The sequence below is a fragment of the Pseudomonas sp. GW821-FHT07F05 genome (genome assembly GCF_059418765.1).
Genome location: NZ_JBWKQL010000012.1, coordinates 1 through 115,343, shown reverse-complemented (window position 1 = coordinate 115,343; position 115,343 = coordinate 1). Strand labels below are relative to the sequence as shown.

At 61.3% G+C, this 115,343-nt stretch carries 95 protein-coding genes and 4 pseudogenes (1 of these 99 running past the window's edge); 32 read left to right on the top strand and 67 right to left on the bottom strand.

The window, feature by feature from the left end:
- The 4 genes from AC07RO_RS21565 to AC07RO_RS21550 all read right to left on the bottom strand — a co-directional run.
- Positions 1-358 carry the 5' portion of a LacI family DNA-binding transcriptional regulator gene (locus AC07RO_RS21565; RefSeq protein WP_495087033.1) on the bottom strand. Its footprint begins 641 nt before the window's first position, so 358 of the gene's 999 nt are visible here — the first part of the coding sequence; the start codon lies at positions 356-358; the stop codon falls past the left edge of the window.
- A 26-nt stretch (positions 359-384) separates the two neighbouring features.
- Complete coding sequence (locus AC07RO_RS21560; protein WP_495087032.1) at positions 385-1,326, bottom strand: ABC transporter substrate-binding protein; 942 nt, start codon at positions 1,324-1,326, stop codon at positions 385-387.
- 64 nt (positions 1,327-1,390) lie between these two features.
- Positions 1,391-2,383, bottom strand: a complete 993-nt coding sequence (locus tag AC07RO_RS21555; protein ID WP_495087031.1) for an ABC transporter permease subunit — start codon at positions 2,381-2,383, stop codon at positions 1,391-1,393.
- Between the two features lie 159 nt (positions 2,384-2,542).
- Positions 2,543-4,072: a sugar ABC transporter ATP-binding protein gene (locus AC07RO_RS21550; RefSeq protein WP_495087030.1), complete on the bottom strand. Its 1,530-nt coding sequence runs from the start codon at positions 4,070-4,072 to the stop codon at positions 2,543-2,545.
- A gap of 712 nt (positions 4,073-4,784) precedes the next feature.
- On the opposite strand from AC07RO_RS21550, the gene AC07RO_RS21545 reads away from it, so the two are divergent.
- Positions 4,785-5,654: an isocitrate lyase/PEP mutase family protein gene (locus AC07RO_RS21545; protein WP_065986037.1), complete on the top strand. Its 870-nt coding sequence runs from the start codon at positions 4,785-4,787 to the stop codon at positions 5,652-5,654.
- Between the two features lie 43 nt (positions 5,655-5,697).
- Here AC07RO_RS21545 and AC07RO_RS21540 read toward each other — a convergent pair whose 3' ends face one another.
- Together AC07RO_RS21540 and AC07RO_RS21535 are read right to left on the bottom strand one after the other, a co-directional pair.
- Positions 5,698-6,888: an MFS transporter gene (locus AC07RO_RS21540; RefSeq protein ID WP_495087029.1), complete on the bottom strand. Its 1,191-nt coding sequence runs from the start codon at positions 6,886-6,888 to the stop codon at positions 5,698-5,700.
- Between the two features lie 145 nt (positions 6,889-7,033).
- Complete coding sequence (locus tag AC07RO_RS21535) at positions 7,034-8,062, bottom strand: alpha/beta hydrolase (protein WP_495087028.1); 1,029 nt, start codon at positions 8,060-8,062, stop codon at positions 7,034-7,036.
- 187 nt (positions 8,063-8,249) lie between these two features.
- On the opposite strand from AC07RO_RS21535, the gene AC07RO_RS21530 reads away from it, so the two are divergent.
- On the top strand, positions 8,250-9,191 hold the full coding sequence (locus AC07RO_RS21530) for an AraC family transcriptional regulator (RefSeq protein WP_495087027.1): 942 nt from the start codon (positions 8,250-8,252) through the stop codon (positions 9,189-9,191).
- 19 nt (positions 9,192-9,210) lie between these two features.
- Here AC07RO_RS21530 and AC07RO_RS21525 read toward each other — a convergent pair whose 3' ends face one another.
- Positions 9,211-9,654, bottom strand: coding sequence for a (R)-mandelonitrile lyase (locus tag AC07RO_RS21525; RefSeq protein WP_346629758.1), 444 nt, complete (start codon positions 9,652-9,654; stop codon positions 9,211-9,213).
- A gap of 95 nt (positions 9,655-9,749) precedes the next feature.
- On the opposite strand from AC07RO_RS21525, the gene AC07RO_RS21520 reads away from it, so the two are divergent.
- The gene (locus tag AC07RO_RS21520) at positions 9,750-10,649 is read left to right on the top strand and encodes a LysR family transcriptional regulator (protein WP_495087026.1); all 900 of its coding nucleotides are present in this window, start codon (positions 9,750-9,752) and stop codon (positions 10,647-10,649) included.
- A gap of 9 nt (positions 10,650-10,658) precedes the next feature.
- On the opposite strand, the gene AC07RO_RS21515 is transcribed toward AC07RO_RS21520, so the two are convergent.
- Entirely contained in the window at positions 10,659-13,028 is a 2,370-nt protein-coding gene (locus AC07RO_RS21515) for a DNA polymerase II (protein ID WP_495087025.1), read from the bottom strand.
- A gap of 226 nt (positions 13,029-13,254) precedes the next feature.
- Here AC07RO_RS21515 and AC07RO_RS21510 point away from each other — a divergent pair, with 226 nt between their 5' ends.
- Positions 13,255-14,508 carry a M20/M25/M40 family metallo-hydrolase gene (locus tag AC07RO_RS21510; RefSeq protein WP_495087024.1) on the top strand — a complete coding sequence of 418 codons (1,254 nt, stop codon included), beginning with the start codon at positions 13,255-13,257 and terminating at the stop codon, positions 14,506-14,508.
- A 496-nt stretch (positions 14,509-15,004) separates the two neighbouring features.
- On the opposite strand, the gene AC07RO_RS21505 is transcribed toward AC07RO_RS21510, so the two are convergent.
- Positions 15,005-16,186: an aspartate aminotransferase family protein gene (locus AC07RO_RS21505; protein ID WP_495087023.1), complete on the bottom strand. Its 1,182-nt coding sequence runs from the start codon at positions 16,184-16,186 to the stop codon at positions 15,005-15,007.
- A gap of 100 nt (positions 16,187-16,286) precedes the next feature.
- On the opposite strand from AC07RO_RS21505, the gene AC07RO_RS21500 reads away from it, so the two are divergent.
- From AC07RO_RS21500 to AC07RO_RS21490, 3 genes are all read left to right on the top strand, one after another.
- A complete protein-coding gene (locus AC07RO_RS21500; RefSeq protein WP_495087022.1) occupies positions 16,287-17,189 on the top strand; it encodes a LysR family transcriptional regulator in 903 nt (300 codons plus the stop codon).
- 132 nt (positions 17,190-17,321) lie between these two features.
- A complete protein-coding gene (locus AC07RO_RS21495) occupies positions 17,322-18,338 on the top strand; it encodes a zinc-dependent alcohol dehydrogenase family protein (protein WP_495087021.1) in 1,017 nt (338 codons plus the stop codon).
- Between the two features lie 157 nt (positions 18,339-18,495).
- Complete coding sequence (locus AC07RO_RS21490; RefSeq protein WP_192172187.1) at positions 18,496-19,434, top strand: PI-PLC domain-containing protein; 939 nt, start codon at positions 18,496-18,498, stop codon at positions 19,432-19,434.
- Here the strand turns inward: AC07RO_RS21490 and AC07RO_RS21485 are convergent.
- The 3 genes from AC07RO_RS21485 to AC07RO_RS21475 form a co-directional block, all read right to left on the bottom strand.
- Entirely contained in the window at positions 19,421-19,738 is a 318-nt protein-coding gene (locus tag AC07RO_RS21485) for a class I SAM-dependent methyltransferase (protein ID WP_282370964.1), read from the bottom strand. The two genes, AC07RO_RS21490 and AC07RO_RS21485, sit on opposite strands and share 14 nt — an antisense overlap.
- A 284-nt stretch (positions 19,739-20,022) precedes the next feature.
- The gene (locus tag AC07RO_RS21480) at positions 20,023-20,460 is read right to left on the bottom strand and encodes a DoxX family protein (protein WP_192172189.1); all 438 of its coding nucleotides are present in this window, start codon (positions 20,458-20,460) and stop codon (positions 20,023-20,025) included.
- Positions 20,461-20,562: 102 nt separating this feature from the next.
- The gene (locus AC07RO_RS21475; RefSeq protein WP_495087020.1) at positions 20,563-21,966 is read right to left on the bottom strand and encodes an MltF family protein; all 1,404 of its coding nucleotides are present in this window, start codon (positions 21,964-21,966) and stop codon (positions 20,563-20,565) included.
- Between the two features lie 197 nt (positions 21,967-22,163).
- On the opposite strand from AC07RO_RS21475, the gene AC07RO_RS21470 reads away from it, so the two are divergent.
- The 3 genes from AC07RO_RS21470 to AC07RO_RS21460 all read left to right on the top strand — a co-directional run bounded on the left by AC07RO_RS21470 (position 22,164) and on the right by AC07RO_RS21460 (position 24,996).
- Positions 22,164-22,988: a TatD family hydrolase gene (locus AC07RO_RS21470; protein ID WP_495087019.1), complete on the top strand. Its 825-nt coding sequence runs from the start codon at positions 22,164-22,166 to the stop codon at positions 22,986-22,988.
- A 159-nt stretch (positions 22,989-23,147) separates the two neighbouring features.
- Complete coding sequence (locus AC07RO_RS21465) at positions 23,148-24,632, top strand: methyl-accepting chemotaxis protein (protein ID WP_495087018.1); 1,485 nt, start codon at positions 23,148-23,150, stop codon at positions 24,630-24,632.
- Positions 24,633-24,774: 142 nt separating this feature from the next.
- Entirely contained in the window at positions 24,775-24,996 is a 222-nt protein-coding gene (locus AC07RO_RS21460) for a hypothetical protein (RefSeq protein ID WP_495087017.1), read from the top strand.
- 82 nt (positions 24,997-25,078) lie between these two features.
- Here AC07RO_RS21460 and AC07RO_RS21455 read toward each other — a convergent pair whose 3' ends face one another.
- The 6 genes from AC07RO_RS21455 to AC07RO_RS21430 form a co-directional block, all read right to left on the bottom strand.
- The gene (locus AC07RO_RS21455; RefSeq protein ID WP_495087016.1) at positions 25,079-25,873 is read right to left on the bottom strand and encodes an acyl-CoA thioesterase; all 795 of its coding nucleotides are present in this window, start codon (positions 25,871-25,873) and stop codon (positions 25,079-25,081) included.
- A gap of 96 nt (positions 25,874-25,969) precedes the next feature.
- Positions 25,970-26,740, bottom strand: a complete 771-nt coding sequence (locus tag AC07RO_RS21450; RefSeq protein ID WP_495087070.1) for a CHAD domain-containing protein — start codon at positions 26,738-26,740, stop codon at positions 25,970-25,972.
- A 45-nt stretch (positions 26,741-26,785) separates the two neighbouring features.
- On the bottom strand, positions 26,786-28,786 hold the full coding sequence (locus tag AC07RO_RS21445) for a transglutaminase TgpA family protein (RefSeq protein WP_495087015.1): 2,001 nt from the start codon (positions 28,784-28,786) through the stop codon (positions 26,786-26,788).
- Positions 28,787-28,799: 13 nt separating this feature from the next.
- Positions 28,800-29,783, bottom strand: coding sequence for a DUF58 domain-containing protein (locus AC07RO_RS21440; RefSeq protein ID WP_495087014.1), 984 nt, complete (start codon positions 29,781-29,783; stop codon positions 28,800-28,802).
- Entirely contained in the window at positions 29,753-30,670 is a 918-nt protein-coding gene (locus AC07RO_RS21435; protein ID WP_122538460.1) for an AAA family ATPase, read from the bottom strand. The genes AC07RO_RS21440 and AC07RO_RS21435 overlap by 31 nt, the downstream gene beginning before the upstream one ends.
- 263 nt (positions 30,671-30,933) lie before the next feature.
- Complete coding sequence (locus AC07RO_RS21430) at positions 30,934-31,212, bottom strand: hypothetical protein (protein ID WP_062381160.1); 279 nt, start codon at positions 31,210-31,212, stop codon at positions 30,934-30,936.
- A 171-nt stretch (positions 31,213-31,383) separates the two neighbouring features.
- Between AC07RO_RS21430 and AC07RO_RS21425 the strand changes: the two genes are divergently transcribed.
- On the top strand, positions 31,384-32,448 hold the full coding sequence (locus AC07RO_RS21425) for a patatin-like phospholipase family protein (RefSeq protein WP_192172197.1): 1,065 nt from the start codon (positions 31,384-31,386) through the stop codon (positions 32,446-32,448).
- Between the two features lie 227 nt (positions 32,449-32,675).
- Here the strand turns inward: AC07RO_RS21425 and AC07RO_RS21420 are convergent, their stop codons facing one another.
- The 6 genes from AC07RO_RS21420 to kdpF form a co-directional block, all read right to left on the bottom strand.
- A complete protein-coding gene (locus tag AC07RO_RS21420; RefSeq protein WP_192172198.1) occupies positions 32,676-33,365 on the bottom strand; it encodes a response regulator in 690 nt (229 codons plus the stop codon).
- Positions 33,366-33,428: 63 nt separating this feature from the next.
- Positions 33,429-36,086 carry a DUF4118 domain-containing protein gene (locus AC07RO_RS21415; RefSeq protein WP_495087013.1) on the bottom strand — a complete coding sequence of 886 codons (2,658 nt, stop codon included), beginning with the start codon at positions 36,084-36,086 and terminating at the stop codon, positions 33,429-33,431.
- A gap of 55 nt (positions 36,087-36,141) precedes the next feature.
- On the bottom strand, positions 36,142-36,708 hold the full coding sequence (kdpC, locus tag AC07RO_RS21410) for a potassium-transporting ATPase subunit KdpC (protein WP_346626369.1): 567 nt from the start codon (positions 36,706-36,708) through the stop codon (positions 36,142-36,144).
- Between the two features lie 65 nt (positions 36,709-36,773).
- Positions 36,774-38,888: a potassium-transporting ATPase subunit KdpB gene (kdpB, locus tag AC07RO_RS21405; protein ID WP_495087069.1), complete on the bottom strand. Its 2,115-nt coding sequence runs from the start codon at positions 38,886-38,888 to the stop codon at positions 36,774-36,776.
- 16 nt (positions 38,889-38,904) lie between these two features.
- A complete protein-coding gene (kdpA, locus tag AC07RO_RS21400) occupies positions 38,905-40,599 on the bottom strand; it encodes a potassium-transporting ATPase subunit KdpA (protein ID WP_495087012.1) in 1,695 nt (564 codons plus the stop codon).
- Positions 40,600-40,604: 5 nt separating this feature from the next.
- Entirely contained in the window at positions 40,605-40,700 is a 96-nt protein-coding gene (kdpF, locus tag AC07RO_RS21395; protein WP_037009437.1) for a K(+)-transporting ATPase subunit F, read from the bottom strand.
- A 1,173-nt stretch (positions 40,701-41,873) separates the two neighbouring features.
- Between kdpF and AC07RO_RS21390 the strand changes: the two genes are divergently transcribed.
- From AC07RO_RS21390 to xopAW, 3 genes are all read left to right on the top strand, one after another.
- Positions 41,874-42,626, top strand: coding sequence for a response regulator (locus AC07RO_RS21390; RefSeq protein ID WP_346626371.1), 753 nt, complete (start codon positions 41,874-41,876; stop codon positions 42,624-42,626).
- Complete coding sequence (locus tag AC07RO_RS21385; RefSeq protein WP_495087011.1) at positions 42,623-43,705, top strand: sensor histidine kinase; 1,083 nt, start codon at positions 42,623-42,625, stop codon at positions 43,703-43,705. Before AC07RO_RS21390 ends, AC07RO_RS21385 begins: the two co-directional genes overlap by 4 nt.
- A gap of 287 nt (positions 43,706-43,992) precedes the next feature.
- The gene (xopAW, locus tag AC07RO_RS21380; RefSeq protein ID WP_495087010.1) at positions 43,993-44,793 is read left to right on the top strand and encodes a XopAW family type III secretion system calcium-binding effector; all 801 of its coding nucleotides are present in this window, start codon (positions 43,993-43,995) and stop codon (positions 44,791-44,793) included.
- A gap of 69 nt (positions 44,794-44,862) precedes the next feature.
- Here the strand turns inward: xopAW and AC07RO_RS21375 are convergent, their stop codons facing one another.
- From AC07RO_RS21375 to AC07RO_RS21335, 9 genes and pseudogenes are all read right to left on the bottom strand, one after another.
- The gene (locus tag AC07RO_RS21375) at positions 44,863-45,915 is read right to left on the bottom strand and encodes an AI-2E family transporter (protein ID WP_495087009.1); all 1,053 of its coding nucleotides are present in this window, start codon (positions 45,913-45,915) and stop codon (positions 44,863-44,865) included.
- A 162-nt stretch (positions 45,916-46,077) separates the two neighbouring features.
- Entirely contained in the window at positions 46,078-46,998 is a 921-nt protein-coding gene (locus AC07RO_RS21370; protein WP_495087008.1) for a cation diffusion facilitator family transporter, read from the bottom strand.
- Positions 46,999-47,073: 75 nt separating this feature from the next.
- Positions 47,074-47,892, bottom strand: a complete 819-nt coding sequence (locus AC07RO_RS21365) for a DUF4892 domain-containing protein (protein ID WP_495087007.1) — start codon at positions 47,890-47,892, stop codon at positions 47,074-47,076.
- A gap of 198 nt (positions 47,893-48,090) precedes the next feature.
- A complete protein-coding gene (locus AC07RO_RS21360) occupies positions 48,091-48,945 on the bottom strand; it encodes an alpha/beta hydrolase (RefSeq protein ID WP_346629735.1) in 855 nt (284 codons plus the stop codon).
- Positions 48,942-49,775 carry an alpha/beta fold hydrolase gene (locus AC07RO_RS21355; RefSeq protein WP_346629734.1) on the bottom strand — a complete coding sequence of 278 codons (834 nt, stop codon included), beginning with the start codon at positions 49,773-49,775 and terminating at the stop codon, positions 48,942-48,944. The genes AC07RO_RS21360 and AC07RO_RS21355 overlap by 4 nt, the downstream gene beginning before the upstream one ends.
- A gap of 635 nt (positions 49,776-50,410) precedes the next feature.
- Positions 50,411-50,854, bottom strand: coding sequence for a hotdog fold thioesterase (locus AC07RO_RS21350; RefSeq protein WP_495087006.1), 444 nt, complete (start codon positions 50,852-50,854; stop codon positions 50,411-50,413).
- Positions 50,855-50,933: 79 nt separating this feature from the next.
- Entirely contained in the window at positions 50,934-51,392 is a 459-nt protein-coding gene (gene sixA, locus AC07RO_RS21345) for a phosphohistidine phosphatase SixA (RefSeq protein ID WP_346626380.1), read from the bottom strand.
- Between the two features lie 200 nt (positions 51,393-51,592).
- Positions 51,593-51,913, bottom strand: a pseudogene (locus AC07RO_RS21340) (DUF4389 domain-containing protein); the annotation flags it as partial.
- Positions 51,914-51,932: 19 nt separating this feature from the next.
- Complete coding sequence (locus AC07RO_RS21335; RefSeq protein ID WP_346626381.1) at positions 51,933-52,958, bottom strand: NAD(P)H-dependent glycerol-3-phosphate dehydrogenase; 1,026 nt, start codon at positions 52,956-52,958, stop codon at positions 51,933-51,935.
- 313 nt (positions 52,959-53,271) lie between these two features.
- On the opposite strand from AC07RO_RS21335, the pseudogene AC07RO_RS21330 reads away from it, so the two are divergent.
- From AC07RO_RS21330 to AC07RO_RS21310, 5 genes and pseudogenes are all read left to right on the top strand, one after another.
- Positions 53,272-53,641 (top strand): annotated as a pseudogene (locus AC07RO_RS21330) (hybrid sensor histidine kinase/response regulator); the annotation flags it as partial.
- A 68-nt stretch (positions 53,642-53,709) separates the two neighbouring features.
- Positions 53,710-55,212, top strand: a pseudogene (locus AC07RO_RS21325) (response regulator); the annotation flags it as partial.
- A 207-nt stretch (positions 55,213-55,419) separates the two neighbouring features.
- Positions 55,420-55,935 (top strand): 3-hydroxyacyl-[acyl-carrier-protein] dehydratase FabA, encoded by a 516-nt coding sequence (fabA, locus tag AC07RO_RS21320; RefSeq protein ID WP_192174895.1) that lies wholly within the window; start codon positions 55,420-55,422, stop codon positions 55,933-55,935.
- Positions 55,936-55,945: 10 nt separating this feature from the next.
- Positions 55,946-57,172, top strand: coding sequence for a beta-ketoacyl-ACP synthase I (gene fabB / locus AC07RO_RS21315; protein WP_133771614.1), 1,227 nt, complete (start codon positions 55,946-55,948; stop codon positions 57,170-57,172).
- Positions 57,173-57,352: 180 nt separating this feature from the next.
- Positions 57,353-58,225, top strand: a complete 873-nt coding sequence (locus AC07RO_RS21310) for a pirin family protein (protein ID WP_495087005.1) — start codon at positions 57,353-57,355, stop codon at positions 58,223-58,225.
- A gap of 71 nt (positions 58,226-58,296) precedes the next feature.
- On the opposite strand, the gene AC07RO_RS21305 is transcribed toward AC07RO_RS21310, so the two are convergent.
- Positions 58,297-59,022 (bottom strand): dienelactone hydrolase family protein, encoded by a 726-nt coding sequence (locus AC07RO_RS21305; protein WP_122538412.1) that lies wholly within the window; start codon positions 59,020-59,022, stop codon positions 58,297-58,299.
- Positions 59,023-59,100: 78 nt separating this feature from the next.
- On the bottom strand, positions 59,101-61,005 hold the full coding sequence (gene htpG / locus AC07RO_RS21300) for a molecular chaperone HtpG (protein WP_495087004.1): 1,905 nt from the start codon (positions 61,003-61,005) through the stop codon (positions 59,101-59,103).
- A gap of 327 nt (positions 61,006-61,332) precedes the next feature.
- On the opposite strand from htpG, the gene AC07RO_RS21295 reads away from it, so the two are divergent.
- The gene (locus AC07RO_RS21295) at positions 61,333-61,584 is read left to right on the top strand and encodes a hypothetical protein (protein WP_065986299.1); all 252 of its coding nucleotides are present in this window, start codon (positions 61,333-61,335) and stop codon (positions 61,582-61,584) included.
- Positions 61,585-61,685: 101 nt separating this feature from the next.
- Here AC07RO_RS21295 and brnQ read toward each other — a convergent pair whose 3' ends face one another.
- From brnQ to sdhC, 10 genes are all read right to left on the bottom strand, one after another.
- Positions 61,686-62,999 carry a branched-chain amino acid transport system II carrier protein gene (brnQ, locus tag AC07RO_RS21290; RefSeq protein ID WP_192174892.1) on the bottom strand — a complete coding sequence of 438 codons (1,314 nt, stop codon included), beginning with the start codon at positions 62,997-62,999 and terminating at the stop codon, positions 61,686-61,688.
- A 313-nt stretch (positions 63,000-63,312) separates the two neighbouring features.
- Positions 63,313-64,200, bottom strand: coding sequence for a succinate--CoA ligase subunit alpha (gene sucD, locus AC07RO_RS21285; RefSeq protein ID WP_037009399.1), 888 nt, complete (start codon positions 64,198-64,200; stop codon positions 63,313-63,315).
- Entirely contained in the window at positions 64,200-65,366 is a 1,167-nt protein-coding gene (gene sucC / locus AC07RO_RS21280; RefSeq protein ID WP_004882574.1) for an ADP-forming succinate--CoA ligase subunit beta, read from the bottom strand. The genes sucD and sucC overlap by 1 nt, the downstream gene beginning before the upstream one ends.
- Positions 65,367-65,565: 199 nt before the next feature.
- Complete coding sequence (gene lpdA, locus AC07RO_RS21275) at positions 65,566-67,002, bottom strand: dihydrolipoyl dehydrogenase (RefSeq protein WP_346626384.1); 1,437 nt, start codon at positions 67,000-67,002, stop codon at positions 65,566-65,568.
- Positions 67,003-67,174: 172 nt separating this feature from the next.
- On the bottom strand, positions 67,175-68,437 hold the full coding sequence (gene odhB, locus AC07RO_RS21270; RefSeq protein ID WP_495087003.1) for a 2-oxoglutarate dehydrogenase complex dihydrolipoyllysine-residue succinyltransferase: 1,263 nt from the start codon (positions 68,435-68,437) through the stop codon (positions 67,175-67,177).
- A 42-nt stretch (positions 68,438-68,479) separates the two neighbouring features.
- Positions 68,480-71,311, bottom strand: coding sequence for a 2-oxoglutarate dehydrogenase E1 component (locus AC07RO_RS21265; protein ID WP_495087002.1), 2,832 nt, complete (start codon positions 71,309-71,311; stop codon positions 68,480-68,482).
- 269 nt (positions 71,312-71,580) lie between these two features.
- A complete protein-coding gene (locus AC07RO_RS21260; protein ID WP_122538402.1) occupies positions 71,581-72,285 on the bottom strand; it encodes a succinate dehydrogenase iron-sulfur subunit in 705 nt (234 codons plus the stop codon).
- Positions 72,286-72,296: 11 nt separating this feature from the next.
- Positions 72,297-74,069, bottom strand: a complete 1,773-nt coding sequence (gene sdhA, locus AC07RO_RS21255) for a succinate dehydrogenase flavoprotein subunit (protein WP_192174889.1) — start codon at positions 74,067-74,069, stop codon at positions 72,297-72,299.
- A 3-nt stretch (positions 74,070-74,072) separates the two neighbouring features.
- A complete protein-coding gene (gene sdhD / locus AC07RO_RS21250; protein ID WP_122538398.1) occupies positions 74,073-74,441 on the bottom strand; it encodes a succinate dehydrogenase, hydrophobic membrane anchor protein in 369 nt (122 codons plus the stop codon).
- Complete coding sequence (sdhC, locus tag AC07RO_RS21245; protein WP_133771634.1) at positions 74,435-74,809, bottom strand: succinate dehydrogenase, cytochrome b556 subunit; 375 nt, start codon at positions 74,807-74,809, stop codon at positions 74,435-74,437. Before sdhC ends, sdhD begins: the two co-directional genes overlap by 7 nt.
- Before the next feature lie 362 nt (positions 74,810-75,171).
- Here sdhC and gltA point away from each other — a divergent pair, with 362 nt between their 5' ends.
- Complete coding sequence (gene gltA / locus AC07RO_RS21240) at positions 75,172-76,461, top strand: citrate synthase (protein ID WP_037009384.1); 1,290 nt, start codon at positions 75,172-75,174, stop codon at positions 76,459-76,461.
- Between the two features lie 85 nt (positions 76,462-76,546).
- Here the strand turns inward: gltA and AC07RO_RS21235 are convergent, their stop codons facing one another.
- From AC07RO_RS21235 to AC07RO_RS21195, 9 genes are all read right to left on the bottom strand, one after another.
- A complete protein-coding gene (locus AC07RO_RS21235; RefSeq protein WP_192174887.1) occupies positions 76,547-77,155 on the bottom strand; it encodes an START domain-containing protein in 609 nt (202 codons plus the stop codon).
- Between the two features lie 45 nt (positions 77,156-77,200).
- Positions 77,201-77,458, bottom strand: a complete 258-nt coding sequence (locus AC07RO_RS21230) for a YkgJ family cysteine cluster protein (RefSeq protein WP_495087001.1) — start codon at positions 77,456-77,458, stop codon at positions 77,201-77,203.
- Positions 77,459-77,552: 94 nt separating this feature from the next.
- Complete coding sequence (locus tag AC07RO_RS21225) at positions 77,553-78,278, bottom strand: translation initiation factor 2 (protein WP_495087000.1); 726 nt, start codon at positions 78,276-78,278, stop codon at positions 77,553-77,555.
- A gap of 114 nt (positions 78,279-78,392) precedes the next feature.
- Positions 78,393-79,832 (bottom strand): aminotransferase-like domain-containing protein, encoded by a 1,440-nt coding sequence (locus AC07RO_RS21220; protein ID WP_122538388.1) that lies wholly within the window; start codon positions 79,830-79,832, stop codon positions 78,393-78,395.
- A 151-nt stretch (positions 79,833-79,983) separates the two neighbouring features.
- On the bottom strand, positions 79,984-80,799 hold the full coding sequence (locus AC07RO_RS21215) for an OmpA family protein (RefSeq protein WP_192174884.1): 816 nt from the start codon (positions 80,797-80,799) through the stop codon (positions 79,984-79,986).
- Positions 80,796-81,149, bottom strand: a complete 354-nt coding sequence (locus AC07RO_RS21210; RefSeq protein WP_282372573.1) for a DUF4398 domain-containing protein — start codon at positions 81,147-81,149, stop codon at positions 80,796-80,798. The genes AC07RO_RS21215 and AC07RO_RS21210 overlap by 4 nt, the downstream gene beginning before the upstream one ends.
- 21 nt (positions 81,150-81,170) lie before the next feature.
- Positions 81,171-81,992 carry a substrate-binding periplasmic protein gene (locus AC07RO_RS21205; protein ID WP_495087068.1) on the bottom strand — a complete coding sequence of 274 codons (822 nt, stop codon included), beginning with the start codon at positions 81,990-81,992 and terminating at the stop codon, positions 81,171-81,173.
- A gap of 128 nt (positions 81,993-82,120) precedes the next feature.
- Positions 82,121-83,050 carry an electron transfer flavoprotein subunit alpha/FixB family protein gene (locus tag AC07RO_RS21200; RefSeq protein ID WP_495086999.1) on the bottom strand — a complete coding sequence of 310 codons (930 nt, stop codon included), beginning with the start codon at positions 83,048-83,050 and terminating at the stop codon, positions 82,121-82,123.
- Positions 83,050-83,799 carry an electron transfer flavoprotein subunit beta/FixA family protein gene (locus AC07RO_RS21195; protein ID WP_282372558.1) on the bottom strand — a complete coding sequence of 250 codons (750 nt, stop codon included), beginning with the start codon at positions 83,797-83,799 and terminating at the stop codon, positions 83,050-83,052. Before AC07RO_RS21195 ends, AC07RO_RS21200 begins: the two co-directional genes overlap by 1 nt.
- 549 nt (positions 83,800-84,348) lie before the next feature.
- Between AC07RO_RS21195 and AC07RO_RS21190 the strand changes: the two genes are divergently transcribed.
- Entirely contained in the window at positions 84,349-86,013 is a 1,665-nt protein-coding gene (locus AC07RO_RS21190) for an electron transfer flavoprotein-ubiquinone oxidoreductase (RefSeq protein WP_495086998.1), read from the top strand.
- Positions 86,014-86,149: 136 nt separating this feature from the next.
- Here AC07RO_RS21190 and AC07RO_RS21185 read toward each other — a convergent pair whose 3' ends face one another.
- Entirely contained in the window at positions 86,150-87,055 is a 906-nt protein-coding gene (locus tag AC07RO_RS21185) for an AraC family transcriptional regulator (RefSeq protein ID WP_192174879.1), read from the bottom strand.
- Between the two features lie 178 nt (positions 87,056-87,233).
- On the opposite strand from AC07RO_RS21185, the gene AC07RO_RS21180 reads away from it, so the two are divergent.
- Positions 87,234-88,286, top strand: coding sequence for an NAD(P)-dependent alcohol dehydrogenase (locus AC07RO_RS21180; protein ID WP_282372555.1), 1,053 nt, complete (start codon positions 87,234-87,236; stop codon positions 88,284-88,286).
- A 43-nt stretch (positions 88,287-88,329) separates the two neighbouring features.
- On the opposite strand, the gene AC07RO_RS21175 is transcribed toward AC07RO_RS21180, so the two are convergent.
- Both AC07RO_RS21175 and AC07RO_RS21170 read right to left on the bottom strand, forming a co-directional pair.
- Positions 88,330-89,016, bottom strand: a complete 687-nt coding sequence (locus AC07RO_RS21175) for an AlgP family protein (RefSeq protein WP_495086997.1) — start codon at positions 89,014-89,016, stop codon at positions 88,330-88,332.
- Positions 89,017-89,233: 217 nt separating this feature from the next.
- Entirely contained in the window at positions 89,234-90,037 is an 804-nt protein-coding gene (locus AC07RO_RS21170; protein ID WP_495009695.1) for an IclR family transcriptional regulator, read from the bottom strand.
- A 258-nt stretch (positions 90,038-90,295) separates the two neighbouring features.
- On the opposite strand from AC07RO_RS21170, the gene AC07RO_RS21165 reads away from it, so the two are divergent.
- From AC07RO_RS21165 to AC07RO_RS21155, 3 genes are all read left to right on the top strand, one after another.
- The gene (locus AC07RO_RS21165; RefSeq protein ID WP_495086996.1) at positions 90,296-91,297 is read left to right on the top strand and encodes a metallophosphoesterase; all 1,002 of its coding nucleotides are present in this window, start codon (positions 90,296-90,298) and stop codon (positions 91,295-91,297) included.
- Positions 91,298-92,251: 954 nt separating this feature from the next.
- Positions 92,252-95,254: an autotransporter serine peptidase EprS gene (eprS, locus tag AC07RO_RS21160; RefSeq protein ID WP_495086995.1), complete on the top strand. Its 3,003-nt coding sequence runs from the start codon at positions 92,252-92,254 to the stop codon at positions 95,252-95,254.
- A gap of 151 nt (positions 95,255-95,405) precedes the next feature.
- Positions 95,406-98,516, top strand: coding sequence for an autotransporter domain-containing protein (locus tag AC07RO_RS21155; RefSeq protein WP_495086994.1), 3,111 nt, complete (start codon positions 95,406-95,408; stop codon positions 98,514-98,516).
- A gap of 265 nt (positions 98,517-98,781) precedes the next feature.
- Here the strand turns inward: AC07RO_RS21155 and AC07RO_RS21150 are convergent.
- The 6 genes and pseudogenes from AC07RO_RS21150 to AC07RO_RS21125 all read right to left on the bottom strand — a co-directional run.
- A pseudogene (locus AC07RO_RS21150) lies at positions 98,782-99,015 on the bottom strand (MFS transporter); the annotation flags it as partial.
- A gap of 252 nt (positions 99,016-99,267) precedes the next feature.
- Entirely contained in the window at positions 99,268-99,636 is a 369-nt protein-coding gene (locus AC07RO_RS21145; RefSeq protein ID WP_495086993.1) for a hypothetical protein, read from the bottom strand.
- A complete protein-coding gene (locus AC07RO_RS21140) occupies positions 99,633-100,607 on the bottom strand; it encodes a hypothetical protein (RefSeq protein WP_495086992.1) in 975 nt (324 codons plus the stop codon). The genes AC07RO_RS21145 and AC07RO_RS21140 overlap by 4 nt, the downstream gene beginning before the upstream one ends.
- Before the next feature lie 9 nt (positions 100,608-100,616).
- On the bottom strand, positions 100,617-101,105 hold the full coding sequence (locus AC07RO_RS21135) for an Hcp family type VI secretion system effector (RefSeq protein ID WP_495086991.1): 489 nt from the start codon (positions 101,103-101,105) through the stop codon (positions 100,617-100,619).
- Between the two features lie 280 nt (positions 101,106-101,385).
- Positions 101,386-101,787 (bottom strand): DoxX-like family protein, encoded by a 402-nt coding sequence (locus tag AC07RO_RS21130; protein ID WP_495086990.1) that lies wholly within the window; start codon positions 101,785-101,787, stop codon positions 101,386-101,388.
- Complete coding sequence (locus AC07RO_RS21125; RefSeq protein ID WP_495086989.1) at positions 101,784-102,236, bottom strand: thiol-disulfide oxidoreductase DCC family protein; 453 nt, start codon at positions 102,234-102,236, stop codon at positions 101,784-101,786. Before AC07RO_RS21125 ends, AC07RO_RS21130 begins: the two co-directional genes overlap by 4 nt.
- A 176-nt stretch (positions 102,237-102,412) precedes the next feature.
- Between AC07RO_RS21125 and AC07RO_RS21120 the strand changes: the two genes are divergently transcribed.
- Genes AC07RO_RS21120 through AC07RO_RS21100 form a run of 5 tightly spaced genes read left to right on the top strand, consistent with a single transcriptional unit; the run spans position 102,413 to position 108,704 of the window.
- Positions 102,413-102,640 carry a hypothetical protein gene (locus AC07RO_RS21120; RefSeq protein ID WP_346629710.1) on the top strand — a complete coding sequence of 76 codons (228 nt, stop codon included), beginning with the start codon at positions 102,413-102,415 and terminating at the stop codon, positions 102,638-102,640.
- Between the two features lie 18 nt (positions 102,641-102,658).
- Positions 102,659-102,946, top strand: a complete 288-nt coding sequence (locus AC07RO_RS21115; RefSeq protein WP_346629709.1) for a hypothetical protein — start codon at positions 102,659-102,661, stop codon at positions 102,944-102,946.
- Positions 102,936-105,149 carry a tellurite resistance TerB family protein gene (locus AC07RO_RS21110; protein WP_495086988.1) on the top strand — a complete coding sequence of 738 codons (2,214 nt, stop codon included), beginning with the start codon at positions 102,936-102,938 and terminating at the stop codon, positions 105,147-105,149. Before AC07RO_RS21115 ends, AC07RO_RS21110 begins: the two co-directional genes overlap by 11 nt.
- Positions 105,146-106,441: an ATP-binding protein gene (locus AC07RO_RS21105; RefSeq protein WP_495086987.1), complete on the top strand. Its 1,296-nt coding sequence runs from the start codon at positions 105,146-105,148 to the stop codon at positions 106,439-106,441. Before AC07RO_RS21110 ends, AC07RO_RS21105 begins: the two co-directional genes overlap by 4 nt.
- A complete protein-coding gene (locus tag AC07RO_RS21100; protein WP_495086986.1) occupies positions 106,416-108,704 on the top strand; it encodes a DEAD/DEAH box helicase in 2,289 nt (762 codons plus the stop codon). Before AC07RO_RS21105 ends, AC07RO_RS21100 begins: the two co-directional genes overlap by 26 nt.
- 558 nt (positions 108,705-109,262) lie before the next feature.
- Here AC07RO_RS21100 and AC07RO_RS21095 read toward each other — a convergent pair.
- The 4 genes from AC07RO_RS21095 to AC07RO_RS21080 form a co-directional block, all read right to left on the bottom strand.
- Positions 109,263-110,507 carry an MFS transporter gene (locus AC07RO_RS21095; protein WP_240357016.1) on the bottom strand — a complete coding sequence of 415 codons (1,245 nt, stop codon included), beginning with the start codon at positions 110,505-110,507 and terminating at the stop codon, positions 109,263-109,265.
- Between the two features lie 275 nt (positions 110,508-110,782).
- Positions 110,783-111,931, bottom strand: a complete 1,149-nt coding sequence (gene dgoD / locus AC07RO_RS21090) for a galactonate dehydratase (protein ID WP_495086985.1) — start codon at positions 111,929-111,931, stop codon at positions 110,783-110,785.
- A gap of 54 nt (positions 111,932-111,985) precedes the next feature.
- Complete coding sequence (locus AC07RO_RS21085) at positions 111,986-112,621, bottom strand: 2-dehydro-3-deoxy-6-phosphogalactonate aldolase (protein ID WP_065986271.1); 636 nt, start codon at positions 112,619-112,621, stop codon at positions 111,986-111,988.
- 1 nt (position 112,622) lies between these two features.
- Positions 112,623-113,639, bottom strand: a complete 1,017-nt coding sequence (locus AC07RO_RS21080; RefSeq protein ID WP_495086984.1) for a 2-dehydro-3-deoxygalactonokinase — start codon at positions 113,637-113,639, stop codon at positions 112,623-112,625.
- Between the two features lie 376 nt (positions 113,640-114,015).
- Here AC07RO_RS21080 and AC07RO_RS21075 point away from each other — a divergent pair, with 376 nt between their 5' ends.
- Positions 114,016-115,161 (top strand): acyltransferase family protein, encoded by a 1,146-nt coding sequence (locus AC07RO_RS21075; protein ID WP_495086983.1) that lies wholly within the window; start codon positions 114,016-114,018, stop codon positions 115,159-115,161.
- Positions 115,162-115,343 lie beyond the last annotated feature (182 nt).

Sequence of the window (115,343 nt, the reverse complement as noted above, 5' to 3'; positions counted from 1 at the left end):
GAATGCCGTCCACACGCCGATGGTGCAGCGCCTGCACCACCCGCAGTTCCTGAGCAGGATCGTCGTGGGTGTCGACGAACAACATCATGATGCCGTGGCGCGCGCATTCGGTTTCGATGGCGTGCACGGTCTCGCTGAAATAGTGGTTGGACAGCGCCGAAATCGCCACGCCGATGGTGTTGGTGCGCGAACGGGCCAGCGAGCGCGCCAGGGTGTTGGGGATGTAGCCCAAGTCCTGAACCGCCCGCTGCACCGCTTCCACCGTCTTGGCGCTGACCTTGCGCGTGCCGTTGAGCACGTGGGAAACGGTCGACGTCGATACCCGCGCCCGCTTCGCCACGTCTTCCATTTTGATCACTGCGCCGACTCCTTCAGGCCTGCGTCTCAGTGCTTGCTGGACCAGCCGCTGTAGGAACCGATGTTGTCGCGGGTGATCAGTTTCGGCGTGAGTTGAGTGACCGCTTCAGCCGGCTTCTTGTCGTTGAGCAAATCGTTGCCGATGACCACTGCCTGCTGCGCCATGGCCCACGGGTCCTGGCTGGCGGAGGCCTGAATCGAGGTGTCGGACTTGAGCGCTTGCTCGATGTCCGGCGCGCCGTCCACCGACGTGATGACGATGCCGCTGCGTTTCAGCTGCTTGGCGGCCAGGTCACTGCCAATGGCCTGGGGGTCGTTGATCGCGAACAGACCGTCGATTTTCGGGAAGCGCGTCAGGTAACCCTGCATCGCGTTCAGGCCGCCTTCGCGGGAGCCTTTGGCGTCCTGATCGTCGGAAAGAATCTTGATGTCCGGCGCGGCGGCGAAGGCCGTTTTGCAGCCGGTGACGCGGTCGGTCACGGCGGTGACTTGCGGGCCGTTCTCGATGATCACGTTACCCTTGCCCGACAGCTTGTCGACGATGAACTGACATGCCAGCTTGCCCGCTTCGACGTTGTCGGTCTGCACGGTGGCGTCGACACCGGCGGCGCTGACGTCCACGGCCACGACTTTGATGCCGGCGGCCTGGGCCTTCTTGATCGCCGAAGCAATGGCCTTCGGGTCCACGGCGTTGATCAGGATCAGGTCAACGCCCGACGCAATGAAGTTGTCAATCTGCGAGAACTGCTTGCTCAGGTCGTAATCGGCGGAGACGGAGGTCACTTTGACATTGGGGTTGAGCTCCATGGCCTTGGCCTTGGCGCCGTCGGCCAGGGTGACGAAATACGGGTTGCCCAGGGAACCCAGGGTGATGCCGACGGCTTTCAGCTCGCGGGCTTCGACGCCCTGGGACAGCAGCGCGGCCAGGCACAGGGACATGACAGCAGGGAATTTGCGTTTGAAGTTCATGGGTTCTCTCTTGTGATTATTGTCGGAGTCTTCGTTGAAACGCGTGCAGCCAGACAGCGTTGAATCAGGTTCGCGCACCGGACTGGCGATAGCGATCCAGCGCCACCGCGCCGATGATCACGATCCCCTTGATGATGTATTGCCAGATATCGGACACGCCCAGCAGCACCAGGCCGTTGGTCAGCACCGCGATGATCAGCGCGCCGATCAGGGTGCCGCCGATGGTGCCGACGCCGCCGGTGAAACTGGTGCCGCCGAGGATCACCGCCGCGATGGCGTCCAGCTCGTAGGACTGGCCGAGCTGCAGGCCGTTGGCAGCAAACAGTCGCGAGGCGCTCATCACTGCGCCGAGCCCGGCCAGCGCACCGGACACCGCGTAGACGAACAGCAACACCTTCCACACCTTGATCCCGGACAGGCGCGCCGCTTCGGGGTTGCCGCCCACCGAGTAGATCTGCACGCCCATCACCGTGCGGCGCAGGATGAACCACGAGACCACGATGACCGCCACGGCGATGATCACCAGCCATGGCACGCCGAGCACCGAATCGTTGCCGATGAAGGCGAACGGCAGGTCGGGATTGAACACGGTTTTGTCATCGGCCAGCAGACGCGCCAGGCCGCGCATGGCGGTGAGCGCACCGAGGGTGACGATGAACGGCGGCAGGCGCATGAAGGCAATCAGCCCACCATTGACCAGCCCCAGCAGCAGGCCGAAACCGACGCCGGCGGCAATGCCGAGCATGCCGAACTGCGGCGACATCGACGCTTGCAGGGCGACCACTGCGGAGGCCGCCAGAATCGCCCCCACCGAGAGGTCGATCCCCGCCGTCAGAATCACGAAGGTCATGCCGGCCGCCAACACCACGTTGACCGAGGCTTGCTGGGTGATGATCGACAGGTTTTGCCAGCTCATGAAGGTGTCGGTCATCAGCGAAAAGCCGATCAGCAATAGAATCAGCACCGGCAGCATGCCAACGGAGCGCATCAATTCGCGCGCACGTTCACGCTTGCTGATGGCGGCGACGGTGGGCGAGTTTTCCAGGGGCAGACTCATGGCCTGGTTTCCTTTTTATTGTTGTTGATTGATGACATCTGATCTACACCACCGACCAGACGCCGCGCTGTCATGCGGCAGGCACTCCCACAGTTCGTTCATCCGCAGGAAAATTTGCAACGTAGCCGTGTTTTTTTTTAACGCGCTTTCGGTGTCGGTCTAGACATGAGCCACCTGCGCGCTGCCTGTTGCCAGATCGATGATCCGTTCCTGAGAGATCTCCTGCCCGGACGCTCCACCGACTTCAGCCACCAGCTCCCCTTCACGCATGATCAGCACGCGGTCGCAGGTGCCGATGATTTCCGGCAGCTCGCTGGAGATCACCACAATGCCGACGCCGGCCTTGGCCAGTTCGTTGATGATTCGGTAGATCTCTGACTTGGAGCCGATGTCCACGCCGCGCGTTGGCTCGTCAAGAATCAGCACGTGGGGTTTGACCTCCAGCAGCCGCGCCAGCAGCACCTTCTGCTGATTGCCGCCGGACAGCGCGCCGACATTGACCTTGCCCGACGCCACGCGGATCGACAGCGAACGAATCGCCTCAATTGCCCGCTTCGCCCCACGTCCCCGATCGAGCACGCCACCGGCATGGGCATCGGGCACGCAGGCGCAGACGTTGATGTTGTCGCGCACGCTCATGTCCAGAAACAGGCCTTGGGCCTTGCGGTCTTCGGTCAGGTAAACCACGCCTGCACGGATGGCGTCGGTGGGGTTGCTCAGATCGGTGATCGCCTTGCCGGCCACTTCAAGGGTGCCCGAGGTGCGTGAATCAGCGGCAAAAATCAGACGCGCCAGTTCCGTGCGCCCTGCCCCGACCAGCCCGGCGATGCCCAGCACTTCGCCGGCGTGCAGATCAAAACTGCACGGCTTGACGCGCTTGCCGTCGGCCATGTCGCGCACGCGCATGACCACCGCACCGGGGTCGTAGGCGGCGTGTTCTTTCTTGTAGAAACCGGACAGGTCGCGGCCGACCATCATTTTTACCAGCGCTTCGGCCGACAGCGCGTCGCGCTCCAGCATGCCGACGTACTCGCCGTCGCGCAGCACCGAGACCCGGTCGGACAACTCGTAGATTTCGGCCATGCGATGGCTGATGTAAATGATCGCCAGGCCTTGGTCACGCAGCTGTTTGATCAACGCAAACAGCCGGTCGGTTTCCCGGGACGACAGCGGCGTGGTCGGCTCGTCCATCACCAAAATTTTCGCGTTGGCGTGCAGGGCCCGGGCAATCTCGACCAGCTGCCGCTCGGCAATCGACAGCACGCTGACCTTGGTGGACGGCTTGAAATCAGCACCCAGTCGCACCAGCACATCAACGCAGCCGGCTTCCATCGCCTTGCGATCGATGCTCCAGCCACGGCGCAGTTCGCGGCCCAGGTAAATGTTTTCGGCGACGCTGAGGTTCGGGCACAGGCTCAGTTCCTGATAGATCACCGCGATGCCGCGCGCTTTGGCGGACAACGGGTCGAACGCGCTCAGGGCCTGGCCGTCGATGCGGATTTCGCCACCGGCATCGGCCTGATAGGCGCCGGACAAAATCTTCATCAGCGTCGACTTGCCCGCGCCGTTCTCGCCCATCAGGGCATGAACCTCACCGGCGTAGACCTTGAGAGCGACATTTTTCAGCACGCGCAGGCCGTTGAAGGTCTTGGAAATGGCGGTCATTTCCAGCACGGGTTGAGGGGACATAGCGAGGACGGCGCTCATGGCCGGGCGGCCGATGAAGCAGCAATGACGAGCGCGGACAGCACACGCGGCAATCGAGCAGACGAGCTGATCATGTGGATCTCCGAGGTTTCTTGTTTTTATGCCTGGGCCACCTCTTTGCGGGTGGCACTCGGGTATTGCTTTGTAATATTTCGGAACAGCTGAATCCTAGAACAGCTGAATCGATTCACGCAAGCGCTTGCTTCGGTATTTACAGTTTGGAGTTTGGGGTTTGCGGCGCGAGGTCTGGCGCCTTCCCGGCTGAAGCCGGTCCTACCCACCGCGGCAGAGGTCAGCCCTGCCCTTGATCGTCCCCGCGCTCCGCGTGGGGATGCAGCCTGTGACGCTCCGCGTCACCTCCCGCTCTCGAATGCGCGTCTTCTGCTGGACGCGGAGCGTCCGGGGCGGCATTACCACGCAGAGCGTGGGAACGATCGGCATCACCTGGTGGCAGAAAGACTGCTTCCGTAGGACCGGCTTCAGCCGGGAAGAGGCCGGGGTGTTCACCCTCAATTCTTCGGTGTAATGCAAACGCCTTCCCGGCTGAAGCCGGTCCTCCCAGGCGCTGCGGCGGTCGGGGCCGCGCGGCCACCTACGCAAATCAATGCACGTCGCTCGTCGAGGTGAGACGTTTCAGCCTGAATTTGCGGTAGCATTGCTGGCATTTAGATGACGGCCAGAATCAGGAAGCCTTATGTCCAGAATTTCCCACTCCGCTTTGCGTCGCAAATTCCGTGAGCAGCTGGCTTCGCAGCACTGCGTCGAGACGGCTTCAGTGTTCGATCCCATGTCGGCGCGCATCGCGGCGGATCTGGGCTTTGAGGTCGGTATTCTGGGCGGCTCGGTGGCGTCGCTGCAGGTGCTGGCAGCCCCTGATTTCGCGTTGATCACCTTGAGCGAGTTCGTCGAGCAGGCCACCCGCATCGGCCGCGTCGCGCAACTGCCTTTTATTGCCGACGCCGACCATGGCTACGGCAACGCCCTGAACGTCATGCGCACCGTGGAAGAACTGGAGCGCGCCGGTGTGGCGGCGCTGACCATCGAAGACACCTTGCTGCCGGCGCAATTCGGCCGCAAATCCACGGACCTGGTGTCCATCGAAGAAGGCATCGGCAAGGTCAAGGCCGCCCTTGAAGCCCGCGTCGATCCGGAACTGACGATCGTCGCCCGGACCAACGCCGGCGTGCTGCCGGTCCAGGACATCATCGAACGTACCCTGGCCTACGAAAAGGCCGGCGCCGACGGCATCTGCATCGTTGGCATCAAGGACTTCGAGCACCTGGAGCAGATTTCGGAAAAGCTCACCGTGCCGCTGATGCTGGTGACCTACGGCAACCCCGAGCTCAATGACCGCCAGCGCCTCGCCGATCTGGGCGTGCGGGTGGTGGTCGCCGGGCACGCGGCGTATTTCGCCGCGATCAAGGCTACCTACGACAGCCTCCGCGCCCAGCGCCAGGTCACCCACAGCACCTCGAATCACAGCGCCACCGAGCTGACCCACACCTACACCTTCCCGGAAAACTACGTGGCCTGGGCCAAGGATTTCATGGACGTGAAGGAGTGAGGCTGCAGCGTGGCGCATGACTGCGTCACGCCTCCTGAACGCTTCATGCAGTTACCGCTGCGGTCCGCGACACCTTCCACGCCAACAGCGCGGCGACGAGCAAAAACACCCCGCTCGCGATAAATGTCGCGCTGTAGCCCATCCCGTCATACAGCAAGCCACCCGCTGTTGCGCCCAGCGTGATCGCCAGCTGGATCACCGCGACCATCAGCCCGCCTCCCGCCTCGGCGTCTTTGGGCAGCGTGCGGGTCAGCCAGGTGAACCATCCCACCGGCGCACAGGTCGAGATCAGACCCCAGGCCCCGAGCATCACCGCGGTCATGGCAAATGACTGACCGCACGCCAGCAGCGCGATGGCAATGCCCGCCATCAGCACCGGAATGGCGATCAGTACCCGGTACAGACTTTTTGCCAATACGGCGCCAATCATCAGCGTCCCGGCCAGCCCTGAGGCGCCGATGATCAGCAGCAGGATCGACAGCTTCGGCACATCGACTCTGGTCACCGATTCCAGAAACGGCCGCAGGTAGGTGAACAGCGCAAACTGACCCATGAACAGGAAGGCTACCGCCGCCATCCCGTAGACCACCTTCGCGCGGCCCAGCAATCGAAACACGTCCGTCGTCGAACCGGACGAGCGCTCACTGGGCATGCGCGGCAGCGTGAAGGCCTGCCAGCACAGCGCCAATGCAGCCAGCGGGACCACACAGAAGAACGCGCCGCGCCAACCAATCAGCCCGCCCAGAAAACTGCCCAGAGGCGCCGCAACGGCGGTGGCCAGCGCCGTACCACTCTGCACCATGGCGATGGCCCTGGGCACCATCGACTCGGGGGCAATGCGCATCATCACCGCCGTGCTCATCGACCATGAACCGCCGATCGCAACACCCAGCACCGCCCGACCGAACATCAGCACCGGGTAATTCGGCGCGAAGGCAACCATTGCCCCCGAAACGATCAGCAAGGCAGTCAGGGTCAGCAGCACCGGCTTGCGATCAAGCCCACGGGTCAGCGCAGAGAGAAACAGGCTGGTGATCACCGCAAAAAATCCCGAGATTGAGATCGCCTGACCTGCCTGGCCTTCGGTCAGGCTCAAGTCGGCAGCAATGGGCGTCAGCAGACTGACCGGTAAAAACTCGGACGCGACCAGCGCGAACGCGCACAGCGACATCGCCAGCACGGCGCCCCACACACGGTGGGTTGTTTCGGTCATCGATACAGCGGGGGTGCCCATGAACATGCTCCAGCTCATTCAGCCCCGTCGTGCAGCGGGGCCAGTGATCAGCAAACGGCGCGCAAAACCGCGCGTGCAACAAAAAGGACCCTTCCGGCAGGATCCGGCACGTGACCGGATCGAGCCGTCTTGAACAGTCTGAGAGTTACTTCAGATGGGTCTGAAAGAAGGACGTGAGCCTGTCGAAAGGAATCAGATCCACCCGGTCATACAAGTCCACGTGCCCGGCACCCGGAATGATCACCAGCTCTTTGGGCTGACCGGCCAGGCGATAAGCCTCATCGCTGAACTCACGGGAATGGGCGTTCCCGCCGGCGATGAACAGCATTGGCCGCGGTGAAATCGTCTCGATGTCAGCGAACGGGTAGAAGTTCATGAACTTCACGTTGCTGGTCAGCGTGGGATGCGTGGTCAACTCCGGCGACTGGCCCTTCGGGGTGAACTCGCCACGTGGGGTCCGGTAGAAATCGTAAAACTCACGCTCGATCGGGTTGGAGTGTTCGGTGAGTGTGTCCACGGTGCCGCTGGTGTACTGGGTTTTGCCACCGGCAAACTCGACATCACGTTGTGCAGCGGCGGCCGCGATGGCTTCTTTGCGTTGCTCGACACTGACCGAATGCTGAAGGCCGTTGCGATTGACGCCGCCCATGTCATACATGCTCACGGTCGCGACAGCCTTCATGCGTGGGTCGATCTTCGCAGCGCTGATGGCGAAACTGCCGCTGCCGCAGATGCCCAGCACGCCGATGCGGTCGCGATCGACGAAGCCCTGGCTACCGAGGTAGTCGACGGCGGCGCTGAAGTCTTCGGCGTAGATCTCGGGGGACACCAGACTGCGCGGCCGGCCTTCGCTTTCGCCCCAGAAGGACAGGTCGATGGCCAGCGTAATGAAACCCTGCTCGGCCAGTTTCTGCGCGTACAGGTTCGAGCTCTGTTCCTTCACGGCACCCATCGGGTGACCGACGATGATCGCGGGATACTTGCGGCCACTGATCATGTCTTTGGGCACGAACAGGTTGCCCACTGTTTTCATCTGGTACTGGTTGTTGAACGTCACCTTCTGCCGGGTGACCTGTTCACTGGTGTAGAAGTTGTCAGCTCCGCTGGACATATCGGCTCCCATTGTCGCGAATGAGCTGACCAGCAAGGCCAGCCCCATCATCAGCTGTTTCATGAATGTCTCCGGCGCCAGGGCATGGCGCAAATGAAGTGTGCGATGGACATCTTCATGGCGCGGCCCGGGCAACCCGTAGAGCGATCCGGTGGTTTTCTTGCCTGATCCGATCAATCCCGAGGCGCGAGGCTGGACGGCTGTTTTGCCGGGCACGTACAGTTTCGACTTGATTACGAGGGCCGCAGACATGCCACTGACATCCGCTTCTACACCCGCGTGCCGCGCTTCGGACACCGTGCAGCTGCGGTCGCTGACGAACATCATCGGGCACCTCACGCCGGCCTCCGGTGACTTTCCCACCGCCATCGCCGACCTCGGCCTGTTTCGTCGCGAAGCGCCCTCGCCGCCGGTCATGTGCATCCTCGCGCCAAGCATCGTGCTGGTGGTCCAGGGCGCCAAGGAAATGGTCATCGGAAGCGACGTCTATCCCTACGACACGACGCGCTTTCTGATCACCTCGCTGGACGTGCCGGCCAACTCCGCCGTGACCCTCGCCAGCGCGGACGCGCCGTGTCTGGGACTGGTGTTCAAGCTTGACCTGCGCACCTTGACCGAGCTGATCGCCCAAGGGGATGCGCCAACACCGAAGGCGCGCACCGTGGGCACAAGCGCGGGCATCGCCAGCCTCACGCCCGCGCTGCTCGATCCCTTGGCCCGACTGGTCGACCTGTTGCAGGAGCCCGACGCCATTCCGGTGCTCTGGCCCCTGTTGCAGCGCGAGATTCACTTCCGTCTGCTCACATGCGATCAAGCGCCGCTGCTACGGCACATTGCGTCGGTCGACAGTCAGGGCTACCGCATCGCCAAAGCCATCGACTGGCTGAAGCTCAATTACGCGACAGCCCTGCGCGTCGAAGACCTGGCCGCGCGGGTGCAGATGAGCGCGCCGAACTTTCACCTGCACTTTCGCAACCTGACGTCCATGAGCCCGCTGCAGTACCAGAAATGGCTGCGCCTGAACGAAGCCCGGCGGCTGATGCTCAACGACCATCAGGACGCCGCCAGTGCAGCGTTCAAGGTCGGCTACGAAAGCCCGTCGCAGTTCAGTCGCGAGTACGGTCGGCTGTTTGGCGCACCGCCGAAAAAGGACATTACGCGGCTGCGCAGCCAAGCCGTAGCGGCGTCATGATCGTCGCCGTGCCAGCTCCTCAGTCTTTTTTGACCGGCACGGCCAGGTAGGTCTGCTCGGTCACCGGCTCCAGCCAGTCGACCGGCTTGCCATCCAGCGCTTCGTTGACCGCGACATGTTGCATGGCGGTGGTGTCGGTCGCGCCGTGCCAGTGACGACGGCCGCAGTTACACCAGATCAGATCGCCCGGACGGATTTCGGTTTTCGGCCCGCCTTCACACTGGGTCCAGCCGACGCCATCGGTGACCAGCAGGATCTGGCCCAGCGGGTGGGTGTGCCAGTTAGTGCGTGCGCCCGGCTGGAAATTCACGATGGCCAGACCGACCCGCGCCGGTGCCGGGGCGTTGAAAATCCGGTCAATGCGCACGTCGCCGGTGAACCAGTCTGCGGGGCCCTTGATGGCCTTGGCCGAGCCGGCGCGGTGGATTTGCATGTCTTCAGCAGCGCTGTCAGTGGCGGTCATGTCAGGTCTCCAGAAAATGTGCAGCCAGCGTAACAAGGGCACATTGGCGACAGTATCCGTAGAATGCTTCGATCAAAATGAAGGAGCGCTTCGCAATGGCGGATTACAAACTTGATGATCTGGCGGTATTCGTTGCAGTGGGTCGAGAAGGCAATTTCACTCGCGCCGCCGCGGCGCTGGGCATCTCCCCCTCCGCCGTCGGCCAGACCATGCGCCTGCTGGAAGAGTGTCTCGGCGTTCGCCTGCTCACCCGCACCACCCGCAGCGTGACCCGCACCGAAGTCGGCGAGCAGTTATTCAAGGGGCTGGCGCCACTGCTCGACAGCATTGAAGAGCAGGTCAACGCCGCCATCGAGCACAGCGGCCGCCCGTCCGGCACGGTGCGCATCACCGCCGATGAATTCGCCGCGCGTTACGTGCTCTGGCCTCGCCTCAAACCATTGCTCGATCAATACCCGGACATGACCATTGAGCTGGTCACCGACTACGGCCTGACCGACATCGTTGCCCAGCGCATCGACGCCGGCGTGCGCCTGGGTGACACCCTCGCGGCGGACATGATCGCCGCGCCGATTGCCCCGCCGCTGCGGCTGATGACCGTGGCGTCCCCCGAGTACCTGGCGCGGCATTCCACGCCGCAGGTGCCGGAGGACTTGCCCCGCCATCGCTGCATCAACCTGCGCCTGCCGACCCACGGCGCGTTGTATCAATGGGAGTACGCCAAAGACGGCCGTGATATCCGCGTGCGCGTCGACGGCCCGTTGATCATGAACAGCGTGTTTCAGATTTTGCAGGGCTGCCTGGACGGCATTGGTCTGGCGCAGCTTCCCGAGGGGCTGGTGGCCGGGCCTATCGAGCAGGGCGAACTGGTGGAGGTACTCGCGGACTGGTGCGAGCCGTTCGAGGGCTATCACCTTTACTACCCCAGCCGGCGCCAGCACACGGCGGCGTTTCGCGTGGTGCTGGAGGCGCTGCGGATCAATCCGCTGGCGTAAAAATGCGGATCAAAAGTCGAAGCTGAACTGATCCTGGGAACTGAGATCGATGGTCCGCGAGATCACGAACGGCAGGATCGCGTCGGCAATCGGCTGCAGCTGTTTGCTGATGTAGTGGTCGTAGTCGATGGCCGCCGTCCGCACTTCCAGCGGCTCGGGTCCGGCGACCGTGATCACGTAGCTGATCCAGCCGCCATTCTGGTACTGCAACGGCCGACCCTGCTGGCGGTTGTACTCATCGGCCAGCCGCGCGGCGCGCACATGGGGCGGCACGTTGCGTTCGTAATCGTCGAGGGCCCGGCGCAGGCGCTTGCGATAGACAAGTTGGCCGTCGAGTTCCCCAGCCAGGGTTCGGCCCACGTACTCCCGAATGTATTCCTGAAACGGCTGACGCTGGAAAATCCGCAGGTACAGCTCCTGCTGGAACGTGCGGGCCAGCGGCGACCAGTCGGTGCGCACCACCTCCAGCCCCTTGTAGACCATTTCGTCTTTGCCATCGGCGCGGGTCACCAAACCTGCATAACGCTTCTTGCTGCCCTCCTCCGCGCCGCGAATGGTCGGCATCAGGAAGCGCTTGAAGTGGGTTTCGAATTGCAGCTCGAGCGCACTCTCCAGCCCGTATTCCTCTTTCACATGAGCGCGCCACCAGTCGTTGACCTGCTTGACCAGCGCGGTGCCGATCTGCGCGGCATCGTCCTGCTCATGGGCTTTTTTCAGCCAGACGAACGTCGAGTCGGTATCGCCGTAGATCACCTCGTAGCCCTGGGCTTCGATCAGCAGCCGGGTCTGGTGCATGATCTTGTGCCCGCGCAGGGTGATCGACGATGCCAGCCGCGTGTCGAAGAACCGGCAGCCGCTGGAACCGAGCACGCCGTAAAAGGCGTTCATGATGATTTTCAGCGCTTGGGACAGCGGCGCATTACGCTCGCGTTTGGCCACCTCGCGCCCTTCGGCCACCCGCGAAACGATGGCCGGCAGACAATGCCGGGTTCGGGAAAAACGCGCGCCACGAAAGCCTTCCACCGACTCGCTGTCGTCGGGGTGCTTGAGGCCTTCGATCAAGCCTACGGGGTCAATCAGAAAGGTGCGGATGATCGACGGATACAGGCTCTTGTAATCGAGCACCAACACCGATTCGTACAGCCCGGGACGCGAATCCATGACGAAACCGCCGGGGCTGGCTTCCGGCATGCGCTCGCCCAGGTTCGGCGCGACGAAGCCCTGGCGGTGCATCAGCGGAATGTACAAATGCTCGAACGCGGCCACCGAGCCGCCGCTTCGATCCACCGGCAGGCCGGTCACCGTGGCGCGTTCGAGGAGGAAAGTGAGCAGCTCGGTCTTGGCGAAAATCTGCGTGACCAGCTCGCAGTCCTTGAGGTTGTAACGCGCCAGCGCCGGCTTGTCCTCGGCGAACATGCGGTTGATCTCGTCCATGCGCTGATACGGATTGTCGATGGCCTTGCCTTCGCCCAGCAGCGTCTGCGACACGTTTTCCAGACTGAACGACGGAAAGCTCCAGGTCGCCGAACGCAGCGCCTCGATGCCATCGATGATCAGCCGCCCGGCCGCCGCCGCGAAGAAGTGATTGTTGCGCGCGCCGTGTTCGCGCCAGGTCATCACCTCGCCGCCGCGCCCGAGACGCAGCGGCACATTCAAGCGCCGCGCGTGCTCGTGCAGCACGCGCAAATCGAACTGCACGACGTTCCAGCCGATGATCCCGTCGGGGTCATGGCGGGCCATCCATTCGTTGAGTTTCTCCAGCAGCGCAACGCGGGTGTCGCAGTATTCGAGCTTGAAATTCACCTGGGCGTCATCGCCATTGGCCGGGCCGAGCATGTACACCTGACGCTCGCCGCAGCCGTGCAGGCCGATGCAATACAGCTCGCCGCGCTCGGTGGTTTCGATGTCCAGCGAGACCAGTTTCAGGGTCGGTCGGTACCGTGGATCGGGCCTGAGTTGCGCGTCCAGCAACAGGCCGTTGGCGTCCGGCCGCCCGCTGAACTGCACCGGCGCGGTGATGAAACGCTCCATCAGGTAGCGCTCGGGCGGACGGATATCGGCTTCGTAGACATCGACGCTGGCCTTGCGAAGATCGCTTTCCAGGTTCATCAACTGGCGATGCTGACGCGTATACAGCCCCATCACCGGGCGATGGCGGAAATCAGACAGCTCCAGTGGCTTGAGCTCGACATGGCGCTCGTTGCGCAACACGGCTTCAGCACGCTCGCGGTGCTGCTCCGGGATAAACGCGACGGAGGTCTGGTACGGCAGGCGCACCTGGCGCGGCCCCTCGTCGGTGGCCAGCCAGAATTCCACTTCGGTGCCGGCGTCCGTGTCGCGCCAATGCCGGGTCAGGACGAAGCCCTGCTGTAAATCCACCGCTGCAACCTCGTCGCGTTTTATTTCAGACGGGGATTCTACGGTGAATGATGTAGGAAAGCGCGGCGGCTGCGGAAAAGCACCATGCCCGGCCGATGACCTGTCAGCCAGCAGCGGCTCTCCCGGAAAATCCGCCCCACGGTCAGTGCCTGACGACCTATGCTGCGGGAACGATGTGGGTCCCATGGACATCACAACAACTCGACCATCATCTGAGGGATCCAGCATGCACGTTCGACGTACCGCCCTGACGACTTCCATCCTCGCCGCGCTGTTAAGCGGCGGCGCTTTTTTTGCTGGCTGCGCCTATGCCGCCGATGTCTCCCCCGAGCAGTTATTGAAGAAGGCCGAGGCCGAGCAAAAACCTTATCTGACCACCGTCAAGCAACTGGTCGACATCGACACCGGAACGGGTCAGGCACCCGGCCTGAAAATGGTCAGTGCGGTGCTGGTCGAACGGCTAAAGGCCTTAGGCGCAACAGTGGAAACCACGCCGGCGACGCCCTCGGCGGGCGATAACATCGTCGGCACCCTCAAGGGCACGGGCAGCAAATCCTTTCTGCTGATGATCCACTACGACACCGTGTTCGGTCCGGGTACCGCCGCCAAGCGGCCTTTCCGCGTCGATGGCGATCACGCCTACGGACCCGGCGTGGCCGATGCCAAAGGTGGCGTGGCCATGGTGCTGCATACCCTGAAGCTGCTGGAAGACCAGAAGTTCAAGGACTTTGGCACGATCACCGTGCTGTTCAACCCTGACGAGGAAACGGGGTCCGCCGGCTCGAAAACCCTCATCGCCGAGCTGGCCCGCAAGCACGACTACGTGTTCTCGTTCGAGCCACCGGACAAGGACGCCGTGACGGTCGCCACCAACGGCATCAACGGCGTGTTCGTCGACGTCAAAGGCAAATCCTCCCACGCCGGCTCCGCCCCGGAAGCCGGGCGCAATGCGGCCATGGAACTGGCCCATCAACTGGTGCAGCTCAAGGACCTGGGCGAACCGGCCAAGGGCACTACGGTCAACTGGACCCTGATCAAAGGCGGCGAGAAGCGCAACATTATCCCGTCGAGCGCCGCGGCTGAGGGCGACATGCGCTATTCAGACCTGAGCGAATCCGACCGCGTGCTGGCCGACGGACAGCGCATCGTGCAAGGCAAAATGATCGACGGCACCGACGTCACCTTCCGCCTCGAAAAAGGCCGCCCCCCACTGGCAAAAAACCCCGCAACCGACGCCCTCGCCAAAACCGCCCAGGCGATCTACGCCAAAACCGGCCGCGCCCTCGAACCCATCGCCATGCGCTTCGGCACCGACGCCGGCTACGCCTACGTCCCCGACAGCCAAAAACCCGCCGTCCTCGAAACCATGGGCGTCGTCGGCGCCGGCCTCCACGCCGACGACGAATACATGGACCTCACCAGCATCGCCCCGAGGCTCTACCTGACGGCGGCGATGATCATGGAATTGTCCGGGAAATAAGGCGGGGCGCTTTTTAGAGCTTGTCGATAGATCGCGACTTTGTTGCCCTTCGGGCCTTTCGCGAGCAAGCTCGCTCCCACATTTGCTTAAACGTGCCATGGCCTGATAGACCGAGTTGCCAGCTTTTGGGTTGCGTCGAAAATTGGGCGTGGCTACATAAGACGGGCTTTGATTTTCGCCTTTGATCATCATTACGACGCAAAAAGTCCAGTCACCACCAATCGCGACTTTGGTGCAGGCTGAACGCAGACGACGCGGAGTGGGCCGAGCCGCATGGATGCGGCGAGAGCGCCGTCAGGACATGGATGTCCGTTCGGCGCGGGCCCACGGAGCGTCGTCGAAGTGAGGGTATTCCGACGAAGGAGGAACCCAACCAGGAGCAAGCACCCTTGGTTACTTGGGGTGCTTTTCCAAGTAACTCGCCGACGGCGAAACGTCTGCCCCCAGGCAGACGCTCTTGATCTTAAGGTCGTTGATCTTGATCTTGATCTTGATCTTAAAAACCTGAACCGCGAAGCGCCCCTACGACGCCTGCCACAATCCGGTCCACATCGTTTGCATCAATCACCAACGGCGGCAACAGCCGAATCGTCTGCCCACGCGTCACATTGATCAACACCCCATACTCCTGCGCCGCCACCAGACACACATCCCGAATCGGCCGCCTCAACTCAATCCCGATCATCAACCCCATCCCCCGCACCTGCGCCACATCAGCGTGCCCCGCCAGCACAGCGCGCAGGCCCGCCAACAACCGCTCCCCCTGCACCGCCGCATTGAGCAAAAGCCCCTCATCCTCAACGATATCCAGCACCGTACAACCCACCCGACACGCCAGCGGATTACCGCCAAACGTACTGCCATGACTGCCCGGCGTGAACAGCCGCGCCACCGCCGCCGTCGCCAGACACGCACCAATGGGAATGCCATTGCCCAGCGCCTTCGCCAGCGTCATCACATCGGGAACGATCCCCTCATGCTCGAACGCAAACCAGCGCCCCGTCCGACCCATGCCCGTCTGGATCTCATCCACCATCATCAGCCAACCGTTTTGAGTGCAATGGTCGCGCAGTGCCTTCAGATAGCCCGGCGGTGGCAACGCCACACCGCCCTCGCCCTGAATCGGTTCGACCAGCACCGCGACGATGCGCTCGCCATACGCCAACGTCGCCTGTTTAACCGCAACGATGTCACCGAACGCCACCTTCACGAACTCACCGGACATCGGCTGATAACCCAGCCGCGCAGCGCCGTTATCGCTGGCCGACAGCGTGCCGAGGGTGCGGCCGTGAAAGGCGTTGTCCATCACCAGCACCAGCGGATGCTCGATGCCCTTGGCCCAGCCATACAAACGCGCCAGCTTGAGCGCGGTTTCGTTGGCCTCGGCGCCGGAATTGTTGAAAAACACCTGTTCCAGCCCCGACAGCCGGGTCAGACGTTGCGCCAGCTTCTGCTGCCAGTCGATGCGGTAATGGTTGGACGTGTGCAAGAGCAGCCCGGCCTGCTCGCTGATCGCGGCGACAACCTTTGGGTGGCTGTGGCCGACGTTGGTCACCGCAACACCCGCGACGGCGTCCAGGTACAGACGGCCGCTGTCATCCCACAGCCGCGCGCCTTCGCCGCGGATGAAGCTCAACGGCATGGGTTTGTAGGTGTTCATCAGGCAGGCGGCGGTCATGTCGGTGGCTCCATCACGGGGTAAGTGAGGCCAGTATCGTTAGCCCGTTCTGATGTATAAAGACCGCCATCCTTCAGTGACTTTAAAGCAGGGCTTGATAATGGATGTATTTCTGGCGATGACGGTCTTCGTCGAAGTGGTGGAAGGCGGCAGCATGACCGCGGCCGCGCGCCAGTGCGAAATGTCGACGACCATGGTCGGCAATCACCTGAAAGCACTGGAGCAGCGCCTCGGGGTGAGCCTGTTGCAGCGCACCACGCGCCGGCAGAGCCTGACCGAGTTTGGCCTCGAATACTACCGACGTTGCGTCGAAGTACTGGGGCTGGTGAATGATTCCGAGCGCATGGCCGAACAGGCCCAGACCGAGCCCAGCGGCACCTTGCGCGTCACCGCCCCGCCAGCCTTCGGCGCCGAACGCCTGGCGCCGTTGCTCAGCGATTTCGTCCAGCGCTACCCGGAGATCAAGGTGGAGGTGGTGCTCAGCAATCAGACGATGGACCTGATCGAGCACGGTTTCGACGCCGCCATCCGCCTCGGCACCCCGGAATCTTCGGCCCTGATTGCCCGCCCCCTGCAGGACTACACCCTGACCATCTGCGCGGCGCCTGCCTATTTGAAGCGTCGGGGTACACCGAAAACCGCCGATGACCTGCGCGACCACGACTGCCTGGCGTTCGCCTACCCCGCCGGCGATGACTGGCGTGCCGCCGACAAATTATGGCGCCTGACCGGGCCCGACGGCGTGATGGAGGTGCCGGTGTCGGGCTCGATGATCGTCAACAGCACCCCGGCGCTGCGCCAGGCCGTGCTCGCCGGGATGGGCGTGTCGATGCTGCCCGACGTGCTGATCAGCGAGGACATCGCCAGCGGAAAGCTCGTGCCACTGCTGCAGGACTATCAACCGCCCAGCCGTACGCTGTGGCTGATGTACCCCCAGGACCGCTATCGCCTGCCCAAGGTGCGGCAGTTCGTCGAACATGCTTTACGGGCCTGGGGCAAATAACCGCTCACGGCAGCGAAGTCGTCAACGCGAATTGATAGCAGGCATGTCGGGTATCGACCGACAGAAATAGTGCCCCGTGGCCCCCATCGATACAGTCGTTGCAACACTCAACGACAGGCATCGAGGTCGACAATGTCACGCGCCATCAAATTTCATCGCTTCGGCAAAGCCGATGTGCTCAGTTGCGAGGAGCAGCCTGACCGGTCCCCCGGCCCACAGGAAGTGCTGGTTCGTGCCGAAGCCATCGGCATCAGCTGGGACGACGTGTTGTGGCGGCAGAACCTGTCACTGGCACCGGTGCAACTGCCAGCGGGTCTGGGCAGTGAAATGGCCGGCGTCGTCGAAGCCGTGGGCGCTGGCGTGACCGACTTGAAGGTGGGCGACAAGGTGGCGAGCTTCAAAGCCATGAGCGCCAACCAGTACCCGGTGTGTGGCGACCACGTGATGGTCCCGCGCAATGCGCTGACCCTTTACCCCGACGCACTGACGCCCGTGGAAGCCAGCGTTCACTACACGCCGATGCTGCTGGCCTGGTTTGCCTTCGTCGAGCTTGCCAACGTGCAACCGGGCCAGACCGTGCTCGTCACCGACGCGCAGTACAGCCCCGGCATTGCCTTCGTGCAGTTGGGCAAGGCGTTGGGCCTGCGGGTGATCGCGGCGACGCCCCATGGGCAAGACCGTGAATACCTGCTGGCGAACGGCGCCGATCGGGTGATCGTCACCGACGAGGACGACATCGGCCTGCGCATCGAGTCGCTGACCCAAGGCCATGGCATCGAAGCGGTGTTCGACGGACTGGGCGGCATGCAGATGTCGACGCTCGGTGACGTGCTGGCGCCCCGCGGCAGCCTGGTGCTGTACGGCCTGCGCGGTGGCAACAAAACGCCTTTCCCGGCGCAGCAGGCATTCCGCAAGAACATGCGCTTCCACGTGCATTGCCTGGAAAACTTCACCGGCAAACCGGAGCTGGGCATCGAGCAGAATGGCCCCGCACTGCAGCGGGCACTGGACGCTATCAACGATCTGACGGCCAAGAGTCTGCTCAAGCCGGACATCCACCGCACCTGGCCCTTCGAGCAGTTCGGCAAGGCGCACAACCACCTCGACGAGCATCCCGTGCGCGGTCGCGTGGTGCTGAAAGTCAGATGAGCGCAGGCCGCCATTCACATGGGGTAACAGACCTGAAGAACTGCCTTGGTTGACGTCGGTGACGCGGCGGCCACACTCCAGAAAAGGACTTTCCGAGCGAATGACCGCTCACCCCGCTCCGCCCTCGGAGCCTCACCACACGTCAAGGAATGACTGTATGCCCCTTAACCCACCGGCTTCACCCCGTCCGCCCCATCTCGACTGGATGGCGCACATCCCCGAACTCGCGCAGTTGCGCATTGACCAACTCATCCTCCCCGGCGCCCACAACGCCGGCAGCGACAAGCTGTCACCCAACTTCGCCGTCCCCCAGGAGATGGCCCAGGACGTCGCGCCCCTGGAGCAATTGCGCCAGGGGGTGCGCGCGCTGGATTTGCGCGTGGCGTTTTATTCGAAGTATGAAAAGGGTGACCCGCGGCGTTTTCAGCTGTTCCACCTGACCTCGTCAGGGCGCACGGTCGCCGGAGACATTCTGGCGTGCGTCCATGCATTTTTTGAAGAACTGGAACAGAACGGCTCCCCGGCGCGTGAAATCGTCATTCTGGATTTCCATCAGTTCAAGGATTTCACTGAACTGACCCACAGGGAATTTCAGAACCTGCTAACCAAAACCCTTGGCCCGAGGGCTGTGCCACGGCAGCTGAGCAGGCTGACGCTGGAAGGCATCTGGCGTGATCATCCGGGCAAAAACGTCGTGCTTGCCTATAACCGGCGCTCCGGCGACGAGCTGTTGTGGGACGGGGTCAAGCAGCGCTGGCCGGGAGAAAACCTGTTCAACACCAACACCCTGAAGGCGTTCGTCAACGAAGTGGCAGTGGAAAACAAACCCGAGTTCAGCCTGACCGCCATCCAGTGCGCCAAGTATTCATTGCCGCTGCACGCGCCCAGTGACTTGAGCGGGAAGATCGATCAGTGGTTCGAGTCGACGGACGAGAACAGCTTCATCCAGAATTTCTACATCATCAACACCGACTGGACCCTGCGCAGCGCGCTGGTCGCCCATTGCCGTCACGCCAATGGTATGCGTGCCCGCTTCAACCTGCGCCATCCCGATCAGCCGTTGCAACCCAGGCGGCGAGCCGTCAGCAGCGCGTGATCAAACCCTGTCGGGCGACGCGGATCAGTTGGTGAATCACCGCTTCCGCGCGCTCGGCAGCGGGCGCCTGAATCACGGCCAAGTCGAACTGATCGTTGCTGAAGCGCTCAAGGGCATCGTCGGTTTCGATGAATTGAATGAGGAAAGCGTGCGGGCCGCCCTGGCGACGCGGCCAGCCGTCCAGGTAACGCAGCAACGTCGGCTGATGGGCGCCGCCCAGAAGGATTTGTGGATTACGACGATTGAACTGGCTGGCGATGGGGGCCAGACGAACGAGGGGACGCGGGTGGGAATGACTGCTCATAGTGTCGTTTTCTCTGCCTCATTGATCCGCTGGGCAGCGGTGAGAGGCAACACCGAACCAGCGCTTTAGCGGAATTTCGATGACGAATGACCGTCACCCGGCGCCCCGCAAGTAGCTGTTTAAATCGGCGCATGAACGGCATCCTAGAGAAGCGCTGTAGGCATTGTCAATCGACGGATACCGTCGCGCTCCTGTCTAACCGGACGCAAAAAAATCCCGACGCTCTGAGAGGCCGGGATTTTTGTTTGCTAACAATGTGGCTGCTACGGATTTGAACGGGTGAATCAGCGACGCGCGATCAATCGGTCGACGGACAGGCGACCCGCGCCTTCGAACAGCACCGCCACCGCAGCGGCGATCAGCGCCAGTCCGAACTCATAACCGTTGTTGGCCATGAACAAGCCGTTGTGGATGTGCACCGAGAGAATCGCCACCACCAGCATCACGATCACCACCAGCGCTGCAGGCCGTGCCAGCAAGCCAAGGAACAGCGCCAGACCGCCGAAGAATTCCGCGCTGCCGGACATCAACGCCATCAGGTAGCCAGGGTTCAGGCCCAGGCTCGCCATGTACTGGCCAGTGCCTTCCAGGCCATAGCCGCCGAACATACCGAACAGTTTCTGGCTGCCGTGGGCCATTAGGATGATGCCGATGAGAATCCGCAGGCCGGTGATGCCGAAACCGGCATGGGTGTTGAAGATCGATTTAAGTTGAGCATTCATGGCGGTTAATTCCGTTTGAGTTGAGAATGGCGCCATCTTAATCGGTTCTATAAATATGAAAATCGCAAAATACGCGTCATACGTATCGAATCATTGGATCTGTCACCGTGCCTCAGGACGTTCCAATGAACTGCGGGCCTGGTCGAACGCCAGGTAGTACTTGTTGACGCTGTTCACGTAGCTCACGACGTTCTTGCCGCCCTGCTCCATGGCCACGCGCTCGACCTGAAAAAACCACTGGTTCGGGTTGAGCCCCTGGCGCTTCGCCTCCGCTCGCATGGCCTGCACGCGCTCCGGGCCGAGGTTGTAGGCGGCCAGGGTAAACGCCATGCGCTCACGCTCGTTGATTTTCGGGCTGGCGAAAAACTTGCGCCGCAGCAGCGCCATGTATTTGCTCGCCGCCTGCACGTTACCGTCGAGGTCGTGAATGTTGTCGACGCCGACGCGCTGGGCGGCCGACGGGGTGATCTGCAGCAGACCGGTGGCGCCGCTGCCACCCTTGGCGACCGGGTTGAGCGCCGACTCCTTGAAGGCCACGGCGGCGAGGTCGAGCCAGTCCATCTTCTGTTTGTCGGCGTGCAATTGTAGCGTGGGACGCAGTTTCTCCAGGCGCTGACGGTCTTCGCGCGCCAGCGGATTGTGGATCTGGTAGCGGTCCTTGTAGGCGGTCTGGAAGGCGGCGTCCTGATTCCGCGGCGGTTCGTAGGTTTGCAGGAAATGGTCGACGGCGCTGCGCAACACCACGGCGTCCTTGCGCACGAACCAGTTCATGTCCCCCGGATCGCTCAAGGCAGCAGCGCGGTCGATCCGCAGCTTCGGCATCACTTTGGCCCAGCGCTCGGCGATGGGTTGCTCGACCACGGTCAGGTGATAAACACCGGCCTGAACCATTTCCAGCACGTCTTCCACGGCCAGACTCGGGTCAACCCATTCGATCTTCACCGGTGGCAGCTTGCGCAGGGCCAGCTTCTGATTCAGCTGCAGGATGGCCTCATCGGCGGCGCTGCCGCTGGTGAGCATCAGTGTGCGGCCGGAGAGCTGTTCGGGACGCCGGAGGCCGCGCTCACCCTTGACGCCCACCACCACCAGCGGCACCTGGGCGACCACCGGTTCAGACGCGTCGACGTAACGGGCGGCGCTGGCGTCGAGGAGTTCGCCCGGCGCAACCATGTCGCCTTCGCCCCGCTGCAGCGCGGCGAGCAGCTGGTCCTTGGCTTTGGGAATGAGCTTGAGGGAGATCTTCTGACCGTCGCGGGCGTGGCTGTTGAGGTAGGTTTCGAACGCCTGCAAGCGACGGCACTCGACGCCAACGGGCTCACCCTGAACTTCGGCGGAGCTGTTGCGGCTCTGATTGACCAGCACCCGCAGGACTTTGCCGCTGCGGATCGCCGGCAGGTCGCGCACCTGACTCTTTTTGATCACCACCGGCGGGCCGGCGGGGCGCGGCGACGCGTGGCTGGGCACGGCCAGGACGCACATCAGGGAAAGCAGGGACGCTCGGATCATTGACGCTCCGATGAAAGGCCGAAAAAAACGGGCTTGAAGTCTGTGTCGCGCAGCTGAACGGCTCGTCGCGTGCATCGCGGCATGCGTCAACAAAAGCGGGATCACAGGATTGGGTATTCCAAGCAGTTGAGCCTGCTTGTTTTTTATCGCTTCAATCGCTCTGGTATTCTTCTCGGCCTCCGGCCTGAGGTAGCACCATGCAACTAATAGACATTGGCGTCAACTTGACCAACCCCAGCTTCGCCGCCCGCGAACATGAGGTGGTGGAACGCGCGTACGCCGCCGGCGTCGGCCAGTTGATCCTCACCGGCACCGACGTCGAAGGCAGCGAACAGGCCCTGGCGTTATCCCGCCAGCTCGATGAAAGCGCCCAACGTCTGTTCAGCACTGCCGGTATTCATCCGCACTCGGCAAGCGCCTGGACGGGCGAAACCGAGAGCCAGCTCAGGGCGCTGCTGCGTGAAAAGACCGTCTGCGCCGTGGGTGAATGCGGGCTGGATTTCAATCGCGACTTCTCCCCTCGCCCGCAGCAGGAAAAGGTTCTGGAAGCGCATCTGGCACTGGCCGTCGAGCTGCAATTACCGGTGTTTCTCCATGAGCGCGATGCCGACGAGCGACTGCTCGCCATTTTGCGGGACTACCGCGATCAGCTCCCGGCGGCGGTGGTGCATTGCTTCACCGGGGAAAAACGCGCGCTGTTCAACTATCTGGATCTGGACCTGCACATCGGCATCACCGGCTGGATCTGCGACGAACGCCGGGGCACGCACCTGCACCCGCTGGTCCGCGAGATTCCCCGCGGCCGGTTGATGCTGGAAAGCGACGCGCCGTATCTGCTGCCCCGCACCTTGCGGCCCAAACCAAAGAACGGCCGCAACGAACCGGCCTATCTGCCCGAGGTCCTGCGCGAAGTGGCGCTGCACCGAGGCGAAAGCCCGGACGACGTTGCGGCCCACACCACCAATTGCGCTCGGGCGTTTTTTTCGTTGCCGGCGGTGGAATCTGCCGTTCACGCATCGTAACAACAGGCTCTGCCTTGTTCCGCAGGTCAAAACGGGAGGAGCGCCGTCTGACCTGTCATCCCATAAACACCATTGATCCAGATCAACGCTTCGCGTCTTTAAAGCGCACAAAATGATGGCACCCTGCCTTATTTCGTGCACCCACAGAAGACTTCCACCATGGCCCGCTGGCTTAGCAATGTTTCGCTGAAATACAAGTTCTGGGCGGTCAACGCCGTTGCGTTTTTCACCACGCTGTTGCTGGTGCTTTACGCCCTGCAGCTGGAACAACACACCCGCGCCAACGATGCCAGAGCCGCCGCGCAGGCCGAGGCACAGTTGTTGACCGCGTGGCCCGCCGGGCAATCACTGCCAGCTGCAGCCCACCGTCTGACGTATCCAGCGGGACAGGTGCCGGTGTTCAAAGGTCAGCCCCTGCCCTCGCTGAGCCCGGTTACCGGCTGGACTGACCTGACGGGTGTTTCCGACACAGACGGTACGCCACTGATCGGCGCCTATGTCATCCAGCGCGGTGACCAACGCATCGCCGTGCTCGCCGCTGCGCCACACCTGCTGCAATGGGTGGAGGTGCGTTTCGTCCAGTACGCCGTCGCAGTGTTCATTCTGATGCTCGCCATGCTCGGCGCGTCGCAACTGCTGATCCGCTTTCTGCTGACGCACCTCAACACCCTCAAAGACGTGATGCTGCAGGTAGAAAGCAGCGGCGACCTCTCGGCGCGCGTGCCCCTGGCCGGTGAGGATGAAGTCGGGCAGATGGCCAAGGCCTTCAACGCCATGCAAGCCGGTTATCAACGCATCGTCACCACCGTTGCCCACTCCGCCGCCCGCCTGGATGCAGGCGCGGGCCAACTGGCGTCGGGCATGAGCGAGGTGCGCCAAGGCATGCTCGGCCAGCAGAGCGAGACCGATCAAGTGGCAACGGCCATCAATGAAATGACCGCCACCGTCCACCACATCGCTGAACACGCCGGTGCCACCCGTGATCAATCCCGGAACGCTGACCGGCTCGCGGGCACCGGCAAATCCGTGGTTGATCGGGTAGAGACGTCCATCGCCGGGCTGTCCAGCGGGGTGCAACAGACGGCCGGGATGATCCAGCGGCTGGCCGAGGACAGTCAGAAAATCAACGGCGTCGTGAGCGTGATTCACAGCATCGCCGAACAGACCAACCTGCTCGCCCTCAACGCCGCCATCGAAGCGGCCCGCGCTGGGGAGATGGGACGCGGCTTCGCGGTGGTGGCCGATGAGGTGCGACATCTGGCGCGCCGGGTGCAGACGTCCACCGACGAGATCACCACCATGGTCTGCACTCTGCAGGCGGGTACCCGCGATGCGGTGGATTTCATGCAGGAAAGCTCGCACAAGGCCGACGACTGCGTGCAGCGCGCGCGGGAAGCGGGTCAGGCGCTGACGGCGATCACTGAAGCAGTGGCGCAGATGCGCGAGAGCAACACTCAGATTGCGGTAGCGGCGCAACAACAGAGCCAGGTCGCCGAAGAAATGAACCGGGCCGTGGTAAGCATCCGCGACGTGACCGAGCGCACCGTCCGACAAACAGTGGACTCGGCCGGCACCAGCGATGAGCTGGCGACACTGGCCGGCGCCTTGAACACGGCCATCGGGCAGCTGAAATTACAGGGCTGATTGCCTCGCGCCCCTGCGATTGCTCAGGCACATCCTGCCTATCAGGCTGATAGCAATCCTCGATTCGCCGAAGTGAACCTCCGGGCCTATTCTCACCTCTATCGAAAACACTTCTTGTTCACGTTTCACCGAGGTAAGCGTCATGCCCAAGTTCATTACGGATCTTCACATCGGCGAATTCTTCAACCCATCACGCAAGGACGGTCTGCCGTCGAACGCCGTGTTGTCCTCACTGGCGCTCCCGCTGTCCATCGTCTCCGGCTTGCTTCTGCTGGACGGCGCGTTCAACAGCAGCCTGACGTCCGCCGCCATCGGTGTGCTGGGTCTGATTGCCGCGCAAGCCATTAAAGCCAGAGGCCAATAAGGCCCCTGGCTTTTGCCCGGTACAGAGATGCGTCACCTGATGACGTTGTCAGCAACCTCACCTCTGATCTGATCTGATCTGATCAGCCAAAGACAGTCACCGTCTGGCGACTGATCGCCACCAATTCCCCTTTTGGCGTCCACAGCGCCGCTGCGGTATGACCGTAGCCATCGCGGGCATGCTCGATCACCGCTCGGTACTGGGTCCAGTCATGGGTGGTCATCGCGGGCAACGGCTGCACAAATTCGATCGTCCAGGTTAACGAGCTTCCCGGCGCCGGCTTGTTCAGATGGGGCAGCACCGCAGGCGGCCAGGTATCGACCAGCGCCAGCAGATGCGCTTCGGTCAAGGGCTCCTCTTCCACGTCACGCAAGCGTGCATAGCCACCAATCGCCGGTGACGGTGTGTTGGAAAACGGCAGGCCGCCGAGCGCCCAGCGCAGATCAATAAAACGCAAGTATTCCGGCATCACGCCGGACACGAACGGAAACGGCTGGATCTCGTCCACCGGCTTGAAGACCGGCGCTGGCTCGGCGTGCACCGAAATCATCGACTCGCGGGGCGCGCCGAAGCTGCCCTGAATCAGGGTCATGACCTCGCCGTTCTGCATCGCCCGGCCCAAGACCTGACTGACCGCTTTGCCTTCGCGCAGGACTTCCACCTCAAACGAAATAGGTGTGTCGATGGCCGGCGGCGCAACGAAACAGATCGCCAGCGACCGAACCGGCCGCTCGGTCGAGACCTTCGCGCGCATCGCTTCATACATCAGCGCCGCCATCAGCCCGCCGAAGCAGGCTCGCCCCTGTGCCCATGAGGCGGGGATGCTGACGGATTCGGGATGGGCACGGACGGCGTCAAGCAGCTCGGAGAATTTCATGGGCGTTCCAGGGTGGCAGGCGGGATGGGCAAATGGTAACGAGGCAGCCGCCGCAGGACAGGGTTGATAAGCGCCAATCCTGCGGACCAGCCAGCGTCAGCGTGGAGAATGTTTGCCGAAGCACGCCTTGTACAATCGCTCCAGAACCTGATCAGACTTCTGCTCGGCGCGATGAATGCCCAATTCCCACCCGGCCACACACGGCGCCAGATCCGCCTGATGCCGCGCCTGCTCCAGCCATTGCAGGTGATCGTGCCAATCGCCCAGAGCGCCCTGGGCCGCTTTCAACCGGCGCTCCATGTTCTTTGGCTGATGACTGAGTTCCGGGTAGGCCTCGCCGGCGTAGCGCACGCGTTTGATCAACAGGCGCAGGCGATGGCGGTCGTGGGCAGGGTCGCCCATGGCTTCGCGCAGTTGTTTCCATTGTTTGTCCAGACGCTTTTCGATGCGCCGCTCCAGCTTGTCGAGCAGGCCGTGACGTTCCTGGGTGCGCAGCAGGGCCGGCAATTGATCCAGCACGCCGAACAGACGATTGAGCTCCGCAGAGCTGGCCACTTTCGGGCACGCGGTTTTCAGGTATTGCTCGCGCTTGGCCGCCGCCTGGGGCAGACCCTGTTCATCGAGGAACGCCGCCAGCACCTGCATGTCACGCAAAGGCGTGGTGAGCGCGCCGACCTCCTTGGCCGCCGCTTCCACCTGATCCAGCCCTGGCAGCCCCCGCAGCGGGCGCAAAACGCTGCGCAGGCGGCGGACGTTGGTGCGCAGGTCGTGCAGCGCTTCGCTGTCGGTGGAGACCTCCAACCGCGCGTGGCAGGCAAGCAGCTTGATGTTAAGGCCGATAATCTCGGCGACCAGGTGATCGACCATCGCTGACATGAAACACTCCTAGGTTGAAGATGAATGTCTGATGACTCACGGCCGCTTGCCCCTCGCAGTGGACAAACGCCAAGGCAGGCTGCGGCGCAGGCATTTCAGGCGCTGACGCAATGCACCAACCGAGCCGTCTGCCCCGGCGTAGCGCTGGGCCTCGAACTCGTGGACAAAATCTCTGATCGCCCCGGCGTGGGCCGGCAGTTGCGGGGCAGCACGCTGCGCAAAGGCCTGGGCGCCCTCACCCGGCTGACGTTTAAGACCCTGCCGGGCGAGCAGACGTTCGAACTGGTTGAACAGCCGCAGCTGCGAATCGCTCTCACGGCGCCACGGTTTGAACAGCCACAGCGCCAGCAACCCGAGAATAACCGCCGCGCCGCCGGCAAACACGGGTGCCTGAAACCCGGAAAACCAGCGGCCCAGCACCTGCAGTTGCTGCTGACCCTGATACCCCAGCACCCAGCGCTGCCAGCCGTAATTGAGGTTGTCCCAGCTCAGGCGGATTGAATTGACCCAGGCCAGGTGCCGATAGCGCAGGGCGGACATCGGCGAATCGCTGAGAAAGTCTTCGTCCGCCGCCAGGGCCTGTTCAAGCCCTTGCTCGACTCGCGCGGGCGCCACCGCTGCGGTGGGATCAACGCTGCGCCAGCCCACGTTCGGTTGCCAGTACTCGACCCAGGCGTGGGCATCGAACTGGCGCACGGTCAGGTAATTGCCGTCCGGGTTGAGCTCGCCGCCCTGATAACCGGCAACCACCCGCGCCGGCACGCCCGCCGCGCGCAGGGCAAAGGTCATGGCGCCGGCGTAGTGGGCACAGAAACCGGCACGGCTGCCGAACAGAAAGTCATCGATGCTGTTGGCCCCCAGCGCCGGGGGCTTGAGGGTGTAGCGGAACGGCTGCGACGTGAAATACGACAGCAGCGCGTCCACCACCGCGTCGGTGCCGGGGTGGCGGCGATGCAGGTCCGCGGCCCATTCGCGCACCTGGGGATTGCCTTTGGCCGGCAGTTGCAGGGCCTGCAAGCGCGCGCCGTCGCTGAGCACGGTCTCGCGCACCGCGTCGGGCCAAGATTCGACGCTGTAGAGCATTGATTGCTCCACCGGTCGCCGCCGCTGCCAGCGGAAATCACTCATCTGGCGCACGCCGGCCAGATCGGTCTGGCCGACATCGAGGGTCATCAGCCACGGCTTGCCGGTCGGTTCCAGCACCACGCTGTAGCTGACCCGCTCGCCTTCCCGGCGCCACAGCGGCGCGTCCGGCACTTGCGCCCGCGAGGATTGCGACCAGCGTCTGCCGTCGAATTGCTCCAGGGTCAGCGCGCGCCAGTACAGCTGATTGCGCGGCGGCATCGGGCCGTCAAAACTGGCGCGAAACACCAGCTCGGCAGATTTGCTCAGCTCGGCGATGTCCCCCGGCGCCATGCTGTCGGACAGCCCGGTCAGCGCCTTGTTGCTCGGTTGTGGCAACGACCACAATGGATCAAGACGCGGGAAAAACAGGAACAGCAGAATCATCAGCGGCACCGCCTGCAGCAGCAGTTTGGCCGATAGCCGCAGCGTCGCGGCGGGCCTGCTGGAGATGCCGGACTGTTGCAAGCCGATCAATGCCGCCAGCAGCGTGGTGATGGGCAGCAGGGTAAACAGGCCCCAGAGTAGCGAGTCTTCGAACAGGTAACCGACGGCGATGCAGAAGAAGCCAAGAAAGATCAGCACCAGGGCGTCGCGACGGTTCTGCATTTCCAGCATCTTCAGAATGAACGCCGCGATCAGCAGCGCCGCCCCTGCGTCCAGCCCGATCAAACTGCCCCGCGCCAGATAGATGCCCCCGGCGGTGCCGACCAGCAAACCCGATTTGATCCAGGTGCCGGGCATGCGCACGCGCATACGGAAGATCTGGATGCGCCAGAACGAGCAGACCAGCCACAGCACGATCAGCGCCACCGGCACGTGCAAGGCGAAGGGCACGATCACCAGCGCCTGGGCAATCAGCAACCAATTGAGGCTGACCCGGGGGATCGGTTTGGCCAGGCTTGAGGAGGTCATCGCGCCGCGCCTTTCATGCGCGCACCCCGTACAGCGCCAACTGGCGCAGACAGGCTTCGCGGTGAGCGTCGCCGCTGTCCACCGCCGAGATAAAACCGGGCAGCCGCAGCGCGAACGGCTGCTGACGCTGGGACAATTCCAGCACCCAGTAACACAGGCGCGACAGCCGCTCTTCGATATCCCCACCCAGGGCCATGAAATCCAGACACAGGTCGTGACCGCTGAGGTCGCTGAACTCCTTGACCATCAGCCCCTGTCCCCGCGACCAGGCTTTCCAGTGCATGCGCCGCATCGAATCGCCCGGCTGCCACAGGCGCAGGCCCTGATAATCGTCGACGCCCGGCCCCGTCGTGGCGTGGCCGTCGTCCTCGGCATGGGGTTGCACGCCTTGCAGCAGCGGCATCGTGCCGGCCAGCGGTTGCGGGTAGATCAGCACGGTCTGTTCCAGGTCCAGCCAGCTCCAGGCGCGAAAAATCCCCAGCGGGAACACGCTCTCCACGCGCAAACGCGGGGCCCGCATCCAGCCGCGTTTGAGCGCCGGCAGCGTCAGGCCGACTTCGACCAGACGCTCGGCTTCAACGTCGGTCTGCTCCAGCTGTTCGCTGTCCCACCCCAGGGCAATCGCCTGATGGCCATGGCCGGTGCTTTCCAGACGCAGCCGCAGTTGCACCGGTTCGCCGACGAACACCGAACGCGCGTGGCCGCCGCTGAGGATTAGCCCGCTGATGTTGCGGTAGGTGTGCAGAATGGCCAGCACGCCCACCGACAGCATGAGAAAGGTCAGGCCGTAGGCGAGGCTGTTCTGGTAGTTGATCGACACCAGCAGCAACAGAAACAGAATGAGCGCATAGGTACCGCCGACCCGGGTCGGCAGGATGAAGATTCGGCGGTGATCCAGTTCGACCCGCGACGCCGGGGGAATGCGGCGTCCCACCCAGCGCTGCCAGACCGGTTTGAAGCGTTCGATCACAGCACCGGCACCTCGCGCAGTAGCCACTGGACCAGCGCGCCGCCGCCATGCCCGGTCGGGTCAGTGCGCTCGCGCAGGCGGTGGCTGATGACGGCGGGCAGAATCGCCTGCACGTCTTCGGGAATCACGTAATCGCGCCCGGCGAGCAACGCCCAGGCACGCGCCGCCGACAGGATCGCCAGGCTCGCGCGGGGCGACAGGCCGTAGGCGAATTGCGGCTGGCTGCGCGTGGCATCGACCAGCCGCAGCACGTAATCGACCAGGGCGTCACTGGCCCGCACCTGCCGCGCCTGCTGCTGAAGCAAGGCCAGTTCGGCGTGGTCCAGTAATGGCTCGATGCGCGGCAGCAGATCACGACGGGATTCCCCCAGCAGCAGGGCTTTCTCCGCCGAGCGCGCGGGATAACCCAGGGACAGGCGCATCAGGAAGCGGTCCAGTTGCGATTCCGGCAAGGCGAAGGTGCCGCCCTGGCTGAAGGGGTTTTGGGTGGCGATGACGAAAAACGGATCGGGCAGCAAACGGGTGGCGCCCTCGATGGTGACCTGGCCCTCCTCCATGGCTTCGAGCAGCGCGCTCTGGCTCTTGGGCGTAGCGCGGTTGATTTCGTCGGCCAGCACCAGCTCGGCGAAGATCGGCCCAGGGTGAAAGGTGAATTGCCCGGTGTCGCGATCAAAAACGGACGTGCCAAGAATGTCGCCCGGCAGCAGATCGGAGGTGAATTGAATGCGCTGAAAGCTTAAGCCGAGCACCCGCGCCAGGGTATGGCTGAGGGTGGTTTTGCCCATGCCGGGCAAGTCTTCAATCAACAGATGCCCGCCGCCGAGCAGGCAGGTCAACGCCAGGCGCACCTGTGGTTCCTTGCCCAGCACCACTTCATTGATTGCGTTGAGACACGCATCCAGTTTTCTGCCCATCGGAAGGCCTCCCCAGGCGACTGCTCATGGCTAATAGGACTGCAGACGATGCCAGACGTGCAGCCACTGTAAGGTCAGCGTAGGCCTTTTCGCCAGAGCGGGATGGAGGGATTCATCAGGGTGGAGCGAAACAGGACGGTAGGAGTGAGCTTGCTCGCGATCGGCGTTATCCCGGTCAGCTTGATGGCGACTGACAGCATGCTTCGCGAGCAAGCTCACTCCTACAGGGAGACCGCGTGATGGCTGCGGACTTTGGAGCGATTTCAGCGACCGGCGCGGGACTCACGGATATAGAAACGGGCTTTCTCGGCTTTCTCGGAGCAACCCTCGAACGCTTCGAACTGCTGCTGGGTCTTGGCGCCGGTCAGCAGCGACAGGGCCTTGGAGTAGCTGACCGTGCCGGCGAAACCTTCGGCCTTGGCCAGATCGAGCTCGTGCCAGGCTGCGTCAAGGTTGGTGGCACAGCTGTCGCGGTAGGCCGTTTTACCGGCGCAACCGGTGAGAACCAATGCCAACAGGGGCAGGCAGATCCAGGCTTTCATGGGTGTTACCTCAACTAAGGAAATCATTGATGCGGCTTTGACGGTGCGGCGATGTAAAAGTGCCACACCCGGGCGATGCACAATACCCGTTTCGGGCCGTTGGCGTTACGCTGGTGTGTGATGAATCGGCCGCCTTGCGCGCCGCCTGAACGCTGACAGTGGGAAACGCACATGAATAAACGCATCGCGCTGGTCCTGGGCTCCGGGGGCGCACGGGGTTACGCGCACATCGGCGTCATTGAAGAGCTCGAACACCGCGGCTACGACATCGCCTGCATCGCCGGGTGTTCCATGGGCGCGGTGATCGGCGGGATCTACGCGGCAGGCAAGCTGCCCGAGTACAAGGCGTGGATCGAAAGCCTGGATTACCTGGACGTGTTGCGGCTGGTGGACGTGAGTTTCCGGCTGGGGGCGATTCGCGGCGAGAAGGTGTTCGGCAAAATTCGCGACATCGTCGGCGAGATCAATATCGAGGACCTGCCGATCCCCTACACCGCCGTGGCCACGGACCTGACCAACCAGCAGGAAATCTGGTTTCAGGAAGGCAATCTGCATTCGGCGATGCGCGCCTCGGCGGCGATCCCCAGCCTGTTTACCCCGGTGGTTCAGGGCAACCGCACGCTGGTCGATGGCGGCCTGCTGAACCCGTTGCCGATCGTGCCGGTGGTGTCGAGCCACTGCGATCTGATCGTCGCGGTCAACCTCAATTCAACGACCCAGAAGCATTACACCTTGCCGGTGATCGAGCGCCCGCCGGCGGTGAAGAAGCGTATCGACGGGTTGATGAGCTCCATCGGCTCGCACCTGCCGTTCCGCCGCAAGCTGGACCTGACCGGCGAGGATAGTTTGCGTCTGGCGCAGGAAAGGCTCAAGCCCAGCGCCGCCGTGCTGACGGGCAATCCGTGGTTGATGGCCGATATCGAATCCGCCGACCCCCAGGGCCAGCAACCCTCCGCCGCGCCCACCCAGGCCGGGGCGCCGAGATCGGCCAGCGGCTCGATCATCATCGACAACGTCGGCCCTGCCTCGCTGCTGGACCTGATCAACCAGAGTTTCGAGGTCATGCAGACGTCCCTGGCGCAATACAAAATCGCCGGCTACCCGCCCGACATCCTGATCAACGTGCCGAAGCGCGTGTGCCGGTTCTTCGAATTCTACAAAGCCCCGGAGCTGATCGCGCTCGGGCGGCAGATCGCCAGGGAAACGCTGGATCGGTATGAGCAGGAGCATTCGTGAGCAATTGGGTGGGTCAGACATGGAGATATGCGCTGACTTACCGCATTCGTGAGCAGGCTCACTCCCACACTTGCTGCGTTCGCCGAAGACAGTCAGCGCTGCGGTGATCCTGTGGGAGCGACCGGGGTGGCGCTCCACCTTGCTCGCGAATTGCGGTGGATCTGATATGACGACATGGGCTGACGCACCGCGCTTGGGCAGATGCGGCCCAAAGCAAGCGAATGCCTTCACGCATTCACCAACCGATACCCGACCCCCGCCTCAGTCACGATGTACTGCGGCGCGGCGGGGTCGTCGCCGAGTTTCTGGCGCAGGTGGCCCACCACGATGCGCAGGTAATGGGTGTCTTCGACGTGGGTCGGGCCCCAGATGTCCTTGAGCAGTTGCTGTTGGGTAATGACCCGTCCGGGATGCCGCGCCAGTTGCGCCAGCACCGCGTATTCCTTGCGGGTCAGGGCGACTTCGGCATCGCCCAGGGACACCCGGCGGTAGGCCAGATCAATGTTCAGCGGGCCGATGACCACCGCCGATTCCACCTGACCGCTCTCCGGCGCCTGGCGCAACAGCGAACGAATCCGCGCCAGAAACTCCTGGATGCCGAACGGTTTGGTCACGTAATCGTTGGCGCCGGCGTCCAGCGCGCGAACCTTCTCGCCCTCACTGGCACGCACCGACAGCACCAGCACCGGCACCGTCGACCACTCGCGAAACTGGCTGAGCACGTCCTGCCCGTCCATGTCCGGCAGGCCCAGGTCGAGCACCAGCAGGTCGGGTTTATTCAGTGCGGCCTGGGTCAGGCCGTCGGTGCCGGTGCCGGCTTCCAGCACTTTATAGCCTTGTGACGCGAGGCTGATGCGCAGGAACTTGCGGATCTGCGGCTCGTCATCGATCACCAGAATGGTCGCCGTCTGGCTCATGGGTGTCCTGTCATGAAGAAAAGGGTCGGTACCGAAAGAGAGTCAGCGTAGCGCAAAGCGGGTTCAGACCGCCTGGTCCATTTCCGCTTCGGGCTGCGCCTGCAGCGGCAAGTGCAGGCTGATGCAGGTGCCGCGACCGTCGATGCCGTCGTCCACGCTGATCCGCCCGCCGTGGGCGCCGACCATGCCCTGACAGATCGCCAGACCCAGCCCCGTGCCCTGCCCGCCTCGGTCTCCCCGCGCGGCGGTGTAGAACATATCAAAAATCTTCGCCCGTTCGTTCTCGGGTATCCCCGGCCCTTCATCGCTGACGGCGAAAATAATCTCCTCGTTCTGCACGCTCACCGCCATCTGCAGACGGCCATTGACCGGCGAGAAGCGCGCGGCGTTTTCGATCACGTTGATCAGCGCCTGCTCGATCAGCGCGGCGTGCACGTACAGCAGCGGCAATCCCGCCGGCAACTCGGTCATGACTTGCAGCGGCGCGAGCACCGCACGCAGGCGATTGAGCGCGCTGCCGACGATGTCACCCGGTGAGACCCAGTCACGCGCCAGCTTCAGCGCGCCATGGCCGAGGCGCGTCATGTCCAGCAGGTTCTGAATGTAGCGATCCAGACGCTCGGCCTCGTCGCGGGTGCCTTCGAGCAACTCGCGACGGTCTTCCAGCGGAATCGCCTCGCCCAGCGCCAACAGGCTGTCAATGCTGCCGCGCATGGCGGTCAGCGGCGTGCGCAGGTCGTGGGAGACCGACGCCAGCAACGCGCTGCGCAGCTGTTCGGTCTCGCCATGCAGACGCGCAGCCTCGAGATCTTCGGCCAGTCGCGCCCGGGCCAGGGCCTGACCCAATGGCTGACTCAGCGCGGTCAGCAGACGTCGCCGCTGAGGGCTGAAAGTCTGGCCCTGCTTCGCACGAATCCCCAGTAACGCCATCGGCGCGTCGTCTACCCACAGCGGCAACCACCACCAACTCCCCGACGGCAGTGTGCCGGTGCCCTTGCCCGCCGGTTGCCCGTGCTGCCAGGCCCAGTCCGCTGCTGCGCGTTCGAATTCGGAAAACTCCAGCGGCCCGCCCACCTCGACTTTCCAACCCTGCTCGCGGTCGTTGTCCAGCACGCACAGCTGCAACTCGCTCCACCCGGCCAAGTGATGATCGGCGGCGCTGAGCACCGCCTGGCGATCGGTGGCGGCGGTCAGGCGGCGGGACAGGTCGAGCAGTTCGCTGGTCTCCTCCTGGGTGTCCCGCAGCGCTTGCAACTGGCGGCGCTGGCGAGCGGCGAGATTGCCGGTCAGCGCGGCCATCAGCAGGAAAAACAGCAGCGTCAGCACGTCTTCTTCGCGCTGGATGCTCAGGGAAAAGTTCGGCGGGATGAACAAAAAGTCATAGGCCAGAAATGACAGCACCGAACAGACCATCGCCGGGCCGACGCTGCTGCGCACGGCTACCAGCAACACGGCGGCGAGAAAGACGAGGGAGATATTCGGCAGCGCCAACCAGCTGGAAACTGCCCAGGCCAGGGCGCTGGCGACGACCGTGGCGAACAGCGCCAGGGCGTAATCGAACCAGACCAGATTGCGCGGCGAAGTGGATTGCGGCTGATCAGGGCGCGACTCGCTGTCGAGCACGTTGATTTCCAGGCCGTGGGCGTTGCGCAACAGGCGCGACGCCAGCCCACCGCCCAACACCCGACGCCGCAGCGAAGGCCGCGACTGGCCCACCAACACAAGACTCGCGCGGCGTTCGGTGGCGTGCTGAATCAGCGTCTTCGCCACTTCAGGCGCGCGCAGCACCACCACTTCCCCGCCGAGGCGTTCGGCCAGTTGCTGGGCATTCTGCAAACGGCTGCGGGCCAGCTCATCGAAAAAGCGCCCGTTGTCGACATGCACCAGACTCCACGGCAGGTGCCGACGCTGGGCGACCCGGCTGGCGTGACGCACCAGACGTTCGGCCTGGGCGTCGCCGTCGATCCCCACCAACAGACGACCGCGCACTGCGGGCGCCGCCTGACCCAACTGCCGATAGCCCAGCGCCAGATCGTTGTCGACCTGGGCGGCGGCGGTCTGCATGGCCATTTCCCGCAACGCGGTGAGGTTGGTCTGGGTGAAAAACGCATCAATGGCGGCGCGGGCCTGCTCGGGCACGTAGACCTTGCCGTCGCGCAACCGCTCCAGCAATTCGCGGGGCGGCAGGTCGATCAGCACCAGTTCGTAGGCTTCCTGCAACACCCAGTCCGGCAAGGTTTCGCGCACTTGCACGCCGGTGATGCCGCGCACCTGATCGTTGAGGCTTTCCAGGTGCTGAACGTTGACCGTGGTGTAAACGTCTATCCCCGCCGAGAGCAATTCCTGAATGTCCTGCCAGCGCTTGGCGTGGCGGCTGCCGGGCGCGTTGGAATGGGCCAGCTCGTCGACCAGCACCAGTTTGGGCTTCGCCGCAAGAATACCGTCCAGGTCCATCTCTTCGAGCATGACCCCGCGGTATTCGGAACGGACCATGGGTTGCTGGGGCAAACCGCCCAGCAGCGCTTCGGTTTCGGCGCGGCCGTGGGTCTCGACGACCCCGGCCAGCAGCGAAACGCCCTGGCGCATCTGCGTGTGCGCGGCCTGAAGCATGGCGTAGGTCTTGCCCACGCCCGGCGCGGCACCGAGAAACACCTTCAGCCGCCCGCGATCGTCCCGGGGAAGATTGACCAGCAAAGCGTCGGCGCGGGTGGTTGAATTCACGAAAAGTTGTCCTGGTGCGGGGTGATGTGTGCACGTGTGGCGTTGCCCGTTGGCGTCAGTTCACGACGTTGCCAGACGGTAACCGATTCAGACTCAGATTCAAGTCCAGCACGTTTACCACCGGCGGGCCGATCAGCGAGGTCTGGGTGTTGTCCGCCACCAGTTTCTGCACCGACTCGGCCGGCAGGTTCCGCGCTGCTGCGATGCGGGCCACCTGGTATTGCGCCGCGGCTGGTGACAAGTGCGGGTCCAGGCCGCTGGCGGACGTGGTCAGCAGGTTCAGCGGCACCGGGCCTTGGCTGTCGACTTTCTCTTTGGCGGCATCATCGCCCACTCGGGTCGCCAGCGCCGGATTGCTCGGCGCCAGGTTGCTCGCGCCGCTGGCGACGGTGGCAAAGGCCCCGGCAGACGGACGCGGGTGAAACCATTCTTCGCCGGTGAAATTCTGTGCGATCAGTTCAGAGCCACGCACTTTTTCATGGTCGTCGTAGACCAGGCTGCCATTGGCCTGATCCGGAAACGCCACCTGGGCGACGCCGGTCACCACCAGCGGGTAAGCCACGCCGGTGATCAGGGTCATCAAAACGATCAGGCTCACGGCCGGACGCAATACGCTGGACATCATTCATTCCTCATTTCGAAGTGAGCGCCGCGCGGGATCAGTTACCGCGCGGCGCGATCAACGGGTTAAACCAGGTGCAAGGCGGTCAACAGCAAGTCGATGGCCTTGATCCCCACGAACGGCACGACAATCCCGCCCAGCCCGTACACCAGCAGGTTGCGGCGCAGCAGATGCGCAGCGCTGGCGGCCTGGACCCGGACACCGCGCAGCGCCAGCGGAATCAGCACGACGATGATCAGCGCGTTGAACACGATGGCCGACAGAATCGCGCTCTGCGGGCTGGCCAGGTGCATGACGTTGAGCACGCCCAGTTGCGGATAGATCGCCGCGAACAGCGCCGGCAGGATGGCGAAATACTTGGCCACGTCGTTGGCGATGGAAAAGGTCGTGAGGGCGCCGCGGGTCACCAGCAATTCCTTACCGATCTGCACCACGTCCAGCAGCTTGGTCGGGTCGCTGTCGAGATCGACCATGTTGGCCGCTTCCCGCGCCGCCTGGGTGCCATCGTTCATCGCCATACCGACGTCGGCCTGGGCCAGCGCCGGGGCGTCGTTGGCGCCGTCGCCGCACATCGCCACCAGACGCCCGTCGTTCTGCTCCTGACGGATACGCTCCAGTTTCTTCTCGGGAGTGGCTTCGGCCAGCACGTCATCGACGCCCGCCTCTGCCGCGATCGCTGCCGCCGTCAGCGGATTGTCGCCCGTGACCATGACCGTGCGAATGCCCAGTTTGCGCAGTTCCTCGAAGCGCTCGCGAATGCCCGGCTTGACCACGTCCTTGAGATGAATCGCGCCCAGCAGCTTGCCATCGCCGCAGACCAGCAACGGCGTACCACCGGTCTTGGCGATCTTGTCGATCTCCCGCGCCAGTACCGGCGGCAGGTCACTGCGGTCACGGCCGAGGAATTTCAGCAGCGAATCCACGGCGCCCTTGCGATACACGCGGCCTTCGTAGTCGACGCCGGACAAGCGGGTCTCCGCGGTGAACGGCACCGCCGTCAACTGGCTCGGTGCAGGCTCGGTCATCGGGTGCAGACCGCGGAGGTACTCGACGATGGACTTGCCTTCGGCGGTGTCATCCGCCAGCGAGGCCAGGAGCGTGCCTTCGCTCAGCTCTTTGGCCGACACGCCCGGCGCGGCATACACCGCCGCGCAACGACGGTTGCCGAAGGTGATGGTGCCGGTCTTGTCCAGCAGCAACACATGCACGTCACCCGCCGCCTCTACCGCACGGCCGGATTTGGCGATCACGTTGAGGCGCACCAGGCGATCCATGCCGGCAATGCCGATGGCCGAGAGCAGGCCGCCAATGGTGGTCGGAATCAGGGTGACCAGCAGAGCCACGAGGAACACCAGCGGCAGGTTACCGCCGGCAAAGTGCGCGAACGGCTGCAGGGTCACGACCACCAGCAGGAAGATCAGGGTCAGGCCGATCAACAGAATGTCGAGAGCGACTTCGTTGGGGGTCTTCTGGCGCTTGGCGCCTTCGACCAGCGCGATCATGCGGTCCAGCGTCGATTCGCCGGGGTTGGCGCTGATCCGCACCAGCAGCCAGTCGGATACCAGTCGCGTGTTGCCGGTCACGGCCGAACGGTCGCCGCCAGACTCGCGGATCACCGGCGCAGACTCACCGGTGATCGCCGCTTCGTTGACGGCCGCAATGCCTTCGATCACTTCGCCGTCGCCCGGGATCATCTCCCCGGCTTCGACGCGGACCACATCGCCCTTGCGCAGCGTGGCGGCGTTGACCATCTGGTAGCTGCCGTTGGCGCCCTGGATCCGCGCTTTCAGGCCTTCGCTCCCGGCTTTCAGGCTGTCGGCGCGGGCCTTGCCGCGACCTTCGGCCAAGGCTTCGGCGAAGTTGGCGAACAACACGGTGAACCACAGCCAGACGGCGATCTGCACGGCGACGGACGTCGGCACCGCCGGATCGGGGATCAGGCACAGCACGGTGGTCAGAATCGCGGTCAGTTCGACCACCAGCATCACCGGCGCACGGTGCAGCTGGCGCGGGTCGAGCTTGATGAACGCCTGGACCAGCGCCGGACGCCACAGCGCGGCGAAGCCGGTCTTGACCGACACGTTTGATGCGGGCTGCGCGTCATGGCCGGCTGTCTTGCTGGCCTGGCTTTTAGAGTCCGAGTTTGTACTGTCCGGGCTTTTTGTTACAGGGGCTTGCATGTTCATGGTGTGGTCCTCAGAAGCCCAGGCTCAAGTGTTCGGCAATCGGTCCCAGTGCCAGGGTCGGCAGGAACGTCAGGCCACCCACGAGCAGGATGGTCACGGTCAGCAAGGTGACGAACAGCGGGCCGTGGGTCGGGAAGCTGTTCTGGCCCAGGGGCGAGGTCTTCTTCGCGGCCAGACTGCCAGCCAGGGCCAGCACCGGCAGGATGTAGCCGAAGCGGCCAATGAACATCGACAGGCCCAACATCAGGTTGTGGAAGGTGGTGTTGGCGCTGAAGCCGCCGAAGGCCGAACCGTTGTTGGCGGTCGCCGAAGTGTAGGCATATAGCAACTGACTGAAACCGTGGGCGCCGGGGTTGCTGATCGCACCTGCCGGGCCGGGCAACGAGGCTGCCAGCGCACCGAACACCAGCACGCCGACCGGCATCACGATCAAGGTCGCCACCAGCAACTTGACCTCACGGGCCTGCAGTTTCTTGCCGAGGTATTCCGGGGTGCGACCGATCATCAGGCCGGCGAGGAACACCGCGATCAACACGTTGAGCAACATGCCGTAGAGGCCCGCGCCGACGCCGCCGAAAATCACCTCACCGACCATCATGTTGGCCAGGGCGATCATCCCGGTAAGCGGGTTGAGGCTGTCGTGCATGCCGTTGACCGAACCGTTGGACGCCGCCGTAGTGGTCGCGGCCCACAGCACGGTGGCCGTGGTGCCAAAGCGGGTTTCCTTGCCTTCCATCGGCGCGGTCTGCTCGACCGACGCGATGTTCAGCGCAGGGTTTGGCTGGTACTCGGCCCACATCGCCGTCGCGCCGCCAATCATGAACAGCGCCAGCATGCAGGCGATGATCGCGCGGCTCTGGCGCATGTCTTTCACGTAGTGGCCAAAGGTGAACACCAACGCGGCCGGGATCAGGATGATCGACACCAGCTCGAACAGGTTGCTCCAGATGGTTGGGTTTTCGAACGGGTGCGCCGAGTTAACGCCGAAGAAACCGCCGCCGTTGGTGCCCAGTTGCTTGATCGCAATCTGGCTGGCAGCCGGGCCCAGAGGAATGGTCTGGTCGGTGCCTTGCAGGGTCACGGCGTCCACGTAATGGGCGAAGGTTTGCGGCACGCCCTGCCACACCAGAAACAGCGCCAGGATGATGCACATCGGCAACAGGCCGTAGAGGGTCGCGCGGGTCATGTCGGCCCAGAAGTTGCCCAAGTGCTGCGTCGAGCGACGGCTGATGCCGCGGCAAAACGCGACCAGCACGGCGATGCCGGTGGCGGCGCTGACGAAGTTCTGCACGGACAGGCCGGCCATCTGGCTGAGGTAGCTCAGGGACGATTCGCCGCTGTAGCTCTGCCAGTTGGTGTTGGTGACGAAGCTCATCGCGGTGTTGAACGCCAGCGACCACTCCATGCCCGGCAGACCTTGGGGGTTAAGGGGCAGCGAGCCTTGCATGAGCAGGATGGCGAACAGCACGACGAACCCGGCCAGGTTGAAGGCCAGCAGGGCGATTGTGTAGGTTTTCCAGTTTTGTTCGACCGCGGGGTCGACGCCGGACAGGCGATAGCAAATCCGTTCGACCGGGCCCATGACCGGGGTCAGAAAGGTCCGCTTACCTTCCATGACGTTGTAGTAGAACCGTCCCAGCAGCGGCGCGGGCAACAGCACCAAGGCGAAAAAAGCCAGTATCAGCAGGTAGTCGTAACCGTGCATGGCCGTTACTCCTCGACCCGGCCGGCGCGCAGGAGCGCAACCAGCAAGTAAACGAATAACCCTGCCGCGAGCAGCAGTGACACCCCATCCAGAACGCTCATGAAAAACTCTCCGTCATACGGCGACTGCCGTGTGGGGCAATTGTCTGCAGCGGGGGTGTAAAGGAACGAGAGCGACGGGGGTCGGGGGGCATAAAGAAAGCGTAAAGAGTGGTGGGTTTAGCGGCTTTGCGGGCTTTAGATCGCGGGCATATCCAATATTTGTGTGGGTTGTAGTTATGGTTCCGCCCTTACGGCGGGTCACTTTTTCCAAGAGCCGAAAAAGTAACCAAAAAGGCCCTGCTCCTGGTTAGGTCCCTCCTCCGTCGGGATTCCCTCACTCCGACGACGCTCCGTGGGCCCGCGCCGAACGGACATCCATGTCCTGACGGCGCTCTCGCCGCATCCATGCGGCTCGGCCCACTCCGCGTCGTCTACGTTCGGCCTGCACCCAAGTCGCGATTAGCGGCGTCTGAGCTTTCTGTGCATGAAGATCAAGATCAACAGCAGATCACGATCATGGGCAGATCAAGGGAGATCAAACGCTGAGGACTTGTAGGAGTGAGCTTGCTCACGAAGGGGTCGGTACATCCACCGGATATCGGGTGTTTGAGATAAAGCATTCGCGAGCAAGCTCGCTCCCACAGATGGGGTGTCCAATCAGCAAAACTGTCGCCGCCTGAACTGGCCTCTTCCCGGCTAAAGCCAGTCCTACAGGGCGTACGCGGTGCTTTTGTAGGACCGGCTTCAGCCGGGAAGCTCTTGATCTGCTTTTGATCTTGATCTTGATCTTCATACGCAAGACGTCCAAACGACACCAATCGCGACTTGGGTGCAGGCCGAACGCAGACGACGCGGAGTGGGCCGAGCCGCATGGATGCGGCGAGAGCGCCGTCAGGACATGGATGTCCGTTCGGCGCGGGCCCACGGAGCGTCGTAGGAGTGAGGGTATCCCGACGAAGGAGGGACCTAGCCAGGAGCAAGCACCCTTGGTTACTTGGGGTGCTTTTCCAAGTAACTCGCCGAAGGCGAAACAGTCTGCCCCCAGGCAGACGCCCTTGATCTTGATCTTGATACGAAGCACGGCAGGTCAGCCGTGTACCGACCTTGATACATTCACGACAATCCACCGACACCTGCCCCCCTCACCCTTCCGCCCCGCTCGCCAGCGAAGTAGCATGGCAGCGTCGACTCCTACCCGCGGCCCACTCGGCAGCACCACACGGCGGCAGCACCATGCAGACAACACCCGACAGCACCACCGCCACCGCGCCGAGCGAAGAGCGCCGCTGGAACACCCGCGCCCTCATCGTCGACGACGACATCCCCATCCGCGAACTGCTCTGCGACTACCTCGCCCGCTTCAACATCCACAGCACCGGCGTCACCGACGGCAACGCCATGCGCCAGGCCCTCACCGAAGACACCTACGACGTCGTCGTCCTCGACCTCATGCTCCCCGGCGAAGACGGCCTCTCCCTCTGCCGCTGGCTGCGCAGCACCTCCGACATCCCCATCCTCATGCTCACCGCCCGCTGCGAACCCACCGACCGCATCATCGGCCTGGAACTGGGCGCCGACGACTACATGGCCAAACCCTTCGAGCCCCGCGAACTCGTCGCGCGGATCCAGACCATCCTGCGCCGCGTGCGCGATGACCGCACCGAAGAACGCACCACCCTGCGCTTCGACAACTGGCGCCTGAACAGCGTCCTGCGCCAACTCACCGCGCCGGACGGCCTCGTCGTGCCCTTGTCCAACGCCGAATTCCGCCTGCTGCGGGTCTTCCTCGAACGGCCGCGTCGCGTGCTCAACCGCGAACAACTGCTCGACGCCGCCCGGGGCCGCTCCATTGAAGCGTTCGATCGCAGCATCGACCTCCTCGTCTCGCGCCTGCGGCAGAAGCTCGGCGATGACCCGAAATCCCCGCAACTGATCAAAACCGTGCGCGGCGAAGGCTACATGTTCGACGCCCGGGAGATTGGTTGATCCGCTCGGCCGACACGCTGTTTGCCCGGCTGTTTGGCGGGGCAATGCTGGCGATCGTCCTGGCGCACCTGCTCGCATTCGTCTGGTTTCACCACTACGGCCCGAGAATGCCGCCCCCGCCCGGTTGCGATCGGCCGATGGAAAGCCAGATGCAAGCGCCAGCCGAACGCGACGGTGCAACGGACGACGACCTTCAGCGCCCTCCTCCACCGCAAGGATGCCGCCCGCCGATGCTCGGCATTCCGCTGGTGCCCTTGCTGTTCCAGCTGATCAGCCTGGTGCTCGCCGCCTGGTTCGGCGCCAAGGCCCTGAGCCGGCCGATCCGCCGACTGAGCGAAGCGGCCGAGCGCCTCAGCGAAAACCTCGACAGCCCGCCCCTGGCCGCCAATGGCCCTCGCGAGGCACGTCAGGCGGCGCAGGCGTTCAACCTGATGCAGGAGCGCATTCGCGAACAGGTGCAACAGCGCGGGCGCATGCTCGCCGCCGTGTCCCATGACCTGCGCACGCCGCTGGCGCGTCTGAAACTGCGGGTCGAGCAAATCGACGAGACGCGGCTGCACGGGCAGATGAGCCAGGACCTCAACGACATGATCGGCATGCTCGACGCGACCCTGACCTACCTCAACGAACAGCGCACCAGCGAAGCGCTGCAGTATTTCGACGTGCAGGCGCTGATCGAATCCCTCGCCGAAAACGCCCAGGACAACGGTGACGACATTCAGGCGAGCGGCACATGCCGGCCACTGAAGTCCCAGCCCATGGCCCTGCGTTCGTGCCTGAACAACCTCATCGACAACGCCCTGCGTTACGCCGGGCACGCGCGGGTGGAGATCGAAGACGCCAGCGATCGCCTGCGGGTCAGCGTCATCGATCACGGCCCCGGCATTCCTGAAGACCTGCGTGAAGTGGTGTTCGAGCCCTTCTATCGCGTCGAGAGCTCGCGCAATCGCAACTCGGGCGGCGTCGGCATCGGCATGACCATCGCCCGGGAAGCCGCGCGCCGAATGGGCGGCGACCTGCGCCTCGAAAAAACCCCCGGCGGCGGCCTGACCGCGGTGTTGGATCTGCCGCGAATCTGACCCGGAGCCATCAGCAGGATGGGACCGGGTGAGTTCGGTGGTACTGGCGATGGAGCCCATTGTGGGACCGGCTTTAGCCGGGAATTCGTCAGGCGTCACACCCTAAATCTGACGGTGTTCTGACTGGCCTCTTCCCGGCTAAAGCCGGTCCCACTGAGCGAAGCCTGACGCAAGCGCTCAGGTAACTCCGCCGGTACAAACCCAACACACCCACGACACGCCTTGCCCTGACGCTGCATAAGCCGGAGCACCGCCCGGCATTATCCATCTGATGGGGAGTCAGTCCGATGATCACAGGCGTCAGCGGCAGCAGCAGTTATTCCAGCTACACCAGTGCCAGCACGAGCAGCACCACCAGCACAGCCAACAGCAAGAAGTTCGCCGACGAATTATTGAAGAAACTCGACGCGAACGGCGACGGCAGCATCGACAAGGACGAGCTGAGCTCGTCGCTGTCCTCGGATTCCAAAGACGGCATTACCGTCAGCTTGAGCAAGGCGTTCGGCGATCTCGACAGCAATGACGACGACAGCCTCGACGCCGACGAACTGGCTGCGTTGACGCCTCCGCCGCCACCGCCGATGCAGATGGACGCCGCGTCCTCCGAAGACGAAGCGCAAAACCTGCTCAGTGCGCTGGACAGCGACGGCGACGGGACGGTCAGCAGCGATGAACTGACCACGGCGTTGAGCAGTTCAGACAGCAGCGCCGACAGCAGTAAGGTGTTCGACGCCCTCGACACCAACAAGGACGGCACCGTCAGCCTCGACGAGCTGACCGCCAGCCTGCAGGCCCAACAACCGCCGCCTCCGCCCCCTGCCGAAGCCGCCAGTGACCTGTTCAGCAGCCTGGACAGCGACAGTGACGGCAGCATCACCGCGGCCGAACTGACCAGCGCGTTGCAGGGCACGACAAATTCCGCCAGCACCTCGTCCTCCAGCAGCCAGACCGCCGCTAGCCAAACAGCCACTTCGCAAACCACCACCCAGGCGACTGAAGCCCTGAACCGCATGGTCGCGGCCCTCAGTGACCGTTACAACCTCAACAGCAACGCCACGTCCGGCAAAGACGTCAGCACCTCGGCCTGACGAAAAAAAACCGCCGCCGGGCTGAGCTCGGCGGCGGTTTTTTATGCCCGTGTTTTTTACGGGTGTGAGTTACTTGACCGGCTGCCGCGCGCGGCTGTCGCCGACCCAGTCCAGCAGCAAGCTGTAGGCCAACGCCAGCAAGGTCGGGCCGATGAACAGGCCGATGAAGCCGAACGCCAGCAACCCGCCAAACACCCCGAGCAGGACAATCACCAGCGGCAGGTTGCCGCCGCGACTGATCAGGTACGGCTTGAGCACGTTATCGACGCCACTGACGATGAAGGTGCCCCACAGGCCGAGAAAAATCGCCATGCCGTAATCGCCTCTCCAGGCCAGCCACGCCGTGGCAGGTATCCAGATCAGCGGCGGGCCCATGGGCACAAGGCTCAGCAGGAAGGTGCCGATGCCCAGCACCAAAGCGCCCGGTACGCCGGCAATCAGAAAACCGATCAGGGCCAGCACCGCTTGCGCCGCAGCCGTGCCGATCACACCGTTGACCACCCGTTGCACCGTGCCGGCCACCAGATCGAGGTAATACTGAGCGCGATCGCCGATCAGCCGTTCCAGCAGACTCAGCACGAACGCCGCCACCCGCGGCCCGTCGCGGTAGAAAAAGAACACGAAGATGATGCTCAGGGTCAGCTCAAGAATGCCGCCGCCGATCTGCGCACTGCGCGCCAGCAGCCAGTTGCCTACTTGCCCGAGGTAAGGCCGGACGCTGACCAGCAGCGCCGCGCCTTGTTGGTCGATGGTGTTCCAGTAACCCACCAACCGCTCGCCCACCAGCGGAACGCCCGCCAGCCAGGTGGGTGGATCCGGCAGGCCGTCCACTTGCACGTCCTTGACGAACGCCGTTGCGTCGCGCACGTGGTCCGCCAGATTGAAACCCAGCCAGACCAGCGGCGCGAGCACCAGCACCATCCACCCCAGCGTCAGAATCGCCGCCGCGAGGGACTCACGCCCCTTGAGCGCGCGGGTCAACAGACGCATCAGCGGCCAACTGGCAAACGCCAGCACCGCACCCCAAAACAGCGCCGACCAGAACGGCACCATCACCCACAGGCAGGCGCCGAGCAGCGCGAGCAGGAGAATCTGCACCAACAGGCGATCGTTATTGAACATCGTTCATTCCGCAAAAGAGGGGGTTTAATCCGAGAAGCATACCGTCTAACCACGCAGCCCGCCGCGCGCTCACACCCACGCCAGCCTTCAGGACGGAACCGAGACGGGTCTATGCGTGCTGAAGACCTGTCCACCGGTTTTTGCGGGCGAATTGACCTTCTATCACTCAGCCCATTCTTTATTAACGGTAAAAGCGATTGTCAGCCAACGATCAGGGCCGGTACCTCCGACCTCTTCGCCAATTTCATCCCGGATCAGATCCCATGCCTCCAGGGAGCGTGGCGGCAAGCCCGGTGGAACGATGAAGTAAATCTCGATCTGCCTCCCGCGCCCCACCCGGGCCACATAGGCACGGTAGGAAAGGAAGCCATGTCGCTGGACAGCATCGCTGGCAACGTCATCGACTCTTTTCTTCATTTCTGGCGGGGTCACCAGCAGAACATCTGCGAGAGCGTCACGAATCGTTGGCAGAGGCAAGGGTAAAACGATGAGACAAACAAGCGCCAACACCGCTGGATCTATGTAAGGCGATAACCATCCCAGCTCTGTGCCCCTGATAATCCAGCCGGTCAGGAACGCGACTAACAGAGCGCCGGTCATTGCAGCGGAGATTGTCCAGGCTTTAACGTCCAGGGCGATGAAGCTTGAATTGAGGCGTTTGTTTGCTCGTCGGCCATAGATGATCATTCCAACCGCGCTCACAAGGGCCACAAAAGCAAAAATGAGCGCGAGATCGAAGTCCAGGTGTCGCCCGCCCGCCATCAGGCTGCCGACGGCCATGATCAGACCATAGCCAGCGGTTCCAACCAGTAGCGTGCCGGATAAACCAAGCACAATGGGCTCAAGGTGCCAGAACCCCATCGTGAAACTCTTGGTCAGGCGGGCGCGACCGACATCGTTGTGAGAGAAGGCGATCAGCTTGGCAACGACCAGTGCAAAGCTCGTCATGATTGCGTCGATAAGGGTGTATACGCCGTCAAAAATAATCGACGCAGACCCGGTCAGCAGACCGAATACCACCCCAAAAATAGCCAGAGCAAACGTCACAATAATGGAAAGGCGAAGCACGCTTGGCTCTGTCATCTGACTCACGGGTACGATTGGAGGGCTGCATTGTAAACACACGGTGAAGTCAGACCAAACCTGGCTCTGCGGCCCTCAGCGAATGAGTTCGAGGGTCAGGCCGGGATTTTTCCGGTCGCCCGCTTCCAGCCGTGCAGCGCGTACGCCTTTGGCCACCAGCGCTTGACGCCACGCTTCGCGCTGATCCCCGGAAAGCGTAACCCGCAAGGTGCTGTCCAGATTCAGGCCACGGGACAGCAAGGTGATCCACGGCTCCTGCGGCTCAGCGGTCAGCATCGGCAGTTCCAGCTCGCCGGTGCTTTTCAGCTCGCGCAACAGGGTCGCGGAAGTCGGCAGCAAATCCCCCAGCGGCGTGCTCGACTGAAACTGCTCGACGTGGAGGAAAGCCCGGCGGTTGCCCCGGGTGATGCCGTACAACGCCACGAGTGTGTTGTCCGCCGGCGCGGCCAGGCGCAGCAGCAAGTAGGACTGACCGTTGTCGGCGCCATACAGCTTGGCATTGCCGAACACCTCGTTGGCCCACAGGCTGCTTTCGCCGCAATCCCGCGCCTGGCACCAGAACAGCAGCTGCGCGCCCTGCTGCTGTAGCGCTTCGCGGGCGGCGGTGAACGCTTCGTCGGCGCTGTGCTCGACCGGCAATTGGTAGGTGATGGCGGTGACGTTGCCGCGCCCGGACACTTGCCCGTCGAAGCGCAACTGGCCGCTGATCTTCCGAATCGAGCCCAGCGGGTAAATGCGTTCCAGCTCAACGGCAGGCCGATAATCGACGATTTCCGCGTCTGTCAGCCGCGGCACGATGGGCAAGTCCTGACTGCCGGGAACGTCGGCCGCCTGGGTAGCGGCGCTGAAGCCGGTCAGCAGCAGCGTCAGCGCGAGCGTGCGGGTGAACGTCATGGAAGCGCTCATGGCAGGGCAATCGGCGAGGCGGCGGCGAATGCAGCAGGCAAAGCACCCGTGGACGTAATCGGCAGGCAAAACAAAGCCGCGACAACGCGCGGCGAGCATGAAAATAAAACGGTGCGGCGTGGGCAGTGGTCCATCGTGCAGTCTCCTGTTTCAACTGCCCCAGCCTCGGCAGTTGCAGGTCGCAAGTCAAGGCACGGCGAAGAAGCGATTGAAACAGTCTGCAACAGAGCGCGCCCCTGCCTCGTCGTTGAGGTGCAGATGGTGCCCGCCCGGCAAGGACGTCACCGTAAAAGGAACACTGGCGAGCAGCTCCCGGTTCTGCGCGAGCATGCCCTCCTCGGCCACGATCAACTGTGCCGGACAGCGCACCGCCGTGACGAAAGCCAGCGCCTGCGCTCGCGTCAGACGAATCGACGAGGGCAAGGTCAGTCGGCTGTCGCTGCGCCAGGTGTAACCACCCGGCACCGGCATCAAGCCACGCTGGGCCAACAGCTCGGCGGCCTCACGACTGACCGCGACCATGCCTTTCATCCGCGCCTCCACCGCACGGTCCATGTCCGGGTAGACGGGCTTGCGCTTGCTCTGCTGGGTCAATTGCGCCTGCAGCGCCGCGCCCATGCGCTCGACCACAGACTCGGGCTCGCCCACCGGCGGAACCAACCCGTCGATCAAGGCCAGACGATTGACCCGCTGGGGAACCGCCGCCGCGACGATCACCGAAATAATTGCCCCCAGGGAATGCCCCAGCAGAGAAAACCGCTCCCAGCCCATCTGCCCCGCCACCTGCAACACGTCGTGGGCGTAGTCCGGCAAACCATACGCCGAACCCGGCGGGCGGTGGTCGGAGTGGCCATGCCCGGCCATGTCCAGTGCCAGGATCCGCAGCCCTTCAAGCTTGGGCGCCAGCCGCGCGAAGCTGTTGGCGTTGTCCAGCCAGCCATGCAGAGCGATTACCGGAATGCCGTCCTGGGGACCGAACAGATGGGCGGCCAGTTCGATATGGGGCAGGCTCAGGCGGATCTCTTCCACCGAGCAGGTCATGCGCGGGCTCGTTGCAGGGCGGCGTCAGTGGTCGCGCCTTCAGCCCTGGCCGTCCAGCGGGAAAACAGCGTTCTGAGCATGTGGGCGGTGTCCTCGGGATGTTCGAGCGGGAACATATGCCCACCGGGCACGGAAAGATACTCGCCTTCGCGCATGTTTTTGACCGACAGCGTATGGTGGCGCCGCACCACATCGCTGCTCTCGCCGCGCACCATCGCCAACGGTACGCGCAACTGACGGGCCAGACCGGGGCTGGTGTGGGGCACGCTGCGGTAGATGCTGATTTCGGTGGCAGGGTCGAAACGCAAGCGCAACCCGTCGCCATCGGCTTGCAGCCCGTGAAGCAGATACGCCTCGAAACACTCGGGATCGAAACGCCGAAACAGCGACTTGCCGGCAAAATAATCCCGCGCCGCCTCGACGCTGCTGAACACCTCACGACGCCCCAACGTCCGGCCCGCAGGCGTGATGCGATCGATAAACCCGAAGCGCTTGGCCGCCCGAATCATCCACTGATCGAACCGGGACAGCACCGGTGAATCCAGCATCACAACGCCGCGGTACAACTCAGGATGGCGCAGCGCCGCGTGATAATGCAGCACACCACCCAGCGAATGGCCCACGCCCCACACCGGTTGCGCCTGCTCGCGCAGATGATGAATCAACTCATCCACCAGCTCCGGCCAGTTGTCCGTCACCGGAAATTGCGGGTCATGGGCATGCTGCTCCAGATGACGAATCTCGAACTCAGGCCCAAGCGCCGCGAACAACTTGCCGTACGTGCCCGACGGGAAGCCGTTGGCGTGAGCGAAAAACAGAAGTTGAGCCATGCCGACACACCCAGAGCAACCAGAACAAGCCGCGATTGTGCGCACCGCCCGCCAAGCGCGGCAATGACCGGAACTGCCATCGATGAGGCCACTCCGGTCATGGGAAGGTTTATCTGGTGGGTGTGAGCGCCACGGCAGAGACGCGGAGCGTCTGAGGCGGCATTACCGCGCGGAGCGTGGGAACGATCGAGCGTTGGACCGTAAGATTGATGGTGCCCAATCCGGCCTCTTCCCGGCTAAAGCCGGTCCCACTCACAGCAGCGCGTGCAGCCAGTGGGAATGGCGGTGACCCTGTGGGACCGGCTTTAGCCGGGAAGCTTTTGATCTGCTTTGCTTTTGATCTTCATGCACAAGAAGCTCAGACGCCGCCAATCGCGACTTGGGTGCAGGCTGAACGCAGGTTTTGCGGAGTGGGCCGAGCCGCATGGATGCGGCGAGAGCGCCGTCAGGACATGGATGTCCGTTCGGCGCGGGCCCACGGAGCGAGACCGGAGTGAAGGAACCCTGAGGAACGAAGGGCCCAACCAGGAGCAGGCACCCTTGGTTACTTGGGGTGCTTTTCCAAGTAACTCGCCGAAGGCGAAACCGAGGCCGTTAGGCCGACGCCCTTGATCTTGGCTTCAAGCGCCTCGCCATCAGCGAGAAGGCGGCTGCTCACCATGGGGCACCACCGCCACCGTCAACCGGGAAATACAACAGGCCTTGCCGTCCTCCGTCGTCAGACGAATATCCCAGACATGGGTCGTGCGCCCGATATGCACCGGGTGCGCCACTGCCGTTACCCGCCCACTGCGCACCCCGCGCAAATGGTTCGCGTTGACCTCAATACCCACACAAAAAAACCGATCGGTATCAATCACCAGATAACTGGCCGTAGACCCCACCGTCTCCGCCAGCACCACCGACGCGCCGCCGTGCAACAAACCGTAAGGCTGATGAGTGCGCTCATCCACCGCCATGCTCGCCGTCAGAGACCGATCGTCGACCGCTTCAAACCGAATATCCAGCACCTCACCGACGGTGTTCTTCTGCTTCGCATTAAGCGCGTCAAGATCCGGAGGGCTACGCCATACACTCATGGTTCTTCCTTGTTATTAGCGAGTTATCAATACATATCACAGGCAGCAGGGGGAGCTGAGCAAACCGCTCACCGCCCCATCACTCAGCGTGCCGAACATCCACCAGTTCCATCGCACCGGCAAGGGGCAAATCCGCCTCAAGCTGAGCAAGACTGGCGGTGTGCATCGGTTGCGCCTGCTGCAAAGAGCCATGCACCGCCAGCCCGATCAACGTGCCCACCAAGGGCTGATGGCTGACCAGCAACACATTCTCCGCGCTGTACGCATCCAGTTGCTCGAGCACCTTGTGCGGATTGCAGTCCGGCGTCAGCCACGGCACGGTCACGATGGCATCGGTGAACCCGAGGGCCTGACGGACCAGCTCGGCGGTCTGCTGAGCACGCACATAGGGGCTGGCGATAATCCGCTGCAGCGGCTGACCCATCAGGTGAGCGGCGCTGCGCAACACCTCTTCGCGGCCCTTGGCCGTCAGCTCCCGCTCGGCATCCGTACGGGCCTGAGGTTTTGCCTCGCCGTGGCGCAAAATCCAGAGCTTCACGGTTTCGGCTCTTCGTTGGGCTTAACCGGCGGAGTAACCGACGGACTACCCGGCGCAGAGGACGATGCATCGGCAACAGGGGGCGACGTGTCGACCACCACCGGCGGGGTTTCGGAAACCACCGGCGGCGTGGCGGGAACCGGGTGCGGAGTCACTGGCGCCGGTTGAGGCGCGACGGGCGTCGTCTCAGCCGCGGCAGGCGCCGGTTGCGGCTTGACAACCACCACATGCGGCGCCTCGCCCTCAGGAGCACGCGGCGCAGGCCAGTCAGCAAAAGGCCATGGCTTCTGATCGGTGTGGAAGGTGCCAAAGCGACCGATCTGCGCCAGATACTGGCTCAGGCTGTCGCCGAACGACATGACGCTGAGGCTCGGCGCGCCATTGAACAGGCGGTAAACCAGCTGCACCAGGACAGCCACCCCCAGCACCACCTCCGCCACTTGCCAGACCAGCACAAACAGCACCATCCACAGGATGCGCAGCAGGATTGATTCGTGTTGCTTGAGTTTTGATTCGTTCAAGAGCTTCTCCGTGAAGGGATCAGTTGAAACCACTGGTTGAAATGAAGTCGACATCGGTCTTCGGCTCGGCGCGCATCAGCAGTTCGATGACCTGCTCCAGCGTGCGGCCCTCGAAAAGAATGGCGTGAAGCCCGGCCACCAGCGGCATGTAAACCTGCAGTTCCTGCGCCTTGGCCTTGAGCACCTTGAGCGTGTTGACGCCCTCCGCGACCTCGCCCAGTCGGGTCACCGCTTCGTCCAGGCTCAGGCCCTGCCCTAGGGCAAAACCGACCTGATAATTACGGCTCTTCGGCGACGAACAGGTGACGATCAGATCGCCGACACCGGCCAGACCAAGAAAGGTCATCGGATTGGCACCCTGACTGACCGCAAAGCGGGTCATCTCGGCCAGCGCGCGGGTGATCAGCATGCTCTTGGTGTTCTCGCCCATATTCAGCGCCACCGCCATGCCGGCGATGATGGCGTAAACGTTTTTCAGCGCGCCGCCCAGCTCCACGCCAAAACGGTCGGCGCTGGCGTACACGCGGAAAGTACGACCATGCAGCGCGGCCTGAACCTGCTGACAGAGGTCTTCATCTTCGCTGGCGACCACCGTGGCGGTGAGGGCGTGTTCGGCGATTTCCCGGGCCAGATTGGGCCCGGACAGCACGCCAATCCGCGCAGCGGGGGCGATGTCCTGAAGGATTTCGCTCATTAGTTTGAAGGTGTCAGCCTCGATGCCCTTGGTCAGGCTGACCAGCATCTTGCCGGCGAGCAGATCGACATGCGGGGTCAGTACGCCACGCAGCGCACTGGACGGCAGCGCCACGAACACCAGTTGACTGTCCTGCAAAGTGGCGTGCAGATCGGTGACCGGCTCGACGCCGTCGAGCACCTTGATGCCCTTGAGGTAGCGCGGGTTCTCGCGGTTCGTCCGGATCGCCTCGGCCTGCTCCGGATCGCGCATCCACTGCGTCACCCGATGACCGTTGCCGGCCAACAGATTGGCCACTGCGGTCCCGAAGCTGCCGCCGCCAAGGACCGCTATTGGTTGCTGCTGGGTCATAAAACAATCCATTCAGGGCCATCACATCTGGCGATGCGGGCATTATACGGAGCGTTAGTCTCGGGGCCAGCGGCAAAAGGTGCCCCCACGAACTTATAGCCGATCCCCCACTCTTGCCGAGGAAATTGCCCACAGCTCGGTTAAGATGCGCCCCCGAGATGAAAATTCCTCAGCGACGCCGATGAGCTATCGTCAGGTCGTTCCCGAAGAGATCAGTGACATGACACCAAGCGTTCACTTCCCGTGCCCCGTCAGGCTTTGCCATGCCTGACCCCCTGCACATCCTGCGAATCCGGTCAGCTGGAATCGCGTCGTGACGGCTCAGCGCGGCTGGAACATCAGCACCCGGACGCAGATCCTCAGCCTGGGCCCCGCGTTATTGCTGACCCTCCTGCTGATCAGCTTCTTTACTGTGGTGCGGATTCAGGACCTGCGACAGGAACTCAATAACACCGGGCAACTCATCGCCAACCAGTTGGCGCCCGCGTCGGAATATGGGGTCATCGTCGGCAATAACGCCGTCCTGGAAAACCTCATGAACGCCACGATGAACACGCCCCACGTGCGTTTTCTCGAAGTGCGCAACAGTGCCGGCAAGGTGCTGGTTCATGTCGAACCCGCCGAAGAACAAGGGCATTCGCGGCAGATGGAAGTGTTCCAGGCGCCCATCCGCCTGCAGCCGGACAGGTCCGCGCAGCCGTTCGAAAATGCCAACGAAGCCGGTTCCGGTGACGCCCCCAGCGTGCCGGCGGAAGGCTATCTGGGACGGGTGCTGGTGGGCATGTCCAGCGACGCCTTCAACCAGCGCGAGCAGGAGATATTGCTGAAGGCCGGTGTACTGGCGATGTTCGCCCTTCTCTTTATTTACATGCTGGCCAGACGCCTGTCGCTGAGCCTGTCCCAGCCGATCAGCGCCATGAGCGCGGCAGTGAAAGCCATTCAGCACGGCGATTACTCCGCCCCGCTGCCGGTTGCGGATGATGCCGAGCTGGGCGATCTGGCGCGGCACATCAACAATCTGGCCCTGGGCCTTGAGAAGGCCAGCCGCGAGCAGAAGCAGGCGATGGACGAGCTCATCCGCACCCGCGAAGAAGCCGAACGTGCCAACAACGCGAAGTCCGAATTCCTCGCCATGATGAGTCACGAACTGCGCACGCCCATGAATGGCGTACTGGGCATGCTGCAGTTGATGGAAACCACGAAGATGACCGATGAGCAGGCTGAATACGCCGCGTTGGCCATGGAATCCACCGAGCACCTGCTGCGGGTCATCAACGACATTCTGGATTTCTCCCGCTTCGAACGCGATGCGCTGGAACTGGAAAGCATTTCGTTCAACCTCGCCGACCTCATCAGCACCTCGGTTCAGGCGTTTGCCCACAACGCACAGCAGCGCGGTCTGGCACTCGAACTGGATCTGCCGCCGTCGATGGAGGCGCTACAAGTCAAGGGCGACCCGACGCGCATCCGGCAGATTCTGGTCAACCTGATCGGCAATGCGCTGAAATTCACCGAGTTCGGCAGCGTGCGCGTCGAAGCGGACTTCACCCTCGCCAACCCGCAGCACATTTTGTTCACCTGCGCGGTGCGCGACAGCGGCATCGGCATTTCTCCGGACCTGCTGGAATCGATGTTCGACGCGTTTCAGCAAGCGGACAATTCCATCTCCCGTCGCTACGGCGGCACCGGCCTGGGCCTGCCCATTGCGCGCAACCTGGCCGAACGCATGGGCGGGTCGTTGCAGGCCCAGAGCAGTGAAGGACTCGGCTCGGTGTTTCAGCTAAAAATCCCGTTGCAGCGGGTTCAGCCGCCGGTGATAGAACCCGCGTCCGGCGCCATGGGCGAATTACCCCAGAGCCGCGACGCCTGTGTGTTGCTGGTCGAGGACAACCCGGTGAATCGCACCGTGGTCGAGGCGATGCTGCGCAGCCTGGGCTTGCAGGTAAGCGTGGCGGCGGACGGCCTTGAAGCGGTGAACATGGCCAGCCGGGAAAGCTTTGCGCTGATTTTGATGGACTGCCGACTGCCGGTCATGGACGGCTACGAAGCCACGCGCCGAATCAGACTGCTGCCGGGGCTGGCGACGTTGCCCATTATTGCCCTGACCGCCAATGCCCAGCACGGCGACCGGGACATCTGTCTGCAAGCCGGAATGAACGATTACCTGGCCAAGCCATTCAAACGTACTGATTTACAGCAGGTTTTGCAGCGATGGTTGACCATTAAGGCATCTGCGACTGGCGGTAAAGGATAAATTCCGGCAGTCTTGTGTGCCGATTCGACCCACGCCCACGCGCGGTCGAAAAATTTCAGTGCACAGGTGTACTTTCATTTCACCCGTGCTGTGACTTTCACTACAACGCAATAGTCTATGAGTAGGCTGCCAGCAGAGGGATGACCCGCTGGCCAGACTGGGTAAGTAACGCCACACCCTGCCGCACAGGATTATCGAGGAGTTCGCATGACCAAACAAAACGCCTTTACCCGGGAAGATCTGCTGCGCTGCAGTCGCGGCGAGCTGTTCGGCCCAGGTAATGCGCAATTGCCCGCCCCCAACATGCTGATGGTCGATCGCATCACCCACATCAGCGAAGAAGGCGGCAAGTACGGAAAAGGTGAATTGGTCGCCGAACTCGATATCAACCCGGACCTGTGGTTCTTCGCCTGTCACTTCGAAGGTGATCCGGTGATGCCGGGCTGCCTGGGCCTCGATGCCATGTGGCAGCTGGTCGGCTTCTTCCTCGGCTGGCAAGGCCTGCCGGGCCGCGGTCGCGCACTGGGCTCGGGCGAAGTGAAATTCTTCGGTCAGGTCCTGCCGACCGCCAAGAAAGTCACCTACAACATTCACATCAAGCGCGTCCTCAAAGGCAAGCTGAACCTGGCGATCGCCGACGGTTCGGTCAGCGTGGACGGCCGTGAAATCTATACCGCCGAAGGCCTGCGCGTCGGTGTCTTCACTTCCACTGAAAATTTCTAAGGGTATTCGCATGCGCCGCGTCGTTATCACTGGTCTGGGCATTGTTTCCTGCTTGGGCAATGACAAAGACACCGTCTCCGCCAACTTGCGTGCAAGTCGCCCTGGCATCCGTTTCAACCCGGAATACGCCGAAATGGGTCTGCGCAGCCAGGTATCGGGTTCCATCGATCCAAACCTGCCGCTCAAGGAACTGGTCGACCGCAAAACCCTGCGCTTCGTTGGTCAGGCGGCGGCTTATGCCTACGTGGCCATGAAGAGCGCCGTGGAAGACTCCGGCCTGACCGAAGAGATGGTATCCAACCCGCGTACCGGTCTGATTGCCGGCTCTGGCGGTGCTTCGACCCTGAACCAGATGGAAGCGCTGGACATCCTGCGCGAGAAAGGCATCAAAAAGGTTCTCCCGTATTACGTCACCCGGACCATGAGCAGCACGGTTTCAGCCTGTCTGGCGACGCCATTCAAGATCAAGGGCCTGAACTACTCCATCGCTTCTGCCTGCGCCACCAGTGCTCACTGCATCGGTACCGCCATGGAGCAGATTCAGATGGGCAAGCAGGACATCGTGTTTGCCGGCGGTGGCGAAGAGGAGCACTGGAGCCAGTCGTTCCTGTTTGACGCCATGGGCGCACTGTCCAGCAAACGCAACGACACGCCTGAACAGGCTTCCCGTGCCTACGACGCTGACCGTGACGGTTTCGTCATCGCCGGCGGCGGCGGCATGGTGGTGGTCGAGGAACTGGAGCACGCTCTGGCCCGTGGCGCGAAGATCTACGCAGAGCTGGTAGGCTACGGCGCCACTTCCGACGGTTATGACATGGTCGCTCCAAGCGGCGAAGGCGCCATCCGCTGCATGCAGCAGGCGTTGTCCACCGTTGATGGCACCATCGACTACCTGAACACCCACGGCACCTCCACTCCGGTCGGCGACGTCAAGGAAATGGAAGGCGTGCGTGAGGTGTTTGGCGACAAGGCGCCTGCCATCAGCTCCACCAAGAGCCTGTCGGGTCACTCCCTGGGCGCCGCCGGCGTTCACGAAGCGATCTACTGCATGCTGATGATGGAAGGCAACTTCATGGCCGGTTCGGCGAACATCGACGAGCTGGACCCAGCCGTTGCCGACATGCCGATCCTGACCAAGACCCGCGAAAACACCGAACTGAATCTGGTGATGAGCAACAGCTTCGGCTTCGGCGGCACCAACGCCACGCTGGTGATGAAGCGCTGGACTGGCAAGTAATCTGGTCAGTTGCAGACAAAAGGCGCCCTTCGGGGCGCCTTTTTTGTGGACTGCTTTTTTGTGGGGCTGACTTTAGCCGGGAGGACGTCGGTCGTCATGCCGCGACATTGATAGCGTCCAAACCGACCCCTTCCCGGCTGAAGCCGGTCCTACAACCGCACCGAAAGAGAGAGCGCCATCATGCTGACCATCATTCCCCGCGCCGAAGACGTCGAAGGCCAACCGATCCTGCGCCCCCTCCCCGCTGCGCAATGCCGAAGCGTGGGGCCTTTCGTTTTTTTCGATCACATGCTGGAGACCACCTACGCGCCCGGCACCGGCATGGACATCCGCCAGCATCCGCACATCGGCCTGTCGACGCTGACCTACCTGTTTGAAGGCGAAATCCGACACAAGGACAGCCTGGGCAGCGATCAGCACGTAAGGCCCGGCGAGGTCAGCTGGATGACCGCCGGAAGCGCCATCGCCCACATTGAACGCACACCCGAGGACTTGCACGCCAGTGGCTCTCGCCTGCATGGCCTGCAAGTCTGGCTGGCTTCGCCCAAATTCCATGAGCAAGGCGAAGGTCATTACAGCCATCACCCCGCCGCCACACTGCCGGTCAGCGACGCCATGGGTATTCGTATCCGCTTGATCGCGGGCGAAGGCTTTTGCCTGAAGTCGCCGGTGCCGGTGCTGTCACCCACGCTTTACGCCGAACTGAACCTACTGACGGCGACGACGCTGTGTGTGCCCCACGAGCACGAACAGCGCGCGCTGTATGTTATCGAAGGCGACTTGCTACTGGATGGCGAGCGGGTGCAGCCGCGCAGTCTGGTGGTGCTGGACGCAGGCAGCGAGCCGACGCTTTGCGCGGAAAGCGAATGCCATGCGGTGCTGATCGGCGGTGCGCCCCTGGATGGGCCGAGAAAGATGAACTGGAATTTCGTCGCCAGCGATCCGGCGCTGATTGAACAGGCCAGGGCGAAATGGGCGGCCGGGGACTGGCCGACCGTGCCGGGGGAAGTGGAGCGGATTGAATTGCCGGTGGGCAGCAGGCCGAAGCGCTGATTGGCCGCGGCCTGCCCGGACGCTGTGGGAGTGACCGGAGAGGGCACTCCCACAACAGTTAAAACATCACATCAGCCCGCGAACACTTCGTCCAGCAGGTTGTGCATCGAGGTAAACGCGCGCTTGGAAACGGTCGGGTTGTACATCTGTACGCCCGGATTGTTGGCGTGTGGGTCGGTGAACGAATGGAACGCCCCGCCGTAGCTCAAGAGTTGCCAGTCGACGTTGGCAGCGTTCATCTCGGCTTCAAATGCCGGCAGCTGCTCTTTTGGCACCAGAGGGTCGGACGCGCCGTGCATCACCAGCACTTTGCCCTTGATGTTGTTGGCGTCAGCCGGGTTCGGCGTGTCGAGCGTGCCATGGAAGGAGACCGCAGCCTTCAACGGCGCACCGGTGCGCGCCAGTTCCAGTGCGCAGCAACCGCCGAAGCAGAAGCCGAACGCCGCCAGCCGGGACGTGTCGACGGCCGCAATGGTCTGCGCAGTCAATTGATCCAGGGCGGCCTTCATGCGTGTGTTCAACAGCACGCGATCGTTCTTCAACGGCATCATGGCAGCCGCCGCTTCATCACCATTGGTCGGGCGTACTTGCTGGCCGTAAAGATCCGCCAGCAAGACCACATAGCCCTTCGCCGCCACGTCTTTGGCAATCTGCTCGGCGTCTTCGCTGACGCCCATCCAGTTAGGCGCCATCACCAGACCCGGTGCGGCCTGAGCACCTTCGCTGAAGGCCAGACGACTCTCGTAGCTCACGCCGTCGATGTCATACACGACGGACTGCACGGTCACATTGCTCATAGCGAACTCCTGCTGATAAGGATGGAGGGAGATTAAATGACAAAACCCGCCGGAGCGGGTTCTGCCGTGACGCGGATGTTAAACCGAGAGCTCGACCAACAACTTGTTCAAACGGCGCACGTAGGCAGCCGGATCTTTCAAGCTGTCGCCAGCTGCCAGCGCAGCCTGGTCGAACAGGATGTGCGACAGATCGCCGAAGCGGTCTTCATTCTGCTCGTTGTCCAGCTTGCCAATCAGCGGGTGCGACGGGTTGAATTCGAAGATCGGCTTGGAGTCCGGCACCTTCTGACCACTCGCTTCCAGAATCTGACGCATCTGCAGACCCAAGTCCTGCTCGCCGATCGCCAGAATCGCCGGCGAATCGGTCAGACGGTGAGAGACGCGGACTTCGCTGACGGCATCACCCAGCGCAGTTTTCAGGCGCTCGATCAGGCCTTCCTTGTCCTTGGCGACTTCTTCCTGGGCTTTCTTGTCCTCTTCGGAATCAAGCTTGCCCAAGTCCAGGTCACCGCGTGCCACGTCGACAAAACCCTTGCCGTCAAAGTCGCTCAGGTAGCTCATCAGCCACTCGTCGATACGGTCGGTCAGCAGCAGCACTTCAATGCCTTTCTTGCGGAAGACTTCGAGGTGCGGACTGTTCTTGACCTGCGCGTAGCTTTCGCCAGTGAGGAAGTAGATCTTGTCCTGACCTTCCTTGGCGCGCGACAGGTAGTCGGCCAACGAAACGCTCTGCTCGCCACTGTCGTCGGAAGTCGATGCGAAGCGCAGCAGGCCGGCGATTTTCTCTTTGTTGGCGAAGTCTTCGGCCGGGCCTTCCTTCAGCACCTGACCGAAGTTTTTCCAGAAGCCTTTGTAGTCTTCCGGCTGGTTTTTCGCCAGCTTCTCCAGCATGTCCAGCACACGCTTGGTCAGCGCCGACTTCATCGAATCGATGATCGGGTCTTTCTGCAGGATTTCACGGGACACGTTCAGGGACAGGTCGTTTGAATCGACCACGCCCTTGATGAAGCGCAGGTACAGCGGCAGGAACGATTCGGCCTGGTCCATGACGAACACGCGCTGCACATACAGCTTCAGGCCGCGCGGTGCTTCACGCTGATACAGATCGAACGGCGCGCGGGCCGGCACGTACAGCAGCGAGCTGTATTCCAGCTTGCCTTCGACCTTGTTGTGGCTCCAGCTCAGCGGGTTCTCGAAATCGTGGGCAATGTGCTTGTAGAACTCCTGGTATTCCTCGTCCTTGACCTCGGTACGTGGACGGGTCCACAGCGCGCTGGCACGGTTGACGGTTTCCCACTCTTCAACAGGCTCAGCGTCGCCTTCGACCGGCGCCTGCTCTTTCGGCAACTGGATCGGCAGGGCGATGTGGTCGGAGTACTTTTTGATGATGTTGCGCAGACGATAGCCGTCAGCGAACTCATCTTCGGCGCTCTTGAGGTGCAGCACGATGCGCGTACCGCGATCGGCCTTCTCGAGGGTGGCGACTTCAAACTCGCCCTCGCCTTTCGAGGACCAGTGCACACCTTCGCTGGCGGGCAGGCCGGCGCGGCGGGTGAACACTTCAACCTGGTCGGCCACGATGAACGCGGAGTAGAAACCGACACCGAACTGACCGATCAGGTGAGAATCTTTCTTCTGATCACCGGACAGGTTCTTCATGAAGTCGGCGGTGCCAGACTTGGCGATGGTGCCCAGATGAGTAATGACATCCTCGCGGCTCATGCCGATGCCGTTGTCTTCCAGAGTGACCGTCTTCGCGTCCTTGTCGTAGCTGACACGGATCTTCAGCTCGGCGCCGCCTTCCAGCAGCTCAGGCTTGGACAGTGCCTCGAAGCGCAGCTTGTCCACCGCGTCGGACGCGTTGGAGATCAGCTCGCGAAGGAAGATTTCCTTGTTCGAGTACAACGAATGGATCATGAGGTGCAGCAGCTGCTTCACCTCGGTCTGGAAGCCCAGGGTTTCCTTTTGAGTTTCCACACTCATGGTCATCAAACTCCAATCAGTCCACACAAATAGGGGTAGCTGCGCGAAACGCCGAGGGCGGCTCCGAGCAGCGGGTTGTCATCAAGGTGGGGGCTGGGGAGACGATTTCAAGGGCAGGCGTGCTGTCAGCGAAGAATCTTCACCCGCCGAAAATCTCCGGGCTGCAGATCTGTCGACTGAACACCGGACATAAACCACTAACCGCCTGTGATCAGCCGAGTTGTTACACCGCTGAGACGCTTATGTATTTATCCCGCCGGAACATGGAACTAACCTTATAACCGAATGCTCGAAGGCACGTTGATGACCAATAAGGAGAAACACCCCATGCGTAAATCTTTAGCTATTGCCCTCATGCTTTCTGCCACTCTGGGCCTCGCCGCCTGTGACAAAAAATCCGAAGATAAACAGCAAGATGCAAACAAGGCTGCCGAGCAGTCGCAAGAATCGATGCAAAAAGCGCAAGACAAAGTGAACGACGCTGCCAAAGAAAGTCAGGAAGCCGCTCAAAAGAACGCTGAAGCCGCTCAAGAGCGCGCGAAAGAAGCGAACCAGGCAGCACCTGCAACTAAGCAGTAAGTTTCCAGAGTTTCAAAAAACAAAGCCCGCATTTAGCGGGCTTTGTTTTGTCTGGTTGAAAAGATCGGCGTGTTTATTCTGCAACGCGCCGACCTTCCCCCTCAGGCCAGCGCTTCGCTGCGCTTGCCCAGCATGCGATCCACCACGAACGCGATGAACAGCGTGATCAGCGACGGGATCAGCCAGGCCAGGCCTTGCTCGCTCAACGGCAGATGGGCCAGCGCATCCGGCAGGTACACACCCAGCGCAGAACCCTTGACCGCATCCACCGCACCGATCAGGAACGCCACCAACATGACCGGCGCGACGATCCGTCCTTGCTCGTGCCAGAAGTCCTTGCAGAAGCTCAACGCCACCAGCGCAATGCACGGCGGGTAGATGGCGGTCAGCACCGGGATCGAGAACTGGATCAGCTTGGTCAGACCAAGGTTGGACACCAGCAGCGAAAACGCCGCCAGCAAGATCACCAGTGTCTTGTAAGACAGCGGCAGCACGCGGCTGAAGTACTCGGCGCAAGCGCAGGTCAGGCCAACCGCGGTGACCAGACACGCCAGCGAGATCAGAACGGCAAGGAAGCTGCTGCCCAGGGTGCCGAAGGTGTGCTGAACGTAAGCATGCAACACCGCAGCGCCATTGGTGGCACCGGCGGCGATGGCATGGCTGTCCGAGCCCAGGCGGAACAGGCTGATGTAGACCAGCGCCAGACCGACACCGGCGATCAGGCCGGCGATGATGGCGTAACGGGTGATCAGCCGAGGCGACTCGACACCGCGGGAGCGAATCGCATTGACGATGACGATGCCGAAAACCAGCGCGCCCAGGGTATCCATGGTCAGGTAGCCGTTGATGAACCCCTGGGAAAACGGCGCGGCGACGTAGGCAGGTTCGGCAATGCCCACCTCCCCCGCTGGCAGGACAAACGCGGCGATGCCGAGGATAGCCAAAGCGATAATCTTCAGCGGCGCAAGGAAGCGACCCACAGTGTCGAGCAATCGACCCGGATAAAGGGAGATCCAGAACACCAGCACGAAATAAACCAGGCTGTAGAGAAACAGTGCGAGGGGGCTTTCGCCGGTCAACGGCGCCAGGCCGACCTCAAACGACACCGTCGCCGTGCGCGGCGTGGCGAACAACGGACCTACGGACAGGTAGCAGACGGCGGCGAGAATGGTCCCGGCGACCTTGCCGATCGGGCTGCTCAACGCGTCCATAGCGCCGCCAACTTTGGCGAGCGCGATGACAGTCACCACCGGAAGGCCGACGGCCGTGACCAGAAAGCCCAAAGCGGCCATCCATACGTTGGGGCCGGCCTGGAGGCCTACGATCGGGGGGAAGATGATATTGCCAGCGCCGACGAACAGCGCAAACGTCATGAAACCCAGTGCCAGAATGTCCTGGCCTTTCAACACTTTCATTAAGGAAACCACACTGCTGAATCGGAATTAAGAAGAGGATTTCCCTGAGGGTGGGGGAAATGCTGCCCGCCCTTTTAAGACAGACCCTGAGCGCGCCGCCGCTCCTTGTGGGAGCCGACTGCACAAAACGGCGGCTAGCCTACCCTATTTGGCGCACCGATACAGGGCGGTACGACCGCTGAATGCACATTCGTGTCGCATATCAGAAATGTCTGACAGGATTGAGGCAAGAGCACGAGGCAAATCGAAACGCCGGAAACGCAAAAGCCACCCGAAGGTGGCTTTTGTTGATCAAGCAGTGAGACGAGGGCGATTAAGCCTTCTTCACTTCCCAACCGGTCAGCTCAGCCAGGGCTTTGCCGATGTCAGCCAGAGAACGCACGGTTTTCACGCCTGCGTCTTGCAGTGCAGCGAATTTCTCGTCTGCCGTGCCTTTGCCGCCGGAGATGATCGCGCCCGCATGGCCCATGCGCTTGCCCGGAGGAGCAGTCACACCCGCGATGTAAGAAACGACTGGCTTGGTCACGTGTGCCTTGATGTAGGCAGCCGCTTCTTCTTCAGCCGAACCGCCGATCTCGCCGATCATGACGATCGCTTCGGTCTTCGGGTCTTCCTGAAACAGCTTCAGGATGTCGATGAAGTTCGAACCCGGGATCGGGTCACCACCGATACCGACGCAGGTCGACTGACCGAAACCGGCGTCAGTGGTCTGCTTCACAGCTTCGTAAGTCAGGGTGCCGGAACGCGACACGATACCGACCTTGCCTGGCAAGTGAATGTGACCTGGCATGATGCCGATCTTGCACTCGCCCGGGGTGATGACGCCTGGGCAGTTAGGGCCGATCAGGACCACACCCAGTTCGTCGCACTTGACCTTGGCTTCGAGCATGTCGATGGTCGGGATGCCTTCGGTGATGCAAACGATCAGCTTGATACCGCCGAACGCTGCTTCAAGGATGGAATCCTTGCAGAACGGAGCCGGAACGTAGATGACCGAAGCGGTTGCGCCGGTTTTTTCTACTGCTTCGGACACCGTGTTGAACACGGGCAGGTTCAGGTGCGTGGTGCCGCCCTTGCCTGGGGTCACGCCGCCAACCATTTTAGTGCCGTAGGCAATGGCTTGCTCGGAGTGGAAGGTACCCTGGGAGCCGGTGAAGCCCTGGCAGATAACCTTGGTGTCTTTATTGATCAGGACGCTCATTATTTGCCCTCCGCAGCTTTGACGACTTGTTGAGCAGCGTCGGTCAGGCTGGTAGCTGCGATGATGTTCAAGCCGCTTTCTGCCAGTACTTTAGCGCCCAGCTCAGCGTTGTTGCCTTCAAGGCGAACAACCACCGGGATTTTCACGCCGACTTCTTTCACGGCGCCAATGATGCCTTCGGCAATCATGTCGCAGCGAACGATGCCGCCGAAGATGTTGACCAGTACTGCAGCGACGTTGGTGTCGGACAGAATGATCTTGAACGCTTCGGTAACGCGCTCCTTGGTTGCGCCGCCGCCTACGTCGAGGAAGTTGGCTGGCTTGCCGCCATGCAGGTTGACGATGTCCATGGTGCCCATGGCCAGACCGGCACCGTTGACCATGCAGCCGATGTTGCCTTCCAGTGCCACGTAGTTCAGTTCGAACTTGGCAGCGTGGGCTTCACGTGGGTCATCTTGCGATGGATCGTGGAAAGCCTTCAGCTTTGGCTGACGGTACATGGCGTTGGCATCGATGTTGATCTTGGCGTCGAGGCAATGCAGATCGCCGTCAGCCTTGATCACCAGCGGGTTCACTTCCAGCAGGGCCAGATCGTGGTCCTGGAACAGCTTGGCCAGACCGGTGAAGATCTTGGCGAACTGGGTGACCTGCTTGCCTTCCAGACCCAGCTGGAATGCCAGATCGCGACCCTGGAATGGCTGAGCGCCAACCAGTGGATCGATGGTCGCTTTGAGAATCTTCTCAGGCGTGTCGTGAGCGATCTTCTCGATGTCCACGCCACCTTCGGTGGAGGCCATGAACACGATACGACGGCTCGAACGATCGACTACAGCGCCCAGATACAGCTCTTTGGCGATGTCAGTGCACGATTCAACCAGGATCTTGGTGACTGGCTGACCGTTGGCATCAGTCTGGTAAGTGACCAGACGCTTGCCCAGCCACTGTTGAGCGAACGCAGCGGCGTCTTCCTTGCTGCGAACCAGCTTGACGCCGCCCGCTTTACCGCGACCGCCTGCGTGAACCTGGGCTTTGACGACCCACTCGGTTCCGCCGATCTTGTCGCACGCTTCTGCTGCTGCTTCCGGGGTGTCTACTGCATAGCCCTTGGATACTGGCAGGCCGTATTCAGCAAACAGCTGCTTACCCTGATACTCGTGAAGATTCATGCTTATTACCGTCTTCGTTAGGTACTGCGCATTCGGTGCTGCTCGTCAAAGCGTGCCGCACCACCTGTGACCGCTTCTCCCGGAGAACGCCGGTCAGGCATCAAGCCTGCCCTTCGCTGCCGGGAGTTCGAGTCCAACGGACCTTCCGCGGTAAGCCCTGGGAGCAGGGCCTACGACGGGCGGACCGTCGTGGTTATCTTTAGCGTTTTTTCTTGTTCTGGATGTGGATGGCGCCGCCATTCACAGCCAGTGCCGCTTCGTGCAGCGCTTCGGACAGCGTCGGGTGGGAGAAGACCATCATGCCGATGTCTTCGGCACTGGTGCCGAACTCCATGCCGATCGCGCCCTGCTGTACCAGCTCTGCAGCGCCAGGACCAATGACGTGTACACCCAGTACACGGTCGGTCTTGGCATCAGCGATGACCTTGACGAAACCGCCGGTGTCATTCGCTGCCATTGCACGGCCGCTGGCCGCGAACGGGAACTGACCGACGTTGACTTCCACGCCTTCGGCCTTCAGCGTCTGCTCGGTTTTACCGACCCATGCGATTTCCGGGTGGGTGTAGATAACCGACGGGATCAGGTCGTAGTTCATCTGGGTCTTGTGACCCTTGATGCGCTCGACAACCATGATGCCTTCTTCGGATGCTTTGTGCGCCAGCATCAGACCACGAACCACGTCACCGATCGCGTACACGCCAGGAACGCTGGTCTCGCACTGCTCGTTGACGAAGATGAAACCGCGCTCGTCGATGTCGACACCGCTGTCTGCAGCCAGCAGCTCGGTGGTCACCGGGCGACGGCCAACGGCCACTATCACGCGGTCGAAGGTGATGTTCTGCTCGCCGTCCTTGTCGGTGTAGGTCACGACGACTTCGTCGCCATTGACCTTGGAACCGGTGACGCGTGCGCCCAGCTTGATGTCCAGACCCTGCTTGGTGAAGGTCTTCTGCGCTTCCTTGGCGACAGCTTCGTCAGCGGCCGGCAGGAATTTCTCCAGGGCCTCGAGCACCGTCACTTTGGCACCCAGGCGAGCCCAGACCGAACCCAGTTCCAGGCCGATTACACCGGCACCGATGACGCACAGGCGCTCAGGCACAGCCGGGAATTCCAGGGCGCCTGTCGAATCGACGATGGTGACCTGATTGACCGGGGCCGGCGGAATGTCGATCGGACGCGAACCGGAGGCCAGAATGATGTTCTCGGCTTCGATGACTTCGGTGGTGCCGTCAGGCTTGGTCAGCTCGACTTTCTTGCCGGCCAACAGCTTGCCGTGGCCTTGCAGGGAAGTGACGCCGTTGGCCTTGAACAGGCTGGCAACCCCGCCGGTCAGGCCTTTGACGATCTGGGCCTTGCGGCCAATCATGGCAGCAATGTCCATTTTCAGGTCGTTGAGCGAGATACCGTGAACACCGAACTGGTTCTTGGCTTCGTAGAATTTCCAGGAGCTGTCCAGCAGCGCCTTGGACGGGATGCAGCCCACGTTCAGGCAGGTACCGCCGAGGGCCAGCTTGCCCTCTTTATCCTGATACTTCTCGATGCAGGCAGTCGTGAGACCGAGTTGCGCGGCCTTGATAGCAGCCACGTAGCCGCCAGGGCCAGCGCCAATCACTACCACGTCGAATTTCTGGGACATAGAAAAGAGTTCCTCTTTAGCTGCGAGCTTTAAGCTGCAAGCTACAAGCTGACCTGCGATGAACTGCAGGATCGGCTTGCGACTTATTCATTGATACCAACCGCGAGTGACAAGCTGCATACCGTACCGCTTCTGACTTGAAGCTTTCGGCTTGCAGCTTGACGCTGCTTCGTTAGATGTCCAGCAACAGACGCGCCGGGTCTTCCAGCAGGTTCTTGATGGTCACCAGGAACGTCACGGCTTCTTTACCGTCGATCAGGCGGTGATCGTAGGACAGCGCCAGATACATCATCGGACGGATGACGACCTGACCGTTGATCGCCATAGGACGCTGCAGAATGTTGTGCATGCCCAGGATGGCCGCTTGCGGCGGGTTGACGATCGGGGTCGACATCATCGAACCGAAAGTACCACCGTTGGTGATGGTGAAGGTACCGCCAGTCATCTCGTCGATGGACAGTTTGCCGTCACGGGCTTTTTTGCCGAAGGTGGCGATGCCGCCTTCGATTTCAGCCAGGCTCATCTGCTCGGCGTTGCGCAGCACCGGAACCACCAGGCCACGATCGCTCGACACGGCAACGCCGACGTCGGCATAACCGTGGTAGACGATGTCGGTGCCGTCGATCGAAGCGTTGACCGCAGGGTAGCGTTTCAGCGCTTCGGTCGCTGCCTTGACGAAGAACGACATGAAGCCCAGGCGTACGCCGTTGTGGGACTTCTCGAACAGGTCCTTGTACTTCGAACGCAGGGCCATGACTTCGGTCATGTCGACTTCGTTGAAGGTGGTCAGCATCGCCATGTTGGACTGAGCTTCAACCAGACGCTCGGCAACCTTGGCGCGCAGACGGGTCATCGGCACGCGCTTCTCGGTGCGGTCGCCAACGGCGGTCACAGGAGCAGCGGCTGCAGCAGCAGGCTTGGCGGCAGGCGCGGCGGCAGGCGCGGCGGCCGGAGCGGATTTCTTCGCTTCGATGGCAGCGACGACGTCTTCCTTGGTCACGCGGCCGTCTTTGCCGGTGCCTTTGACGCTGGACAGGTTGATTCCGTTTTCTTCGGCCAGCTTGCGGGCAGCCGGAGCGCCGATCGCGTCTTCATCACCGGAAGCAGCGGCTGGGGCAGCGGCAGCCTGGGCAGGCGCAGCAGCAGGAGCCGATGCAGCGGCGGCTGGAGCGGCCGCAGCTGGAGCGGCAGCGGCGCCGCCCTCTTCGATCGAGCCCAGCAACTGGTTCGACAGGACAGTGGCGCCCTCTTCGGCAACGATTGCGCCCAGTACGCCGTCAGCTTCGGCCAGTACTTCCAGAACGACCTTGTCGGTTTCGATATCAACGATCAGGTCGTCACGCTTGACGGCGTCGCCCGGTTTTTTGTGCCAGGTGGCAACGGTGCCGTCGGCAACGGATTCCGGGAAAGAGGGGGCTTTGATCTCAATAGCCATTATCTGTAATTCCTTTAATTCGGTTTCTAGTGCGCGAAGGCGTTAAACGGAGAACGCGTCTTTCAGCAGTTTTTCCTGCTGTTCGGCGTGCATCGAAGCGTATCCACAAGCAGGAGCAGCGGAAGCATCACGGCCGGCATACTCGAGAACGAGGTTGCGGTTGTGATTGCCGATGCTGCGGCGCAGGTGGTGCTGACTGCTGTACCAGGCGCCCTGGTTCATCGGTTCTTCCTGACACCAGACCACGTTGGTCAGGTTGGTGTAAGGCGCGATGGCCTCCATCAGGTCGTCTTCCGGGAACGGATAGAGCTGCTCGAGACGCACGATGGCGATGTCTTCGCGGCCTTCGGCACGGCGTTTTTCCAGCAGGTCGTAGTAGACCTTGCCGCTGCACAGCACCAGACGCGTCACTTTCGCGGCATCGAGGGTGTCGATTTCCGGGATGACGGTCTGGAACGAGCCATGGGCCAGATCTTCCAGGGTCGACACGGCCAGCTTGTGGCGCAGCAACGACTTCGGCGTTAACACGATCAGCGGCTTGCGCAGCGGACGGATCACCTGACGGCGCAACAGATGGTAGATCTGAGCCGGGGTGGTCGGTACGCAGACCTGAATGTTGTGCTCGGCGCACAATTGCAGGTAACGCTCAAGACGTGCCGATGAGTGCTCCGGGCCCTGCCCTTCGTAGCCATGGGGCAACAGCATGGTCAGACCGCACAGACGGCCCCACTTGTGCTCGCCGCTGGTGATGAACTGGTCGATCACGACCTGTGCACCGTTGGCAAAGTCACCGAACTGGGCTTCCCAGATCACCAGCGCATTGGGCTGAGTGGTCGAATAACCGTATTCGAACGCCAGCACGGCTTCTTCCGACAGGAACGAGTCGTACAGGTCGAAACGAGGCTGACCGGCGTACAGGTTCTGCAGAGGCACGTAGGTCGCGCCGTCTTTCTGGTTGTGCAGCACGGCGTGACGGTGCGAGAACGTACCGCGACCGACGTCCTGCCCGGTGATGCGCACGTGATGGCCTTCGAATGCCAGCGTGGCGTAAGCCATGGTTTCCGCGTAGCCCCAGTTGATCGGAAGGCCACCGACTTGCATCTTCTGGCGGTCTTCGTAGATTTTCTGGACCTGACGCTGGACCACGAAACCTTCTGGCACTTCCATCAGCTTGGCTGACAGTTCCTGAAGCGTCTTGAGGTCGAAACTGGTGTCGTGACGTGCCGTCCACGCGTGACCCAGGTACGGACGCCAGTCGACGAACAATTCCTTGTTCGGCTCTTTGACCAGGCTTTTGACCACATGCATGCCGTTGTCCAGCGCGTTGCGGTACTCGTCGACCTTGGCCTGAGCGGCTTCGGCGTTGAGGATGCCTGCGGCGGCCAGAGAATCGGCGTACAGCTCACGGGTGGTGCGCTGCTTGGCGATCTGCTGGTACATCAGCGGCTGGGTGCCGCTCGGTTCGTCGGCTTCGTTGTGGCCGCGACGACGGTAGCAGACCAGGTCGATGACCACGTCACGCTTGAACTGCATGCGGTAGTCGATCGCCAGCTGGGTCACGAACAGCACGGCTTCCGGATCATCGCCATTCACATGGAGGATCGGCGCCTGAATCATCTTGGCAACGTCGGTCGCGTACTCGGTAGAGCGCGAATCTTCCTGCTTGCTGATGGTGAAGCCGACCTGGTTGTTGATCACGATGTGGATCGTGCCGCCCGTCTTGAAGCCACGGGTCTGCGACATCTGGAAGGTTTCCAGCACCACACCCTGGCCAGCGAACGCAGCGTCACCGTGGATCGAGATCGGCAGGACTTTCTCGCCAGTGGCGTCGTTGCGACGGTCCTGACGGGCACGCACCGAACCTTCGACCACAGGTGAAACGATTTCCAGGTGGGACGGGTTGAACGCCATCGCCAGGTGGACTTCGCCGCCGGTAGTCATCACGTTGGACGAGAAGCCCTGGTGGTACTTGACGTCACCGGAGCCCAGTTCGACCTTCTTCTTGCCTTCGAACTCGTCGAACAGGTCGCGCGGGTTCTTGCCGAAGGTGTTGACCAGCACGTTGAGACGGCCACGGTGGGCCATGCCGATGACAACTTCCTTGGTGCCGTAGGAACCGGAGCGCTGAATCAGCTCGTCGAGCATCGGGATCAGGCTTTCGCCGCCTTCCAGACCGAAACGCTTGGTGCCCGGGTACTTGGTGCCCAGGTACTTCTCCAGACCCTCGCCCGCCGTGACGCGCTCGAGCAGGTGGCTCTTGATGTCGGCGGAATAGGCAGGACGGCCGCGCACGCTTTCGAGGCGCTGCATGAACCAGTTGCGCTGGTTGGAATCGACGATGTGCGTGAACTCGGCGCCGATGGTGCGGCAATATGTCTGCTGCAACGCTTCGACGATTTCGCGTAGGCTCGCTTCTTCCTTGCCGATGAACAGGTCGCCGGCACGGAATGTGGTATCGAGGTCAGCGTTGGTCAAACCGTAATGGTTGATCGACAGGTCAGCTGGCGCAGTACGCTTCCACAGACCCAGAGGATCGAGTTGCGCACCCTGATGGCCGCGCATACGGAATGCCTGGATAAGTCGCAGCACTTCAACTTGCTTCTTTTCATGCTCGCTGCTCACGCTGCCGGCAGAGACCGGTTGGGCGCGGCGCTGGTTTTTCCCCAGCAACACAAAATGATCGCGAACCGTAGAGTGCGATACATCGGTGGCAGTGCTGCCGTCAGCCGGCAACGTCTGAAAATAGGTGCGCCACTCTTCTGGCACAGCGTTAGGGTCGTGCAGGTAGAGCTCGTAGAGCTCTTCCACATAGGCAGCGTTACCACCGGAAAGGTGGGCGCTGTTCCACATGCGCTGCATCACGCTTTCTTGCATGCTTGGTCACCCTCGATTAGGGGACACCATCGGCGTCGATGCCAGCGCAAACTTGAAAAGTCCATGTGCAGCGACTTCAAGTCACTAGGGATCACGCAGATAGTCCGGGTACCAGCCCGGATGCCCCTGCTGGTTTCATTTCTTCAAAATAAGAGCTGAAGCCATACGACAACTGCTCAGGTTAAAACTACGGCGCCGGTTGAAGCCTGCGCCGCAGCGTTTACGGGTGCTGCAGTAGCGGGTGCTGCGATGTTACAGGTGCGGCAAACTCAGACACCGCTTTTGAGCAGCATGTTGCGCACGTGACCGATAGCCTTGGTTGGATTCAAGCCTTTCGGGCACACGTTGACGCAGTTCATGATGCCGCGGCAGCGGAACACACTGAACGGATCGTCCATGGACGCCAGACGCTCTTGCGTCCGGGTGTCGCGGCTGTCAGCCAGGAAACGATAGGCTTGCAGGATCGCAGCAGGACCCAGGAACTTGTCGGGGTTCCACCAGAAGGACGGGCAGGACGTGGAACAGCAAGCGCACAGAATGCACTCGTACAGGCCGTCGAGTTTTTCCCGCTCTTCCGGGGTCTGCAGGCGCTCGATGGACGGAGCCGGCGTGTCGTTCTGCAGGAATGGCTTCACCTTCTCGTATTGCTTGTAGAAGATGCTCATGTCGACGGCGAGGTCACGGATGACCGGCAGACCAGGCAGTGGGCGAACCACCAGCTTGTTGCCCTTGACCACGGCCGACAGCGGCGTGATGCAGGCCAGGCCGTTCTTGCCGTTGATGTTCATGCCGTCGGAACCGCACACGCCTTCGCGGCACGAACGACGGTACGAGAAGCCTTCGTCCTGCTCTTTGACCAGAGCCAGCACGTCCAGCACCATCAGGTCCTTGCCACCGGTGTCGACCTGGAAATCCTGCATGAACGGCGCGGCGTCCTGATCAGGGTTGTAGCGATAAACACTGACTTGCAACATGGCGGTCACCCTTAATAAGTCCGAATCTTAGGTTCAAAAGTCGGAACAGTTTTCGGCGAGAAGTTCACGGCACGCTTGGCTACGCGTTTTTCACCCGGGAAGTACAGGGTGTGGCACAGCCAGTTCTCGTCGTCGCGATCTTCGAAGTCTTCACGGGCGTGAGCGCCACGGGACTCCTTGCGATGCTCTGCGGCGATCGCCGTTGCTTCAGCGACTTCCAGCAGGTTCTGCAGCTCCAGCGCTTCGATCCGGGCAGTGTTGAACGCCTGGCTCTTGTCGTTGATCTTGACGTTGGCGATGCGCGTGCGCAGGTCAGCCAGCTGGGCAATACCCTTCTGCATGTATTCGCCGGTACGGAACACACCGAAGTAGTTCTGCATGCAGCTCTGCAGCTCTTTGCGCAGGGTCGCGACGTCTTCGCCATCGGTACGCGAGTTCAGGCCGTTGAGGCGAGCCAGCGCGACGTCGATGTCGGTTTCGGAAGCGCGACGGTAGTCGACGCCCTCGTTGAGCGCCTGCTCCAGGTGCAGACCCGCAGCACGGCCGAAGACCACCAGGTCGAGCAGCGAGTTGCCGCCCAGACGGTTGGCACCGTGAACCGATACGCACGCCACTTCACCGACCGCGAACAGGCCCGGGATGATGGTGTCGACGCCGGCGGCGTCCTGAGTGATCGCCTGACCATGAATGTTGGTGGCAACGCCGCCCATCATGTAGTGGCAGGTCGGTACGACAGGGATTGGCGCCACAGCTGGATCGACGTGTGCGAAGGTCTTGGACAGTTCCATGATCCCTGGCAGACGGCTGTGCAGCACTTCTTCACCGAGGTGATCAAGCTTGAGCATTACGTGGTCGCCGTCAGGACCGCAACCGTTGCCGGCGATGATCTCTTTAACCATCGAGCGAGCCACAACGTCACGACCGGCAAGGTCCTTGGCGTTTGGCGCGTAGCGTTCCATGAAACGCTCGCCGTGCTTGTTGATCAGGTAACCGCCTTCACCACGGCAGCCTTCGGTGACCAGTACACCTGCGCCGGCGATGCCGGTCGGGTGGAACTGCCACATTTCGATGTCCTGCACCGGTACACCGGCACGCAACGCCATGCCCACGCCGTCGCCGGTGTTGATCAGGGCGTTGGTGGTGGAGGAATAGATGCGACCGGCACCGCCGGTGGCCAGTACAGTCGCGTCGGCGCGAATGTAGGAGGTTTCACCGGTTTCGATACAGATGGCGATGATGCCGACGAACGCGCCGTCCTGGTTCTTCACCAGGTCAACGGCGTAGTACTCGTTCAGGAATACGGTGCCGGCTTTCAGGTTGGCTTGATACAGGGTGTGCAGCAGCGCGTGACCGGTACGGTCGGCAGCGGCACAGGTACGTGCAGCCTGACCGCCCTTGCCAAAGTCCTTCGACTGACCGCCGAACGGACGCTGATAGATGCGGCCCTGCTCGGTACGGGAGAACGGCAGCCCCATGTGCTCGAGCTCGAACACGGCTTCCGGGCCAACGGAACACATGTATTCGATAGCGTCCTGGTCACCGATGTAGTCGGAGCCCTTGACGGTGTCGTACATGTGCCAGCGCCAGTCATCGTTCGGGTCGGCCGAAGCGATTGCGCAGGTGATGCCACCCTGGGCGGAAACGGTGTGGGAGCGAGTCGGGAAGACCTTGGTGACGACAGCGGTCTTGTGGCCGCCCTGAGCCAGCTGCAATGCGGCACGCATGCCCGCACCGCCGCCGCCAATGATAATGGCGTCGAATGAAAGCGTATTAATGTTAGCCATGAATCAGATACCCCAAAGAATCTGCACACCCCAGACGAAGTAAGCGAACATCGCAATGCCGCACACCGCCTGAAAAAGGAAACGCACCACTGTCGCGGACTTGCCCAGCGCCATCGGCGTCAGGTAGTCGGTCGCGATGGTCCACATGCCAACCCAGGTGTGAGCCGCCAGGGCTACAAGGGCCAACAGGCTGAAGATGCGCATTGCGTTATGGGAGAAGAGCGCGTGCCACGTGGCGTATTCGATGCCAGGGTGAGCGATCAGGTACCCGATCAGGAAAATGAAATAAGCCGCGAGTACGACGGCGGAGACGCGTTGCGCCATCCAGTCATACAGGCCCGAACGAGAAAGGTTGGTGACGTTGGTTACCATATCCACACTCCTGCCAGAACGATCACCACCACAGACACGGCGATAACGATTTTAGAGCCCAGCTTGCCGCCTTCCAGCGTCTCGCCGATGCCCGAGTCCATGATGAGATGACGGACGCCCGCCACCAGGTGATACAGCAGTGCGGACAGAAGAGCCCAGATCACGAACTTGGCCAGCGGACTGGTCAGTCCCGCTTTCACCGACGCGAAGCCTTCCTCGGAGTCGAGCGACAGGTCCAATGCATAAAGCATGATGGCAATGCCGACGAAGAGGATGACACCGGAGATACGGTGAAGGATGGACGTGTAAGCAGTGATAGGGAGTTTGATGGTCCTTAGGTCTAGGTTTACAGGTCGTTGGCTTTTCACGGCTTTTTTTCACACTGAAGAGCCCTAACACTCAGGGCAAGTTGTTGGGAAGTGTACTGGTCAGGTACCCACTACCCAGGAAGTGACCAACCCCGTTGAATCGGGCCTGAAAGCCCCTGGCGGTCGGACGCCGAGTATAGACAGTTAGCCAACTAATGACAACGCGCAGACCCTGTCCCAAGGGTGGATTGCTTTAGCCCGATAATTGGCGTAAATGGCCCGTAATTTCGACGAAAACCCTGCGTTAAAGCCTTCTGCTACAAGACTTTTGGCAAATTGACTTTAGAATTTATCTCACTATAGTGATGCGGGCCCTGCGTGGGGGGTCTGTCTGATGATTTGAAGCATAATTAGGAGGCCACATGGCTGATAAAAAAGCGCAGTTGATCATCGAGGGCGCAGCCCCCGTCGAGCTGCCCATTCTGACCGGCACCGTTGGTCCCGATGTTATCGACGTACGCGGCCTGACTGCCACCGGACGCTTCACATTTGACCCTGGCTTCATGTCCACCGCCTCATGCGAATCGAAGATCACCTACATCGATGGTGACAACGGCATTCTCCTGCATCGCGGCTACCCGATCGAACAGCTGGCCGAGCAATCGGACTACCTGGAAACCTGCTACCTGCTGCTCAACGGCGAACTGCCAACCGCCGAGCAAAAAGCCGAATTCGTCGTCACCGTGAAGAATCACACCATGGTGCACGAGCAACTCAAGACCTTCTTCAACGGCTTCCGTCGCGACGCCCACCCGATGGCCGTCATGTGCGGTGTGGTCGGCGCCCTCTCGGCGTTCTACCACGACTCACTGGACATCAATAATCCGCAGCACCGCGAAATCTCCGCGATCCGCCTGGTCGCCAAGATGCCGACCCTGGCGGCCATGGTTTACAAGTACTCCATGGGTCAACCCATGATGTACCCGCGCAACGACCTGAGCTACGCGGAAAACTTCCTGCACATGATGTTCAACACGCCGTGCGAGATCAAACCGATCAGCCCGACGCTGGCCAAGGCCATGGACCGGATTTTCATCCTCCACGCCGACCACGAACAGAACGCCTCGACGTCCACCGTGCGCATGGCAGGCTCGTCGGGCGCCAACCCGTTTGCCTGTATCGCCGCCGGTATCGCCGCACTCTGGGGCCCTGCCCACGGTGGCGCGAACGAAGCCGTGCTGACCATGCTCGATGAGATCGGCGATGTGTCCAATATCGACACCTACATCGCCAAGGCCAAGGACAAGAACGATCCGTTCAAGCTGATGGGCTTCGGTCACCGGGTTTACAAGAACCGAGACCCGCGCGCCACTGTGATGAAACAGACCTGCGACGAAGTCCTGCGCGAACTGGGCATCACTAATGACCCGCAGCTCGAGTTGGCCATGCGCCTTGAAGAGATCGCCCTGACCGACCCGTACTTCATCGAACGCTCGCTGTACCCGAACGTCGACTTCTACTCGGGCATCATCCTCAAGGCCATCGGCATCCCGACCAGTATGTTCACCGTGATTTTCGCCCTGGCGCGAACTGTCGGCTGGATCTCTCACTGGAAGGAAATGCTCTCCAGCCCTTACAAGATCGGCCGTCCACGCCAGCTGTACACCGGCGAAGTGTCGCGCGACATCGTTCCGCTGGCCGAGCGCAAGTAACTCGACAGCCGCCACGACGACGCAAAAAAAGGCTGCCCTCGGGCAGCCTTTTTTGTGTGTGGCTTTAGCGTCTCAAGCGAACCGATCAGTTCTTCTCGGCTCGGTCCTTCAGCGCTTTCAGGGTATTGAACGGCGCATCCACCACGAACTTGTTCGCCAGCCAGGACGGCACGCTGCCGCCAGGCTCGGTGTGCACCTGATAGGTCACCTCGGTCAGGTTGTCGCCCTTGGGCACGAACTTCCAGAACCCCTCAACCTGCGCCACCCGCACAAAGCCCTTCTCTTCCGGGATGTACTTGGGCTCGCCTTCCAGCTCACGGGTCACGCTGCCATCGGCGCCTTCCACCGTCGTCACTTTCAGCACCGAATCCCGCGGCGTGACCGGCCACGGTGTATTGAACTGGGAGTAGGTCCAGGTCTTGTCGCCGTCGTGCTTGAGGATCTTCTGCAGCTTGCACTCGTGAATCCACGCGCAGGCAGCAGCTACGTCTTCCTGCAACGCTCTGAGCTTGCCGATGCCCGCCTTGATGGTGGTCACGCCTTGATAAGCCTTGTACTGCGATCCGGGAACTTCGCTGAGGGAGACCTTGATGCCCTCCTCGTTCTTCGCGACTTTCCACTCTTCAGCCTGCGCTGAAGCAGCCACCCATACAGTCAGTCCCAAGCCGAAAGCAATGCGGTACAGCGAACTCATATGGTGTTCCTTATTGTTGAAGTTCAGTCGCGCCTCGGGTGCGCTTCACGCCACCGATGTCATCTTTTCCCACCAGCCGATCAGACGGATTGCGTCCTCGGGGCCGGTACCGCACACCTCAGGGTCCGCCGCAAACTGACCACACACCGCCGGCCTTCCCGGCTGTCCAAAAATGCCGCAGAGCATATCCAGCGACAAGTGCAGACAGCGCATGCCCGCAGGCTTGCCGTCAGGCATCCCGGGAATCGGTGAGGTAATGGACGGCGCGATGCAGCACGCGCCGCAGCCTGGACGGCATTCCATGAAAAGAACCTGTGTGGCAGTGAGAACGATGGCCTGATCTTACGCGCTAAAACACACGTTTGAAATCGAGCGCTCTGACAGCGTCATGGGTTCATCACTTTTTAAAGGTGAAATCCAGCGCGGCGCCTTCCACGTCCTTGCGCGCCTCATTGCGCAACTGCAGGTCCATTTCGTTGCTCAGCAGACGGCCTTGCATCTGGAAGTCCGGATCGGCGTTCGCATCAGGGAACATCTTCGGAAGCAGCGGTTTGGCGCCGGCTGACGGGGCTTTGGCCTTCGACGCGGCAGTGATCACGTTGGACGGCGGGGTCAACTGTTTGACCATCTCGGGCGGCAGGCTCAGGTCCAGCGGGACTTTGTTGAGCTTGGTTTCCTTGACCATTTGAGACGCCGATTTGCTCTTGCTGGCCACCGGGGCGCGCCGCGCCACTTCGGCGTTATCCGCTTTAACCTTGGCGGATTTGGCGTTGGGGCCCGCTGTCTTGTCGTCAGCTGTTTTGGCGCTGGTGACCGTTCGCGGCGCTTCAGCCGAAGACTTGCCCGACGCAACAACCGGCACGGTCGTGATATTTGGCGCAAGGGTATGGACCGCTGGCGCGTCAGCCACAGACTTGTCCGGCAACGCAGGCGAGGGCTCAGGTCCGGAAGCAGGCTTCGCTGGTTCGGGAGACACGGGCGCCACAGCGGGCGCATCGGCAGGTGCGGCAGGCGCGGCAGGCGCCGAGGCGGTGGCTTTCGCCGGTGGCGTGGGCGCTTTATCGGCATCACAGGCGCTCAGCAACACCAACAACATCACACTTATACAACGCAGTGATTTCATAGTCTGAACGGCAGTAAGTAAGACAGGGGCCATATGCTGGCCCTTTGCACGGCGGCTGACAAGTTGCCTTGTTCGCCTCCCCCGATAGTATGGAAACCTGGCAACCCTACGAGTTCACCAGGATTGCCCGGCATCCTGGCACAACTGCTTGGCCAGCATGCCCACCGTCATCAGCGCCCTCTCTGCTTCCCGGTTCCACGGCAACCCGCAGTTCAGGCGAATGCAATGGTTGAACTGCTCCGTGTTACTGAAAATCAGTCCCGGCGCAATGCTGATGCCCTGCTCCAGCGCGCGCACGTGCAACTCCTGAGTGTTCACCCGCCCCGGCAGACTGATCCAGAGAATGAACCCGCCCGCAGGCCGGCTGATCTGCGTGCCTTCGGGAAACATCTGCTGCACCGCCAGCTGAAACGCGCTGAGATTTTTGCGGTGCTCCTGGCGGATAAAGCGTAAGTGCCGGTCGTACCCGCCGTTTTCAAGGTAGGACGCCACCGCCATCTGCGTCACGCTGCACGCTGAATGGGTGCTGAAGGTTTGCAGACGCTGGATTTCCGCCTGGTATTTCCCGGCGATCATCCAGCCGATCCGCACTCCCGGCGACAGGGTTTTGGAGAAGCTGGAGCAGTAGATGACATGGCCCAGCCGGTCGAAGGCCTTCAATGCCTTGGTCTTGTTCTGCTCGTACATCAACTCGCCGTAGATATCGTCTTCGATGATTTGAATGTCGAAGTCCGAGGCCAGGCGCAGCAGATGTTTCTGCCGCTCTTCCGGCATGGTGCTGCCCAAGGGATTGCTCAGCCGCGAAGTCATCACCAGGGCCTTGATCGACCACTGATTGGCCGCCAGTTGCAGCGCTTCCAGGCTGATCCCGGTGTTCGGGTCGCTGGGTATTTCGATGACTTTCAGGCCAAGCAGATCGGCCAGTTGCAGCAAGCCGTAGTACGTCGGGGATTCTGCGGCGATCAGGTCGCCCGGGCTGGTCAGCACCCGCAGCGACATCTGCAGCGCATCGACACAGCCATGGGTGATCACCACTTCCGAGGGATCGATCACCACGCCGGCGTCGCGCATGCGAATCGCCACCTGACGGCGCAGCGGTTCGAAGCCAGGGCTGAACATGTAATTGAACGCCCGAGGGCTCTGAAATCGGGTGACCTTGGCCAGTTGCTGATGCAACGCGCGCAGGGGCAAGTAATCGATGTGAGGGACAGCAGCGCCAAACGCGAACACCCCTTCCCGCCTCGCTTCGACCAGCACCTGTTGAATGATGCTGGCGCGGGTGACCAGACCGGGTCGCTCGACTCGCGCGATATCGGGAGTCGCCGCCGTGAGGGCCGGGGTTTGATGCACGTAGTAACCGGACTGCGGCCGCGCACGGATGAGGCCCTGGTCTTCGAGATTGGCGTAGGCCTGGAGGACGGTGGCATGACTGACATTGAGCTGGGAGCTCATCTTGCGCACCGAGGGCACGCGCTCGCCGGGCTGATACACGCCCCGGCGAATGTCTTCGGCCAGCTGTTGGGCAATACGTTGGTACAGCAACAGACTGGTCATTTCGCGTCCCTCGATCCCGTGCTTTGATCATGCGTGCGGCGATCGAAACGAAAGGATCACCGGAACAGTTCGGAAGTGTACGGTGACAGTTCCTGTTCCGGCTAGAGGGCGCGGTGTTTGAATCACCCGGATCCTGACAATCCCGTGATCCTTAACGAGGCGCGCTCAGATGGCCCTTGTCGTCGGAGAACACAATTTCCACACGACGATTCTGCGCACGCCCGCTTTCGGAGGTGTTTGCGTCCACCGGGTACTGATCGCCGTAACCCTCGACCTGAATCCGGTCTTCCTCGATGCCCAGATCAGACAGCACGTCAGCCACGGCCTGTGCCCGGTCTTTCGACAGCGCGAGGTTTTCCTGAGCGTCGCCGGTGCTGTCGGTGTAACCCTCGATGCGCACCACGCGCTTGGGATTGAATTGCAGGAACTGCACGACCTTCAGCACCGTGCGATTGGCCGAGCTTTTCAGTTCGGCGCGGCCGGTGTCAAACAGCATGTCGCCCAGGGTCATCACCAGCCCGCGCTCGTTCTGCTGCGTCGACAGGCTGATCACCTGATCTTCGGCCCACTTGCCCTGCTGCTGTGCGCCGGCCAGCTTGGCTTCACGCAGCGCCAGTTGCAGACGCTGACGTTCCAGCTCCAGCCGCGCGAGCTTTTCCTGATTCAACAGCAGCTTGCTGTGCTCCCGGGCGATCGCGCTGTAACGGCTGCTCAGGTAGGCGTAATGACTGACGTCGTCAGCGCTGCCGATGTAGCTCGACAGGCGCTCGGCCCTGCCCAGCAACTCGCCGGCGCGGATGACGTCCTTCGGCGCGCTGCGCAGAACGTTGGTGTCTTCCTTGACCTTCTGGTAATCGGCAATGGCGCCCTGCAGCGCCTGCTCACTGTTCTGGTGGCCGGCACAGCCGGCAAGACCGGCACTGACCAGCAAGAGGCCGAGACTGAGGCTTCGCGCAACGGCATTCATTGGCCAGCCCCCAACTGCTTGCGCAGACGCTCGAGGCGGATATTGACCTGGGCCACCTGCGCTTCGCTCTTCTGCGTCAGCACTCGGGCCTCGGCCAGACGCGCGTCCAGCTCGGCCTGTTCGGCCTGCATGCGAGCGTCCTTGTAGGACTTGTCCGCGATGTCGGCGCGAGCCTGGGCCAGCTTCGTCTGCGCTGTCACCAGGTCCGGCTCTTCATCCGTAGCACCGACTGCGGCGGCCTGGGCGACGGCCTGTTCGGTGAGTTTGAGTTGTTCGGTGGGCGCCGGGTCATTGGCACAGCCCACGAGGGCGGCAAGCACGACGGCGGCGAATACAGGCTGGATTTTCAAAAGAAAGCTCAAAACACATTCCTACTGATGGAGGGCGCTACCGGACTGCTGCAATTGAATTTTCCACAGGTCCAGATTGCGCGTGACGGCTTCACTGGAGCGACCGGAAGCCGCCAATTCTGTCATTTTTTTCGCCAGCTGTCCGCGCAGCCATGGATCGTTGCAGGCGGAGTTGAACGACAGCGCCAGATAGAACCCCGGCCGATCGAGGGGCATTGGCTGGGTTTGCAGGTCTTTGGCGACGTCCAGCGCCTGGGTCACGGCCATACCGGCATAGCGGCCGGCGAGGACAAATTCGACCTGTCCCGCCGCCAGCTTCTGAAAGGCCTTGGGGAGGCTGGCCTGCTTCTCCAGCGTCAGGTGCGCCTTGATCGCCTCATCGAATCCGGCGGTCACGCGGGTCTTTTCGGACATGGCGCCGGGATGGCCCTGCAGATCGGCCAGGGAATTGAACGGCTGTTCATGACCGTTGCGGGTCCAGACCATGATTTCGTTCTGGGCGATGGGCGGGTGGATGAAGTCCAGGGATTCCAGCTCGGCGCTGTTGAGCGGCGTGTCGGCGAGCATGTCCATGCGCCCGGTGCGCACCTCTTCAAGGGCCTGGCTGCGCTTGCCGCCATAAAGCAGCTCGACCTTGACGCCGATCTGTTGCGCGACCTCCCTGAGCAGGTCGGCATTGGCGCCCATCAGGTGCTTGGGGTCCTGCGGGTCGCGCCACAGGTACGGCGGGGCGTCAGGGCTGCCGGTGACGATCAGCCGGTCACACTTGCCCGCCGACCAGGCCAGCGACGGCAGCAACAGCAACCCGCCCAGCAGTGAAGCCAGCGTCTGCTTTGGCGACAACATGACAACGTCCTTTTTTGAGCCCATAAAAAAACCCGTCAGCTCCGACTGCCTGAGCGCTGGTTCATAGTGAACACGCTTGCGGCAGCCCGAACGAACGGGTTCTCTTTATAAGTCAGGGAAGTGGATTAAACCAGCTTCTCCAACTCCGGGATCGCTTCGAACAGATCCGCCACAAGGCCATAATCGGCCACCTGGAAGATTGGCGCTTCTTCGTCCTTGTTGATCGCGACAATCACTTTGGAGTCTTTCATGCCGGCCAGGTGCTGGATCGCGCCGGAGATGCCGACCGCGATGTACAGCTGCGGCGCGACGATCTTGCCGGTCTGGCCGACCTGCATGTCGTTGGGCACGAAGCCTGCGTCGACGGCCGCGCGCGAAGCGCCGACCGCTGCACCCAGCTTGTCAGCCAGGGTGTACAGGTGTTTGAAGTTGTCACCGTTCTGCATGCCGCGGCCGCCGGAAACGACGATCTTGGCAGCGGTCAGTTCCGGACGATCGGACTTGGCCAGCTCTTCGCTGACGAAGGACGATTTGCCGGCATCGTGGGCTGCGCTCACGGCTTCAACCGAAGCAGAACCACCCTCGGCTGCCACCGCATCGAAGCCGGTGGCGCGAACGGTGATGACTTTCACGGCTGCCGACGACTGAACGGTCGAAATAGCGTTACCGGCGTAGATCGGGCGCTTGAAGGTGTCAGCGCTTTCGACCGAGATGATCTCGGAGATCTGATCGACGTCCAGGTGCGCTGCGACGCGGGGCAGGATGTTCTTGCCGTTGGAAGTTGCAGCAGCCAGCACGTGGGTGTAAGCCGAAGCCAGCTCGACCACCAGCGGGGCGACGTTTTCCGGCAGTTGGTGCTCGTAGGCGGCGTTGTCAGCCACGAGGACCTTGGACACACCGGCGATTTTTGCAGCAGCTTCGCCGACGGCAGCGACGTTCAGGCCGGCGACCAGAACGTGGATGTCACCACCGATTTTGGTGGCTGCGGCAACGGTATTCAGGGTGGCGGGAGCGATTGCGCCGTTTTCGTGCTCAGCGATAACCAGGGTCGTCATCAGATCACCTTCGCTTCGTTTTTCAGTTTATCAACCAGTTCAGCAACCGACTTGACCTTGATGCCTGCGCTGCGGGCAGCCGGGGCTTCAACTTTCAGGGTCTTGTTGGTGGACGCAGTCGAAACACCCAACGCATCAGGCGTCAGCACTTCGAGGGGCTTCTTCTTGGCTTTCATGATGTTTGGCAGCGACGCGTAGCGCGGCTCGTTCAAACGCAGATCGGTGGTGACGATGGCTGGCAGCTTGAGCGATACGGTCTGCGCGCCGGCGTCGATTTCACGGGTGACGTTGACGCTGTCGCCGGACACTTCAACTTTGGAGGCGAAGGTCCCTTGGGCATAACCGCTCAGCGCAGCCAGCATCTGGCCGGTCTGGTTGTTGTCGCTGTCGATCGCCTGCTTGCCGAGAATGACCAGTTGCGGCTGCTCCTTGTCGACAACGGCCTTGAGCAACTTGGCCACGGCCAGCGAGGTCAGTTCGTCAGCGGACTCCACGAGGATGGCGCGATCGGCACCCAGTGCCAGCGCGGTACGCAGTTGCTCCTGAGCGGTGGTCGGCCCGATGGAAACGACGACGATCTCGGTCGCAACGCCCTTCTCTTTCAGGCGCACGGCTTCTTCTACAGCGATTTCGCAGAAGGGGTTCATCGACATTTTAACGTTGGCGAGATCGACGCCGGAGTTGTCCGCTTTGACGCGAACCTTGACGTTGTAGTCGACCACTCGTTTGACAGCTACAAGAACCTTCATGGATTCCTCGTTTCTCTCCGGTGAAAAGAAATCGCCAGGCCAGGCCCGGCGATGGGTACTCGTCAGTGTAAGGAACACCTGTGAAAACAACGTATTCACGGTTGCTGAATGCGGATGTCAGCAAAAGCGGCGACACTACGGCGGCAATCCAAGCCAGACGCCGATCGCCCGTGTAAACTGCAGCGCGCCGCCGGCCTGAGGCTGACGGTTGCGCGGGGCGATGCTCACGTTGCTTTTACCGGTGTTCTGCTACCGACGGTTCGTACGCAATCATCAGGGCTGACAGCCAACCCGTAGCCAGCGCAAAACCGCCCGTATCTTGACCGCAACGTCTAGTCGGGTCAATACGACATAAACGCCAGTCACAAGCCGCCTCACCATGATTTATCAGGGTTTCGGCCGATTCAAACAAACGTTTGTATTGGACCTGTGAGGTGGTGTAGATATAATGCGCGCCTTTGAGATGACACCCGGGCCAACGACCTTCCCGGTGTCGGTTTAGCCATCAATAAAAAAATACGCCGTTAAGCCTTGAGTAGGAGATAGCCTGTGGAACGCGAATTTATGGAGTTCGACGTGGTCATCGTCGGAGCCGGGCCCGCCGGGCTGTCTGCCGCTTGCCGCCTGAAACAGAGAGCCGCTGACGCCGGTCAGGAAATCAGCGTCTGCGTGGTGGAAAAAGGCTCCGAAGTCGGTGCCCACATACTCTCCGGTGCGGTGTTCGAACCCCGCGCCCTCAACGAGTTGTTCCCTGAATGGAAAGCCCTCGGCGCCCCGCTCAACACGCCGGTCAAAAGTGACGACATCTATGTGCTGACCGGTGCCGACGCCAGTCAGAAAGTCCCGGGCGCATTCGTGCCCAAGACCATGCACAACGAAGGCAATTACATCATCTCCCTGGGCAACCTGTGCCGCTGGATGGCGCAGCAGGCCGAGAACCTGGGCGTAGAGATCTACCCGGGCTTTGCGGCTCAGGAAGCGCTGATCGATGAAAACGGCGTGGTCCGCGGGATTCTCACCGGCGATCTGGGCGTGGACCGTGAAGGCAATCCGAAAGAAGGCCTGTACACCCCCGGCATGGAACTGCGCGGCAAGTACACGCTGTTCGCCGAAGGCTGCCGTGGTCACATCGGCAAGCAACTGATCAACCGCTTCAACCTAGACAGCGAAGCCGACGCCCAGCATTACGGCATCGGCCTGAAGGAAATCTGGGAAGTCGATCCGGCCAAACATCAGCCAGGCCTGGTGGTGCACACCGCCGGCTGGCCGCTGGATATCATGGGCACCGAAAACACCGGCGGCTCGTTCCTTTACCACCTGGAAAACAATCAGGTCGTGGTCGGGCTGATCGTGGATCTGTCCTACGCCAACCCGTACTTGTCGCCGTTCGACGAATTCCAGCGCCTCAAGCACCATCCGGTCCTCAAGCAGTATCTGGAGGGCGGCAAGCGCATCAGCTACGGGGCGCGGGCGATCTGCAAGGGCGGCCTGAATTCGCTGCCGAAGATGGTCTTCCCCGGCGGCGCGCTGATCGGTTGCGACTTGGGCACGCTGAACTTCGCCAAGATCAAGGGCAGCCACACCGCCATGAAGTCCGGCATGCTCGCCGCTGAAGCGGTGGCGGATGCACTGTTCGCCGGCAATGAGGGTGGCGACGCGCTCAACGGCTACGTCGAGGGCTTCAAGGCCAGTTGGCTGCATGAAGAGCTGTTCGCCAGCCGCAACTTCGGCCCGGCGGTGCACAAGTTCGGCGCGATTTTCGGTGGCGCGTTCAACTTCATCGACCAGAACCTGTTCGGCGGCAAAATCCCCTTCACCCTGCACGACACCAAGCCGGACTACGCGTGCATGAAGCTGGCGGCCGATTCGAAGAAGATCGATTACCCGAAACCCGACGGCAAGCTGAGCTTCGACAAATTAAGCTCGGTGTTCATCTCCGGCACCAACCACGAAGAAGAGCAGCCGTGCCACTTGAAGCTGAAGGATCCGAGCATCCCGATCAGCGTCAACCTGCCCAAGTGGGATGAGCCTGCTCAGCGGTACTGCCCGGCGGGGGTTTACGAGGTGGTGACCCAGGAAGACGGCGCGAAGCGCTTCCAGATCAACGCGCAGAACTGCGTCCACTGTAAAACCTGTGACATCAAGGATCCGTCGCAGAACATCACCTGGGTAGCACCGGAAGGCGCAGGCGGCCCGACCTATCCCAATATGTGAGGAATTCTGAGTAGGACCGGCTTTAGCCGGGAAAGCGTCAGCGGCCACATCGCACAATTGATGGTGCGCACGCTGGCCTCTTCCCGGCTGAAGCCGGTCCTACCGTGGGGAAGCTTTCGAGGTTCGGCATCACCCCTCACGCTGATATCTTCAGCCGCTCGCCCTCTTCCCCCGGATTGCGCTCGAAGTAGCGTTTGTACTCGCGACTGAATTGCGACGTGCTCTGATACCCCACCTTGTGCGCGACCTGCGCCACCCCCATGCCCTCGCCGATGAGCATCTGCTGAGCCTTGAGCAGCCGCACGCGCTTCAAGTACTGAACGGGTGACAGCAGCGTGCTGCGCTTGAAATGCTCATGAAAGGTCGAGGCGCTCATGTTTGCGCAGCGGGCCAGATCCTCGACGCTCAGGGCCTGATCGTAATGGTCGCGCAGGTATTGCAGCGACGCGGCAATGCGCGCGAAGTGGCCGGTCTGTTCGACCAGTGCCCGAAGCACTCCGGCTTGGGGACCGCGCAACGCGGCGTACACCACTTCCCTGACACGGGCCTGCCCCATCACTTGCGCGTCCAGCGGATCGTGCAGGCAGCGCAGCAACCGCTCGACGCTCTCGCGCATCGGCGCATCCAGCTCGGCGGAGGTCATGGACTCCGGCGTCTGCGCCCTGACCTTCACGTTCGGCGCCTCGCCCATGGTCTGCACCAGCTCGCCCAGCAGCGCGCGATCAATTGACACGGCGACGCCATACATGGGCGCTTCGGCCGTGGCGAAAGTCTCGCACATGAACGGCACCGACAACGCCTGCACCAGATAATGACCGGCGCCGTATTCCAGCGTTCGCGGGCCGAGGCGCGCGAGTTTGCTGCCCTGGGCGATGATCACCAGGCTGGGTTCATAGATCTGCGGGCTGCTGGCGACATAGTAATCCCAGGACATCGCCTGCACGCCCGGCACGAGGGTATCGACGAAACCCGGGCGCGGCGCCAGGGGCTTGATGAGAGAGACCAACTCGGCGTTGGCGTCGGAATGAGAAACAGGAGACATGGGCAGCCATACGGAGGATTTGACACCGCCATCATCGCAGATCAGCCCCGCGCCGGGTGAATCGATGTGTCAGGTTCGGAGGATCAGGCATGACAGGCGGAGGAATGACCATGGCCGGCGACGTCCCGGCTGCGGACAATGCACCGCCTCAACCGTCATCGTTTTTGCGAGGTTCTTCATGTACACAGCCATCGGTTACGCCGCCCAGTCCGCCACCGCTCCCCTCGCCCCCATGACGTTCAGCCGCCGCAGCCCGCGGCCGGACGACGTGGCCATCGAGATCCTCTACTGCGGCGTCTGCCACTCCGACATCCACCAGGCACGCAACGAGTGGGGCATCGCCGTGTACCCGCTGATGCCTGGCCACGAGATCGTCGGCAAGGTCACCGAAGTCGGCGCCAACGTCAGCAAGCACAAAGTCGGCGATCTGGTCGGCGTCGGCTGCATGGTCGATTCCTGCCGTCAGTGCGAAGCCTGCGCGCAGGACCTCGAGCAGTATTGCCTCGAAGGTCCGACCATGACCTACGCCACTCCGGACCGCGTCGACGGCAGCAACACCATGGGCGGCTATTCCAACAGCATCGTGGTCAGCGAGCACTTCGTCGTGCGTATCCCGGAGAAACTCGACCTGGCCGCTGCGGCGCCAATCCTGTGTGCGGGCATCACCACCTACTCGCCGCTCAAGCATTACGGCGTCAAGGCCGGCGACAAAGTGGGCGTGCTGGGCATGGGCGGTCTGGGCCACATGGGCATCAAGTTCGCCAAGGCCATGGGCGCGGAAGTGACGCTGTTCACCCGCTCGGCGAGCAAGGCTGAAGAAGGTCGTCGTCAGGGCGCCGATCACGTCATCGTCTCGACAGATACCGAGCAGATGAAAGCCGCTGCCGGTCATTTCGACTTCCTGCTGGACACCATTCCGGTGCAGCACGACTTGAACCCCTACCTGGAAACCCTGCGTTTTGACGGCGTGCACATTCTCGTCGGGCTGATCGAACCCGTCGATCCGGCGCTGCATGCGGCCAATCTGGTGATGAAGCGTCGTGTGCTGGCGGGTTCACTGATCGGGGGCATCGCCGAAACCCAGGAGGTGCTGGATTTCTGCGCCGAGCACGGCATCACCTGCGACATCGAGATGCTCGACATCAAGAACATCAACGAGGCCTACAGCCGCATGATCGCCGGTGACGTGAAATACCGTTTCGTGATCGATATGGCCACGTTGAAGGCCTGATCCACCGGTCGCCCCGCGCAATGCGGGGCGAACGGCGACACCACTACAGCGAGCGCTCGAGCCACTCCGGCTGGAGCGCGGATTCAGCATGGGGCGCCTCATCCGGCTCGGGCGTAGCGCTGGCCTCGGCGACCCCGTGGGCCAATGGCGCAACCTCGCTGGGTGCATGCTTTCGTCCCTTGACCACCGTCACTGTGGGCTTGGCGACCACCGCATTAGCAATCGCTTTCAGTGCTGTGGCCTGCTTTTCAGCGCGCAGGGTTGCGGGCGAAGGCTTCACAGCAGACTTGGCGGCCACTTCCGTTTGTGCGGCTGGCGAGCTGCCTCCGCCTTCGCGCTGGCGCAGCATTTCACTGGCGGCTTCACGCACCTTGCCCACGCCCTGCACCAACGTGAGACTTACGTGGATGTCGTGCTTCAAGTGGCTGATGTATTGCCGGGTCTCATCGATCTGAAGTTGCAACTCAACCAAAGCGGCCTCAAGCAGTGAGAGAGTGGCTCGCAACTTCGTCTGCTTTTTTCGTTTTGCGGTAGGCGTGGAGTCGAGACGGTCCCGCTGCTTGCCACGCTTTTTTTCCACCTTGCTGTGCTTCTTTTCGAACCTGGAAAGCTTCTTCTCAGCGTCAGCGAGGGCTTGTCCGCAGGCCTGCTCAAAATGCTCCAGCAAAAGGGTGGTGAGTTCCTGAAGCAGCAGCAGCGGTGTGAGCTGTATTTTTTTTCTACTCGCCATAACATCCCTCCTTCCCGAATCACGCGTGCCTTGGCCGGACGGCCGCTGGCCTCTGAACAATTAGGACCGCGGGTCGGGGTTATGGTTGGGTCAATCACAAAGCCATTTCTCGATCTCGTCAGCTGCAGGCACTTTCCGGGCTTCAACAGCGTGTGATTGCCGCCCGCTGCGTCAACGTTTCGCCCGTTCACCCCTTCCTGCTCTGCGCAGCGACACGCTAGCCGCCCAACTCGGCCGACAGCCGTGCCGCCGCGTCCTTGATCACCGGCACCAGGTCGGCCATTTTTTCCAGCGGCATGTACGGCACGGTGCTGGCGATGCTGATGCCAGCGACGATCTGTTTGCTGGCGTCACGCACCGGCGCGGCCACGCAGCGAATGGACGGCTCGTTGTCTTCCAGATCGAATGCATAACCGCCCCGCACGTACTCGTGCATGCGCGCCTGCACCTGCTCCCAGGTCTGTTCTTCATGGGCCGGCCACAGCGGGTTTTTGCCGGTGGTCGGCACGCTGATTTCGTACAGCCGCTGCCATTCGCTTTCCGGGCTGTCCAGCAGCAACGCCTTGCCGATGCCGGTGCGCGCCAGCGGCATGCGATGGCCCACCCGCGAACGCATCTCCGGGCCATTGCGCCCGGGATTTTTATGCAGGTACAAGACCTCGTCACCGTCGCGCATCGCCAGGTGCACGGTGTCGCCGGTGAGCGCCGACAGTTCGTCGAGAAAGGGTCTGGCCAGCACCAAAAGCGGCACTTCTTCCTGGGCCTGGAATCCCAGCTCGATCAACCTGGGCCCCAGCACATAACCCGTTTGCGGCAACACCCGCAGGTAACGCTCCTCCACCAAGCAACTGGCAAGCCGGTGGGTGGTGCTGCGGGTGGTGCCGATCAGCCGGGCGATTTCCTTGAGGTCGCGAGCGCCGCTGGCGACCGCCTGAATCACGCCCAGGCCGCGAATCAGCGTTTGCGTGCCGGTGGGTGCAGGGTCTTTGCCAGTGACGGCGGTGTCGGATGCATCTTGCATGGCGCGCCTTATCGAATCAGAAAACCGGCAACATTATCGTCGCCAGCCTTGAAGCCTGCCAGCGCTGTGCAGAATTTGCTCGGCGTCGGCGCAGGGTCATACCCACTCGATGCGTTCGACCTTGCCCGCCAACAGGATGTAGGACAACGCGCCGTACGCACGCTGAAAGCCCATCGCATTCTCCCCAAGATTCACCTTGGTAGCACGCGTCTGAGGGCAGATAATTAAGCCGTTTCGATGACCAAGGATTCCGCAGGCATGAGACAAAAAGTTCTGAGACTTTCGCAAAATCACCATGGCCGTGACTTTGTCGTAGGTGACATTCACTTCAAAACCACCGACTTGTACAAAGGCCTGCGCAAACTCGGTTTTGACAGCCAGACTGACCGAGTCATCGGCGTCGGCGACCTCATTGATCGCGGCCCGGGCGTGCTCGACGGGCTCAAGCTTTTGGGCGAGCCGTGGTTTTTCACCGTAATGGGTAACCATGAACAGATGCTGATTCGGGCTTACCGTGAAAACCCGGACGCTCGTTATGTCTCTCATGGGGCTGGTTGGTGGGCAACCGTCGCCGATGAGTCGAAAGAGATGATCATCGTCAAGCTTGAGACCCTCCCTGCCCTCATCGAGATCGAATCACCCCGTGGGGTCGTGGGCGTTGTACATGGGGATGTACCTAGAGGCTTGTCCTGGCAGGGGTTCGTCAACGATATCGACAACGCACAAGTCGAAGAAATAGCCCTGTGGGGGCGGGAGCGGATCAAAAAGCATTACCGTCAAGGCGTGGCCGGCGTTTGGCGTGTTTGCACGGGTCACACGTGGATTCCAGAGCCGTTACGCCTCGGGAACGTGCTCGCGCTGGATTGCACCGGAGGCGGTGACGGGCCTCTGGGGATTTACTGCGTCCAGGACGACACCCTCTATGTCGACGGTCTTTCCGTGGCGCTTGACCAAGCTGAAGTTTTCACGGAGTTGCTTAACGATCTAGAGCGCACGCAGGCAGAACTCAACAGCATGTTGAGTGCGAGCACGCTCATCGAATCCCAACGCCTGAGTCGTAAGGCTGAAGATTTGGCGGCTCGGGCGAATACTGCCTGGCTTGCACTGCAGCCTGAGGTCGAAGCGTCTCAGAAACTCTTGAATGAGCTCCACGGGCTCAGCCTGCTTGGCGGGGAGCGTAGGGTTCTGAAGCTCGAAGAATTGCGGTCTGGATACGAGGGAACCCACATTGAAGGATTACTGAACAGGCTGTTTTGCTAGACGCGAGCTCTATTGCTTCCCGACAGTATCCATAGATCTGCTCTACGATCCTTTCCCCATGCCAGCATTGTCGCAAGCCGTCGTTATACCCTTTCCTACAATGCGGCCAATACTTGAGGAACGGCTACGTCGGAGTCATCAAGTGGATTGTGGCGTGCCCCAAAATTGCTCGATCAACAAGAAAATTGGGCAGTACCGCCTAATCCAGTGTGTCTTTGCCATTCGCTTGCGGTGCTTTTGCCGGCCGCTTACGAAGTATCGCTTGCCGTGGTCAGCACTACGAAAAGTTGCGCCAGTATAAAATCATCGCGCCGGCAGCCCCTTCGCGCTTGTGCGTTTAAAACCCATTACTGCTCATAACGCAAATAATCGGAGCAAACCAGCAGCCAGAAGTCTCAGGAGCCCCGAGGTTCTCTGACCCCAAATAACTGGGCCATGACGCACCAAAATATAAAGACTACCCCCCTTGTAGCGATAATGATCACTTCAAAGCACCCCACTGTTTTGGGCACCCGGCATCACCTTCTCAACTACCACGGCTGCGCGGCTGCCGCTTGCTCAACAGCGAGACGCTGGCCAAGGATGATGTTCTGGCATGGCTAAGTAATGGCTAGGCTAGGGTTTGACTATTCATTATTTGAATACCTCTTTTCTACCCTCCCTGCCTGGCTCTCGTGACTGAGCGAAGCCGCCAATACGCCAACGCTAGATTAACTAAAAAGCGCGCTAGATTTTCGACAATGGAACTAAAAGGCCACTATCTCGCAATGCACCGTAATTGTGCCTGCTCCGTCTAGATGCCTCATCACAGCGCCTTGTGCCTTATTACCTGCCTGCTTAGTTACTATTGGCTTTGTATCAAATTTGAAACAAATAAGTTGCCATCCCCTGCGCAGCGGACTATTTTCTTACAGCGCTCACTAGGGAGCTAATAAATACAAAAGGTGTGCAGGGATGCGAAGGTTCAAGCCGTCCAATGCTGTCCGTTATTCCATTAAACCCGCAACCACGACCGCACTTTGCGCGTTGTCTTTTACCTTTGGCTGCTCGGCGTATGCCGACTATGCAGAACAGGGAAAGTTAGGCGACGCGGCCAGTTGGCGCTCGGAAGAATTTCAGAGCGACTGGGGATTGGGCCGTATCCAGGCTGATCAGGCCTATGCTGCCGGTATCACCGGCAACGGCGTAAAAATCGGCGCGATGGACTCGGGATTCGACCCCTCTCATCCCGAAGCCAGCCCATCCCGCTACCATGCGGTAACGGCCAACGGCACCTACGTAAACGGTTCGCCCTTTAGCGTCACGGGTGCCATCAACCCTAATAACGATACCCACGGCACGCACGTGACCGGGACCATGGGCGCGGCGCGCGATGGCGTCGGCATGCATGGCGTGGCGTACAACGCGCAAATCTATGTGGCCAACACCAACCAGAGCGATAGCTTCTTGTTTGGCCCGAGCCCAGACCCGCGATACTTCAAGGCGGCCTATGGTGCGCTGGCCGATGCCGGTGTGCGGGCGATTAACAACAGTTGGGGTAGCCAGCCGCCGGATGTGACCTACGCGACACTGGAAGGCGTGCAGGCTGCTTATGCCCAGCATTACAACCGGGGCACCTGGCTGGATGAAGCGGCTAACGTCTCGCGCAAGGGCGTGATTAACGTCTTCAGTGCTGGCAATACTGGCTATGCGAACGCCAGTGTGCGTTCTGCGCTGCCATATTTCGAGCCAGACCTGGAAGGCCACTGGCTGGCGGTGTCTGGCCTGGATAGCGCTAATGCCCAGCGCTACAACCAGTGCGGCATTGCCAAATATTGGTGCATCACCACACCGGGGAGGCTGATCAACAGCACCGTGCCGGGCGGCGGTTATGCGCTCAAGTCCGGTACGTCCATGGCCGCGCCCCATGCCACCGGCGCACTGGCGCTGGTGATGGAGCGCTACCCTTACATGAACAACGAGCAGGCCTTGCAGGTGCTGCTCACCACCGCGACCCAGCTCGATGGTTCGGTCACCCAGGCGCCTAATGGCACTGTGGGCTGGGGCGTGGTCAACCTGGAGCGGGCCATGCGCGGGCCAGGCCAGTTGCTGGGCACCTTCGATGCCACCCTGGGCGCCGGCCGAACCGATGTCTGGAGTAACGATATTTCTGATCAGGCGTTGATCCAGCGTCAGGCCGAGGACACTGCCGAACAGGCCGCCTGGCGGCAAACCCTGGTCAACAGAGGCTGGCAGAACGGCGTGGCCAGCACTGCCAGCCAACAGGACCAGACCGACTACGCCGTGGGCACCGCCCGTGCTGCGGCCGCGGCTCAGCGCCAGTACCAAGGTAGCCTGATCAAGTCCGGCGCGGGCCGATTGATCCTTGAAGGTAACAATACCTATCGCGGCGACACCCAAGTCAACGGTGGTGTGCTGTCGGTCAATGGCTCCCTGGCGTCCGCCGTGCAGGTCAATGCGGGTGGGACCTTGGGCGGCAATGGGCAGGTCGGTAACCTCACCGCGTTGAGCGGCGGGCAGGTGGCGCCGGGTAACTCCATCGGCACCTTGCGAGTGAACGGTGACTTAACCTTCGCGCCAGGCTCAACCTACGCGGTAGAGCTTTCGCCAACGGCCAGTGACCGCATTGTGGCCACCGGCAGTGCCACGGTGTCGGGGGCCAACATGACCCTGGCCCTGGACCCAACACCGCTGGCCTTGAATGCCACGCCTGGCCAGACCCTGCTTGGCCGCCAGTACAGCGTGTTGCAGGCCGCCAATGGTGTGAACGGGCAGTTCGCAGCGGTCACCTCTCACTACGCTTTCCTCGGCGGCCGGTTGGACTACGCCGCTAACGGCGTTGCGCTGAATATCGAACGCACGGCGGCTTTCGACAGCGTGGCGCAAACCCCTAACCAGGCAGCCGTGGCCTCGGCCGCCGAACAATTGGGAGCGGGGAACGCGGTGTATGAAAACCTGCTGCTCGCGCCAAGTGCCGCCTCGGCCCGGGAGAGTTTCCAGCAGCTGTCGGGCGAGATCTACCCGGCAGTCGCCACCCAATTGATCAACGACAGCCGCTATGTGCGTGATGCGGTTGGCGAGCGCCTGGGCGCCAGCGTGTTCGGTGCCGATGCCAATACGGCGGCGCAAGACAATGTGTGGTTCAAGGCCTTGGGCGCGTGGGGCAAAACGGATTCCCGTAGCGATACGGCTGGCTATACCTCGTCCATTGGCGGCGTGCTGGCGGGGGTCGACGGCGACGTAGGTGACGACACGCGCCTTGGCCTGGTAGGCGGCTACAGTGACAGCTCGGTCAATATGGGCTCGGGTACCCATTCCCGTGCATCGGTAGACAGCTACCATCTGGGCGCCTACCTGGGTCATGAGATCGGCGCCTGGCGCTTGACCCTCGGCGGTGCCTACAGCTGGCACCGGATCGATGCCCACCGCGATGTACAGGTCGGCGGCGCCAGTGGCCGGGAGAAAACCAAGCACGATGCGCAAACCGCACAGGTATTCACCGAAGCGGCGTACCGTATTCAGTTGCAGCCCGCAGTGCTTGAGCCCTTCGCTAACCTGGCCTATGTCCACCTTGGCACTGACAGCTTCAGCGAGAAGGGCGATGCCGCAGCACTTGCCTCCGGCAGCGATACCCGTGAAGCCGTGCTCGGCACGCTGGGTGCACGGGCGCTTAAAACCATCGCAATCAATGATCATCAGAAGCTGGACCTGTCCGGCAGCCTGGGCTGGCAGCACAACCTGAGCGACACCGATTCAGAGCAGCACATGGCCTTTGCGGCAGGCGGCAGCAGCTTTGGCATCGAAAGTTCGCCCCTGGTGCGTGACGCGGCCCTGGTGGGTGCCCATGCCCGCATGGCGCTGAGCCGTGAGGCCAGCGTTAGCCTGGACTACAACGGCCAATTGGCCAGCCGTGAAAAAAGCCACGGCATCGGCTTGAGCCTTAACTGGCAGTTCTAAACGCAAAGCGGCAGGGCGAGCCAAGCCGTCGCCCGCCGCTTGCATAAGGCTGAAGGTTTCAACCTACCCATTGTTGGAAAAAGAACGACGCGGATGCCAAGGCGGCATTCGCGCGGGGTTTTGTGTGCGCTAACTAAGGACAGTTATATCTATGAAAGAGCTATTCACCACTCGACAGGTTGCTGTCAGCTCCATTCGGCACGCTATTCGGCAAGCCAATCGCGCTTCTTGCGGCGCCCTCGCCTGTTACCTGGCCACCCTCGGTGTAGCCCATGCTGCGCCTTACGTAGAAGCCGGCCAGGCCGGGAATGTCGCCAGTTGGCGCAGCCCGGAGTTCACGGCCCAATGGGGGCTGGGCGCGATCAACGCCGACCAGGCCTACGCGGCCGGTTACACCGGCAAGGGCGTGAAGTTGGGGATTTTCGATCAGCCGGTGTACGCACCGCACCCGGAATTCGGCAGCCCGGATAAGGTGATCAACCTGGTTACCAGTGGCATTCGCGAGTACACCGACCCCTATATTCCGGTAAAGGCCGGCGACCCCTTCCGCTACGATGGCACCCCTACCCCTGACTCCAACGGCCGGCTGGGTAACCATGGCACCCACGTAGGTGGCATCGCTGGCGGCAACCGAGACGGCGGGCCCATGCACGGCGTGGCCTTCAACGCCCAGATCATCAGCGCCGACAACGGCGACCCAGGCCCGGAAGACGGGATTGTGCTGGGCAACGACGGCGCGGTTTACCAGGCTGGCTGGAACGCATTGGTCAGCAGTGGCGCGCGCATCATCAATAACAGCTGGGGCATCGGCATTACCGACCGCTTCGACCAGGGCGGTCGCGACCCGGCCTTTCCGCACTTCACCGTGCAGGATGCGCAGCTGCAGTTCGATCAGATCCGACAGATCCTCGGCACTCGCCCAGGGGGCGCTTATCAGGGCGCCATCGATGCAGCGCGCAGCGGCGTGGTCACCATCTTCGCCGCAGGCAACGACTACAACCTGAACAACCCGGACGCGATGGCCGGACTCGGGTATTTCGTGCCAGACATCGCCCCCAACTGGCTGACGGTTGCTGCCTTGCAGCAAAACCCGAACGCCGCGGCCGCCGGCACCACGCCTTACACCCTGAGCACCTTTTCTTCTCGCTGCGGTTACACGGCCAGCTTCTGCGTGTCGGCGCCAGGTACGCGGATCTACAGCTCCGTGCTCAACGGCACCAGCCTGCAAGACCTGACCGTGGGCTGGGCCAACAAAAACGGTACCTCCATGGCCGCGCCCCATGTGGCCGGCAGCATGGCGGTACTGATGGAGCGCTTCCCCTACATGACCGGCGCACAGGTGGCCGACGTGTTGAAAACCACCGCCACCGACCTCGGCGCGCCTGGCGTGGACGCACTCTATGGCTGGGGCATGATCAACCTGGGCAAGGCCGTCAACGGCCCGAGCATGTTCGTCACCGAGGCGGATATTCCCGCCGAGTTTCGTATCAGCGGCGCCTATGGCGACAGCCAGTTCGTTGCCAACCTGCCGGGCACCGGCGCGGTGGTCGATGCCGGTAAACCGACCCAGCGCCTCTGCAGCGGGCCACAATGCGGGCGGGACGTGTGGAGCAATGACATAGCCGGGCATGGCGGCTTGACCAAGCTGGGTATCGGTACCTTGGTGCTGACCGGCGCCAACACCTACAGCGGCCCAACCCTGGTCAATGAAGGGCGCCTGGCGGTCAATGGTTCGCTGGCCTCGGCGGTGACCGTCAACGACACGGGTATACTGGGCGGCAACGGCCGGGTCGCGTCCCTTGCCGCCAACCGTGGCGGTACGGTGGCGCCGGGCAATTCCGTGGGCACCTTACAGGTGGCGGGGGACCTTAACCTGGCGCCCGGGGCTGTGTATGCGGTGGAGTTGTCGCCCGCTGGCAGCGACCGCATCATCGCCGGCGGACAGGCTACGGTGAGCGGTGCGACCATGGCCCTCTCGCTGGAAAACGGCGCCGGCTTCACCACAAGCGAGGTCAACAGCCTGATCGGCCGGCAGTTCAACGTGCTGCAAGCCGCTGGCGGCGTGCAGGGCCAGTTCGGGTCGGTGCTGGATAACTACGCTTTCCTGGATGGCAACCTGGCCTACAGCGGTACGGGCGTTGCCCTGGCCCTGGAGCGCAACGGGGACAGCTTCGCCAGCGCCGCGCAAACCGCTAACCAGGCCAACGTAGCGGCGGCCGCCGAGCAATTAGGGGCCGGTAACGCGGTGTACGAAGAGCTGCTGTTGAGCCCTGATGCGGCTACCGCCCGGCGTGCCTACACCCAGTTGTCCGGCGAAGTGCATCCGGCCATCGCCACTCAGCTGATCAACGACAGCCGTCAGGTACGTGATGCCGTAGGTGATCGCCTGCGCGTCGAAGGGCTGTACGACCAGCCTGCGGCGGGCGTTGAAGGCAACAACCTGTGGGTGAAAGGCCTGGGTGCCTGGGGCAAGAACGCCGGCAGCAGCGACAGCGCCAGTTCAACCTCATCCCTGGGCGGCCTGCTCGCCGGTGTGGACGGCCTGGTGGCTGAGCACACCCGGTTGGGCGCCATGGTCGGTTACAGCGATACCTCGTTAGGCATGGGTGACGACACCCATTCCAGCGCCTCGGCCGATAGCTACCATCTGGGTGCGTACATTGGCCACGAGGAAGGGCCGTTGCGCCTGACCGCAGGTGCATCCCATAGCTGGCACCGCATTGACGTCAAGCGAGACGTGCAACTGGGTACTTCGGCCGACCGCCTGAAGGTCAAGCGCGACGCGCAATCGACCCAGGTGTTCACCGAAGCGGCCTATCGCCTCAACCTGCAGCCTTTGGCGCTGGAGCCCTTCGCCAACCTGGCCTATATGCACTTCGACAGCGACAGCTTTACGGAGAAAGGAGGCGACACGGCGCTCAAGGGTGATGACGACACCCGCGACACGGTGCTGTCCACGCTGGGCGCGCGTGCCGGTAGCCGGTTTAACCTCACCGATACCCAGAAACTGGACGTCTCAGGTACGTTGGGCTGGCAGCATAACCTGAGCGATACCTCGGCCGAGCAGCACCTGGCCTTTGCCAGCGGGGTGAATAGCTTTGCCGTGCAAAGCGTGTCCATGGACCGGGACGCCGCCGTCGTGGGCGCCCGCGCCAGCCTTGTCTTGAACCGGGATGCGCGGATCGATCTGGACTACAACGGCCTGCTGGGCGCCCGGGATAAAACCCACGGCGTAGGGCTGTCGCTGAATTGGGCGTTCTAACCGCAAGCGCTGCCTGAAAGCCTGCGCCAGCTCAGGTGCTCTTGCCTGATACTAAAAACCGTTTAAAGGGTCCACTTCGACCCTTCAAACGGTTCAATACCGATTCGGTGGAGCACCTGAGCACCTGCGCGAAAGATTGCTCTCTTCGATCTAGACCACCCCTCAAGCCCGGTCTTACCCAGGCCTTGACGGCTTCCATGCCTCTCTCAAGCAAATGTCCGTCACCGGGCACGTGATTGACGTCCCTCATTACGTATCGACAGGGTCATGACAACTCGATGCGTTCCACCTTGCCCACCAACAGGATGTAGGACAACGCCCCAAGCAGCGCCAGAACGGCGATGTAAGTGATCGCCGGCGCAAAGGAATCACCCGACGCCAGGAAGCCGATGACGATCGGTGTGGCAATTGCCGCCAGGTTGCCGATCAGGTTGAAGGTGCCGCCGGTCAGTCCCAACAGCCGCGCCGGGGCGAGGGTCGAGACCAGCGACCAAGTGATCAGCGTCGACGGCGGAGGAAAACTAGGCGGCAGATGGCGACTCAAGCAGTTATGTCTTTCATAAAGATGTTTAACCAAAGTCGCTATGATAAAGATCCGACAGCGAACTTCAGTAGCCATTGAGCACACAATTTTGGTCACGATGGAGAACCGTCGTCCCTATCGCGACCTGAATAGGTAATCTCAAACATGAATCAATATCGTTGCTGATAAATAAATTTTTCTTCGGTTTTAGAGGGGGAGAGATAGAAGCTAGGTTGCGCTTGATTGGATGAGTAGCACCAGGGCTATTAACAGAATAATCTGCACTGTCCAAGGAATTGTAAGCAGGTATCTGAATTTCACAGGAAAGCATTCAATGTCCTTCACATCCACCAAGCCCCCTTTTTCTCCAACACTTGGCATCCAAAGATAAAAATAAATCATATTGCAGCGCATAATCTTTCCCAAAAGCCCTGCACTCGAAAAGACCTCTTTATTTTGCTCGACAAATTTACAGCTGGGAAGACAATGTTCAAATTTCTCGGTATAGGCGTGAGCCACATAAAAAGAAATACACACTGTAATTACGGCGAATAAAATAATGATTGTCGCTATCAACCCGGGATCCACGTCTGTCATCGGCTTGTCTGCCTGTATAGATAGTCACCCATCATCTCACCACCTTTAGTTCCAAGCGCGCCTCCCGCCATACCTCCCGCAGCGCCTCCGATTACTGCACATGCTAATGCAGCACCTCCGCCTGTTGGTATGCTTAACCCAACACATATAATTCCGGCAATGCCACTACCGACCGAGCCACCTATCGCGCCAACACTCAAACTCCCCAGTAGCGAGCTACCCTCAACATACGTGGCTTTTTTGCACTCTTGCTCTCTGCCCAATGTACAAGCTTTATGAATCGACAAACCGGTGGATGCCACATCTAAAGCAGTGCCTATGTAAGCCCCTTTCTTTGCTAATTTAGCGGCTTTAGCGACGCCCGAGACCTTATCTGCATATCCAGATATTTCGCCCGTGTGCATGTAGCTGGAAGTGGATATTCCCAAAAGCCTTTTAATTGAACCTTCGTTACGTAATCCCGAACCGTAAGATGCCATGCTTGATAGCTGTTTATCCAGCTTCAAGAAAAGGGCGGTTCGTTTTGCATAGAACGTGTCACGGCCTGCCATAGAACCTGATCCAAGGTGATCTCTGTGCAATTTTTCTATGTCATCGAGTGTGGTCTTGATAGCGTCCAGGTGTTTGTTCCATCCCTCGGTTACGGCACCTACACCGGTTGAGGCATTTGAAAGAAGACTTTGCAATAATTCAAAATTATCAAGAAAAAAATCATCCGCGCCCGCCCCATTGCTGAGCAAGTCCGTATGGACTTGACTGGCCTTAGTCATCATGTAGGCTTCTTGGCTTGTACAGGAGGGGGTAGATGAATCACCTAGAATTACAAGCTCCCCCGCCAATACAACACTGCCTGCTATATGGGCATTAAGGACGTTGAATTTGGCTTTTGAGTTTTTGGAAAGCGGGATATTTGCCTTCAGAGTTTCGAAGTTTTGCGTTCTGGAGTTGATGAAAGACTGAACTTCGGACATATCATTGCCTCACGAATACTTCTTATTGCCGATCCGATCCCATCCGCCAGTTACGTTACCGCCGGCGAGACCATCGCTGCGTTTTTGCAAGGTATATGTGGTTTTGATGCGACCGTAATTCAGTTGCACAATTTCGATTGGCACGCCTGAACTAGCGCTTTGGGAGTAGTCCGCTATAATAACTTCTTCAAGTACTACTTCATAATACTTGAGTCTTTCGGTGCTTGCTCTGCAGAGCACCAGTTTCACCTCTTTGAGGTGCTGACCTGCACAGCTAGCCTCCATCAGCTTGCAACTGGCGCTGTCCAGGTATTTTGTGAAGGTGAAGTTGCTCATTGTGGTTCGACCGGAGGACGCGCCTCCTGAGGAACTGGCTGTGGCTGAAGTGCTTTGGCTAACGCCAAAGTTGTAGCCAGTGATTTCGATCCATTTGCTGAACTTCTCGTCCAATGCTTCGCCGGGAATTTCTGCGATCTGAATATAACCGTCAAAAGCCATGTGCACCTCTCCTTGGTTACATGTGCACCTCTCCTTGGTTAGCTGTAATACATAAGGTCAACTCCCACCCAATCGACAACCATTTTCGCGTCGAGTTCCGCAGGTCATAAACTATTTCCATTCAACCTTAAGGTGAGTTCAAAACCGTACGTGGCATCGGCGACTTGGTCGTGCACTCGTAGCTCGTTGGTGGGGAGCTTTTTGTTCAGAGGGACTGCTGACCTTCAAGGCACGAGACACCCACTCAGCACAGGCATCATCGCATTCTGCAAACGTAGATTTAATCCCTCAGGCTGGGTAGTTCCGCTAAGGGCTGTGACCGGGTAACCCAAGCGACGGCACAAAGCGCCAACCCGCTAATATTCAGGCTGACAGGGTTGAAAGCATCGACAAGGAGTGCAGGCTGCACCAGCGCGATATCCACAAGTAACCCTACTAAAACGATAGCGGCGATCGCCAATGACCAAACGTTCCGCGGTGCGAGCAGCAGTAAAGCTGCTAATGCCAGTTCCGCTATGCCTGCGCCGCGAGACAGCCAGGGAGCACCCTCCAGGCCACGGGCTCGCAGCAACAGTTGCTCCCCCGGACTAGGCGCAATCAGCTTCGGCACCAGCCCATGGTAAGCAAACATGAAAGCGAGACCGCCACGCCCCAGCCAATGTGCTTGGCGCAGTGCGGTCATGGCCGCGCCTTTAGAAAGCGACGCTCATGATCTTGAGTCGGCATCAGGCAGACATCGTACTGCCCGAATAATCTATATCGGTTGAGCGCGACCCGGTCATAAGACCAGTCCCGCAGCCACCGTGGAAATACCTTCAGCACTTGAAGCAGGGGCCACGCGCCCGGCAGCCGACCGATGACCTCAAAAAACGCATCCGACCTCACCCAGTAATGATGGTCGCGGATAACCGCCATTGTATCGAACATATCGACGGGTAAACCCGCCCAAGCCAGCAGCGCCTGACCTTCCTCCGATTGAACGGCGGCAAGCCGGACGCGGTGGCCGCGATCATACCGGATCAAAAACTTCGCCCAGCCGTTACACAGCTTACAGACCCCGTCGAACAAGACGACGGTTTCATCAGGCGCCAGATAGGGTGCGGGGGCGGGACGAGTCAGCGACGCAGGCATAGGCAGGACTCTAGGGCGATACAGTGGCGTCATTCTAGGCGGCAGCGAATGCGTCACCGAACTGTTGATCCATACAGTATCTGGAGCTAATCTAGCCGGAGAACATACGTACTCCTGACGGCAATCTTATGACCCATCCCACTCCGTGCATCGCCAACACCGCTCTAGACCGCGGTATGCCTACCGAACTCGAAAGCTACCAGCACCAGTGTCTGATGCTGTTGGACGAGCTGCAGGAAGCCTGGTCTGACATCCGAAGGTTGAAAGCTGATGCACATACCTTGATAGCCATGAACGAAGGCCTGAAGGCAGAGCTCAAGGCTTTGAAGGTCGCGGCAGCAGCGCAATCAATGGAGTGTGATGTCGCGTTGGTCGGGACGTCAGCTGGACAGCAAGCGCGGTGATTGGCGTCCGGTGAGAAAATGCAGATACTGCCACCAAGCCAGCCCATCATGATGGAAGCACTTAATGGCAAGGAAGCAAAAAAGCAGCCCAGACATGGCGGCCATGGCGACCTTGATATTCATATTGGTCGTGCTCATCGTAGCTGTACCACCCCGAATGCGGCTCTTGGTCGCGCTTTTGGCGGGGATCGCTGGCTTCATCTGGCTAGTGAAGAAGTCTATTCGAGCGTCATCAACCGGCCCTCCTCGCCCGAAGAATACGATCCTACCCGACTCAAAAGGTCAAACTACAACCTTGTCGAATAACGAGTCCAAATCAGAAACCAGTCTTGAAGTGAGCAACGCTAACGGTGCTCACTCGGATTTCCATGTGGTCAGGGTGAACTCGCCTGAGCAGCAGTTCACCATCCCCAAGCCCAAGCCCAAGGATGTTTTTCCGCAAGCTCGATGGATTGGCAAGGATGAAACCATCACTGTCGGCGGCCATGTTCTTCAGGGTGGCATGGTCTATTTTGCTGAGAAAGCAGATCGCACGTTCAAACAAGAGCCCTCGCTGATTAACGGCCAACTGCCTGTACAAGCTGCGCATGTCGATCTAACCGAAAAAATCACCGGCTACTGGCCCAGTTACAGCGGCATCTCGCCTGCAGCACGGCGTGGCTACCTGCAATGGCTGTCCGAAGGGCGAAGTACGCCCAATGTGGATATTGGCTACGTCTTCATCTTCTTTTACGGGCTTGAACGTCGGGCGGTCGTTGATTCGATCACGGACGATGTAGCGCGCTCGGAGTTCCCCACCATCGTCAGAGAGGTCAAGCGTCTAAGGGCACTTTACGGTGAGAACGCGTCGTTTCGAAATTACGCGTCGAATTTGCTCAATCACATCCAGCTCATGGATGTGAAGCCGCAGATGTACATAGGAGCACCGCCTCGTTTCGAATGCACCGACGTTGAAATGCCGATGTCGCTGCGGCTGGCATTGGGGCAAATGGCCCAGGACAAGCATCCTTTAAATGCTGCGTGGGCGTTGGCCTGGGCAAAATCAGACCCAAACATCAGCCGACGCACCTCAGTAAGTAGATGTGCGGATCAGTTTGAACAGCTTTTCGTGACGCGGTATTCCACCCGCTATCCAAACGGTCTTGTGCTCAACCAAAACAAGACCATGCTTAAAACGAGCTACCGCTCAGCCTCTTCTCGCTTGGGTGTTCCCGACATGGCGCTGGGCGACATACCGGATGTTTCCGTTACGTCGGCAACGCGCAAAAAGCTCCAGGGCATAGTCGATGAATGCACGCTTATCCTCGACCCATACAGCAGATACCTGGGTCGCAATCCTGGAGGGGCCTCCGATCTGGAGGGTATTTTGCAGCTGCCAGTGGCCCTCTGGCCGGCTGCAGCAAAGGATGTGATCGCTGATCTGCAGCGGCAAGTCGGCGAGGAGCATCTGGTCATGACCTTCGAGGATCTTGCAGGACGTTTTGGATCTGCAGGAGCTCTCCCGCGCGGAACAATCGTCGCCTTGGCGAGAGCATTCGAGTCCTTGAATATCGGCTTTGAGCCGGACGTACTGTCCGGCAGCCGTACTCCCAAGAATCTGGACACCATCGTATTGTTCGCGGCAGGTGACGATGATGCGAGCGTACGGACCACCTCGGACTACCACGCCGCAGCGGTGACGCTGGATTTGGCAAGTGCGGTCGCGGCTGCAGACAGGGTGACGTCGAGTGAGGAGATGGCTCAGCTCGGGCGGCATATCGACTCCTGGACTCATCTCGGCGCAGGCCATCTCAAACGGCTCAAAGCCCACTTGCAGATCCAGATTCTGCAGCCACCTACCCTGGCGAGCCTGAAGAAGAAGCTAAGCCCTCTGAACGCCGATGCCAAACGTGCCATGGCCAGGTTTCTCGCTCATCTCGCTCAAGCTGACGGAAGCGTTTCGCCGCAGGAAGTCCGGCTGCTGGAACGCGTCTATAAAACTCTGGAGCTGGATCCCCAGTTGCTTTACGGGGACTTACACGGCGCAGCCATCACCCCTCCTCAAAATATCTCCACGCCGCCCAGATTTGGTGCCTTGCCTAGTTCCGACCAGACCGGTGAGATGCCAGGCAATTCTGCCGCGACCCAAAGCTTCAATCTGGACATGGATAAAATTGCGCAGCTCCAGCGCGAAACGGCAGTGGTGTCAGCGTTGCTGGCCGAAGTATTCAGTGATGAATTTCCAGAACCGCCTGCCATCGTGGACAGCATCAATGATCAGCCCACTGACCATGCAGCGACCGTACATGGGCTCGACACAGAGCACTCAGCGTTTCTGCGAATGATCGTGTCACGTCGCGAATGGAGCCGCCAAGAGCTGGAAGATGTGGCCACTGATATGGAGCTCATGCTGGATGGCGCTCTTGAGCAAATCAACGACATGGCGTTTGAGCGGTTCGACATGCCAGTCTCTGAGGGGGATGACCCCATCGAGATCAACCCGGATATCCTGGAAGAATTAGCCCTATGAGCACGATACGCCCAAAGGATCGCGATGCGGTCATCCAGTCATTGCGAGCCGGTGTAGTCCCTCGTGCGGGCCAGCATCTTATTCAAGTGGGTCGAGCGGGTGAGCTCGACGCCCTTCTCAAAGACATAGATCGACTCGCTGACGGTGGCTCCGCCTTCAGGATTGTTGTAGGCGAATATGGGGCCGGGAAAACCTTTTTCCTTAACCTTGTCCGGGGCATTGCGATGGAGCGAAAGCTGGTCACAATGCACGCCGATTTAAACCCGGATCGCCGGCTGCATGCCTCAGGCGGACAAGCACGCTCCCTTTATGCCGAGCTTGCTAAAAACATGTCCACCCGGACGAAACCGGACGGTGGTGCGCTGCAGGGTATCGTTGAAAAATTCATTTCCCAGGCTAAATCGGAAGCGAAAACTCGGGGCGTCGAGAGCGAAGTCGTTATTAGAGAATTCCTCGCCGATCTCACTGAGATGGTGAACGGCTACGACTTCGCTGACGTCATTGCCAAGTATTGCCAAGGGTTTGAACAAGGCAACGAGCAGCTCAAGGCGGATGCCATCCGGTGGCTTCGAGGCGAGTTCACTACCAGGACAGATGCACGTGCGGCGCTCGGTGTCCGAACCATCATTGATGACGCATCGGTCTACGATCAGTTGAAGTTGCTGTCGCGGTTCGTACGCCTGGCGGGGTTTGGCGGCCTCATGATTTGCCTGGACGAGCTCGTAAATCTTTACAAGCTCGCGAACACCCAGGCACGCAACGCCAACTACGAGCAGATCTTGCGGATTCTGAATGACTCCCTACAAGGCTCGACCGAGGGCCTTGGCTTCGTCCTTGGCGGTACGCCTGAGTTTCTGATGGACACCCGGCGCGGACTTTACAGCTACCCCGCCTTGCAATCCCGGCTTGCCGAAAACACGTTCGCCAAATCTGGACTGATCGACCTGTCGGGGCCGGTCATCCGCCTAAGCAGCCTGACTCCAGAAGACTTCTACGTACTGCTTCAAAAGCTGCGCAACGTTTATGCCTACGGTGACCCGGACAAATACCTGATGCCTGACGAGGCGATCCCTGCGTTCATGGCGCACTGCAACCAACGGTTGGGTGAGGCCTACTTCCGCACTCCACGCACAACCATCACAGCCTTCATCAATCTGCTCGCGGTGCTGGAACAGAACCCTGGAGCGGACTGGCGTGCCTTGGTGGGGGCCGTTCAGATTGCCCAGGATGATGGCGGCAAGCAGGATTTAAGCATCGAGGCAGACGATGAGCTCACAAGTTTCAAACTCTGAATCCTCGTCTTTCGAGCGCCTGCACCCCGACGTTCAACAGTGGGTCTGGGCCCAGGGATGGACAGCGTTAAGGGACGCACAGGAATGGGCAATTTCCGCGCTGGTCGATGCTGATCGGGATGTGATTATCGCCGCCTCAACAGCTGCCGGGAAAACTGAGGCCGCATTCCTGCCCATCCTCACTAACCTGCTGGAGCACCAAGACCCAGCTGGGGCCGTCCTCTATATCAGCCCACTAAAGGCACTCATCAACGATCAATGGGACAGGCTGAGTCGACTCTGTGAGCAGTTGGATCTTCCCGTCGTCGCATGGCACGGGGATGTGTCTGCCAGCAAAAAACACAAGTTTCTCAGGTCTCCTAATGGCGTCTTGCTGATCACCCCAGAGTCGCTTGAGGCGCTGTTCGTCAACAGAGGCTCCAGCCTGATGGCCCTGTTCCAGAACCTGCGTTACATCGTGGTCGATGAGCTGCATGCCTTCATTGGCAGCGAGCGTGGCAAGCAGCTCCAGTCATTGATGCAGCGAGTCGAGCTTGTATCCGGAAAAACCCTGCCGAGAGTCGGCTTGTCCGCCACGCTGGGAGATATGTCGCTGGCGAGCGAGTTTCTCAGGCCCGGGCATCCAGAGCGGGTGCAGGTGATTGAATCGAAATCATCTGGCCAGAACCTTCAGGTGCAAGTGCGCGGCTATATGATGCCGCCGATGCAAAAGTTGCGTGCTGTCGAAGTACCGAATGCCGACCCTGATCAGAACCCTGAGGAAGAGGAGGAAGAAGACGAGTCCGGCTCCAGGCATGCCATCGCCGCACACATGTACAAGGTGCTGCGCGGCAGTAACAATTTGGTTTTCCCGAACAGTCGGCAGGAGGTGGAGTGGTACGCAGATCGCCTACGTCGCCTCTGCGAAATCAGCGGTATGCCCAACGAATTCCTGCCTCATCACGGCAGCCTTTCGAAAGACCTTCGAGAAGACACGGAGCGTGCGCTCAAAGCAGGCACACCGCCAGCAACCGCCGTGTGCACCACTACCCTGGAGCTTGGCATAGACATCGGCAACATCAAGACAGTTGTCCAGATAGGTTCGCCTCCATCAGTTGCGAGCCTGCGCCAACGCCTAGGCAGGTCAGGCCGCCGCAACGACGAACCCGCCACTCTCCGGGCCTACTGTCAGGAACGGGAGCTGACTGACCAATCTTTATTGTCAGACCTGCTACGCCAGAACCTCGTCCAAACCATCGCGATGATCAGGCTACTGATTGGCAACTGGTTCGAGCCGCCCAGGGCTGAGGGTTTGCATGCCTCCACCCTGGTGCAACAGATTCTGTCAGTGATCGCACAGCAAGGAGGCGCCAGCGCTGCTCAGCTATGGGGTGGCCTGGTAGAAAGCGGAACATTCAAGAGCATTTCCAAGGCTGACTTCTTCTCTCTACTGAAAGGTCTCGGCGAGAAGAAACTGATCGTGCAAGACAGCTCAGGTTTGTTGCTTCCAGGAGAGATCGGCGAACGGCTCATCAACCATTACGAGTTCTACAGTGCTTTCACCAGCGACGAAGAGTTCAGGCTGGTACGGGAAGGCAAACCGCTAGGCTCAATACCGGTCAGTCGGCCTTTGATGAAGGGCCAGCGAATCATCTTTGGTGGCCGGCGTTGGCGGGTACTGGATGTCGATATCGGAAAAAAGGTGATCGTCGTCACTGCCGCCCGAGGCGGTCAGCCTCCACAGTTCGACGGGCTTGGTGCCATGGTGCACGATCATGCCCGCGAGGAAATGCGCGCTGTACTGACCGAAACGACGCCCTGCCCCTTCATCGATAGCAAAGCACAGGAGTTGCTGAGCGAAGCCCGTAAATCGTTCAGATCACTCGGACTGTTAAATGAGTTCACGTATGGCTCTGACTCGAAAACTCATCTACTCACATGGCTTGGCGATCAAACCAACGACGCTCTGGTGCTAATGTTCCACCATGTGGGAATGGCGTGCGAGAGCTCAGGCCTTGCGTTGTCGGTTGGGGGTTCACAAAAGAATGTCGCTGAAGCGCTCGCCAAGATCGCTGAGCTAGATCCGGACGACATCGAATCACTGCTGGAAGGCGTCGAGAATCTCATCAAGGAAAAATGGGACTGGGCATTGCCACGCTCACTGCTTATGAAATCCTATGCCTCGTCTCAACTCAATTTCAAAGGCGCGGTCGAGTTCGCAAAGTTGTTCAGTGCTCGGAGGCTTCACGGTGGAAGCACGTTTGAAAGCAAAACCGTTCACTAGCGGTAGTGCCCGATTACTGAAGGCGATGGCTGCGGATACGGCGTGTGCGCTTTAGGTGAACGAGGGTGGGAAGTTTGGCGACTCAAACGACCGAAAGCGTTTCAGGCGTCGCTCTCTCACCGCCCTCACCTAACTCCGCCACAGCAAAAACGCTCCAGACCTGGAGGTTTGACGAGGTCGATGCAGATTGCGCGGCGGCGATGAGCGTCTGGATTGCGCCTTCAGGCAATGGCTCGCAGTAAATGCTGCAGACGCTGCGATGATCGAGGAGTTGATCGATTATATCGTTTCAGGCGACGAGCGCTGATGCATCTGGCTCACCATAGCGAGCCGCCATCTTTGATTGGTTGTTGGTAGTCATGAACACTCTCCAAAGGTCAACGGAGGCTATCAAGCTGACTCTCGGTGACCCTTGCAGAAGCAACACCAGCCCGAACGACCTGCGACTCCAGGAAGTAGTGAATATGCGCCCTGAGCGCAGCTCTCAACGAAATGCACTCAGGTAAAGGTTCGTCACAAGGCAGTGATTGACGCCCTCTTTACGTGTCGACACGGCCATCACAACTCGATGCGTTCCACCTTGCCCACCAACAGGATGTAGGACAACGCCCCAAGCAGCGCCAGAACGGCGATGTAAGTGATCGCTGGCGCAAAGGAATCACCCGACGCGAGGAAGCCGATCACGATCGGGGTGGCGATTGCCGCCAGGTTGCCGATCAGGTTGAACGTGCCGCCGGTCAGTCCCAACAGCCGCGCCGGGGCGAGGGTCGAGACCAGCGACCAAGTGATCGACGCCAGGCCATTACCGAAGAAGGCCAGCGCCAGGAAAGCGATCACCAGCGGGGTCGAGTCGACGTAGTTGGCGCCGATGATCGAGGTGGAAATCAGCAGACCGGCGATGATCGGCGTCTTGCGCGCGAAGCCGACGGTATGACCGCGACGAATCAGCCAGTCGGAAAAGAATCCCGAGCAGAGCACGCCGACGAAGGCCGCGAGGAACGGCAGCGACGCCAGCAAGCCGGACTTGATGAAATCCATGCCGCGGTATTTGACCAGGTAGGTCGGGAACCAGGTGAGGAAGAACCACAGCGTCGAGTTCAGGCAGAACTGGCCCAGGTAGATGCCCCACAGCTTGCGCTTGGTCAGCACGATGCCCAGATCCTGCCAGCTGAAACCGCTTTTGCGTTTCGAGGCATCGGTCTGCATGTCGACCAGGCCGCCGCCATCCTTGATCAGGTCAATCTCGCCCTGATTGATGCCTTTGAAATCGCGGGGCTCGCGATAAACCATGTACCAGATCGCCGCCCAGAGCACGCCGACGCCGCCGGTGGCCACGAACACCATGTGCCAGCCGTAGCGGGTCTGCAACCACGCGAGCACAGGGGTCAGGAAGGCCAGGCCGACGAACTGGCCGGAGGTGTAAAAGCCGACGGCGGTGGCGCGTTCTTTTTCAGGAAACCAGGCGGTGACGACGCGGCTGTTGATTGGATAGGCCGGGGCCTCCAGCGCGCCGACGGCCATGCGCAAAATGAACAGGCCGATGAAGCTGCCAACGAAGCCGAGAAAAATGGTCGCAATGGACCACAGCGCCAGTGCCACGGTGTAGAGAATGCGCGGCGGAACTCGATCCACCAGCCAGCCGCCGGGCAGTTGCATGGCGGCGTAGGTCCAGCCGAACGCGGAGAAGATCAGGCCGACGTGCACCGGATCGATGCCCAGCTCGCTGGTCAGTGCGGGCGCGGCGATGGACAGGTTGCTGCGGTCGAGGTAGTTGATCACCACGGTGATGAACAGCAGCACCATGATGAAGAAGCGTTTGCGGGTCGGCGTGGCGGTGGTCGCCCGCGCTTGGGAAGCAGTCTGTGTGCGCAAGGGAAGTGCCTCTTTTTATGGTTATCTGAGGTCTGGAGTTTTTTTGGTGTAAATGAGCCGTGAAAAGCTTCGTGAGCAAGCTCACTCCCACGTGAGGGTCAGCGCCCTCGACATCAGGGTCAGCCACAGTCCCTGTGGGAGCGAGCTTGCTCGCGAATGATTGTTCCCACGCAGAGCGCGGGAACGATCGAGTCAGCACAGACGGATCACCACTCGGCAAAGCTGCCGTCGGCGTGGCGCCAGATCGGGTTGCGCCAGCGGTGGCCGATGGCGGCGCGTTCCTTGACGTACTCTTCGTTGATCTCGATGCCCAGGCCCGGCCCGTTCGGGATCTTCACCATGCCTTTGTCGTAGTCGAAGACTTCGGGGTTCTTGATGTAGTCGAGCAGGTCGTTGCTTTCGTTGTAGTGAATGCCCAGGCTCTGCTCCTGAATGAACGCGTTGTAGCAAACGGCGTCCAGCTGCAGGCACGCCGCCAGCGCGATCGGACCCAGCGGGCAATGCAGGGCCAGCGCCACGTCATAGGCTTCGGCCATGTTGGCGATCTTGCGGGTTTCGGTGATACCGCCGGCGTGGGAAGCATCCGGCTGGATGATGTCGACGTAACCTTCGCTCAACACGCGTTTGAAATCCCAACGGGAGAACAGACGCTCGCCCAGGGCAATCGGCGTGCTGGTCAGCGGCGCCAGTTCCTTCAGCGCTTCGTAGTTCTCGCTGAGCACCGGCTCTTCGATGAACATCAGCTTGTACGGGTCCAGCTCTTTCATCAGCACTTTAGCCATCGGCTTGTGCACGCGACCGTGGAAGTCGACGCCGATGCCCACGTTCGGGCCCACGGCATCACGCACGGCGGCAACGTTGGCCAGGGCCAGGTCGACCTTGTCGAAGGTGTCGAGGAACTGCAGCTCTTCGGTGCCGTTCATTTTCACCGCAGTGAACCCACGCTCCACCGCTTCTTTTGCCGCGCGTGCGGTGTCCGCCGGACGGTCGCCGCCGATCCACGAGTACACCCGAATCTTGTCGCGCACTTGGCCGCCGAGCAGGTCGCTGACCGACACGCCCAGCGCCTTACCCTTGATGTCCCACAGCGCCTGATCGATGCCCGCCAGCGCGCTCATGTGGATGGCGCCGCCCCGGTAGAAGCCGCCGCGATAGAGGACGGTCCAGATGTCTTCGATGTTGCGCGGGTCTTTGCCGATCAAATAGTCGGACAGTTCCTCAACCGCTGCAGCCACGGTGTGCGCGCGGCCCTCGACCACAGGCTCGCCCCAACCGGTGAAGCCCTGGTCGGTTTCGACTTTCAGGAAGCACCAGCGCGGCGGAACGATGTAAGTCGTGAGTTTGGTGATTTTCATGTCTTGTCTCTCTTATTCAAATACACATGCTCGATGGCGCAACGAGCGCGTCAGTCACTGGTTGTTGGCAGGCTTGTGCTGGTTCCAGGCGTCCACGTAGGCCTTGGCGCTCTTGGCCACGTCCTCGGCGCTCATGCCCGGCTTGAACAGCCCCGAACCCAGGCCGAAACCGGACACGCCGGCGTCGAGGAAGACTTTCATGTTGTCCGGGGTGATGCCGCCCACCGGAATCAACGCCGTGCCGGCCGGCAACACCGCCAGCCAGGCCTTGACCACCGCCGGGCCCATTTGCTCGGCAGGGAACATCTTCAGTACGTCGGCGCCTTCGGCCAGCGCCGCGAAGGCCTCGGTCGGTGTCGCCACGCCCGGAGACAGGAACAGGCCTTCGGCCTTGGCTGCGCGCAGCACCTTCGGATCGCTGTGGGGCATGACGATGACCTGACCGCCGGCTTCCTTGACCTGGCGTACTTGCTCCGGCGTCAGCACCGTGCCCGCACCAATCAGGCAATCGGCGGGCAGGCTCTGACGCAGCAGGCGGATGCTGTCGTACGGCTGCGGGGAATTGAGCGGCACTTCGATGACGCGGAAACCGGCGGTGTACAGGACATCACCGATGGCCGGCGCTTCTTCGGGGCGCAGGCCGCGCAGAATCGCGACCAGGCCGTTTTGCACGAGGGCTTGCTTGAGCATGTCAGTTCTCTACGTGAAGGGGCCGGGCAGCGGCCGAAGAGGAGGATTGACTCAGACCGGCCTGCACCGCGACCTGCCAGAGACCACGCTCGGTGGCCTGCTCCGCCAAGGTCACTTGGGCAAAATCGTTGGCATCGAGGGCGCGCCGGTAGCGGGCGATCAGCGCGTCGCTGCCGATCAGGATCACGTCAGGCAATTGCGCGTCGGTCTGGCGCAGCAGTTGCGCCAGCGCGACGATTTCATGGCCGATCAACAGGCCTGACAAGTAATCGGATTGCGCGGTACCGGACAGCACGCCGGTCAAGCCGAGCGTACGGCAACTGAAGATGGTCGACAGCGGACCCGCCGCGCCATTGGCCGACCGCGACACCGCCACGCCTCGGTCAAACGCTTCAGCGTCGAAGGTCTCGCTGCGCTGCACCGTGCGGCCAAGAATGGTGTGGCTGGACAGCGCGGCGTAGACCTCGCCGGTCATGAAGGTGTCGAAATGCTCGATTCGGCCGTCCACCGCCCTCACCCACTTCGAGTGGCTGCCAGGCAGGCCGATCAACAAGGGTTTGGCGGCTTCGCTGGCGGGCAACGAGTCGAGAATGCCGAGGACCTGGGTTTCTTCGCCGCGCATCACGTTGGGCAGCTCGGAGCGCTGCAGGATGCCGGGAATGATGTGAACGTCGACGCCGCGCACGCTGCGCACCGTGACCAGCGCAGAACTGAGCGCTGCGACGCTGGCGGGCGTCTGCTGATAGACCGCTTCGCGCCAGCCCTGGGCGCTGCCGACCATGCCGCAGGCGATCACCGGCAGCGTTGGTTCGGCGTCGAGCCAGTCGCCGCAGGCTTCGTCAAAAGCCAGTTCGAAGCCGTTGGAAACCTGCTGCCCGCCAATCGAACGGGGTGTCGATGGCAGCTGCATGATGCCCGCGCTGAGCGAACGTTGTTCCAGTACCCGGCCGTGTTCGCCGAGTCGATACGCGCGAAGGGAGGTCGTCCCCCAATCGAGCGCGATCAATTGCGCCTGCATGGCTTCACCTGATTGTTATTAATGAGTGAATGCGGGGCGAACTATAAACCTGTTGCGCTGGCAATCTCAATATATAACGGTCAATCCCATATATTGGGATTTCCTGACAGTAGGGTGTCGATGATTGCTGTTCCGAACGGGCTTACGGTTCGGGCATACTGCTGTCCGTGGCTGGCAAAACTTTCACGAACACCGTGTTAGCGTCGGCGTCGAAACAGCTGTGCCTCACCTCCTGTTTTCTGCTCCAACCACTCATCGGCCTCAGCGACGAAGGTGGTAACTTTCCTGTCTGTCCCTGCCATTGCCTGCCCTGCACACCTGCTGGCGCCTGCTCGCGTGCCCGCACGCCTGACTCATCTGAAAAAGGATCCTCACGATGAAGCGATTCGTCGCGCTCGACAGCCTGCGCGGTCTCTGCGCCCTGACCGTGATCGTTCATCACTCGCACATCGAGCGAAGCCTCACGGAGCTGTCGTTTTTCCGTAATGCCAGCCAGTTCGCCGGTCTGTTCTTCGCCCTGAGCGGTTTTCTGATTTACCGGCGCTACGTCGGCACGCTGAATACCTCGCGGCAGCTGGGCGACTTCATGCTTGCTCGCGCCTGCCGGGTCATGCCGCTGCACATCGCGGTGCTGTTGTTCTTCATCGGATTCGAGTGCCTGAAGCTGGTGCTGGAGCGCTACGGGCTGCTGTTGAATTTCCCGGCGTTCAGTGGTGACCGGGCGCCTGGGGAGATCTTGCCCAATCTGTTGCTGATTCAGGCCTGGTGGCCGGGCTTCAACGCGCTGTCGTTCAACTACCCGTCGTGGTGGCTCAGCGTCGCGTTTTATCTATGGCTGATCTTCGGGGTGGTCTGCTACGCACTGCCGGGGATGGCGCGTGTGGTGTTTCCGCTGCTGGGCGGGTTGGCGTTTGTCGGCTTGTTCGTGGATTCCGATCTGCTGACGCGCTATGTGCTGTGCGGCGCGGCGTGTTTTTTTGCGGGTACGGTGACCTATCGGCTGTACGCACGGCTGCGGAGTTTCGTGCCGGGAATGGTGCTGGCCAGTGTATTTGAGGTTGGAGTTTTAGCGGCGATCGGCTGGCTGATGGTGGCCGGCGACGCTCCGCTGACGATTGAGCTGTCGGTGCTGTTTTGCCTGGCCATTTTGGTGTTCGCCTGGGAAGCCGGGGTGGTGTCGCGGCTGTTGCAGGTGCGAGTGTTCCCGGCGCTGGGCCGGTTGTGGCTGTCGATTTACCTGACCCATGCGGCGGTGATTTTCGTGATCGCGACGGGGCTGACGGTGGCCGCGAAGTTTGGCGGGTATCCGCTGTTGGTGGACAAGCCGGGTGAGGTGCCGGGGACGCTGGTGCGGTATCTGAGCACGGGCAGTGCGCTGAACGACAATCTGTTGTTGCTGTTGGTGGTGGTGGCAGTTGTGGTGGTCTCGATGGTGGTTCACCGGTATGTCGAAGTGCCCGGCGTGCGATTTGCCGCTGTCTTAAGATCAAGGTCAAATTCAAGATCAAAGGCATCTGCCTAGGGGCAGATTGCTTCGCCTTCGGCGAGTTACTTGGAAAAGCACCCCAAGTAACCAAGGGTGCCTGCTCTCGGTTGGGCCCTTCCTTCGTCAGGGTTCCTTCACTCCGGTCTCGCTCCGTGGGCCGAGCCGCATGGATGCGGCGAGAGCTGCCCCCCGCCATGGATGGCGGATGGCAGCGGGCC

What these genes read in the sequence shown, in the direction of transcription:
- brnQ (WP_192174892.1), bottom strand. Translation starts at nt 62,999, where the DNA reads ATGAAAGTGTTGAAAGGCCAGGACATTCTGGCACTGGGTTTCATGACG.
- xopAW (WP_495087010.1), top strand. Translation starts at nt 43,993, where the DNA reads ATGATCACAGGCGTCAGCGGCAGCAGCAGTTATTCCAGCTACACCAGT.
- AC07RO_RS21480 (WP_192172189.1), bottom strand. Translation starts at nt 20,460, where the DNA reads ATGAATGCTCAACTTAAATCGATCTTCAACACCCATGCCGGTTTCGGC.
- AC07RO_RS21525 (WP_346629758.1), bottom strand. Translation starts at nt 9,654, where the DNA reads ATGACCGCCACTGACAGCGCTGCTGAAGACATGCAAATCCACCGCGCC.
- AC07RO_RS21105 (WP_495086987.1), top strand. Translation starts at nt 105,146, where the DNA reads ATGAGCACGATACGCCCAAAGGATCGCGATGCGGTCATCCAGTCATTG.
- AC07RO_RS21155 (WP_495086994.1), top strand. Translation starts at nt 95,406, where the DNA reads ATGAAAGAGCTATTCACCACTCGACAGGTTGCTGTCAGCTCCATTCGG.
- AC07RO_RS21540 (WP_495087029.1), bottom strand. Translation starts at nt 6,888, where the DNA reads ATGGGCACCCCCGCTGTATCGATGACCGAAACAACCCACCGTGTGTGG.
- AC07RO_RS21435 (WP_122538460.1), bottom strand. Translation starts at nt 30,670, where the DNA reads ATGGGCAGAAAACTGGATGCGTGTCTCAACGCAATCAATGAAGTGGTG.
- AC07RO_RS21365 (WP_495087007.1), bottom strand. Translation starts at nt 47,892, where the DNA reads ATGACGTTCACCCGCACGCTCGCGCTGACGCTGCTGCTGACCGGCTTC.
- AC07RO_RS21170 (WP_495009695.1), bottom strand. Translation starts at nt 90,037, where the DNA reads ATGCAAGATGCATCCGACACCGCCGTCACTGGCAAAGACCCTGCACCC.
- sucC (WP_004882574.1), bottom strand. Translation starts at nt 65,366, where the DNA reads ATGAATCTTCACGAGTATCAGGGTAAGCAGCTGTTTGCTGAATACGGC.
- AC07RO_RS21360 (WP_346629735.1), bottom strand. Translation starts at nt 48,945, where the DNA reads ATGACCTGCTCGGTGGAAGAGATCCGCCTGAGCCTGCCCCATATCGAA.
- AC07RO_RS21520 (WP_495087026.1), top strand. Translation starts at nt 9,750, where the DNA reads ATGGCGGATTACAAACTTGATGATCTGGCGGTATTCGTTGCAGTGGGT.
- AC07RO_RS21470 (WP_495087019.1), top strand. Translation starts at nt 22,164, where the DNA reads ATGCAACTAATAGACATTGGCGTCAACTTGACCAACCCCAGCTTCGCC.
- eprS (WP_495086995.1), top strand. Translation starts at nt 92,252, where the DNA reads ATGCGAAGGTTCAAGCCGTCCAATGCTGTCCGTTATTCCATTAAACCC.
- AC07RO_RS21235 (WP_192174887.1), bottom strand. Translation starts at nt 77,155, where the DNA reads ATGAGTTCGCTGTACCGCATTGCTTTCGGCTTGGGACTGACTGTATGG.
- kdpA (WP_495087012.1), bottom strand. Translation starts at nt 40,599, where the DNA reads ATGCACGGTTACGACTACCTGCTGATACTGGCTTTTTTCGCCTTGGTG.
- AC07RO_RS21085 (WP_065986271.1), bottom strand. Translation starts at nt 112,621, where the DNA reads ATGCTCAAGCAAGCCCTCGTGCAAAACGGCCTGGTCGCGATTCTGCGC.
- AC07RO_RS21355 (WP_346629734.1), bottom strand. Translation starts at nt 49,775, where the DNA reads ATGGCTCAACTTCTGTTTTTCGCTCACGCCAACGGCTTCCCGTCGGGC.
- AC07RO_RS21425 (WP_192172197.1), top strand. Translation starts at nt 31,384, where the DNA reads ATGAATAAACGCATCGCGCTGGTCCTGGGCTCCGGGGGCGCACGGGGT.
- kdpF (WP_037009437.1), bottom strand. Translation starts at nt 40,700, where the DNA reads ATGAGCGTTCTGGATGGGGTGTCACTGCTGCTCGCGGCAGGGTTATTC.
- AC07RO_RS21465 (WP_495087018.1), top strand. Translation starts at nt 23,148, where the DNA reads ATGGCCCGCTGGCTTAGCAATGTTTCGCTGAAATACAAGTTCTGGGCG.
- fabA (WP_192174895.1), top strand. Translation starts at nt 55,420, where the DNA reads ATGACCAAACAAAACGCCTTTACCCGGGAAGATCTGCTGCGCTGCAGT.
- AC07RO_RS21215 (WP_192174884.1), bottom strand. Translation starts at nt 80,799, where the DNA reads ATGAATGCCGTTGCGCGAAGCCTCAGTCTCGGCCTCTTGCTGGTCAGT.
- AC07RO_RS21475 (WP_495087020.1), bottom strand. Translation starts at nt 21,966, where the DNA reads ATGATCCGAGCGTCCCTGCTTTCCCTGATGTGCGTCCTGGCCGTGCCC.
- AC07RO_RS21500 (WP_495087022.1), top strand. Translation starts at nt 16,287, where the DNA reads ATGGATGTATTTCTGGCGATGACGGTCTTCGTCGAAGTGGTGGAAGGC.
- AC07RO_RS21140 (WP_495086992.1), bottom strand. Translation starts at nt 100,607, where the DNA reads ATGTCCGAAGTTCAGTCTTTCATCAACTCCAGAACGCAAAACTTCGAA.
- AC07RO_RS21120 (WP_346629710.1), top strand. Translation starts at nt 102,413, where the DNA reads ATGCCTACCGAACTCGAAAGCTACCAGCACCAGTGTCTGATGCTGTTG.
- AC07RO_RS21370 (WP_495087008.1), bottom strand. Translation starts at nt 46,998, where the DNA reads ATGACAGAGCCAAGCGTGCTTCGCCTTTCCATTATTGTGACGTTTGCT.
- AC07RO_RS21530 (WP_495087027.1), top strand. Translation starts at nt 8,250, where the DNA reads ATGCCACTGACATCCGCTTCTACACCCGCGTGCCGCGCTTCGGACACC.
- AC07RO_RS21390 (WP_346626371.1), top strand. Translation starts at nt 41,874, where the DNA reads ATGCAGACAACACCCGACAGCACCACCGCCACCGCGCCGAGCGAAGAG.
- sdhA (WP_192174889.1), bottom strand. Translation starts at nt 74,069, where the DNA reads ATGGCTAACATTAATACGCTTTCATTCGACGCCATTATCATTGGCGGC.
- AC07RO_RS21145 (WP_495086993.1), bottom strand. Translation starts at nt 99,636, where the DNA reads ATGACAGACGTGGATCCCGGGTTGATAGCGACAATCATTATTTTATTC.
- AC07RO_RS21310 (WP_495087005.1), top strand. Translation starts at nt 57,353, where the DNA reads ATGCTGACCATCATTCCCCGCGCCGAAGACGTCGAAGGCCAACCGATC.
- AC07RO_RS21265 (WP_495087002.1), bottom strand. Translation starts at nt 71,311, where the DNA reads ATGCAAGAAAGCGTGATGCAGCGCATGTGGAACAGCGCCCACCTTTCC.
- AC07RO_RS21335 (WP_346626381.1), bottom strand. Translation starts at nt 52,958, where the DNA reads ATGACCCAGCAGCAACCAATAGCGGTCCTTGGCGGCGGCAGCTTCGGG.
- AC07RO_RS21225 (WP_495087000.1), bottom strand. Translation starts at nt 78,278, where the DNA reads ATGAAATCACTGCGTTGTATAAGTGTGATGTTGTTGGTGTTGCTGAGC.
- AC07RO_RS21505 (WP_495087023.1), bottom strand. Translation starts at nt 16,186, where the DNA reads ATGACCGCCGCCTGCCTGATGAACACCTACAAACCCATGCCGTTGAGC.
- AC07RO_RS21550 (WP_495087030.1), bottom strand. Translation starts at nt 4,072, where the DNA reads ATGTCCCCTCAACCCGTGCTGGAAATGACCGCCATTTCCAAGACCTTC.
- kdpB (WP_495087069.1), bottom strand. Translation starts at nt 38,888, where the DNA reads ATGCAAGCCCCTGTAACAAAAAGCCCGGACAGTACAAACTCGGACTCT.
- odhB (WP_495087003.1), bottom strand. Translation starts at nt 68,437, where the DNA reads ATGGCTATTGAGATCAAAGCCCCCTCTTTCCCGGAATCCGTTGCCGAC.
- AC07RO_RS21230 (WP_495087001.1), bottom strand. Translation starts at nt 77,458, where the DNA reads ATGGAATGCCGTCCAGGCTGCGGCGCGTGCTGCATCGCGCCGTCCATT.
- AC07RO_RS21510 (WP_495087024.1), top strand. Translation starts at nt 13,255, where the DNA reads ATGCACGTTCGACGTACCGCCCTGACGACTTCCATCCTCGCCGCGCTG.
- AC07RO_RS21080 (WP_495086984.1), bottom strand. Translation starts at nt 113,639, where the DNA reads ATGCAGGCGCAATTGATCGCGCTCGATTGGGGGACGACCTCCCTTCGC.
- AC07RO_RS21075 (WP_495086983.1), top strand. Translation starts at nt 114,016, where the DNA reads ATGAAGCGATTCGTCGCGCTCGACAGCCTGCGCGGTCTCTGCGCCCTG.
- AC07RO_RS21220 (WP_122538388.1), bottom strand. Translation starts at nt 79,832, where the DNA reads ATGACCAGTCTGTTGCTGTACCAACGTATTGCCCAACAGCTGGCCGAA.
- AC07RO_RS21185 (WP_192174879.1), bottom strand. Translation starts at nt 87,055, where the DNA reads ATGTCTCCTGTTTCTCATTCCGACGCCAACGCCGAGTTGGTCTCTCTC.
- AC07RO_RS21180 (WP_282372555.1), top strand. Translation starts at nt 87,234, where the DNA reads ATGTACACAGCCATCGGTTACGCCGCCCAGTCCGCCACCGCTCCCCTC.
- dgoD (WP_495086985.1), bottom strand. Translation starts at nt 111,931, where the DNA reads ATGAAAATCACCAAACTCACGACTTACATCGTTCCGCCGCGCTGGTGC.
- lpdA (WP_346626384.1), bottom strand. Translation starts at nt 67,002, where the DNA reads ATGTCCCAGAAATTCGACGTGGTAGTGATTGGCGCTGGCCCTGGCGGC.
- AC07RO_RS21175 (WP_495086997.1), bottom strand. Translation starts at nt 89,016, where the DNA reads ATGGCGAGTAGAAAAAAAATACAGCTCACACCGCTGCTGCTGCTTCAG.
- fabB (WP_133771614.1), top strand. Translation starts at nt 55,946, where the DNA reads ATGCGCCGCGTCGTTATCACTGGTCTGGGCATTGTTTCCTGCTTGGGC.
- AC07RO_RS21485 (WP_282370964.1), bottom strand. Translation starts at nt 19,738, where the DNA reads ATGAGCAGTCATTCCCACCCGCGTCCCCTCGTTCGTCTGGCCCCCATC.
- AC07RO_RS21095 (WP_240357016.1), bottom strand. Translation starts at nt 110,507, where the DNA reads ATGGTGCTGCTGTTCATCACCGTGGTGATCAACTACCTCGACCGCAGC.
- AC07RO_RS21450 (WP_495087070.1), bottom strand. Translation starts at nt 26,740, where the DNA reads ATGGTCGATCACCTGGTCGCCGAGATTATCGGCCTTAACATCAAGCTG.
- sucD (WP_037009399.1), bottom strand. Translation starts at nt 64,200, where the DNA reads ATGAGCGTCCTGATCAATAAAGACACCAAGGTTATCTGCCAGGGCTTC.
- AC07RO_RS21100 (WP_495086986.1), top strand. Translation starts at nt 106,416, where the DNA reads ATGAGCTCACAAGTTTCAAACTCTGAATCCTCGTCTTTCGAGCGCCTG.
- AC07RO_RS21260 (WP_122538402.1), bottom strand. Translation starts at nt 72,285, where the DNA reads ATGTTGCAAGTCAGTGTTTATCGCTACAACCCTGATCAGGACGCCGCG.
- AC07RO_RS21130 (WP_495086990.1), bottom strand. Translation starts at nt 101,787, where the DNA reads ATGACCGCACTGCGCCAAGCACATTGGCTGGGGCGTGGCGGTCTCGCT.
- AC07RO_RS21455 (WP_495087016.1), bottom strand. Translation starts at nt 25,873, where the DNA reads ATGAAATTCTCCGAGCTGCTTGACGCCGTCCGTGCCCATCCCGAATCC.
- AC07RO_RS21460 (WP_495087017.1), top strand. Translation starts at nt 24,775, where the DNA reads ATGCCCAAGTTCATTACGGATCTTCACATCGGCGAATTCTTCAACCCA.
- AC07RO_RS21490 (WP_192172187.1), top strand. Translation starts at nt 18,496, where the DNA reads ATGCCCCTTAACCCACCGGCTTCACCCCGTCCGCCCCATCTCGACTGG.
- sdhD (WP_122538398.1), bottom strand. Translation starts at nt 74,441, where the DNA reads ATGGTAACCAACGTCACCAACCTTTCTCGTTCGGGCCTGTATGACTGG.
- AC07RO_RS21375 (WP_495087009.1), bottom strand. Translation starts at nt 45,915, where the DNA reads ATGTTCAATAACGATCGCCTGTTGGTGCAGATTCTCCTGCTCGCGCTG.
- AC07RO_RS21445 (WP_495087015.1), bottom strand. Translation starts at nt 28,786, where the DNA reads ATGACCTCCTCAAGCCTGGCCAAACCGATCCCCCGGGTCAGCCTCAAT.
- AC07RO_RS21420 (WP_192172198.1), bottom strand. Translation starts at nt 33,365, where the DNA reads ATGAGCCAGACGGCGACCATTCTGGTGATCGATGACGAGCCGCAGATC.
- AC07RO_RS21115 (WP_346629709.1), top strand. Translation starts at nt 102,659, where the DNA reads ATGCAGATACTGCCACCAAGCCAGCCCATCATGATGGAAGCACTTAAT.
- AC07RO_RS21535 (WP_495087028.1), bottom strand. Translation starts at nt 8,062, where the DNA reads ATGAAACAGCTGATGATGGGGCTGGCCTTGCTGGTCAGCTCATTCGCG.
- AC07RO_RS21495 (WP_495087021.1), top strand. Translation starts at nt 17,322, where the DNA reads ATGTCACGCGCCATCAAATTTCATCGCTTCGGCAAAGCCGATGTGCTC.
- AC07RO_RS21200 (WP_495086999.1), bottom strand. Translation starts at nt 83,050, where the DNA reads ATGACGACCCTGGTTATCGCTGAGCACGAAAACGGCGCAATCGCTCCC.
- AC07RO_RS21430 (WP_062381160.1), bottom strand. Translation starts at nt 31,212, where the DNA reads ATGAAAGCCTGGATCTGCCTGCCCCTGTTGGCATTGGTTCTCACCGGT.
- AC07RO_RS21555 (WP_495087031.1), bottom strand. Translation starts at nt 2,383, where the DNA reads ATGAGTCTGCCCCTGGAAAACTCGCCCACCGTCGCCGCCATCAGCAAG.
- AC07RO_RS21305 (WP_122538412.1), bottom strand. Translation starts at nt 59,022, where the DNA reads ATGAGCAATGTGACCGTGCAGTCCGTCGTGTATGACATCGACGGCGTG.
- AC07RO_RS21545 (WP_065986037.1), top strand. Translation starts at nt 4,785, where the DNA reads ATGTCCAGAATTTCCCACTCCGCTTTGCGTCGCAAATTCCGTGAGCAG.
- AC07RO_RS21195 (WP_282372558.1), bottom strand. Translation starts at nt 83,799, where the DNA reads ATGAAGGTTCTTGTAGCTGTCAAACGAGTGGTCGACTACAACGTCAAG.
- AC07RO_RS21560 (WP_495087032.1), bottom strand. Translation starts at nt 1,326, where the DNA reads ATGAACTTCAAACGCAAATTCCCTGCTGTCATGTCCCTGTGCCTGGCC.
- AC07RO_RS21295 (WP_065986299.1), top strand. Translation starts at nt 61,333, where the DNA reads ATGCGTAAATCTTTAGCTATTGCCCTCATGCTTTCTGCCACTCTGGGC.
- AC07RO_RS21125 (WP_495086989.1), bottom strand. Translation starts at nt 102,236, where the DNA reads ATGCCTGCGTCGCTGACTCGTCCCGCCCCCGCACCCTATCTGGCGCCT.
- AC07RO_RS21165 (WP_495086996.1), top strand. Translation starts at nt 90,296, where the DNA reads ATGAGACAAAAAGTTCTGAGACTTTCGCAAAATCACCATGGCCGTGAC.
- kdpC (WP_346626369.1), bottom strand. Translation starts at nt 36,708, where the DNA reads ATGTCCAGCGTATTGCGTCCGGCCGTGAGCCTGATCGTTTTGATGACC.
- gltA (WP_037009384.1), top strand. Translation starts at nt 75,172, where the DNA reads ATGGCTGATAAAAAAGCGCAGTTGATCATCGAGGGCGCAGCCCCCGTC.
- htpG (WP_495087004.1), bottom strand. Translation starts at nt 61,005, where the DNA reads ATGAGTGTGGAAACTCAAAAGGAAACCCTGGGCTTCCAGACCGAGGTG.
- AC07RO_RS21350 (WP_495087006.1), bottom strand. Translation starts at nt 50,854, where the DNA reads ATGAGTGTATGGCGTAGCCCTCCGGATCTTGACGCGCTTAATGCGAAG.
- AC07RO_RS21135 (WP_495086991.1), bottom strand. Translation starts at nt 101,105, where the DNA reads ATGGCTTTTGACGGTTATATTCAGATCGCAGAAATTCCCGGCGAAGCA.